General features: G+C 65.7%; 81 protein-coding genes, 1 other RNA gene and 2 pseudogenes (1 of these 84 running past the window's edge). 52 read left to right on the top strand and 32 right to left on the bottom strand.

The window, feature by feature from the left end; genetic code table 11:
- Positions 1–166 (top strand): annotated as a pseudogene (locus G3572_RS13045) (succinyl-CoA--3-ketoacid-CoA transferase); the annotation flags it as partial.
- Positions 156–449, top strand: coding sequence for a GNAT family N-acetyltransferase (locus tag G3572_RS13040; RefSeq protein WP_240335521.1), 294 nt, complete (start codon positions 156–158; stop codon positions 447–449). The pseudogene G3572_RS13045 and the gene G3572_RS13040, both read left to right, overlap by 11 nt.
- A gap of 108 nt (positions 450–557) precedes the next feature.
- Here G3572_RS13040 and G3572_RS13035 read toward each other — a convergent pair whose 3' ends face one another.
- The gene (locus tag G3572_RS13035; protein WP_164612484.1) at positions 558–1,442 is read right to left on the bottom strand and encodes a lytic transglycosylase domain-containing protein; all 885 of its coding nucleotides are present in this window, start codon (positions 1,440–1,442) and stop codon (positions 558–560) included.
- Positions 1,443–1,808: 366 nt separating this feature from the next.
- Between G3572_RS13035 and G3572_RS13030 the strand changes: the two genes are divergently transcribed.
- The 13 genes and pseudogenes from G3572_RS13030 to G3572_RS12970 all read left to right on the top strand — a co-directional run bounded on the left by G3572_RS13030 (position 1,809) and on the right by G3572_RS12970 (position 13,946).
- Positions 1,809–2,009, top strand: coding sequence for a Flp family type IVb pilin (locus G3572_RS13030; RefSeq protein WP_164612482.1), 201 nt, complete (start codon positions 1,809–1,811; stop codon positions 2,007–2,009).
- Between the two features lie 179 nt (positions 2,010–2,188).
- Positions 2,189–2,395: a pilus assembly protein gene (locus tag G3572_RS13025; RefSeq protein WP_164612480.1), complete on the top strand. Its 207-nt coding sequence runs from the start codon at positions 2,189–2,191 to the stop codon at positions 2,393–2,395.
- 60 nt (positions 2,396–2,455) lie between these two features.
- Positions 2,456–3,295 carry a Flp pilus assembly protein CpaB gene (gene cpaB, locus G3572_RS13020; RefSeq protein WP_164612478.1) on the top strand — a complete coding sequence of 280 codons (840 nt, stop codon included), beginning with the start codon at positions 2,456–2,458 and terminating at the stop codon, positions 3,293–3,295.
- Positions 3,296–3,497: 202 nt separating this feature from the next.
- Positions 3,498–4,892: a type II and III secretion system protein family protein gene (locus G3572_RS13015; protein WP_164612476.1), complete on the top strand. Its 1,395-nt coding sequence runs from the start codon at positions 3,498–3,500 to the stop codon at positions 4,890–4,892.
- A gap of 5 nt (positions 4,893–4,897) precedes the next feature.
- Positions 4,898–5,554 carry an OmpA family protein gene (locus G3572_RS13010; protein WP_164612474.1) on the top strand — a complete coding sequence of 219 codons (657 nt, stop codon included), beginning with the start codon at positions 4,898–4,900 and terminating at the stop codon, positions 5,552–5,554.
- Between the two features lie 283 nt (positions 5,555–5,837).
- Complete coding sequence (locus G3572_RS13005) at positions 5,838–7,106, top strand: CpaE/TadZ family protein (RefSeq protein WP_164612472.1); 1,269 nt, start codon at positions 5,838–5,840, stop codon at positions 7,104–7,106.
- Positions 7,107–7,127: 21 nt separating this feature from the next.
- Positions 7,128–8,588 (top strand): TadA family conjugal transfer-associated ATPase, encoded by a 1,461-nt coding sequence (locus tag G3572_RS13000; RefSeq protein WP_164612470.1) that lies wholly within the window; start codon positions 7,128–7,130, stop codon positions 8,586–8,588.
- A gap of 12 nt (positions 8,589–8,600) precedes the next feature.
- Positions 8,601–9,569, top strand: coding sequence for a type II secretion system F family protein (locus tag G3572_RS12995; protein WP_164612468.1), 969 nt, complete (start codon positions 8,601–8,603; stop codon positions 9,567–9,569).
- A gap of 8 nt (positions 9,570–9,577) precedes the next feature.
- Entirely contained in the window at positions 9,578–10,555 is a 978-nt protein-coding gene (locus G3572_RS12990; RefSeq protein ID WP_164612466.1) for a type II secretion system F family protein, read from the top strand.
- On the top strand, positions 10,545–11,144 hold the full coding sequence (locus G3572_RS12985; protein WP_354004028.1) for a tetratricopeptide repeat protein: 600 nt from the start codon (positions 10,545–10,547) through the stop codon (positions 11,142–11,144). Before G3572_RS12990 ends, G3572_RS12985 begins: the two co-directional genes overlap by 11 nt.
- Before the next feature lie 38 nt (positions 11,145–11,182).
- Positions 11,183–12,028 (top strand): tetratricopeptide repeat protein, encoded by an 846-nt coding sequence (locus G3572_RS12980; protein ID WP_164612464.1) that lies wholly within the window; start codon positions 11,183–11,185, stop codon positions 12,026–12,028.
- 39 nt (positions 12,029–12,067) lie between these two features.
- A pseudogene (locus G3572_RS12975) lies at positions 12,068–12,559 on the top strand (prepilin peptidase); the annotation flags it as partial.
- Positions 12,560–12,632: 73 nt separating this feature from the next.
- Positions 12,633–13,946 carry a DUF8689 domain-containing protein gene (locus tag G3572_RS12970; RefSeq protein WP_435530978.1) on the top strand — a complete coding sequence of 438 codons (1,314 nt, stop codon included), beginning with the start codon at positions 12,633–12,635 and terminating at the stop codon, positions 13,944–13,946.
- Between the two features lie 55 nt (positions 13,947–14,001).
- On the opposite strand, the gene G3572_RS12965 is transcribed toward G3572_RS12970, so the two are convergent.
- Both G3572_RS12965 and mgtE read right to left on the bottom strand, forming a co-directional pair.
- The gene (locus G3572_RS12965) at positions 14,002–14,553 is read right to left on the bottom strand and encodes a 5-formyltetrahydrofolate cyclo-ligase (protein WP_164612460.1); all 552 of its coding nucleotides are present in this window, start codon (positions 14,551–14,553) and stop codon (positions 14,002–14,004) included.
- On the bottom strand, positions 14,550–15,920 hold the full coding sequence (mgtE, locus tag G3572_RS12960; RefSeq protein ID WP_164612458.1) for a magnesium transporter: 1,371 nt from the start codon (positions 15,918–15,920) through the stop codon (positions 14,550–14,552). The genes G3572_RS12965 and mgtE overlap by 4 nt, the downstream gene beginning before the upstream one ends.
- A gap of 121 nt (positions 15,921–16,041) precedes the next feature.
- Here mgtE and guaD point away from each other — a divergent pair, with 121 nt between their 5' ends.
- Complete coding sequence (gene guaD / locus G3572_RS12955) at positions 16,042–17,343, top strand: guanine deaminase (RefSeq protein ID WP_164612456.1); 1,302 nt, start codon at positions 16,042–16,044, stop codon at positions 17,341–17,343.
- A 6-nt stretch (positions 17,344–17,349) separates the two neighbouring features.
- On the opposite strand, the gene G3572_RS12950 is transcribed toward guaD, so the two are convergent.
- The 4 genes from G3572_RS12950 to G3572_RS12935 form a co-directional block, all read right to left on the bottom strand.
- A complete protein-coding gene (locus G3572_RS12950; RefSeq protein WP_164612454.1) occupies positions 17,350–17,679 on the bottom strand; it encodes a ribonuclease E inhibitor RraB in 330 nt (109 codons plus the stop codon).
- A gap of 1 nt (position 17,680) precedes the next feature.
- Positions 17,681–19,021, bottom strand: coding sequence for an 8-oxoguanine deaminase (locus G3572_RS12945; protein ID WP_164612452.1), 1,341 nt, complete (start codon positions 19,019–19,021; stop codon positions 17,681–17,683).
- A gap of 177 nt (positions 19,022–19,198) precedes the next feature.
- A complete protein-coding gene (locus G3572_RS12940) occupies positions 19,199–19,999 on the bottom strand; it encodes an inositol monophosphatase family protein (protein ID WP_164612450.1) in 801 nt (266 codons plus the stop codon).
- Between the two features lie 205 nt (positions 20,000–20,204).
- The gene (locus G3572_RS12935) at positions 20,205–20,573 is read right to left on the bottom strand and encodes a helix-turn-helix domain-containing protein (protein ID WP_164612448.1); all 369 of its coding nucleotides are present in this window, start codon (positions 20,571–20,573) and stop codon (positions 20,205–20,207) included.
- Positions 20,574–20,908: 335 nt separating this feature from the next.
- Here G3572_RS12935 and G3572_RS12930 point away from each other — a divergent pair, with 335 nt between their 5' ends.
- Entirely contained in the window at positions 20,909–21,871 is a 963-nt protein-coding gene (locus tag G3572_RS12930; RefSeq protein ID WP_164612445.1) for an NADPH:quinone oxidoreductase family protein, read from the top strand.
- 86 nt (positions 21,872–21,957) lie between these two features.
- On the top strand, positions 21,958–22,431 hold the full coding sequence (locus tag G3572_RS12925; protein ID WP_164612443.1) for a cupin domain-containing protein: 474 nt from the start codon (positions 21,958–21,960) through the stop codon (positions 22,429–22,431).
- A gap of 24 nt (positions 22,432–22,455) precedes the next feature.
- On the opposite strand, the gene G3572_RS12920 is transcribed toward G3572_RS12925, so the two are convergent.
- Entirely contained in the window at positions 22,456–23,331 is an 876-nt protein-coding gene (locus G3572_RS12920) for a LysR family transcriptional regulator (RefSeq protein ID WP_164612575.1), read from the bottom strand.
- A gap of 126 nt (positions 23,332–23,457) precedes the next feature.
- Here G3572_RS12920 and G3572_RS12915 point away from each other — a divergent pair, with 126 nt between their 5' ends.
- From G3572_RS12915 to G3572_RS22115, 3 genes are all read left to right on the top strand, one after another.
- Complete coding sequence (locus G3572_RS12915; RefSeq protein ID WP_164612441.1) at positions 23,458–23,700, top strand: DUF1127 domain-containing protein; 243 nt, start codon at positions 23,458–23,460, stop codon at positions 23,698–23,700.
- 160 nt (positions 23,701–23,860) lie between these two features.
- Positions 23,861–24,583 carry a Bax inhibitor-1/YccA family protein gene (locus G3572_RS12910; protein WP_164612439.1) on the top strand — a complete coding sequence of 241 codons (723 nt, stop codon included), beginning with the start codon at positions 23,861–23,863 and terminating at the stop codon, positions 24,581–24,583.
- 285 nt (positions 24,584–24,868) lie between these two features.
- Positions 24,869–25,159, top strand: a complete 291-nt coding sequence (locus G3572_RS22115) for a cupin domain-containing protein (protein WP_240335520.1) — start codon at positions 24,869–24,871, stop codon at positions 25,157–25,159.
- A gap of 75 nt (positions 25,160–25,234) precedes the next feature.
- On the opposite strand, the gene rpmG is transcribed toward G3572_RS22115, so the two are convergent.
- From rpmG to gatC, 6 genes are all read right to left on the bottom strand, one after another.
- Entirely contained in the window at positions 25,235–25,402 is a 168-nt protein-coding gene (gene rpmG, locus G3572_RS12900) for a 50S ribosomal protein L33 (protein WP_100197186.1), read from the bottom strand.
- 292 nt (positions 25,403–25,694) lie between these two features.
- Positions 25,695–26,138: RNase P RNA component class A (gene rnpB / locus G3572_RS12895), an RNA gene on the bottom strand.
- Between the two features lie 12 nt (positions 26,139–26,150).
- Positions 26,151–26,792, bottom strand: coding sequence for an N-acetylmuramoyl-L-alanine amidase (locus G3572_RS12890; RefSeq protein WP_354004027.1), 642 nt, complete (start codon positions 26,790–26,792; stop codon positions 26,151–26,153).
- 47 nt (positions 26,793–26,839) lie between these two features.
- Positions 26,840–27,589: a hypothetical protein gene (locus tag G3572_RS22110; protein WP_240335519.1), complete on the bottom strand. Its 750-nt coding sequence runs from the start codon at positions 27,587–27,589 to the stop codon at positions 26,840–26,842.
- 37 nt (positions 27,590–27,626) lie between these two features.
- On the bottom strand, positions 27,627–29,111 hold the full coding sequence (gene gatA / locus G3572_RS12885) for an Asp-tRNA(Asn)/Glu-tRNA(Gln) amidotransferase subunit GatA (RefSeq protein ID WP_435530981.1): 1,485 nt from the start codon (positions 29,109–29,111) through the stop codon (positions 27,627–27,629).
- 17 nt (positions 29,112–29,128) lie between these two features.
- Entirely contained in the window at positions 29,129–29,416 is a 288-nt protein-coding gene (gatC, locus tag G3572_RS12880; RefSeq protein WP_164612433.1) for an Asp-tRNA(Asn)/Glu-tRNA(Gln) amidotransferase subunit GatC, read from the bottom strand.
- A 177-nt stretch (positions 29,417–29,593) separates the two neighbouring features.
- Between gatC and G3572_RS12875 the strand changes: the two genes are divergently transcribed.
- On the top strand, positions 29,594–30,292 hold the full coding sequence (locus G3572_RS12875) for a metal-dependent hydrolase (RefSeq protein WP_164612431.1): 699 nt from the start codon (positions 29,594–29,596) through the stop codon (positions 30,290–30,292).
- Between the two features lie 390 nt (positions 30,293–30,682).
- Here G3572_RS12875 and G3572_RS12870 read toward each other — a convergent pair whose 3' ends face one another.
- Positions 30,683–31,147, bottom strand: coding sequence for a nucleoside deaminase (locus G3572_RS12870; RefSeq protein WP_164612429.1), 465 nt, complete (start codon positions 31,145–31,147; stop codon positions 30,683–30,685).
- A 76-nt stretch (positions 31,148–31,223) separates the two neighbouring features.
- Here G3572_RS12870 and G3572_RS12865 point away from each other — a divergent pair, with 76 nt between their 5' ends.
- The 11 genes from G3572_RS12865 (at position 31,224) to dtd (ending at position 43,200) form a co-directional block, all read left to right on the top strand.
- Complete coding sequence (locus G3572_RS12865; RefSeq protein ID WP_164612427.1) at positions 31,224–32,501, top strand: pseudouridine synthase; 1,278 nt, start codon at positions 31,224–31,226, stop codon at positions 32,499–32,501.
- Between the two features lie 218 nt (positions 32,502–32,719).
- A complete protein-coding gene (locus tag G3572_RS12860; RefSeq protein WP_164612425.1) occupies positions 32,720–33,598 on the top strand; it encodes a 5-bromo-4-chloroindolyl phosphate hydrolysis family protein in 879 nt (292 codons plus the stop codon).
- A 52-nt stretch (positions 33,599–33,650) separates the two neighbouring features.
- A complete protein-coding gene (locus G3572_RS12855) occupies positions 33,651–34,823 on the top strand; it encodes a toxic anion resistance protein (protein ID WP_164612423.1) in 1,173 nt (390 codons plus the stop codon).
- 10 nt (positions 34,824–34,833) lie between these two features.
- A complete protein-coding gene (locus tag G3572_RS12850; RefSeq protein WP_164612421.1) occupies positions 34,834–35,793 on the top strand; it encodes a DUF2927 domain-containing protein in 960 nt (319 codons plus the stop codon).
- A gap of 42 nt (positions 35,794–35,835) precedes the next feature.
- Positions 35,836–36,942, top strand: a complete 1,107-nt coding sequence (locus tag G3572_RS12845) for an SPFH domain-containing protein (RefSeq protein ID WP_164612419.1) — start codon at positions 35,836–35,838, stop codon at positions 36,940–36,942.
- 12 nt (positions 36,943–36,954) lie between these two features.
- On the top strand, positions 36,955–38,052 hold the full coding sequence (locus G3572_RS12840) for a TFIIB-type zinc ribbon-containing protein (protein WP_164612416.1): 1,098 nt from the start codon (positions 36,955–36,957) through the stop codon (positions 38,050–38,052).
- 74 nt (positions 38,053–38,126) lie between these two features.
- A complete protein-coding gene (locus G3572_RS12835) occupies positions 38,127–39,380 on the top strand; it encodes a lytic murein transglycosylase (protein ID WP_164612414.1) in 1,254 nt (417 codons plus the stop codon).
- A gap of 272 nt (positions 39,381–39,652) precedes the next feature.
- Entirely contained in the window at positions 39,653–40,639 is a 987-nt protein-coding gene (locus G3572_RS12830) for a phosphoribosylaminoimidazolesuccinocarboxamide synthase (protein WP_164612412.1), read from the top strand.
- Positions 40,640–40,687: 48 nt separating this feature from the next.
- Complete coding sequence (locus tag G3572_RS12825) at positions 40,688–41,785, top strand: sensor histidine kinase (protein WP_164612410.1); 1,098 nt, start codon at positions 40,688–40,690, stop codon at positions 41,783–41,785.
- Positions 41,786–41,845: 60 nt separating this feature from the next.
- Positions 41,846–42,769: a carbohydrate kinase family protein gene (locus tag G3572_RS12820; RefSeq protein WP_164612408.1), complete on the top strand. Its 924-nt coding sequence runs from the start codon at positions 41,846–41,848 to the stop codon at positions 42,767–42,769.
- Positions 42,766–43,200 (top strand): D-aminoacyl-tRNA deacylase, encoded by a 435-nt coding sequence (gene dtd, locus G3572_RS12815; protein WP_164612406.1) that lies wholly within the window; start codon positions 42,766–42,768, stop codon positions 43,198–43,200. Before G3572_RS12820 ends, dtd begins: the two co-directional genes overlap by 4 nt.
- Positions 43,201–43,293: 93 nt before the next feature.
- On the opposite strand, the gene G3572_RS12810 is transcribed toward dtd, so the two are convergent.
- Complete coding sequence (locus tag G3572_RS12810; protein WP_164612404.1) at positions 43,294–43,743, bottom strand: NUDIX domain-containing protein; 450 nt, start codon at positions 43,741–43,743, stop codon at positions 43,294–43,296.
- Between the two features lie 78 nt (positions 43,744–43,821).
- On the opposite strand from G3572_RS12810, the gene G3572_RS12805 reads away from it, so the two are divergent.
- From G3572_RS12805 to G3572_RS12780, 6 genes are all read left to right on the top strand, one after another.
- Complete coding sequence (locus G3572_RS12805) at positions 43,822–44,556, top strand: esterase/lipase family protein (protein ID WP_354004026.1); 735 nt, start codon at positions 43,822–43,824, stop codon at positions 44,554–44,556.
- Positions 44,557–44,624: 68 nt separating this feature from the next.
- The gene (gene aspS / locus G3572_RS12800; protein WP_164612402.1) at positions 44,625–46,406 is read left to right on the top strand and encodes an aspartate--tRNA ligase; all 1,782 of its coding nucleotides are present in this window, start codon (positions 44,625–44,627) and stop codon (positions 46,404–46,406) included.
- Positions 46,406–46,876: a DUF1993 family protein gene (locus G3572_RS12795; protein WP_164612400.1), complete on the top strand. Its 471-nt coding sequence runs from the start codon at positions 46,406–46,408 to the stop codon at positions 46,874–46,876. The genes aspS and G3572_RS12795 overlap by 1 nt, the downstream gene beginning before the upstream one ends.
- A 90-nt stretch (positions 46,877–46,966) precedes the next feature.
- The gene (locus G3572_RS12790; RefSeq protein WP_240335518.1) at positions 46,967–48,328 is read left to right on the top strand and encodes a DUF1800 domain-containing protein; all 1,362 of its coding nucleotides are present in this window, start codon (positions 46,967–46,969) and stop codon (positions 48,326–48,328) included.
- A 4-nt stretch (positions 48,329–48,332) separates the two neighbouring features.
- Positions 48,333–49,535, top strand: coding sequence for a DUF1501 domain-containing protein (locus G3572_RS12785; RefSeq protein ID WP_164612397.1), 1,203 nt, complete (start codon positions 48,333–48,335; stop codon positions 49,533–49,535).
- A gap of 79 nt (positions 49,536–49,614) precedes the next feature.
- Positions 49,615–50,331, top strand: coding sequence for a GNAT family N-acetyltransferase (locus G3572_RS12780; protein WP_164612395.1), 717 nt, complete (start codon positions 49,615–49,617; stop codon positions 50,329–50,331).
- 105 nt (positions 50,332–50,436) lie between these two features.
- On the opposite strand, the gene G3572_RS12775 is transcribed toward G3572_RS12780, so the two are convergent.
- On the bottom strand, positions 50,437–51,123 hold the full coding sequence (locus G3572_RS12775) for a response regulator (protein ID WP_164612569.1): 687 nt from the start codon (positions 51,121–51,123) through the stop codon (positions 50,437–50,439).
- A gap of 235 nt (positions 51,124–51,358) precedes the next feature.
- Between G3572_RS12775 and mce the strand changes: the two genes are divergently transcribed.
- Genes mce through G3572_RS12760 form a run of 3 tightly spaced genes read left to right on the top strand, consistent with a single transcriptional unit; the run spans position 51,359 to position 52,523 of the window.
- Complete coding sequence (gene mce / locus G3572_RS12770) at positions 51,359–51,763, top strand: methylmalonyl-CoA epimerase (RefSeq protein WP_164612393.1); 405 nt, start codon at positions 51,359–51,361, stop codon at positions 51,761–51,763.
- Complete coding sequence (locus tag G3572_RS12765) at positions 51,760–52,044, top strand: DUF1467 family protein (protein ID WP_164612391.1); 285 nt, start codon at positions 51,760–51,762, stop codon at positions 52,042–52,044. Before mce ends, G3572_RS12765 begins: the two co-directional genes overlap by 4 nt.
- The gene (locus tag G3572_RS12760) at positions 52,041–52,523 is read left to right on the top strand and encodes a GNAT family N-acetyltransferase (RefSeq protein WP_164612389.1); all 483 of its coding nucleotides are present in this window, start codon (positions 52,041–52,043) and stop codon (positions 52,521–52,523) included. Before G3572_RS12765 ends, G3572_RS12760 begins: the two co-directional genes overlap by 4 nt.
- Here the strand turns inward: G3572_RS12760 and G3572_RS12755 are convergent.
- The 3 genes from G3572_RS12755 to G3572_RS12745 form a co-directional block, all read right to left on the bottom strand.
- A complete protein-coding gene (locus G3572_RS12755) occupies positions 52,499–53,350 on the bottom strand; it encodes a DMT family transporter (RefSeq protein ID WP_164612387.1) in 852 nt (283 codons plus the stop codon). The two genes, G3572_RS12760 and G3572_RS12755, sit on opposite strands and share 25 nt — an antisense overlap.
- Before the next feature lie 93 nt (positions 53,351–53,443).
- Positions 53,444–54,055, bottom strand: coding sequence for an aminotransferase class IV (locus tag G3572_RS12750; protein ID WP_435530977.1), 612 nt, complete (start codon positions 54,053–54,055; stop codon positions 53,444–53,446).
- Positions 54,013–55,155 carry an aminodeoxychorismate synthase component I gene (locus G3572_RS12745; RefSeq protein WP_164612385.1) on the bottom strand — a complete coding sequence of 381 codons (1,143 nt, stop codon included), beginning with the start codon at positions 55,153–55,155 and terminating at the stop codon, positions 54,013–54,015. Before G3572_RS12745 ends, G3572_RS12750 begins: the two co-directional genes overlap by 43 nt.
- A gap of 233 nt (positions 55,156–55,388) precedes the next feature.
- Here G3572_RS12745 and carB point away from each other — a divergent pair, with 233 nt between their 5' ends.
- Entirely contained in the window at positions 55,389–58,718 is a 3,330-nt protein-coding gene (gene carB / locus G3572_RS12740; protein WP_164612383.1) for a carbamoyl-phosphate synthase large subunit, read from the top strand.
- Between the two features lie 37 nt (positions 58,719–58,755).
- Here carB and G3572_RS12735 read toward each other — a convergent pair whose 3' ends face one another.
- Positions 58,756–59,166: a BrnA antitoxin family protein gene (locus tag G3572_RS12735; protein ID WP_164612375.1), complete on the bottom strand. Its 411-nt coding sequence runs from the start codon at positions 59,164–59,166 to the stop codon at positions 58,756–58,758.
- Positions 59,167–59,459: 293 nt separating this feature from the next.
- Here G3572_RS12735 and G3572_RS12730 point away from each other — a divergent pair, with 293 nt between their 5' ends.
- Positions 59,460–60,800 (top strand): DEAD/DEAH box helicase, encoded by a 1,341-nt coding sequence (locus G3572_RS12730; RefSeq protein ID WP_164612373.1) that lies wholly within the window; start codon positions 59,460–59,462, stop codon positions 60,798–60,800.
- Here G3572_RS12730 and G3572_RS12725 read toward each other — a convergent pair.
- Positions 60,793–61,245, bottom strand: a complete 453-nt coding sequence (locus tag G3572_RS12725; RefSeq protein WP_164612371.1) for a hypothetical protein — start codon at positions 61,243–61,245, stop codon at positions 60,793–60,795. The genes G3572_RS12730 and G3572_RS12725 overlap by 8 nt on opposite strands.
- Before the next feature lie 305 nt (positions 61,246–61,550).
- Here G3572_RS12725 and G3572_RS12720 point away from each other — a divergent pair, with 305 nt between their 5' ends.
- A complete protein-coding gene (locus G3572_RS12720) occupies positions 61,551–62,129 on the top strand; it encodes a thymidine kinase (protein WP_164612369.1) in 579 nt (192 codons plus the stop codon).
- A gap of 3 nt (positions 62,130–62,132) precedes the next feature.
- Here G3572_RS12720 and G3572_RS12715 read toward each other — a convergent pair whose 3' ends face one another.
- A complete protein-coding gene (locus G3572_RS12715; RefSeq protein WP_164612366.1) occupies positions 62,133–63,068 on the bottom strand; it encodes a DMT family transporter in 936 nt (311 codons plus the stop codon).
- Positions 63,069–63,262: 194 nt separating this feature from the next.
- Between G3572_RS12715 and G3572_RS12710 the strand changes: the two genes are divergently transcribed.
- Positions 63,263–64,309, top strand: a complete 1,047-nt coding sequence (locus tag G3572_RS12710; protein WP_205518698.1) for a hypothetical protein — start codon at positions 63,263–63,265, stop codon at positions 64,307–64,309.
- A gap of 51 nt (positions 64,310–64,360) precedes the next feature.
- On the opposite strand, the gene G3572_RS12705 is transcribed toward G3572_RS12710, so the two are convergent.
- From G3572_RS12705 to G3572_RS12675, 7 genes are all read right to left on the bottom strand, one after another.
- Complete coding sequence (locus tag G3572_RS12705; RefSeq protein WP_164612365.1) at positions 64,361–65,602, bottom strand: SPOR domain-containing protein; 1,242 nt, start codon at positions 65,600–65,602, stop codon at positions 64,361–64,363.
- 67 nt (positions 65,603–65,669) lie between these two features.
- The gene (upp, locus tag G3572_RS12700) at positions 65,670–66,302 is read right to left on the bottom strand and encodes a uracil phosphoribosyltransferase (protein ID WP_164612363.1); all 633 of its coding nucleotides are present in this window, start codon (positions 66,300–66,302) and stop codon (positions 65,670–65,672) included.
- 2 nt (positions 66,303–66,304) lie between these two features.
- Complete coding sequence (locus tag G3572_RS12695) at positions 66,305–67,276, bottom strand: adenosine deaminase (RefSeq protein WP_164612361.1); 972 nt, start codon at positions 67,274–67,276, stop codon at positions 66,305–66,307.
- A gap of 48 nt (positions 67,277–67,324) precedes the next feature.
- Positions 67,325–68,521, bottom strand: a complete 1,197-nt coding sequence (locus G3572_RS12690) for a phosphopentomutase (RefSeq protein ID WP_164612359.1) — start codon at positions 68,519–68,521, stop codon at positions 67,325–67,327.
- Positions 68,521–69,828 (bottom strand): thymidine phosphorylase, encoded by a 1,308-nt coding sequence (locus G3572_RS12685; protein ID WP_164612357.1) that lies wholly within the window; start codon positions 69,826–69,828, stop codon positions 68,521–68,523. Before G3572_RS12685 ends, G3572_RS12690 begins: the two co-directional genes overlap by 1 nt.
- Positions 69,828–70,220 carry a cytidine deaminase gene (locus G3572_RS12680; RefSeq protein ID WP_164612355.1) on the bottom strand — a complete coding sequence of 131 codons (393 nt, stop codon included), beginning with the start codon at positions 70,218–70,220 and terminating at the stop codon, positions 69,828–69,830. Before G3572_RS12680 ends, G3572_RS12685 begins: the two co-directional genes overlap by 1 nt.
- A 64-nt stretch (positions 70,221–70,284) precedes the next feature.
- Positions 70,285–71,370, bottom strand: coding sequence for a cupin domain-containing protein (locus tag G3572_RS12675; RefSeq protein ID WP_164612353.1), 1,086 nt, complete (start codon positions 71,368–71,370; stop codon positions 70,285–70,287).
- Positions 71,371–71,509: 139 nt separating this feature from the next.
- Between G3572_RS12675 and G3572_RS12670 the strand changes: the two genes are divergently transcribed.
- From G3572_RS12670 to G3572_RS12655, 4 genes are all read left to right on the top strand, one after another.
- The gene (locus G3572_RS12670; RefSeq protein WP_164612351.1) at positions 71,510–73,789 is read left to right on the top strand and encodes an NADP-dependent malic enzyme; all 2,280 of its coding nucleotides are present in this window, start codon (positions 71,510–71,512) and stop codon (positions 73,787–73,789) included.
- A gap of 377 nt (positions 73,790–74,166) precedes the next feature.
- Complete coding sequence (locus G3572_RS12665) at positions 74,167–76,059, top strand: propionyl-CoA synthetase (RefSeq protein WP_164612349.1); 1,893 nt, start codon at positions 74,167–74,169, stop codon at positions 76,057–76,059.
- 54 nt (positions 76,060–76,113) lie between these two features.
- Positions 76,114–76,629 carry a hypothetical protein gene (locus tag G3572_RS22300; protein WP_164612347.1) on the top strand — a complete coding sequence of 172 codons (516 nt, stop codon included), beginning with the start codon at positions 76,114–76,116 and terminating at the stop codon, positions 76,627–76,629.
- The gene (locus tag G3572_RS12655; protein ID WP_164612345.1) at positions 76,626–78,083 is read left to right on the top strand and encodes a sigma-54-dependent transcriptional regulator; all 1,458 of its coding nucleotides are present in this window, start codon (positions 76,626–76,628) and stop codon (positions 78,081–78,083) included. The genes G3572_RS22300 and G3572_RS12655 overlap by 4 nt, the downstream gene beginning before the upstream one ends.
- Here the strand turns inward: G3572_RS12655 and G3572_RS12650 are convergent.
- Entirely contained in the window at positions 78,080–78,844 is a 765-nt protein-coding gene (locus G3572_RS12650) for an NAD kinase (protein ID WP_164612343.1), read from the bottom strand. The genes G3572_RS12655 and G3572_RS12650 overlap by 4 nt on opposite strands.
- A gap of 270 nt (positions 78,845–79,114) precedes the next feature.
- Here G3572_RS12650 and glyA point away from each other — a divergent pair, with 270 nt between their 5' ends.
- Positions 79,115–80,410, top strand: a complete 1,296-nt coding sequence (glyA, locus tag G3572_RS12645; RefSeq protein ID WP_164612341.1) for a serine hydroxymethyltransferase — start codon at positions 79,115–79,117, stop codon at positions 80,408–80,410.
- Between the two features lie 125 nt (positions 80,411–80,535).
- Here the strand turns inward: glyA and G3572_RS12640 are convergent, their stop codons facing one another.
- Positions 80,536–80,907 (bottom strand): hypothetical protein, encoded by a 372-nt coding sequence (locus G3572_RS12640; RefSeq protein WP_164612339.1) that lies wholly within the window; start codon positions 80,905–80,907, stop codon positions 80,536–80,538.
- A gap of 91 nt (positions 80,908–80,998) precedes the next feature.
- On the opposite strand from G3572_RS12640, the gene G3572_RS12635 reads away from it, so the two are divergent.
- Positions 80,999–81,718: the 5' portion of an alpha/beta fold hydrolase gene (locus G3572_RS12635; protein WP_164612337.1), read on the top strand. It continues 54 nt past the right edge of the window; the window shows 720 of its 774 coding nt (coding positions 1–720); its start codon is at positions 80,999–81,001; its stop codon lies beyond the right edge, outside the window.

Below are 81,718 nucleotides of genomic sequence, written 5' to 3'. Positions count from 1 at the left end.
GCGCGCCTGCACCCTGCCCCTCACCGGCAAGGGCGTGGTCGACCGCATCATCACCAACCTCGGCGTGCTCGACGTGGTCCCGGGCGGCCTCAAACTCGTCGAACTCGCCGATGGCGTCACCGAGGCCGAACTCCGCGCCGCCACAGAGGCGACCCTTGTCAACTGACCCCGCCATCCGCAGCGAAACCAGCGGTGGCAAGGGCCGCTATGTGCTGTCAAAAGACGGGCACGAGGCGGAACTCACCGTCTCGTTCACCACCCCGACCCTGATGATCGCCGATCACACCCATGTCCCCGAGGCCCTGCGCGGCACCGGGGTCGCGGTGACGCTGGTGCATTTCATGGTCTACGACGCCCGCGCGCGCGGCATAAAGATCGTGCCGCTCTGCCCTTTCGTAAACGCGATCCGCAAGAAACACCCCGAATGGGCCGATGTCTTTGCAACCTGACCGCCCATTTTCTGTCTGAAAATATCCTCGGGGGGTGAGGAGCGCCGCGACGAGGGGGGCAGACAGCCCCCCTTGCCACAGCCGCCGCAGGCACCGCCGCCGGCCTTTTCAGCCGCCCGCCGAAATCACCTTGAACACGCAAGGGTCAGTCACCAGTTCCGGCGGCGTCAGGCACAGCCCTTGCGACACTTGCCACGCCGCCAGCACCTTGGGCACATAGTCGCGCGTCTCGGCATAGGGCGGCACCCCGTCATTGGCCCGCACCGCGCCCTCGCCCGCGTTATAGGCGGCCAGCACCATCAGCGGGTCGCGGTTGAACTCTTTCAGCAGCCAGTCAAGGTATGCCACCCCGCCCTTGATGTTCTGCGCCGGATCCTTCGCATCGGCCACGCCAAAGCGCGTCGCGGTCGCGGGGATCAGCTGCATCAACCCCTGCGCCCCCGCATGCGACACCGCATCGGCCCGTCCGGCGCTTTCCACCCCGATCACCGCCAGCACCAGCGCGGGCGAAACATCGGTGCCGATGGTGGCGGCCAGAATATGCTTGCCGTATTTCTCCGCGATGCCCTGCATGTGCTGCAGGCGCGGCGCGGCCACCGCGCTGCCCTTCGGCCCTTTCGACAGGGTCGCCATCGCCAGCGGAAAGCGATCTGCCACCGCGCTGCGGCTGGTCGGCACTGTCTGCCAGAACCAGTCATAGCTGGAAGACTTCGGGGCCACCTGCGTCAGCGCCCCCGGCGGTGCCACCGCACCGGCCACAGCCGTCACCGCATCGGGCTCCGGCGTCGGCTCGCGCGGTTTCACCTTGGGCGCCAGCGCCAGCAGACGCGCCTGTTCCTCGGGGTCGATCTGCACGATCCGGCGTTTGCCCGCCGATTCGCCCACCTTCACCCGCTTGAAGGAGAAGTCACGCTCTCCCGACAGGCCTTGCGCCGCGCCCGCAACGGGCGCGAGACCAAGGCCCGCGATCAATAGTCCTGCCATGAATCGCATCGCTGCTCGATGCCTGTCCGTTGTTTTTGTTCCCCCGATCCTCGCACGAATCTGCGATTCAGACCATCCGGGCGGAAAAACGGCTGCCAATTCTGGCGAATTTGCCGCAATTGGCGGCCCCTCGGCCCCATCCCTGTGCGACCCGGCGCCCATCCGAAAGATAAAAACTTAACATTTCAATTGGTTGCAAGTTTCTTCGGAAAATCTTCATCGGTCCGAAAAACACCCGATCTGCGCCCAGATGTTGCCACCGTGTCGGGTGAAAACATGCTCATACCGAACGGAAGACGGAACGGAACAGAGGCCAGACCGAAAAGACGCCGAGCGGTTGGAAAAACCAAAGCAACAGTGAAAGAGAGAAATACCATGACCCTCCTGAACATCTTCAAGAACTTCAAGAACGACGAATCCGGCGCTGTGACCGTTGACTGGGTCGTTCTGACCGCAGCTGTTGTGGGCCTGGGCCTGATCGTTATCCAGGCTGTGACCCCGGAAATCCGCAACGCCGGCACCACCATCGCTTCGGACCTCGCCGCCGCAACCGAACTGGGCCGTAACGGCAACTGATAAGGTCCGGCAACCTTCCGTTGCCCAACTTGATTGGCGGGCGCGGGCCGGGACACGGTCCGCGCCCCCTTCTTGTCTGGCGAGTGCGCTTCACGCGCCTTGCCGATCTTGGTGCCTTAACCTTTCGCGCCCTGACCGGCTCTTGGCCCCGGCGCGCTTTACCCAACGGAGTGTCGGCGATGTCCAATCGCACCCTCGGCTCGTTCTTCAACGTCAAGCGCTTCCGGGACTGCGAAGATGGCGCGGTCACCGTGGATTGGGTCGTGCTGACCGCATCGACCGTCGGACTGGCGATCTGGCTCTTCACCGTCATCACCGAAGAGCATTTCCGCGCCGCCGCTGTGTCGATCAACCAGGATATTCAGGAAGCCACCTCCCGCGACTGACGGGTGTGGCAACGAGCCGGCCGCACTCAGGCGGCTCGGCTCAGGCAAAAGGGTAGCAAGATGCGTGGTATGTTCGGACTTGTGCTCGTGGCTGGCATCGCCCTTGCCGGCACCGCAGTTTATTTGGCAAAGGGTTACATCGGCCAGACGCAATCCCAGCTGGAGCAAGAGCGCCAGCTGCGCGAACGTGTCGGCCCCATCGTCCAGATCTACGTTCTCAAAAACACCAAGAATTACGGCGACCAGCTCAAGCCCGAAGATGTGCAACTGGTCTACTGGCCGAAAAACTCGCTTCCCGAAGGCGTTTTCGCCGATGAAAAGGTGCTGTTCCCCGCCGGAACCCAGAACGCCCGCTACATCCTGCGCCAGATGGACAAGTTCGAGCCCGTCCTCGCCTCCAAGGTCACCGAGCCGGGCCAGTCCGCGGGCCTGACCGGCCAGATCGCCAAAGGCATGCGCGCCTTTGCCATCAAGGTCGATGTCGCCTCGGGCGTGTCGGGCTTTGTGCAGCCGGGCGACCGGGTCGATGTCTACTGGACCGGCACCATCGACGGCACCGGCGGCGAGGTCACCCGCCTGATCGAAAGCTCGACCCGCGTCATCGCGGTGGACCAGCAGGCCGATGCGATGGCGGGCGCCATGGTTGCCCGCACCGTGACCGTGGCCGCAACCCCCGAACAGGTGGCGCGCCTCGCGCTTGCCCAGACCACCGGACGCCTCGCGCTCTCGCTCGTCGGATCGGGCGATGACACGGTCACCGCGACCATCGAAATGGACAAGACCGTCCTCTTCGACATCAAGAAAGAGGAAGTCGCGCAGGTCGAGGCAGAAAAAGTCTGCACCATCATCCAGCGCAACGGCAGCGAACGCGTCGAGGTGCCGATCCCCTGCACCAACTGACGCAGGCAAACGTGCACGGGCGGCACCTTATCTGGTGGCCGCCCCTTTGCTTTCTGCGACCTGTTGCGGGTGTTGTATCTTATCCACATCAGCTTTGCCGAATAAGCGTTTGATTGTTGCAAAAAAAGGCCGTTGCAGGCATCTTCGTTCCAATTGCGGGCGACAAGACCCGGAAAGAGGCGTGATCGAAAGGGCAGGTCACATGAGCATGAACATCTTCCTCAAGGCGGGCCTGATGGCTGCGGCCTTGGCCACGACGGGCCTGACGGGCGTCGCTTCCGCAGAAACGCTGCGGGTGATGCGGGGGTCTGTTTCGGCACCGCTCGCGGTTCCGATGAACCGCGCTGTCGTGGTCGAAAGTGACACACCTTTCGCCGAACTCTCGATCGCCAACCCCGGCATCGCCGATATTTCCACCTTGTCCGACCGTTCGATCTATGTCTTGGGCAAGACGCCGGGGCGCACCACGCTCACCCTGCTTGCGCCTGACGGGCGGCTGATCTCGAACGTCGATGTGCATGTCACCCCCGACATCGCCGAATTCAAGGAACGCCTGCAACAGATCCTGCCGGGCGAGCCGATCGAGGTGCGCACCGCCAATGACGGCATCGTTCTGTCGGGCGTCGTCTCCTCTACCGCCAAACTCGACCGCGCGCTGGATCTGGCCAACCGCTACGCGCCCGAACGCGTCTCCAACCTGATGAGCGTGGGCGGCACCCAGCAGGTGATGCTCAAGGTCCGCTTTGCCGAAATGCAGCGCTCGGTCGCCAAGAACCTTGGCGTCTCGCTGGCCGCGCAGGGCGGCAACAAGATCGGCATTTCCGGCGAAACCGGCACCTGGCTTGCGGGCAACAACGGGATCGGCAACCCGATCACCTCGGCCCCCGGCACGCGCGGCGCGCTCGGCCTTGGCTTCACCGCAGGCTCGGTGCAATTCGCCGTGCTGCTGGAAGCACTCGAATCCAAGGGCGTCGTGCGCACGCTGGCCGAACCCAACCTGACCGCCCTCTCGGGGCAAGAGGCGCGCTTTCTCGGCGGCGGCGAATACCCCATTCCGGTGCTGACCACCGATGGCGTGGTGATCGACTACAAACCCTTCGGCGTGGAACTGAACTTCACCCCCACCGTGGTGGATGGCGACATCATCAACCTGCAACTCAACGCCGCCGTGTCGTCGATCGACACCACGATCACCATCGAATCCGGCGGCTTCTCGATCAACGCCTTCAAACGCCGCGAAACCTCCACCACGGTCGAGATGCGCGATGGCGAAAGTTTTGCGGTGGCGGGCCTCTTGCAAGACGATTTCCGCAACCTGAACAACCAGTTGCCGTGGATCGGCGATGTGCCGATCCTCGGCTCGCTGTTCCGCTCGTCGGATTATCAGCGCAACCAGTCCGAACTGGTCATCATCATCACGCCGCATCTCGTGACGCCCACGCGCGGCGATGTCTATGCCCTGCCGACAGACCGCGTGCGCCTGCCGACGGAACGTGAATTCTTCCTCAACGGCATCGTCGCCAACCCGCCGCGCGGGGCTGCGGGTGAAGTGGCGCGGCAGGATTTCAGCACCTCCTACGGCTATGTGATGGAGTAAGACCCATGCTCAAACCATCCACAGCCTTGCTGACCCTCGCCCTCGCCGTTGGGCTTGCCGCCTGTACCTCTTCGTCTGGCTTCGACCAGCCCTTGGGCGCAGAGCTTGACGGCAACATCACGGGCAGCGCGACCCAGAACAACGCGGGCCTGATGTCCGGCGAATTGAACGCCACCCATCAGCTCAACACCCGCTTCCGCGCCGAGGTGCCAAGCACGGTCACCTTCGCCTTCAACAGCGCCACCCTGACCCCCGAGGCACGCCGCGTCCTCGCCCAGCAGGCCAACTGGATCAGACAGTTCCCCGAACTGCGCTTCTCGGTCTATGGCCATACCGATCTGGTCGGCTCCAACGCCTACAATCAGGCGCTTGGCAAGCGGCGGGCGCAGGCCGTGGTGGCCTTCTTCGCCAGCCAGGGCATCAGCCCCAGCCGGCTCGAGGCGCTTGTGTCCTATGGCAAAACCCGCCCCGTGGTGGCCACCCAAGGCCCCGAAGAGGCGAACCGCCGCACCGTCACCGAAGTGGCGGGCTTCCACCGGGGCCGTGGCGCGCCGCTCAACGGGAAATATGCCGAAGTGATCTTCCGTGAATATGTGGCGGGCGCCGTGCCGCCGCATCCCACCAGCGCGCCGCCGACCTCGCAGGTCAACCCGGCCAACTAAGGCGCGCCGACGCGGATTGTTTTCAAAAAAGGGGGCAGGAAACCTGCCCCCTTTCCCATGCCCGAGGGGCGATTCCCCTGACCCGGCATCGACGGCGCGCCCAAATACCAAAGATTCACGATCTTTTAGCCCCAATCCTGCCACCATTTCCCAGCATTCCTAGCCGCAATGGAAACAGTCGCGGGGGCAGTCCCGCACGAATCCGGGGCACGTTTTTCGATGATGTCGGCGTTTCGCCAATATTGGGCCTCGTGATTCGTCTTCTGGAAGGACAAGGGGCGAGATGACGAGCGTGGCAACACTTCAACCTGATCCTGCACCGATCAAGGCCTGCACCATCTCGCGGGATGTGCAGAATTTCGAACTGCTCATCGACGACATGGAAAACGCCCTTGGCGAAAGCTGGGGCGATCTGTCCTTTGACGATGCCCTCGTCTTCATGGCGCAGCCCGAGGCCGCCGCGCTCGAGTTTGTCGCCATCGCCGTCGATGCCGAGGATGAGGCCGACATTGCCCGCATCGCGGAAATCGTGCGCGCGGCCAAGGCCAGCGGCATCAAGGTGGTGCTGATCGCCCATCACCTCAGCCCCATCGTGCTGCATCAGCTGCTGCGTCTCGGCGCGGATGATTTCGTGCCATACCCCCTGCCCGAGGGCGCGCTGGACGAAGCCATCGAACGGCTGCGTGCGCCTGCCCCCGCTCCGGTGGTGATGCAACAGCCGCAGATCCCCGAAGAGGCCACCGCCACCCCCGCCTTCAAGGCCAAGGGCGACCGTGAAGGCGTGGTCCTGCCCGTGCATGGTCTGGCGGGCGGCACAGGTGCCTCGACCTTCGCCGTCAATCTGGCATGGGAACTGGCGACCATCTCGAAAACCGATGCGCCGCGCGTCTGCCTGCTCGACCTCGATTTCCAATATGGCTCGGCGGCCACCTATCTGGATCTGCCGCGCAAGGAAATCGTGTTCGAGGTGCTGTCCGAAACCGCCACCATCGACAGTGACAGCTTCCTTCAGGCCATGCTCACCTTCAACGACCGCCTGCATGTCTTCACTGCGCCCGCCGACATGCTGCCGCTCGATATCCTCGGCCCCGAGGATATCGGCCGCATCATCGACATGGCGGCGGCAAACTTCGATTACGTCATCATCGACATGCCCAAGACCATCGTGGCCTGGACCGAAGCCGTGCTGACCCGCGCGCATGTCTATTTCGCGCTTCTGGAACTGGACCTGCGTTCGGCCCAGAACATCCTGCGCCTGATCCGCGCGCTCAAGGCCGAGGCTCTGCCCCATGAAAAACTGCGCTATGTGCTGAACCGCGCGCCCAAGTTCACCGATCTGTCCGGCAAAAGCCGCGTCAAGCGCATGGCCGAAAGCCTTGATATCGCCATCGAAGTGCAACTGCCCGATGGCAGCAGTCAGGTCACGCAGGCCAATGACCACGGCCTGCCGCTCGCCGAAACCTCGGCGAAAAACCCGCTGCGCAAGGAAATCCAGAAACTCGCAAAATCGCTACACGACCTGAACCGGGGCGTGGAGACTGGCAAGGCCTGATCTGGCCAAGAGGGAAGCACGATGTTTTCGCGATTCAAGAAACCCGAAGCAGGCCCGGCAGCGTCCGGGCTGAAACCCGTTACCTCATCCGGTCCGGTGGCCCCTCTCGCGGCGGCAGCGCCGAAGCCGGTGGCGGTGACAAGCCGCCCCAACCCCACCACCCCGCTGCCGAAATCCCCCGCCGAGGCAATGGCGGCGGACAAGGAGAAGAAGCGCAAGGACAAGCTGATGGAGCTCAAGGTCGAGCTTCACAAGCGCCTGCTCGACAACCTCAATCTTGCCGCGCTGGAAAAGGCCTCCGAAGCCAGCCTGAAACAGGAAATCGCCTCGATCACCGCCGAAGCGCTCGACGAGATGAGCGTGGCGCTGAACGCGCAAGACCGCCAGATCCTGCATCAGGAACTCTATGACGAAGTCATGGGCCTCGGCCCGCTCGAAGCCTTGCTGAAAGATGACACCGTCAACGACATTCTGGTGAACGGCCCCAAGCGCATCTTTGTCGAACGCGCGGGCAAGCTGACGCTGACCGACATCACCTTCAAGGATGAACGCCACCTCTTGCGCATCATCGACAAGATCGTGTCCGCCGTGGGCCGCCGCGTCGATGAATCCAACCCCTATTGCGACGCCCGCCTTGCCGACGGCTCGCGCTTCAACTGCATGGTGCCCCCCGTCGCCGTCGACGGCTCGCTGGTGTCGATCCGGAAATTCAAGAAGGAAAAGCTCGGCATCTCCGATCTGGTCCGCTTCGGCGCCTTCACCGAGGAAATGGCCGCCTATCTTCAGGCCGCCGTCGCCACCCGCCTCAACGTCATCGTCTCGGGCGGCACGGGTTCGGGGAAAACCACCACGCTCAACGCGCTGTCCTCGTTCATCGACAATTCCGAACGCATCCTGACCATCGAAGACACCGCCGAACTCCAGCTGCAGCAGGTCCATGTGGGCCGCATGGAAAGCCGCCCGCCCAACGTCGAAGGCAAGGGCGCGGTCACCCAGCGCGACTGCCTGCGCAACGCGCTGCGGATGCGCCCCGACCGCATCATCGTCGGCGAAACCCGCGGCGAGGAAGTGATCGACATGCTGCAGGCCATGAACACCGGCCATGACGGGTCGATGACCACCATCCACGCCAACTCGGCCCGCGATGGCATCAGCCGTCTGGAAAACATGATCGCCATGTCGGGCATCGAAATGCCCATCAAGGCCATGCGCAGCCAGATCTCCTCGGCTGTGAACCTGATCGTGCAGGCCAGCCGCCTGCAGGACGGCTCGCGCCGGATGACCTCGATCACCGAAATCACCGGCATGGAAGGCGAGGTGATCTCGATGCAGGAAATCTTCCGCTACGAACGCCTTGGCACCGAACCGAACGGCAAGATCATCGGGCGTTTCAACGCCACCGGCATCCGTTCGGCCTATTCCGACCGCTTCCGCCAGTGGGGCTATGACCTGCCGGCATCCATCTACGAGCCGATTGTCTAAGGGGGCACTCTCATGGAAATCTCAGCCGCACCGCTGATCTACATCATGATCTTCGTCGCGGTCGTGGTGCTGGTCGAAGGCCTCTACCTGACCGTTTTCGGCAAATCCATCAGCATGGACAGCCGCATCAGCCGCCGCCTCGCGCTGATGCAGAAGAACGGCAACCGCGAACAGGTGCTGGAACAACTCCGCAAGGAGATGAGCCAGCACATGGCCTCCCGCGGCATCCCGCTGTATTCCCTGCTCGCCGACAAGGCGCAAAAGGGCAACATCGCCTTCTCTCCCCGCCAGCTTGTCGGGATCATGGCGCTCGTTTCCGCCTTCGCTTTCGTCGGGCTGACGGTCGGCACCGGCGTCGACACTCCGGTGCGCATCGCCATCGCCCTCGTGATGGGTGTGGGCGGCGTCTATTTCTGGGTCAACAAGAAGGCCAAGAAACGCGTCAGCCTGATGGAGGACCAGCTGGCCGAAGCGGTGGAACTGATGGTGCGCTCGCTGCGCGTCGGCCACCCCTTCGCCTCGGCCATCGGCATCGTGGCGAAAGAGGTTCCCGATCCGCTCGGCACCGAATTCGGCCTGATCGCGGACGAAGCCGCCTATGGCCGCAACGTGGCCGACAGCCTCAAGGCCTTTGCCGAACGCATGGACAACCAGGATCTGCGCTTTCTCGCGGTCGCGGTGGCGATCCAGCAGCAGTCGGGCGGCAACCTTGCCGAAATTCTCGAAGGTCTGGGCAAGGTGGTGCGCGCCCGCTACAAGCTGTTCCGCCGCGTCAAGGCCATCACCGCCGAGGCGAAATGGTCCGGGATGTTCCTGTCGGCCTTCCCGCTGGGCGCGCTTGTCGCCATCAACGTGATCGACCCGCTTTACTATGACGAGGTCAAGGACACGCCCATGTTCGTGCCCGCCGGTATCTTCGTCGGTGTGATGCTGACCATCAACATCATCTACATGAAAATCATGACGACGATCAAAGTCTGAGGCAGGCCATGCAATTCCTTGACCAATTCAACACGATGCTGACCGATCTGCTCGGCCCGATGGGGCCGCTGCTGGCGCTTGGCTTTGTCGGGATCGTCCTGATCGCCGCCGCCCTGCCCTCGATGCTGAAAAAGCAGAAGGACCCGCTGGAAGGCATCCGCGCCCTGCGCACCGGCAAGGTGGACACGGTTGAAAGGCTGCGCCGTGGTGGTCCGTCCAAGGCCGACAAGCTGGAACGCTTCGCCAACTATCTCGAACCCAAAAGCGCCGAAGAGCTTTCGGCCACCAAGCTCAAACTCCTGCGCGCGGGCTACCGTGGCAAGGGCGCGGTGCGCATGTTCCACTTCTCGCAATTCGCGCTCGGCTTGGGCATTCTGGTGCTGGGTCTGCTCTATGCCATGCTCAAGGCCACCCAGACCGAGATGACGACGCAGACGATGATCATGTATACCATCCTGCCCGCCGCCATCGGCTATTACGCCCCGGTCTACTGGGTCACGCGCCGCATCGGCGAACGCCAGCAGCAGATCACCGAAGGCTTTCCCGACGCGCTGGACATGATGCTGGTCTGCGTCGAGGCGGGTCAATCGCTCGACCAGTCCATCATCCGCGTCGGCAACGAGGCCCGCAACGGCTATCCCGCCTTGGCCGAGGAGTTTGAAACCGTGGCGCAAGAGGTCAAGGCCGGCAAGGAACGCGTGACCGTTCTGCGCGACCTGTCCGAACGGGTCGGCCTGCCCGACATCACCTCCTTTGTGACCACGCTGATCCAGTCCGCCAGCTTCGGCACCTCGATCGCCGATGCGCTGCGCGTCTATTCCGCCGAAATGCGTGACAAACGCATCATGCGCGCCGAAGAAAAGGCCAACACCATTCCCACCAAGCTGACTTTGGGAACAATGCTCTTCACCCTGCCGCCGCTTCTGGTTATCCTGATCGGGCCCTCGCTGGCGAAGTTCGCCAGCGGCATGGGGGGTGGAGGCTGAGATACCGATTTTCCGTTTTCAAACCGGCCTGCTTCCGGTCCTGACACTCTGTCTCGCCGCCTGTAACAGCACGGGCGGCGGCGGGCTTTTCGGTGCCACCTCCGGCCCGCGCGAAACCCCCTTCGGCGTCAACCCGCGCGAACAATCCGTCGACGGCCTCATCGTCGGCCACCGCCTGATGGCCGCCGCCGAATATGATCTGGCGCTCAAGGCCTATCTGCGCGCGGCGGGCGAACAGGGCTTTACCGTCGACGTGCTCTCGGCCCTCGGCTCGGCCAACTTGCACCTTGGCCGCCTGAACCAGTCGGAAAAGCTGCTGCGCGATGCGGTCAAGGAAGACCCCAATTTCGTCCCCGCCCTCAACAACCTCGGCGTCGTGCTGATGGAGCGTGCCAATTACGGCGAGGCGCGCATCTTCTTCCAGCGCGCCTTTGCCGCCGATAGTGGCCAAACGGACATGATCCGCGAAAACCTGATGCGCGCCATCGCAAAAAGTCAGGATGCCGTGTATGCTGAGCCCGAGGAAACATCACGGTTCACCCTCGTGCGGCGCGGTTACAGTACATACGAGTTGCTGTCCGAACTGTAACGCGGGCCAAGGGCCGGAGCAGTCAAAGAGGACGCATAATGCGCCGACCGATCGTTGCGGCACTGTGCCTTTCCGGCGCTGTCGCCCTGAGTGCCTGTCAGAAATCCCCCGATGCCGAAGTCCAACGCGCGTTGAAAGACGTGAACGTCATCGATGAGTCGAACCTGTCCGACATCATGCTCACCGTCGGCGATCCAGAAGAAGCCGTCGCCTACTTCCAGCGCACCGCCGAGCAGAATCCCGACCGCATCGACCTGCGGCGCGGCCTTGCCAAATCGCTCGTGCGGGCCAACCGCCCCACCGAGGCGGCTGCGGTCTGGCGCTCGGTTGTCGCGCATCCGCAGGTCACCAACGAAGACCGCGTCTCGCTAGCCGATGCGCTGATCCGCGCCAATGAATGGACAGCGGCCGAGGCCGAACTCAACAAGGTGCCGCCGACGCACGAAACCTTCGAACGCTACCGGCTCGAGGCGATGATCGCCGACAGCAAGAAAAACTGGAAGAAGGCCGACAGCTTCTACGAAATCGCGGCAGGGCTGACGACCAAGCCCTCGGGCGTGCTCAACAACTGGGGCTTTTCCAAGCTGACGCGCGGCGATGCCGCCGGAGCCGAGCGGTTGTTCGTGCAGGCGCTCACCTTTGACCCGACAATGTTCACCACCAAGAACAATCTGGTTCTGGCGCGCGGCGCGCAGCGCAAATACGAACTGCCCGTCGTCAAGATGAGCCAGTCCGAAAAGGCCGAACTGCTCTACACGATGGCGCTCACCGCGATCAAGCAGGGCGACGTCAACACCGGCAAGCAACTCTTGCGCGAAGCGGTCGACACCCATCCGCAGCACTTCGAAACCGCCGCCCGCGCGCTGGCCGCACTCGAGGCCTGAGGCATGGAATTTCCGACCCTTGCCCCGCTGACCCCCGGCGCAGCCACGGCCTTTCTGCCCTTTGCCCTGTTCATCGGCGGCTGGGTGGCATGGTCAGACATGAAGCTGATGAAGATCCCCAACAAGACCATGATCGCCCTTCTGGCGGTCTGGCTGGTGGTGGGTCTGGCCGCCGTGTTCCTGACCGGCCTGCCCCTCCACTCCTGGCTCTGGGGCTGGGCCTTTGCCGCCATCACGCTGGTGGTGGGCTTCGTGGCCAATGCCCTGCGCCTTGTCGGCGGCGGCGATGCAAAATTCGCCACCGCGATGGCCCCCTTCTTCGTCGGGGCCGACTGGCGCACTGTGTTTGTCATCGCCGCCTCCTGCCTGATCGGGGCCTTCATCGCCCATCGCATCGCGCGTTCCATCGGCGCGATCCGCCGCGCCACGCCCGATTGGGTCAGCTGGACCAGCAACGACTTTCCGATGGGTCTGGCCCTTGCCGGAACACTGATTTTCCATCTTTTGCTCACAATTTCGGGCGCATTCTAGGGCAGGCTTCCGGCCAAAGGGGGGTGACCCAAGCACCGCCCCTTCCCGCCCTTAACCCCGAGTGTGCCTTTCCATGAACATGCCGATCACCCCCAGCGTGACTGCCCCGCCAACGCCCAAGACGCTGGCCGACACCGGCCTGTCTCTGGTGATGATGCGGGATATCCTGCTCAAGACGCTGTTCCGCATGAACATGGACCTTGTGTCCGACATCAGCCGCGTGGTCGCGCTCTCGCCGCAGCTTACGCAGGAACTCATCGACATCGCCCGCTCGCAAAAGCTGATCGAGGCGACCGGCACCCTGCACGCCACTTCGGGCAATGAAATGGGCTACCAGCTGACAGACAGTGGCAAGGCCCGCGCGCTCGATGCGCTGTCGCAGTCGGAATATTACGGCGCCATGCCGGTGCCGCTGGCCTCTTACGCCGAACAGATGAAGCGCCAGTCGGTGCGCAACATCCGCCTGACCCGCGAACAGCTGGTCGGCGCGATGGGCCATCTGATCCTGCCGCCCGACCTTCTGGGCAACCTTGGCCCCGCCATCACCTCGGGCCGCTCCGTCCTGCTGTATGGCCCCCCCGGCAACGGCAAATCCTCGATCTCGAACGGCATCCGCGCCGCGATGGGCGACAAGATCTATATCCCCCGCGCCATCGAATATTCGGGACAGGTCATCACCGTCTATGACCCCATCGTGCATTCCTCCGCCGAGGAATCCTTTGACGATCCCAATTCGCTGCGCCGCACCTCGGGCCGCTTCGACACCCGCTATGTCTATTGCGAACGCCCCACCGTGATTACGGGGGGCGAGCTTACGCTCGACATGCTCGACCTCAAATACAACCCCGTCGCGCGCACCTATCAGGCCCCGCTGCAACTCAAGGCCTCGGGTGGCATCTTCATCGTCGACGACCTTGGCCGCCAGACCGAACCGCCGCAGAAACTGGTCAACCGCTGGATCGTGCCCTTGGAAGAGGCGCGCGACATCCTCTCGCTGCAATCGGGCGAAAAGTTCACCGTGCCGTTCGATACGCTGGTGATCTTCTCCACCAACTTCCACCCGAACGAGATCTTCGACGGCGCGGCCCTGCGGCGTATCTTCTTCAAGATCAAGGTCGATGGCCCCAATCAGGAGATGTTCCTGAAAATCTTCGCGATGGTCGCCCGCAAGAAGAAGATGCCGCTGGACGAGGCGAGCCTGATCTACATGCTCAAGACCAAATACCCGACCATCCAGAACAACTTCGCCAACTACCAGCCTACCTTCCTGATCGACCAGATGATCGCCATCTGCGAGTTCGAGGGCATCCCCTACCAGATGCGCCCCGATCTGATCGACCGCGCTTGGGGCAACATGTTCGTGCGCGAAGAAAAAATCGCCAAGTAAACGATTTCTTGCGAAAGATCCAAAGCTCTGCCCCATAGGGCGCAGGGCCGCCAGATCAGAACCGCCGCACCTCGCGCTCGGTCACGATCATATCCAGCCGCTGGTCGGTGGCATCGATCGGCACCACCTCCACCTCCTGCGCGGCAAAGGCAAAACCGATGGCAAGCACCGGTCCCCGCGCCCGCAGACCCTCCAGCGTGCGGTCATAAAACCCGCCGCCATAGCCCAGCCGATAGCCGCGCGCGTCAAAGGCCAGAAGCGGCACGATCAGCACCGCCGGCTCCACCCAAGCGACCTCGGCCGGTATCTGCGCGCCAAAGGCCCCCGTCTCCAGCGCGCATCCCGGCGTCCACTCGCGGAACCGCAAGGGCTGCGCCGCACCGATGATCACCGGAACCCCCACCGGCCCCTGATGCGCCGCCATCGCGGGCAGCGGGTCGATCTCGGTCCGCATCGGCATATAGCCCGCCAGCACCCGCCCCCGCTCTGCCGCCAGCACATCCGCCAGCAACTCCGCCGCCTGCCCCTGCCCTGCCGCGAATGCCGCCTTGCGCGCGGCAAAGGCCGCCTGACGCGTCGCCGCCTTCCGCTCTGCCTCCCCGCTCACAACAGCACCAGCGTGGCAAGGCCAAGGAAGGCAAAGAACCCCATCACATCGGTCAGCGTCGTCACGAAGGTGCCCGACGCCAAGGCCGGGTCCAGCCCCATCCGGTTCAGCGACAAGGGCACCAGCACCCCGCCCAGCGCCGCCACCACCTGATTGACCATCATCGCCGAAGACAAGACCACCCCCAGCCGCCAGTCGCCGAACAGCAGCGTCCCTGCCAGACCCAGCACAAGCGCAAGCCCCAGCCCGTTCAGCAGCCCCGCTCCCAGTTCGCGCCAGACCACCCGCCGCGCGTTCGACGCGGTCAGATCGCGCGTCGCCAGCGCCCGCACCGCCACGGCAAGCGATTGCGTCCCCGCGATCCCCCCCGTCGATGCCACAATCGGCATCAGCGCGGCCAGAACCACAATCGCCTCGATCGTTGCCTCGAAGCGCGAGATCACCACCGCCGACAACGAGGCCGTCACCAGATTGACCATCAGCCAAGGGAGGCGCCGCCGCGCGGTCTCCGCCGCCGTATCGAGCACGCTCGATTCGTCATCCACCCCGGCCAGACGCAGCATGTCTTCCTGATGCTCCTCATCCAGCACGTTCATCGCGTCATCAATCGTGATCACGCCCACCAGCCGCCCGTGCTCATCCACCACGGCACAGGAAATCAGGTGATACTGGTTGAACAGATAGGCCACATCCGCCTCGGGGTCCGTGGCGGTGATGGTGCGGAAACTCTCCTCCACAATCGCCTTCAGCGCCACATCCCGCCGCGACGACAGCAGCCGCCCCAAGGTGACATAAGACACGGGCCGCATCCGCGGATCGACCAGAATCACATGGTAGAACTGGTCCGGCAGCCATTCCGCCGCGCGCAGATGGTCAATCATCTCGCCCACGGTCCAATGTTCCGGCGCGGTCACCACCTCGCGCTGCATCAGGCGTCCGGCGGAATACTCCGGATAGGCCAGCGCCTGCTCCACCGCCAGACGGTCCGCGCTGTCCAGCGTCGAAAGAATGGCCTCCTGCGCCGGCTCCTCCAGGTCCTCGAGGATATCGACCACATCATCGGTATCCAGTTCCCGCATCGCCTCGGCAACCACGCCGGGCGGCAGCGCCTCGATCACCTCTTCGCGGATGGCGTCCGAGATTTCCGACAGGATGTCACCGTCGATCTCGCCCGACCACATCGCCAGAAGCTGCCGCCGTTCCTCGGCGCTGATCTGCTCCAGAAGGTCGGCCACGTCGGCGGCGTGCATCGGCTCCAGCAGCCGTGTCAACTCTGCCGTATCTCCGGCTTCCACGGCCTGCAAAATGACCGCAACCTGCCTTGGGTCCAGACCTTCCTTCGCTTCGAAGCGCGTCGTATTTGCCATGCCAGATCCTTCCTGATTACCCCAACACTAGCGAAAGCTGTTTCCAGCAAACAGGGGGCATCCGCCAAATTTACCCAAAGCGCAAAAGACGATAGGCTGGCCAGATCACAAGGGGACAACGATGACACATCTTTCGCCGGGCACCGATCTGCTCTTGGGCCAAGTGCTGCACTTCACCGCCGATCCGTTCACGGCGGGCCTCGGCGCCGCCCGTCTCGACGAGGCGCTGGTCATCGAAAACGGCCATATCGTCGCGGTCGGCTCCGCCGAAGCCCTGCGCCGCCAGCACCCCCGCGCCCGCGTCACCGATTACGGCAGCGCGCTCATCAGCGCGGGCTTTGTCGATGCCCATGTGCATTACCCGCAAACCGCCATCATCGCCTCATGGGGCAAGCGGCTGATCGACTGGCTGAACAGCTACACCTTCCCCGAGGAAATGCGCTTTTCGAACCTTTCCTATGCGCAAGACGTGGCAAATCGCTATTTCGACCTGACAGTTTCGAACGGAACCACCTCTGTCTGCTCCTACTGCACCATCCACCCCGAAAGCGTCGACGCCTTCTTCACAGCCGCCGCCACGCGCAACCAGCGCGTCTGGGCCGGCAAGACCTGCATGGACCGCAACGCGCCCGAGGGCCTGCGCGACACCGCGCAATCGGCCTATGACGACTCCGCGCGCCTCCTTGCCAAATGGCACGCACAGGGCCGCGCCTCCTACGTCATCACGCCGCGCTTTTCCCCCACCTCCAGCGAAGAGCAACTCGCCGCGATGGGCGCGCTCTGGGCCGAACACCCGGATTGCCTGATGCAGACCCACCTCAGCGAACAGACCGACGAAATCGCTTGGGTCAAAACCCTGTTCCCCACCGCGCGCGACTACCTCGACACCTACGAACGCCACGGCCTTCTGGGCAAAGGGGCGCTCCTCGGCCACGCCATCTGGCTGGAAGAGCGTGAAAGATCCCGCATCCTCGAAACGGATGCCGGCCTGATCCATTGCCCGACCTCGAACACCTTCATCGGCTCTGGCCTGTTTGACATGGGCGGGCTCAAGGCCGCAGGCCACCGCATCGGCCTTGCCACCGACACCGGCGGCGGCTCGTCCTTTTCCATGCTGCGCACGATGGCCGCCGCCTATGAGGTGGCACAGCTCAAGGGCCGCGCCCTGCACCCCTCCGAACTCTGGTGGCTCGCCACCGCAGGCTCGGCCCGCGCCCTGCACGCAGACCACCAGATCGGCAATATCGCGGCGGGGATGGAGGCCGACCTCGTGGTGGTCGACCTCGCCTCGACGCCCGCCATCGCACAGGCCACCCGCCGCGCCGAAGATATCTGGCAGGCGCTGTTCCCCACCATCATGATGGGCGATGACCGCGCCATCCGCGCGACCTATGTCGCGGGGGCGCTGGTCCACGGCGGCTAGAGGCCCTCAGTCAAAGCCGAATTCCCAGCCATCGGGCAGGAAATCATAGGCCACGCCGATCTCGCTCACCTTGCGCTCTTCCTCCCAGATCACCTCGGGGGAAATGCGCAAGGCGGATTTGGTGGTGACGATCAGGGTGTCACCCTCCCGGTCGCGCTCGGTGGCAAAGCCCTTGGCCTGCAAGGCTTTCTCGCAGGCCTTCCAGTTCGCCTCGTCGCTCTCGGCCAAAAGGTAGAACTCCACCACCGACACCTGCGGCAAGGTGGCCCCGCCCTTCCTCATCTCGTCGAAACTGTCAAAGGTCTCGCGCCGCTGCGCTTCGAAATCATGTGCCATGTCAGCCCCTCAGCTTGCGCGCCAGAGCGTTCTGGCGCTCGACGACCCGGCCCACGTCTATCGTAACCACCTCGCCCGCCGCAACCACCCGCCGCCCTTCGACAAACAGATCGCGCACGCGCCCCGGCCCGCACAGAACCAGCGCCGCCACCGGGTCCCACGCTCCCGCCGCCGCGACCCCCGAAACGTCCCAGATCGCCACATCCGCCCGTTTGCCCGGCGCAAGCTGGCCGCAATCGCCGCGCCCCAGCACCTCGGCCCCGCCCAGCGTCGCGATCTCCAGCGCCTCGCGCGCGCTCATCGCATCGGCCCCCCGCGCGACGCGCTGCAGCAACAGCGCCTGCCGCGCCTCGCCCACCAGATTGCCCGCATCATTGCTGGCCGACCCGTCCACGCCCAGACCCACCGGCACCCCCGCATCCCGCATCGCCCGCACCGGCGCAATGCCCGACCCGAGGCGGCAGTTGGAACAGGGGCAATGCGCCACGCCCGTGCGCGTGCGCGCGAACAGATCGATCTCCCCCGCATCCAGCTTCACGCAATGCGCATGCCACACATCCGGCCCCGTCCAGCCCAGATCTTCCGCATATTGCCCCGGCCGCACCCCGAATTTCGCCAGCGAATAGGCGATATCCTCCGCGTTCTCCGCCAGATGGGTGTGCAGCATCACCCCCTTGTCCCGCGCCAGCAGCGCCGCCTCGCGCATCAGGTCGCGGCTCACCGAAAACGGCGAGCAGGGCGCCAGCCCCACGCGGCACATGCTGCCCTCGCGCGGGTCGTGGAAGGCATCCACCACACGGATCATATCCTCCAGAATCGCCGCTTCCCGCTCCACCAGCGCATCCGGCGGCAATCCGCCCTCCGACTCGCCGATGCTCATCGCCCCGCGCGTGGGGTGAAAGCGCAAGCCCACCTCCGCCGCCGCCGCAATGGTATCCTCCAGCCGCGCCCCACCCGGATACAGATACAGATGGTCCGACGACAGGCTGCATCCGGTCAGCGCCAGCTCCGCCAGGCCCACCTGCGCCGAGATGAACATCTCCTCCGGCCCGAACCGCGCCCAGATCGGATACAGCGTCTTGAGCCAGCCGAACAGCAGCGCATCCTGCCCCCCCGGCACCGCCCGCGTCAGCGTCTGGTAAAGGTGGTGATGCGTGTTCACCAACCCCGGCGTCACCACGCAGCCGCGCGCCAGCACCACCTCGGCCTCCGGCGTCTCCAGCCCGGCGCCCACGGCGGCCACCACGCCGCCGCGCAACAGCACATCGGCCCCGGCCAGCTCGCGCCGCCCGGCATCCATCGTCACCACGACATCGGCTTGCTTTATCAGAATGTCACGCAAAACAGGTCCCTCCGCCCCTTCGGTGGAACCTGAGGCGGGCCGACAGAAGGGGAAAGGACTCGGTCACCACGCCCGAAGCCTACCAAGGCCACAAGGCCCCCGGCAAGCCACATTCATCTGTTCGAAAATATCCTCGGGGGGTGAGGCCGCAGGCCGAGGGGGGCAGACAGCCCCCCTTCACCCGTTCAGCAGCGCCAGCGCCTCGGCATGGATCGCGGCATTGGCCGCCGCCAGCACCTGCCCGCCCTGATGGCACGGCCCCCCCTGCCAATTCGTCACCACGCCGCCCGCTGCCTCGATCACCGCGATCGGCGCCTGCACGTCATAGGCCTGAAGCCCCGCCTCGATCACCAGATCCACCTGCCCCGCCGCCAGAAGCGCGTAGCCATAGCAATCCATCCCGTAGCGCACCAGCCGCACGCTATCCGCAACCCGCCGGAACGCCGCATGCTCCGCCGCCGTGCCCACCTCGGGAAAGGTCGACAGCAGGATCGCCTCGGCCAAGGGTCGCGCGGCGCGGCAGGCCAGCGGAAACTCTCCCGATGGCCCCACCACCCGCGCGGTGCCGAAGCCGCCCTCGAACCGCTCGCGGATGAAGGGCTGGTCGATCAGCCCGTAGATCGGCCCGCCCGCATCGGCGACCGAGATCAGAACGCCCCAGGTCGGGGTGCCCGACAGATAGCCGCGCGTGCCGTCGATCGGGTCCAGCACCCATGTCAGCCCCGTCGTGCCCGCCTTGGCCCCGTATTCCTCGCCCAGAATGCCATCTGCGGGGCGGCGCTCGGCCAGAATCGCCCGCATCCGCTCCTCGGCCAGCCGGTCGGCCACGGTGACAGGGTCGAACCGCGCCGCTTCCTTGCTGTCGGCCGACAATCCGGCCTTGCGGAAATGCAAAAGCGTCGCCTCGCGCGCAGCCTCGGCCAGCGCATGGGCGGTTGCGATCAGATCACGCTGCACGTCAAGGCTCATACCGGCCATACTGTCCCCCTGCTGTTGCGGGGCAGTCCGCCCGGCACAGGGCTGCGCTAGCGCCGCCCAATGCCGGGGTCAAGTCTCGTATCGCCTGCCGCTTATCCTGCGGCTTGTCAGGGCGATCTTCCGGCGCGGTCTTCCGGCGCGGTCTTCCGGCACTGCGGCCGCGCGCGCAGGCGGCAGGCGGGACAGCCCGCCCGCCCAAGGGACGTCAGGCCGCGGCCTCGCTCAGCACGCGGGCCAGATCGAACAGGCGGCGGCGCTGCGCCTCGGGAATGGCGTAGTAAGACCGCACCAGCTCCAGCGCTTCCTTGTCGGCAAAGAAATCTCCCGCCGGCGGGGCGACAGCCTCTGCGCCCTCTCCGGAAAGCCCCTCGAAGAAGAAGGCAATCTGCACTCCCAGCGTTTCCGCGATGTCCCACAGCCGCGACGCGCTCACACGGTTCATGCCGGTTTCATACTTCTGGATCTGCTGGAACTTGATCCCGACCTTATCCGCAAGCTGCTGCTGCGTCATGCCCACCATCCAACGACGGTGGCGAATACGTTTCCCAACATGGGCGTCCACTGGGTGTTTCATCAAAACTCTCCGACCTCTTTAAGTCCCTGATCTATGACAAGCAACTTTCGTGCCAAAGCAGCCCTGTGACACCCGTTGGCAAGATTTTTACACAATACGCCAAGACTGACCTGATTTATGCATGCCGAATTACACAACTGACCACCATCCGTCTCACCTTACCTACGGAAGAATAGGTTACCACATTATTCCCGCAATGCGTGTTTTGTAAAATGCTTTGCATTTTGCAACATATCCGCAAAACGCAACGTCCGCATGGCCCCGCGTGCAGCCTCTGGCACCCCTGCCGCGCCCGGATTACGCTGGCGCAAATCACCCCGCCCCGAGGAGATGCAATGCGCGCCTGGAAGATCGATTCCCTGACCACTCCCGCGCGCCTTTGCGATCTGCCCCGCCCCGTCCCCGCGCAGGGTCAGGCGCTGCTGCGCATCCATGCCTGCGCGCTCAACTTCGCCGATCTCCTGATGGCCGAGGGCAAGTATCAATCCAGACCGCCGCTGCCCTTCACACCGGGACTGGAACTCGCGGGTGAGGTGGTGGCCCTCGGGCCGGACACCTCCGGCCCCGCTCCCGGCACCCGCGTTGCCTGCTATGCGGGACATGGCGGGCTGGCCGAATACGGCACCTTCGCCGTCGACAGGCTGGTGCCGCTGCCCCCATCCATGCCCTATGACCATGCCGCCGCCTTCCTGATCGCCTATGGCACCTCGCATCTGGCGCTCTGGCACAAGGCCCGGCTGCAAGAGGGCGAGACGCTCCTCGTCACCGGCGCCGCAGGCGGGGTCGGCCTGACCGCGGTCGAGGTGGGAAAGCGCATGGGCGCGCGCGTCATCGCCACCGCGCGCGGGGCCGACAAGCTTGCCGTCGCCAAGGCGGCAGGGGCCGATATCGTGATCGACAGCGAAAGCCCCGATCTCAAGGACCAGCTCAAGGCCCTCGGCGGCCTGGACGTGACCTATGATGCGGTCGGCGGCGCGGGCTTTGACGCCGCCCTGCGCGCCACCAAGCCCGATGGCCGCATCCTCTGTATCGGCTTTGCGGGCGGCGAGGTGCCAAAACCCGCCGCCAACATCCTCCTCGTCAAGAACATCTCGGTCATCGGCTTCTGGTGGGGCGCCTATATGGACTTCGCCCCGCATCTGGTCACCCAAAGCCTCGCCACCCTCATAGGCTGGTATGCAAACGGCGGCCTGCACCCCCACATCTCGCACCACCTGCCGCTCGAAGCGCTGCCCGAGGGCCTCGCCCTCCTGCGCGAGCGCAAGGCGACGGGCAAGGTGGTGGTGCAGATCGGGTAAGGGAACAGAGTTGCTGCGAGCCCGAAGCAGACGTTGTTGACAGCTTCATCACAAGCTACGCTTGGCCGGTAACGACGGAGAACAGCTTGCCCAAGATCGAGAACCGCGTCTGGACAGAACACCCGGGTGGCCCAAATCCGCTGTCGGGGCAGGACGACGGTCCATCAGCGGTGATTCCCCTTGGCGACCAGGTGGGCCTTCAGCAGTTTGGCGTCCATCTTGAACGATTGCCGCCTCGCTCACGGTCATCCCATCGACACTGGCACGAAACGGAAGACGAGTTTGTCTACATACTCTCCGGCGAACTTGTCTTGATCGAGGAGACCGAGACAATCCTGCGCACGGGCGATGCGGCGGGCTGGCGGGCAGGGTCGGCGATTGCCCACTGCCTCGAGAACAGATCATCGGCCGATGCGGTGATGCTGGTGATGGGCAGCCGTGCCGTGTCGGGAGCAGTCCATTATCCCGACCATGACGTGATCATGTATCACGACCCGTCGGGCCGCCGCTTTACGCGGCTGGATGGAACGCCGATCGAGGACGGGCGCCCGTCTGAATGACCGCTTCGCGCGCAAGTCAGCGCCTCACCCCGCCGCCCGCACCGCGCCGCGCGCCTGATAGGCGCGCTGGATCATTGCCGCCATCTCCAGCACCGCAGGGCTGTGCGCGGGGTCCGCGACATAGAGGTTCACCTTCATCCGCTGCAACTCCGGCAAGGCCCCGCCGTGGCTGATCCGCTCCACATAGGGCGGCTCTGACCCCGCCAGCACCGTATGCACGGCAAGGTCCGCACTCACACTCGCCTCGATCGTGCGGGTGCTGTCGCTTTCCACCGCCATCTGCCAGGCGATCCCCGCGCGGTCCAAGGCCGCCTGCACCCCCTGCCGGAAGATGCAGTTATGCTCATAGGCCAGCTTCAGCGGCCGCGACTTCCACGCCACGCCCCCCGGCGCGCCCACCCAGACCAGCGGCAATTCCGCCAGCGTCACCCCGCCCGGATCGACCGCATCCTCCGTGGTCAGGATGATGTCACACTCCCCCCGCCCGAACTGCGCCTTGAGCACCCGTGTGAAGGACGAGATCAGCGAGACCTTCATCCGCGGGAAACTGCGGGCAAAATGCTGGAGCACCTGCGGAATCACCGGATAGACGATGTCATGCGGCACCCCCAGCACCACCTCGCCCTCATGCGGATCGCGCGTCAGCCGCCCCATCACCTCGTCGTTCAGGGCCAGCATCCGCCGCGCATAGCCCAAAAGCTGCTCCCCCGCCGCCGTCAGCGCCACCTGCCGGCCCGAGCGGTCCAGCACCTCGACCCCCAGCATGTCTTCCAGCCGCTTGATCTGCATCGACACCGCCGATTGCGTCAGGTTCAGGAAACCCGAGGCGCGGGTCACCCCGCCCGCATCGGCCACCGCCACGAAAGACCGCAGGGCGGTCAGGTCCAGATTGCGCGCCACATCACGTTCCTTGATATGAGACTTCAAAACCATTCACTTTCCTAATGTCGCCGATTCGGCTATCTCAGGCAAGTGCCCAAGGTGCTTCCGCGCCGGCACCGCCGTTGAACCCTGAAAGGAAAGACCATGTTTGCCTCGCTCCACACCGCCACGCTCGCCACCCGGCGCGTGCAGTCGGCTGGACGCGCTCCGCGCCTGCTGACGCTCCTGCGCACGGCCCTCGCCGCGCGGCGCCAGCGCCACTTCCTCGCCCGCCTCGATGACCGCACGCTGGCCGATATCGGCCTCACCCGCCCTCAGGCCCTTGCCGAAGCCGACCGCCCCCTGTGGGACATCCCCGCCAACTGGACGGGCCGCAGCCTCGGCTGATCCGCCGCCCGCGCCAAAACACCGCGCCGAAAGGCGGCTTTTTCCGCGACGGGACCGACCGGAAATCCTTGAAATCAGCGGCATGCTTCCCGATATTAGCCCCATAAATCCTGCGCGGACGAACCGCGCGGGGCACGGGGTAACTATCGGAGGCTTTCACATGGCTGACTATACAACGATCCGTACAGCCGGCGCAGGTGTACGCGCCGCCCAGATCGACGAGGGCCTTCGCGCCCATATGAACAAGGTTTACGGGCTGATGTCCGTCGGCATGGTGCTGACGGGGGGCGTCGCCTGGGCCGTCGGCACCAATGAGACGATGCTCGCCGCCATCTTCGGCACCCCGCTGAAATGGGTGGTGATGTTCGCGCCGCTCATCATGGTCTTCGCCTTCAGCGCCATGATCAACCGCCTCTCGGCCGCCGCCGCGCAGCTGTTCTTCTACACCTTCGCCGCACTGATGGGCCTGTCGATCAGCTTCATCTTCGCCGTCTACACGGGCGTGTCGATCGCGCAGACCTTCTTCGCCACGGCCATCGCCTTCGCCAGCCTCTCGCTCTACGGCTACACCACCAAGCGCGACCTGTCGGGCATGGGTACCTTCCTGATGATGGGTCTGATCGGCCTGATCGTGGCGTCGATCGTCAACATCTTCATGGCCTCCTCGGCGCTGCAGTTCGCGATCTCGGTCATCGGCATCCTGATCTTTGCCGGCCTCACCGCCTATGACACGCAAAGCATCAAGAACGAGTATATCGAGCATGCTGCCGCGATGGATCAGGAATGGCTGGGCAAGTCGGCCATCATGGGGGCGCTGCGCCTCTACCTCGACTTCATCAACATGTTCATGTTCCTGCTGCAGTTCATGGGCAACCGCGAATAAACACGCACGCCTCGCGTGATTGACGACAGGGCCGCCTTCGGGCGGCCCTTTTGTTTCGGCCCGCGTTCCGGCATCCTGCCCGAAAAGGGAAGAAAGCAATGCCCCATTTCCCCCTGTCCGAAGCGCTGAGCGAAACCTCCGATGGAACAGGCAACCCCTGCGGTCCCTATCGCGCGCTGCTTCTGTCAGACACCGGCGGCCTGACCCAGTTCGGCGCCTTCATCGAAATCCTGCCCCCCCGGCTCGGCCTCCTCGCTCAGGCACTGGCACGCGCAAGAGGACGAGATGATCTACATGCTGGAAGGCGAGGTCACGCTGCTCGAGGGCGAGACAACCGCCACCCTGCGGCCGGGTGACACCGCCACCTTCAAGGCCGGCACGCCCGCAGGCCACTGCCTGCAAAACCACGGCACGGCCGAGGCGCGCTATCTGGTGATCGGCACCCGCGCACCTGCGGATGTGATCACCTACCCCGATCACGACCGCATCGCCCACGTCATCCGCAAGCCGGAGTCGCGGCGCTATACCACCATCGAGGGGGAACCCGCGACGACACCCTACCGCACAGAAACCTGACCCTGCACAGGGCCGCGCAACGCAAATGCAAAAGGCCGCCCAAGGGCGGCCTTCAGACAGAAAGGAAGCAGGATCTTACTTGATCTTGCCTTCCTTGTATTCCACATGCTCCCGCTTCACGGGATCGTATTTGCGGACCGTCATCTTCTCGGTCATGGTCCGGGCATTCTTCTTGGTCACATAGAAGTGCCCGGTGCCAGCCGTCGAGTTCAGACGGATCTTGATCGTCGCCGGTTTGGCCATAGTCGTCTCTCCTGCATCGAGGCAACACCGTTGCCCCGCGAAATCCTTGAAGCCCGCCTTTTACCCGTGCCCCGGTCAGAGTCAACAGCCAAACGCCGCGCAACCTGATCTAATTGAGCGCGCAAAGCGCGCAAGCTTTTTTTCTCGCCTCTGCGGCTGCGCCGCAACCGGCTCGGCCGTAGCCTCCGGCGGGGATATTTAAGAACAGATGATGCCGCATTCATCTGTTCTTAAATATCCTGGGGGTGAGGCGAAGCCGAGGGGGCAAAGCCCCCTGACATCGGTTCCGAAAATGCGCGGACGGCCTGTAAGCCGGATTCTGTCCAAGGCCCCGGTCTTGCGACCGGCACCTCTGGATGACCATTCCTCTGCCACATCTGTTGCCAGATGCAGTCAAGCTGCCAACCCGGGCCTCTGGGCTGAAGCGTCCCTGTGGAGGTCTCTGCTCTTGCCTTGCGGCGGGCGCAGACCTTTCCACACGAGGCCCCTATTCGGCATTGCTCCGGGTGGGGCTTGCCGTGCCGGTCCTGTTGCCAGTCCCGCGGTGGGCTTTTACCCCACCGTTTCACCTGTTCCCCGCCGAGCCGAAGGCGAACCTTCTCTCACATCGGGGAAGTCTGTTCTCTGTGGCGCTTTCCCTGGGGTTGCCCCCGCCGGGGGTTACCCGGCACCCTTGCTTCATGGAGTCCGGACTTTCCTCGAAGGCTTGCGCCCCCGCGGTCATCCAGCCATCCGCGCGAGAGGGGGCTTACGCCGCTGCGGAGGGGCCGTCAACGCCAAAGCGCAGCGCGAGGTTGGCCGCCATCGCCGTCTCCACCGCCGTCAGCGGTCCGCTGGCACCGGGGCGGAAGCGCAGGCGGAAGGCGCGCAGCAGAATCTCCGACGGATGGTCGGGATAGCCGAAGCGGCGGGCAGAGGCGACAAAGTCGGGGGCCGACACATCTCCGCTCAGGTCGGGCGCGGTCTCGGGCCAGACCGACAGCCCCTGCCGTGCCAGCCCCTGCCAGTCAAAGCGCGGGCCGGGGTCGGATTTGCGCGCAGGGGCCATGTCGGAGTGGCCGATCACCCGATGCGGCGGGATCGACCAGCGCGCCATGATGTCCGCCAGCAGCCCTTCCAGCGCGCGCATCTGGGGCGCGGCAAAGGGTTCGGCGCCGCGGTTGTCGAGTTCGATGCCGATGGAGTGGCTGTTCACATCGCCCAGCCCCGCCCATGCGCCCGCCCCGGCGTGCCAGGCGCGGTGGGCCTCGTCCACCAGCGCCTCCGCCTCGCCGTGGCGCGAGATCAGCCAATGGGCAGAGACCTCGGCCTGCGGATCACACAGCCGCGCGCGCGCGGCAGCGCAGCTTTCCATCGCCGTATAATGGATCACGACCAGCGACGGCAGCACCCCACCCCGCCGTTCGCCGAAATTCGGCGAGGGCAGGCCGCCCCCCGTCACCGCAGCCGGTAGGGGCTCGGGTCCCAGGCGCAGGCATAGCCATCGCCATCCGGGTCCAGCCCCAGCCGATCCCGCTCCGGCCCGCCCCGCTCGAGGAACGCCTGCTGCGCCAGATCCGGCGAGGCATAGCCCGCGCATTTCGCCGCCGCGTTGTTGCTGCCAAAGCTGGAGCGGCGATACATCTGCGTGCCGCGCGGATGGTTGGTCGCCAGCGCGTAATCGACAATGTTCGGCCCCAGCGCGCCGGGGCGCACCGGCAGCGCGCCGGGCTGGATCACCTGATATTGCGCGCGGTTGCGGTCGATGCGGGCGCGGTCGCTTTCAATCGTCTCGCGGCTGGCCACGGCATCAAAGTCATTCTCGTCCGAGATGCGCGCGCTGCCACCGCCAAGGCTGGCGATCCGCGCCGCCTCCCCCGTTTCCTCGCGGATGCCGGCGGGCGCATTGCCGCGCGGGCGGTCGGCCCCGATAATCGTGCCGGGCGCAGCCCCGATCACAGCGCCCGTCGCAGCAGGCCCGCCCACCGGCGCGATCCCGCCCCGCCCGTCGGCCCGGTCAATCGCCGCGCCGATCTGGTCGGGCGAGAACCCCGGCGTCACAATCGGTTGCGGGCGCCCCGTCGCGGCATCCCGCTCGCGCATGTAGGAATTGTAGTCCTGAAACCCGATCCCTGCCCCGCTGTCCGGCACGGCAGGGGCGCAGGCCACAAGGGTCAGGGGCAAAAGCAACAGCAGGGAAACGCGCATGATCTGACAGACCCATTCAAGAATTCAGCGGCAGGAACTACCACCATTTCGCAGGTTTGGCCACAAAACCCGCCGCCCGCTCCAGCACATAGGCGTGATTGAGCAAGGCGGCCTCTTCCCACGGCCGCCCGATCAGCTGCAAGCCCAGAGGCAAGCCCTTGGAATCGAGCCCCACCGGCACCGCCACCCCGGGCAGGCCCGCAAGGTTCAGCGTCACGGTGAACACGTCGTTCAGATACATCTCCACCGGGTCCGCGCCGCCCTGCTCGCCAAGGCCAAAGGCCGAGGACGGCGTGGTGGGCGCCAGAATCGCATCGATCCCCGCCGCGAAGGCCTGCTCGAAGTCGCGCTTGATCAGCGCCCGCACCTTGCGCGCGCGGTTGTAATAGGCGTCATAGAACCCCGCCGACAGCACATAGGTCCCCGCCATGATCCGCCGCTGCACCTCGGGGCCAAAGCCTTCGGCGCGGGTCTTTTCATACATCTCGGTAATGCCATCGCCCTGCGCCAGCTTGGCGCGATGGCCATAGCGCACCCCGTCATAACGGGCGAGGTTGGAAGACGCCTCGGCCGGCGCGATGATGTAATAGGTCGGCAGCGCATATTTCGCATGCGGCAGGCTGATGTCCACGATCTCGGCGCCCGCGTCGCGCAGCATGTCCATGCCGCGGTCCCACAGCGCCGCAATCTCGGCGGGCATCCCCTCCAGCCGGTATTCGCGCGGAATCCCGATCCGCTTGCCGCGGATATCGCCGGTCAGCGCCGCCTCGAAATCCGGCACGGCCAGTTCGGCCGATGTGGAATCCTTCGCATCATGCCCCGCGATCGCGCCCAGCATGATCGCCGCATCGCGCACCGATTTCGCCATCGGCCCCGCCTGATCGAGGCTCGAGGCATAGGCCACCACGCCCCAGCGGCTCACGCGGCCATAGGTCGGCTTGATGCCGGTGATCCCGCAAAACGCCGCAGGCTGGCGGATCGACCCGCCGGTATCGGTGCCCAGCGCCGCAAGGCACAGATCGGCCGCCACCGCCGCCGCCGAGCCGCCCGAAGACCCGCCCGGTGTCAGCTTGCGCTCGTCCACCTTCCACGGGTTCACCGCAGGGCCATAGCAGGATGATTCGTTCGACGATCCCATCGCGAATTCATCCATGTTCAGCTTGCCAAGGCAGACCGCCCCCGCCTCCCACAGCTTGGTGGTCACCGTCGATTCATATTCGGGCCTGAACCCGCGCAGGATGTTCGATCCGGCCTGCGTCGGCACGCCCTTGACGGCGAACAGGTCTTTCACCCCCACCGGAATCCCGCACATGGCAGGCGCATCGCCCGCCGCAATCCGCGCATCCGCCGCGCGCGCCTGCTCCAGCGCCAGTTCCGGCGTCTTGTGCACAAAGGCATTCAGCCCGTCGCCCGCATCCATCGCGGTCAGGCAGGCCATCGTCAGGTCAACCGCCGAAACCTCGCCCTTGCGCAGGCTGTCGCGCGCCGCCGCAATCGTCCAGCCATTCGCCCCCGAAGCCATCTTGGTCATGTCCGCGCTCATTCCACCACCTTCGGCACCGCAAAGAATCCCTCACGCGCATCGGGCGCGTTCTTCAGCACGGCGGCCTGCTGGTTGCCGTCCGTCACCACATCTGCCCGCCGCTTCAGCCGCATGGGCGTGACGCTGGTCATCGGCTCGACGCCCTCCACATCCACATCCTTCAGCTGCTCCATGAACCCGAGGATCGATGACAGCTTCTCGGCCAGCGCCGGCAAGTCGGCATCCTCCACCCGGATTCGGGACAGTTTCGCCACCTTGCGGGCGGTGTCGATGTCGATGGACATGGGAAAGCCCCCTTTTTCCTGCGATGATCCGCCCCGTTTAGCCCCCCCGCCAAAAGCCTGCAAGCCCGCGCAACCGCCGCAAGCCTTGCCAAATCCGCTGCGCGCGCTCAATTCCCCCGCAGCACCTGCCGCGCGGCCTTGCAGCCCTGCGGCCTCACAGCGTCAAGGACCCCTCACATGCAGATCACATGGCTCGGCCATTCCGGCTTTCGCATCGAAATCGAAAACGCAGTCCTGCTCATCGACCCTTGGCTTGACGGCAACCCGATGTTTCCCGCCGACCGGCGGGCAGAGGCGCTTGCAGGCGTCACCCATATCTTTCTGACCCATGCGCATGGTGACCATGCCTCGAGCGTGGTGGCGATTGCCAAGGAAACCGGCGCGACGCTCGCCGCGATCCATGAACTGGCCGGCTATCTCGAACGGCAGGGCGTGGAAAAGGTCATCGGCTTCGGCAAGGGCGGCACCATCGACGCGGGCGGCGCCAAAGTGACGATGGTCAACGCCACCCATTCCTCCAGCGTCGACTTTGCAGGGGGCGATGCCATCGTCGCAGGGTCCGAGGCGGGTTTCATGATCGCGGGCGAAGATCAGGTGATCTATGTCTCGGGCGATACCGACATCATGGCCGACATGGAATGGATGGCCGATTACCACAAACCCAACATCGGCATCCTGTCCTGCGGCGGGCATTACACGATGGACATGGCCCGCGCCGCCTATGCCGCGCGGCGCTATTTCAACTTCAAGACGGTGATCCCCTGCCACTACAAGACCTTCGGCGCACTGGCGCAGGATGCCTCCGAACTCAAGGCCGGCCTGCCCCCCGGCGTGACGATGATCGAGCCGCAGGTGATGGAGCCGATCCGCCTCTGACCTCCGCCCCGCCCCTCCGGCACCCCTGAAAACCGGCGGACGGGGCAGCGGAAGGCGGGCACACCTTGCGCGGGCCATGCGGCCCGCGCGCGCTCACAGGCCGCTGGGCAAAGGCGGGCCTCATCTGCCTGCACCGCCCGGCGTCACGGCGCAGAAGGCACCGGCAAATGCCGGTGGCATGTGCCTTTCCCCGCGCGTCACAATCGTCCTTGGCCGTCACGCTATTGCCCCCCGGCGCCCGCGATACCGCGCGGGGGCCGGGGTGACGCAGAGCGGCGGCAAGAGCCCCCGAAAACAGCGCTCGGCAGACCAAAAGGTTGAAGAAACCTTAATGCCCCCGGTCCAAATCCCTGATTACAAACGGTTTTGCATCCTGTAACACAGCGGACCTCACCCCCGCCGCGCCGCAAAGAACGCCTTCAACAGCGCCTCCGCCTCCCCTGCCCCGATCCCGTCATACACCTCGGGAACGTGGTGGCACTGGGGGTGCGCAAAGACCCGCGCCCCCACCGCGACCCCGCCGCTCTTGGGGTCGGCCGCCCCGTAGTAAAGCCGCCCCACCCGCGCCGCCGCGATGGCCGCGGCACACATCGGGCAGGGCTCCAGCGTCACGTAAAGATCATGCCCCCCCAGCCGCTCCGACCCCGCCAGACGGCAGGCCTCGCGGATCGCCAGCACCTCGGCATGGGCCGTCGGATCGCTCAGCTCCCGCGTCCGGTTCCCCGCCCGCGCCACGATCCTGCCGCCGGGGGCCACCACCACCGCCCCCACCGGCACCTCCCCCCGCGCACCCGCCGCCCGCGCCTCCTCCAGCGCGATCTCCATAAACGACACGAACCCGCGTTGCTCTTTCATCTGTTCCCAAATATCCTCGGGGGTCCGGGGGCAGACAGCCCCCGGGGCTGGCCACCCCGCGCCAAGGATGACAGTCATGGCCGCCAATGAAAAGCCGCAACCCCGCACGACCGCGGCAAAGCCAAGCCAGAAACCGGCCGCATCGGGTGAGCGCATCGCCAAGGTGCTCTCCCGCGCCGGCATCTCCTCGCGCCGCGAGGCCGAGCGGCTGATCGAGGCGGGCGAGGTCACCGTCAACGGCAAGGTCATCACCTCCGCCGCCCTCAACGTCACCGCCGCCGACAAGATCACCGTGTCGGGCCAGCCCGTCGGCGCCCCCGAACCGCCGCGCCTCTGGCTCTACTACAAGCCCGAAGGTCTGGTCACCTCGGCCTCGGACGAGAAAGGCCGCGACACCGTCTTCGACCACCTGCCCGAGGACATGCCCCGCGTGATGTCGGTCGGGCGGCTCGACCTCAATTCCGAAGGTCTCCTGCTGCTCACCAATGACGGCGCGCTGAAACGGCAGCTCGAACTCCCCTCGACCGGCTGGCTGCGCAAATACAGGGTGCGGGTCAAGGGCAACCCGACCGAGCCCGAGATCGAACCCCTGCGCAAGGGCATCACCATCGACGGCGAGCGCTTTCAGCCGATGGAGGTCAAGATCGACCGCCACCAGGGCGCAAACGCCTGGCTGACCATCGGGCTGCGCGAAGGCAAGAACCGCGAGATCCGCCGCGCAATGCTGGCCATCGGCATGACGGTGAACCGCCTCATCCGCATCAGCTACGGCCCCTTCCGCCTCAACGAGATGGAGCCGGGCGAGGTCGAAGAGATCAAGCCCCGCATCCTGCGCGACCAGCTTGGCGCGCTGATCTCGGGCCAGATCGAAGAGGTGTCCGGCGCGAACGCCAAGCCCAAACCCCGCGTGCGCACCACCGGCCGCACCGCAGGCGAAGAGGACCGCCCCACGCGGGCGCCTTCGTCCCGCGCGCCTGCGACCCGCACCCCGACAGGCGACAAGCCTGTGCGCGCCCCGCGCGAAGGCGCGTCCCCCGCCAAACCCGCCCGTGCGGCAGCCGCAAAGGCCCCCGCCGCAAAAGCCCCCGGCGCGGTGGGCAGCGCGCGCGGGCGCAAGGCTCTGGGTCAACTGGCCGACAGCTGGGCTGCCGCCACGACACGGCCCGGCAGCAGACCCGGCACCAAGACCTCGGCCAAACCCGGCGCGCCAGCGGGCCGCAGCCCCGCCACAACCCGCGAGGATGCCCCTGCGCCGCCCGCCAAACCGCGCAGCCGGAAACCCTCCGCGGCCAAGCCCAGCACCCGCAACGCCCCCCGCGCCGACGGACCCAAGACGCCCCCACGGCGCAAGTGAGCCGGCATCCCCGCGCGCAAAGCCATGCGCATTGCACGACTTCCCCCGTGTCACCTCTGGCAAGGCTTTGCTGCATCGCCTATACTAAAGAGATAGGCCCGCCCGTCGCCGCGCCGCCGCCAGAATGAGGCTGATATGTCCGGAAACGGGTTGAAAACCCTGTCCTTTGTCCTGCTCATCGGCCTTGTTGCCTATGTGGCCTTCGGTGGGGGACTCTGATGGCGCAGCGATTTGGCGGAAAATTCAGCCCCGGGGCCAATCCTGGCCAGGGCAGCCCGCTGCCCCCGGCGCATCCCTTCGACGGCAAGCAGCCGCTGAAAGGGGCGGGCCGCGCCCGTTTTCTGGGCATCGCCGCCCTGCTTTTCCTGCCTGCGGCTTTCACCGGCGACCCGCGCGCGCTCATGTTCGGCCTTGCCGCAACCGGTCTCCTTCTGGCCGCGGCTTTCCTGACGCGCGAAGGGATCAAGGCCCATGCCGCCTATGATGAGCGGAAAGTCGCGCGCCGTCCGGCCTTTCCGCGCAAGATCTTCGGCGCGGTCCTCACGGGGGCCGGACTGGTGGCAGGCGGCCTGATGAACCATGAGGGCCTCCTGTATCCGCTGCTTTTCGGCATCGCGGGCGCGGCGCTGCATTTCAACACTTTCGGGGCCGACCCCATGCGCGACAAGGGCGCGGAAGGTGTTGATACCTTTCAGACAGATCGTGTCGCCCGCGCGGTGGACGAGGCTGAAAAGCACCTCTCGGCCATGCGGGATGCCATCCTGCGCGCCGGAGACCGCCAGCTGGAAGGCCGGGTGGACCGTTTCACCGCCGCCGCCCGCCGCCTGTTCCGCACGGTCGAGGATGACCCGCGCGATCTGACCGCCGCCCGCAAGTATCTGTCGGTCTATCTGATGGGCGCGCGCGACGCGACGGTGAAGTTCGCCGATGTCTACGCGCGCAGCCGCGATGCACAGGCGCGCACCGATTATCTTGCGCTGCTCGATGATCTGGAAACCACCTTCGCCGACCGCTCGCGCAGCCTGCTGAATGACAACCGCAGCGATCTGGATGTCGAGATTTCCGTGCTGCGTGACCGGCTGAAATCCGAAGCCTGACGTTACATTTCAACCAGTGCCAGACAACGGTTCAAACAGTGAGAATGATGCAATGACCCAGACCACCCGTGAACAGGCTGCCCGCACCCTGACCCAGATCGAGGAAGTCACCGCCGTCGTGCTGCCCGAACCCGGCACCGAGATCGTCGCGCTGGAAGCCGCCACGGGCGACAGGCAGGATGCGATCCGCAGCCGCATGGCCGAACTGGACATGGCCAATACGCAGTCGATCATCTCTTTCGGATCGAAAGCGCAGGCCGAACTGCAGGTCATCTCGCAGGAAATGCTGGCCGATGTGAAGAACAAGGACGCAGGCCCGGCAGGCGATTCCCTGCGCCGGATCGTGACCACGATCCGCGGCTTCAGCTCGTCCGAACTGGACATGCGCCGCGACCGCAGCTGGTGGGAAAAGCTGACGGGCCGCGCCGCGCCCTTTGCCAATTTCGTGGCGCGCTACGAAACCGTGCAAGAGCAGATCGACAAGATCACCGAAGAACTGCTGCGCCATGAACATACGCTGCTCAAGGATATCCGCGCGCTGGATATGCTTTATGAAAAGACGCTGAACTTTTACGACGAACTGGCGCTTTACATTGCGGCAGGTCAGGCCAAGCTGGATGATCTGGACGCAACCACCATTCCGGCCAAGATCGCCGAAGTCTCGGGCGCGTCCGAGGACGATCAGGTGAAGAAGGCGCAGGAATTGCGCGACCTTCGCGCGGCACGCGACGATCTGGAACGCCGTGTGCATGATCTGAAGCTGACCCGTCAGGTCACCATGCAGTCGCTGCCCTCGATCCGTCTGGTGCAGGAAAACGACAAGTCTCTGGTGACCAAGATCAACTCCACCCTGATGAACACGGTGCCGCTGTGGGAAACCCAACTGGCGCAGGCCGTGACCATCCAGCGCTCGCGCGAGGCGGCAGAGGCGGTGCGCGGGGCCAATGACCTGACGAACGAGCTTCTGACCAAGAACGCCGAAAACCTGCGCGAGACGAACCGCGTCGTGCGCGAGGAAATGGAGCGGGGCGTGTTCGACATCGCATCGGTGAAACAGGCCAATGAACAACTGATCGCCACCATCAACGACAGTCTGGCCATCGCCGATGAAGGCAAGGCCCGCCGCGCCGCCGCCGAAGCCGAATTGCAGAAGATGGAGGCCGAGTTGCGTGACACGCTGGCCTCTGCCTCCGCGCGGCCCTCCGCGTCCCAGCCCCAAGGATAAAGCCTGCCCCATGCGCCTTTCCGCCTTCCTTCGCCTGTCACTCTCGGCTCTTTGCGGGCTGGCCGTCGCAGGCTGCGTCGCCAGCCCGCAGGCCCCGCGCACCGCGCCCAAGGCTCCGGCCCGCCCTGCCCCGGCAGCGGTGGTGGTGCCGCAAACGCCCTCTTCGGCGGCGAGCGAGGCGGTGCGGCTGCATTTCGCGCGGGTGCAGGCCGACCTTCTGTCGAACGGGCTGTTGCGCACCGATGGCGGCGGGCGTGATACGCCCTTCACCGACAGGATGCTGGCGGAAAACTTCATTCGCATCGCGCTCTATGACGAGTATGTGCGCGGCGCGGGTGGCCCTATCCAGCGCCAGACCGCCAGCCGCCTGCGCCGCTGGGAAACGCCGGTGCGGGTGGGCCTGCGTTTTGGTGCCTCGGTCAGCCCGCAAAGCCGCGCCACCGATACGGCGCGGGTGCGGTCTTACCTTGCGCGTCTCAGCCGGCTGACGGGGCATCCGATCGCACTCAATGACTCCGCGCCCAACTTCATGATCTACATCGTGAACGAGGACGAACGCCGCGCGCTTGGCCCCGTTGTCAACGCCGCCCTGCCCGGCCTGTCGCAGGCCGAGCTTGCGGGCATCACCAACATGCCGCTGTCGACCTACTGCCTTGTCTATGCGATGTCCGAAGGCAGCACCGGCCGCTACAGCCGCGCCTTCGCGGTGATCCGCTCCGAGCATCCCGACCTGCTGCGCCTGTCCTGCATGCATGAAGAAATCGCCCAAGGTCTCGGCCTTGCCAATGACAGCCCGCGCGCGCGCCCCTCGATCTTCAACGATGACGAGGAATTCGCCCTGCTCACCACGCAGGACGAGTTGATGCTGCGGATGCTTTACAACCCCGCCCTGCGCACCGGCATGACCGAGGCCGAAGCGCGGCCCATCATCGAATCCCTTGCGCGCGCCCTTGTGGGCGGCGAAAGTTGATCTGCCCCGCCACGGGAAGGGCGGGCAAAAGGAGAGCTGGCAATGGTTTTTGATTTCCTCAGGGGCGAGTTCATCGATGTCATCTCATGGCTCGACGACACCCGCGACACGATGGTCTGGCGCTTCGAACGCCGGGGGCAGGCGATCAAATACGGCGCCAAGCTGACCGTGCGCGAAGGGCAGGCGGCGGTTTTCGTGCATGAAGGGCAACTGGCCGATGTCTTCGGCCCCGGCCTTTACATGCTCGAAACCAACAACATGCCGATCATGACCACCCTGCAACACTGGGATCACGGCTTCTCCAGCCCCTTCAAATCCGAGGTGTATTTCATCAACACCACCCGGTTCAACGATCACAAATGGGGCACCAAGAACCCGATCATCTGCCGCGACCCCGAATTCGGCCCCGTGCGCATCCGCGCCTTTGGCACCTATTCCATGCGCGTTAGCGATCCGGCCCTGTTCATGCGCGAAATCGTCGGCACCGATGGCGAATTCACCGCCGACGAAGTGTCGAACCAGATCCGCAACATCATCGTGCAGGAATTCAGCCAGACCATCGCCAAATCTGGCATTCCCGTGCTCGACATGGCCGCCAATACCCGCGATCTGGGCCGCATCATCACCACAGCGATCAACCCGCTGGTCGCGGAATACGGCCTTTCGCTGCCGGAATTCTACATCGAAAACATCAGCCTGCCGGATGAGGTGGAAAAGGTGCTCGACAAACGCACGTCCATCGGCATCGCAGGCGATCTGAACAAATACATGCAGTTCAACGCCGCCGAAGGCATCGCCAACCCCGCCTCGGGCGCAGGGGCGATGATGGGCGCGGGCATGGCCGCCGGAATGGGCGCCGCGATGGCACAGGCCGCGGGGCCTTGGGGCGCGCCCCCCGCCGCCCCTGCGGCCGCGGCCCCGCCGCCACCGCCGCCCCCTCCTGCCGCCGCGCCGCTCTGGCACATCGCCGAAAACGGCGCGACCAAGGGCCCGTTTGACGAAACCACCCTTGCCGCAATGGCCGCCTCCGGCCAGATCACCCGCGGCAGCATGGTCTGGACGGCCGGACAGGACGGCTGGAAAATGGCGTCAGACACCGGCCTTGCCCGCCTGTTCGACGGGGTCCCCCCTCCACCGCCCGCCCCGTGACAGGCGCAGATCATGCCTGAACAGGAACACCGCTGGCCCTGCGAACGCTGCGGCGCAGACCTGCGTTACTCTCCCGGCGACACCGCGCTGAAATGCGCGCATTGCGGCCATGTGCAGGCCCTGCCTGCGCTGCCCCCGGCCCGCGAAACGGCGCTGGAAGAACTCGACCTGGCCCTTGCCCTGCAAAACGACCTGCCCCCCGCCGAGATGGAAGAGGTGCGGATCACCCCCTGCCCCTCCTGCGGGGCGCAGGTGGAATTCAAGGGGGCAAAACACGCCACCGAATGCCCGTTCTGCGCCAGCCCCGTCGCCATCGGCACCGGCACGCAGCGCCTGATCAAACCCCAGGCCGTGCTGCCCTTCGCCATCACCGAACGGCAGGGGCGCGAGGCAATGACGGCATGGCTCGGCAGCCTGTGGTTCGCGCCCTCGGGGCTGGTGGACTATGCCCGCAAGGGCCGCACCCTGTCAGGGCTTTACGTTCCCTACTGGACCTATGATGCCGCCACCCGCAGCCGCTATTCCGGCGCACGCGGCGAATTCTATTACGAAACCCGCACCGTCACCGTGCAGGTGAACGGCAAGAACGAGCGCCGGCAGGAACAGGTGCGCAAGACCCGCTGGCACGCCGCCGCAGGCTGGGTGTCGCGCCGCTTCGATGATGTGCTGGTGCTGGCCAGTGCCTCGCTGCCCCGCCGCTACACCGATGCGCTTGCCCCGTGGGATCTGGGCGCGCTGGTCCCCTACACGCCCGATTTCCTCGCCGGTTTCACCGCCGAGGGCTATACCGTCAGCCTCGCCGATGGCCACGACATCGCGCGCGACATCATGGCCGCCCAGATCGCCGAGGATGTGCGGCGCGACATCGGCGGCGACGACCAGCGCATCGACCAGATCGACACCGCCTATGCCGCCGAAACCTTCAAGCATATCCTGCTGCCGATCTGGATGGCGGCCTATAAATACAATGGCAAGACCTACCGCTTCGTGGTCAACGGACAGACCGGAAAGGTGCAGGGCGAGCGCCCGTGGTCGGTCTGGAAGATCGCCTTTGCGGTGATCCTTGCCGCCATCGTGATCGGCGGCATCGCGTATCTGGGCCAGATGTAGCGCCACCGCGTCTTTCCGTTGCCGCCGCAATCGTTTAGCATCCGGCAACAATAAAAGGCGAGAAGGGGCAGATCATGCAGGTAAAGCGGCGCGCGTTCATTTTGGGTCTGGGTGCCTTCGGCCTGTCCGCCTGCGTGGGCGGCGGCGGCAGCACCTCGGGCGGCACCGTCTCCCGCGCGGCCGATCCGGGCATGTCTCCGGTGCCGAACGCAGGCTTCGATGCCTGGGTCAACGCCTACAAATCCCGCGCCGCCGGGCGCGGCATCGCCCAATCCACCCTCGACAGCGCCTTCCGCTCGGCAGGCTTCCTGCCCGGCGTGGTCGAGCGTGACCGCAACCAGACCGAATTTACCCGCACGCTGGAAGATTACCTCGCCATCGCCGCCAGCCCCGACCGCATCGCCAAGGGCCGCGCCGCCCTCGCCCGCCACCGCGGGACGCTGGCCGCCGTAGAGTCCCGCTACGGGGTCGAGGCAGAGGTGGTCACCGCCGTCTGGGGCCTCGAAAGCCAGTATGGCGAACGCCGCGGCAGCATTCCCGTGATCTCCGCCCTTGCCACCCTCGCCTATGACGGACGGCGCGGCGCGTTCTTCGAACAGCAACTCACCGCCGCCCTGCGCATCCTGCAGAACGGCGACACCACCCCCGCCAACATGACCGGTAGCTGGGCCGGCGCGATGGGCCACACCCAGTTCATCCCGACGAGCTATCTGGAATATGCCGTCGACTTCACCGGCGATGGCCGTCGCGACATCTGGTCGGAGGATCCGACCGACTCCCTCGCCTCCACGGCCGCCTACCTGTCCCGCGCGGGCTGGCGCAAGGGCCAGCCCTGGGGCATCGAGGTGCGCCTGCCCGCGGGCTTCAACACCGCGATCACCGGACGCGGCAAGGGCCGCAACCCGGCGGACTGGTCGGCGCTCGGCGTCGCCACCGCCGACGGCGGCCGCCTGCCCAACCACGGCTCCGGCTCGATCCTCCTGCCGCAGGGCGCCAACGGCCCGGCCTTCCTGATCTTCAACAATTTCAACGCCATCGCCCGCTACAACAACGCGGTGAACTATGTGATCGGTGTCGGCCACCTGTCCGACCGGCTGCGCGGCGCAGGCCCCTTGCGCGCCAGCTTCCCGCCCGATTCTGCCGGGTTGACGATGGCCGACCGGCAAGACCTGCAACGCCGCCTGACCGCCGCCGGCTTTGACACCGAAGGCAGCGACGGCGTGATCGGCGCAAAAACCCGCGCCGCCATCGAAGGCTTCCAGCGCGCGCGCGGCCTGCCCGCCACAGGCGAGCCGTCACTCGCCCTTCTGCAAATGCTGCGCGGCTGACCCTGCGGACGGGGGGCTGTCTGCCCCCCGCACCCCCCGAGAGTATTTGGAAAGCAGCAAAGCATAAGAACGCCCTGCTTTTGCAGCTTTCAATATACTCCCCGCGCGGAGCGCACCGACCGAGGAGACGCGCGGCACGCGCGCGACGAGACAAAAACAATGCGGCGCAGCCGCTCCTTCAGATCACGCCCGGCGACCTGCGCGCAACGCTGGGCCGTTGACTCCCCGCCCGGCCCGCGCAATAGCGCAGTATATCCCGACCGGAGGCTTTGATGCTCGATCTGTCCCGCGTTCTGCCGCATGCCCGCATCCCCGAACTGCCCAATCCCTATTTCGGCAAGGTGCGCGATTGCTATGACCTGCCCCCCGGTGACACATATCCCGACCGCCGGCGTATTCTGATCTCTTCGGACCGCATCAGCGCCTTTGACCGCATCCTCGCCGCGATCCCCTACAAGGGTCAGGTGCTGACCCAGACCGCGCGCTACTGGTTCGACACCACCGCCGACATCTGCCCCAACCACGTGCTGGGATATCCTGATCCGAATGTGGTGATCGGCCGGCATGTCACCATCCTGCCTGTGGAAATCGTCGTGCGCGGCTATCTGGCGGGCACCACCTCTACCTCGGTGCTCACGCAGTATCGCGCCGGACACCGCCGGATGTATGGCCACCAGCTTCCTGAAGGGCTTCGGGACAATCAGGTTTTGCCGCAGCCGATCATCACCCCCACGTCCAAAGCCTTTGATGGCGGCCATGACCTCCCGCTCACCCCCGATGACATTCTTGCCCAGGGCCTGCTCACCGCAGCCCAGTGGGAGGAGATTTCGGCCCATGCCCTTGCCCTGTTCGACCGCGGCCAACAGATGGCGGCTGCCCGTGGCCTGATCCTGGCCGACACCAAATATGAATTCGGCGTCGACGAGGCGGGCCGCATCCTGCTCGCCGATGAAATCCACACACCCGATTCAAGCCGCTACTGGCGCGCCGACGGCTATGTCGCCGCCTTCGAGGCCGGAAGCCGCCCGCCCAGCTTTGACAAGGATGTGGTCCGCGCCTGGGTTGCCGCCCGCTGCGATCCCTACACCGACCCGATCCCCGAAATCCCCGCCGAGATCATCTCCCAGACCGCCCATGTCTATATCGAAGCCTTCGAGATGATCACCGGCCAGCGGTTCCTTCCCGATACCTCGGGCCCCACACCGCTCGACCGCATCCGCGCCAACCTCTCGCCTTGGTTCGAGCCGCCGCTCGCTTGACAAGCGCCCCACGCTGGATACCCTTGGCCAGAGCAGGAGGAGCGGGTGATGGGGGCATGGATGGGCGATCCGGAAGATCACCTCGCCGTATCGCTTGCGGGCGGGGGCGAGACCGACCTGCTGCTTTCCCTGCTCGCTGCCTCTCAGGATTGCGTAAAGCTGCTGGAGCCTGACGGCACGCTTGCCTTCATGAGCGTCAATGGCATGCGCGCGATGGAGGTCGACAGCTTTGACAGCATCGCGGGTCGCCCCTGGCCAGTCCTGTGGCCTGCAGCCGCACATGGCAGGCTGCAAGAGGCACTGTCCCGTGCGCGGGCCGGCCAGAAATCCAGCTTCGAGGCGGCCTGCCCGACCGCGAGGGGAGCCCCCAGATGGTGGCATGTGTCGGTCATTCCGATCCGCTCGGCAAGCGGCGCGCTGCACAAGATCCTTGCCGCCTCCCGCGATATCACCGAGCGCGTCCTGCGGGAACAGGCGCAACAAGAGCATGCGGCATCGCTGGAACAGGCGCTTGCCGAAAAATCCGATCTGCTGGCACAACGCGATTTCCTGATGCGCGAGGTCGATCACCGCGTGAAGAACAGCCTTGCGCAGGTCTCTGCCATCCTGCGCCTTCAGGCCCGCCGTGCACCGCCCGACGTGCGCCGGGCGCTGGAAGAGGCGGCGCAGCGCGTCGCCGCGATCGCCCGCGTGCACGAGCAATTGCAATCCAGCGATGATCTGCGCAGCATTCCGGTCCTTCCGCTGCTGGAGCGGCTTTGCGCCGAGTTCGCGCTCTCGCTCGACCGCGTGATCACGCTCGCGCCAGAGGAAGGCACCGAGCGGATGGTGATGCCATCCGAACGTGCCTCGGCGCTCAGCATCATCCTTGGCGAGTTGGTGGCGAATGCGGTGCGTCACGGCACCGGCACCGGTCCGGTCATCGTGCGCCTGTCCCGGACCAGCCCTGCCACCGCCCGCCTTTCGGTGGTCAACGCGGCCTCCGGCCCGCGCCCGACTGTGCAAACCGGGCGGCAGGGCCTCGGCACCACCATCTGCCAGACCTATGCCGCCACGCTCGACGGGCAGCTTGACTGGCATTTCGCGGCAGGCCATCTCACAGCCACGCTCGATTTCACGCCCGGCAAAAACGACTGTTTGCGCTAACAGCCAAAGGCCGGATATACTGGCGCACCACCATTTCCCTGACCCGTGCCGGAGGCCCCGATGATTCTCAGCTGTGGCGAAGCCCTGATTGACATGCTGCCGCGCCGCTCCACCGAAGGAGAGGCCTGCTTTGCCCCCTATGCGGGCGGGGCCGTGTTCAACACCGCCATCGCGCTTGGCCGTCTTGGCGCGCCATCAGCCTTCTTTTCCGGCGTCTCGACCGACATGCTGGGCGAAATTCTGGCCGAAACGCTGCAAGCCTCGCAGGTGGATATCCGCTTCCTTGCCCGCTCCGACCGCCCCACCACGGTGGCCTTCGTCAAGCTGGTGAACGGTCAGGCCACCTATGCCTTCTATGACGAGGCCACCGCCGGTCGCATGCTCTCGCCCGACCAGTTGCCGGACCTTCCCGCCGAGATCGGCACCCTGTTCTTCGGCGGCATCTCGCTGGTGAACGATCCTGCCGCCAGCACCTATGAGGCGCTGCAGGCGCGCGAAGCCCCGGGCCGCGTCACAATGATCGATCCCAACATCCGCCCCGGCTTCATCGCCGGCCAGGAAGCCCCGTATCGCGCCCGGATCGAGCGGATGATCGCCCGCGCCGATATCGTCAAACTGTCCGACGAAGACCTGCACTGGCTGATGGGGCCGGGCGACATCACAGCGCTCGCACGGCGCATCATCGCCAGCGGGCCGAAGCTCGTGTTCATCACCGAAGGCGCTGCCGGAGCGCGTGCCGTCACCGCCACGCAAGACCGTTTCGTGGCCGCCACCGCCGTCACCGTGGCCGATACCGTGGGCGCGGGCGATACCTTCAACGCAGGTGCGCTCGCCGCCCTCTCCGGCGCCGGGGCGCTTACCAAAACCGCCCTTGCGGCCCTGCCCGATGCCACGCTCGATGCCGCCCTCTCGCTTGGCACCCGCGCCGCCGCCATCACCGTCAGCCGCGCCGGAGCCAATCCGCCCTGGGCGCACGAACTGTGAGAGCGCTCGTCCAACGCGTCAGCAGCGCCTCGGTCCGCGTCGATGGCGCGCTGGTCGGAGAGATCGGCGCCGGCCTCCTGATCCTCGTCTGCGCCATGCAGGACGACAGCGAGGCGCAGGCCGAAGCGATGGCCGCCAAGATCGCCAAGCTGCGCATCTTCAAGGATGACCAGGGCAAGATGAACCGCTCGATTCTCGACACCGGCGGCGCGGCGCTGGTCGTGTCGCAATTCACCCTTGCCGCCGACCTGCGCGGCAACCGCCCCGGCTTTTCAACCGCCGCCCCGCCCGAGACGGGCAAGCGGCTCTACGAACATGTCACCCGCAGCCTCGCCGCCCTTGGCATCCCCACTGCCAACGGTCTCTTTGGCGCAGATATGGCGGTCAGCCTCGTCAATGACGGTCCGGTCACCATCTGGATAGACCTCTGACCCTGCATATTTGCTGCTTGTCCAAATACTCTGGGGGTCCGGGGGCAAAGCCCCCGGGGCCGCAGCCTGCCAGGCCTTTCAGAACCATGCCTCTCAGCGCACCAATAGCTCCAGCGGGTCATAAAGGCTCTCGCCCACCCCCCACGCCGCCTCGGGCAAAGTGTCGGGCTTGAACCGGATCGCCGCCATCTCCGTGCGGGAAAAGAACCGCCGCTCGGTCACCACGCCCTCGGGGTCGCGCCAGCTGTCGCTGATCCGGCCCGCCACGACCGTGCAGCGGAAATAGAGATCAACCTGGTGAAAGCCGCGCCGCGGGTCGTGAAACTCGTTCACAAGGCAGGGCGCGCCCACCGCAATGCTCAGGCCTGTCTCCTCCCAGACCTCGCGGATCAGGTTGTCATGCAAGGATTGCCCCACCACCGCGCCGCCCCCCGGAGCGCACCACAGGTCCGACACGCCGCCGCGGAACGCGTTCACCAGCAAAAGCCGGTCATCCTCGAGGATCAGCGCACGGGTGGCAAGGCGGGGCGAGCGGTTCGACATGGCCCCACCCTGTGACGTTGCGCGCCATTTGTCCACTCCCCCTTGGCAAAGCTGCGGCGCAGCGTCATTTTCCACCCCATGATGCGCGCCCTCTCCCTTGCCCTTTTCCTGCTGGCGACCCCCGCCAGCGCCGATTGCGTCGTGCTGCTGCACGGGCTGGCGCGCAGCGAGGCGTCGCTGATGCCGATGGCGCAGGCGCTTGAAGGCGCGGGCTTTCGCACGGTGAACCAGCCCTACCCCTCGACCTCCGCCCCGATCCCCGATCTGGCGGGTTTTGTCGACGAAGGCATCGCCGAATGTGCCCTCGCCCCCGGCGAAAAGGTGCATTTCGTCACCCATTCGATGGGCGGCATCCTCGTCCGCGTCCTGCTGGCCGATCACCGCCCCGCCGACCTTGGCCGCGTGGTCATGCTGGCCCCGCCAAACCAGGGCTCGGAACTGGTGGATGCCCTCGGCACCATCCCGGTATTCGACTGGGTCAACGGCCCCGCGGGGCAGCAGCTTGGCACCGGCGAGGCTTCGGTGCCCCGCGCCCTGCCGCATCCGGATTACCCCTTGGGCATCATCGCCGGAAACCAGTCGCTCAACCCCGTCTATTCCAGCCTGATCCCCGGCCCCGATGACGGCAAGGTCAGCGTCGCCTCCACCATGGTCGACGGCATGACCGCCCACCTGACCCTGCCCGCCACCCACACCTTCCTGATGATGAACCCGCTTGCCATGCGCCAGACCATCCTCTTCCTGCGCGAGGGCCGCTTTGACGCCAGCCTTACCTATGCACAGGCCGTCGAGGCGCTTATCCTGCAGGACTAGCTTGACTTCGCCCGCGCCAAGGGGTGTATCGGCGCGATGACGCCTGAACCCTTGAAAGGGGAATACCGATGCACGCCTATCGCAGCCATACCTGCGCCGCCCTGAACAAAAGCAATGTGGGTGAAACCATCCGCCTGTCGGGCTGGGTGCATCGGGTGCGCGATCATGGCGGCGTGCTGTTCATCGACCTGCGCGACCATTACGGCATCACGCAGGTTCTGGCCGACAGCGACAGCCCGGCCTTTGCCGCCATCGAAAAGGTGCGCGCCGAATGGGTCATCCAGATTGATGGCCGCGTCAAGGCCCGCGACGCCGCTCTGGTGAACCCCAAACTGCCCACCGGCGAGATCGAGGTCTATGCCACCGGCCTCACCGTTCTGGGCGAGGCGGCAGAACTGCCGATGCCGGTCTTCGGCGAAACCGAATACCCCGAGGAAACCCGCCTCACCTACCGCTTCCTCGACCTGCGCCGCGACGGCATGCACCGCAACATGATGCTGCGGTCAAACGTCGTGCGGTCCTTGCGCAACCGCATGTGGGACATGGGCTTCAACGAATTCCAGACCCCGATCATCACCGCCAGCAGCCCCGAAGGCGCGCGCGATTTCCTCGTGCCCTCGCGCCTGCATCCGGGCAAGTTCTACGCCCTGCCGCAGGCCCCGCAGCAGTTCAAACAGCTGATCATGGTGGCGGGCTTTGACCGCTATTTCCAGATCGCGCCCTGCTTCCGCGACGAAGACCCCCGCGCCGACCGCTCGCCCACCGACTTCTACCAGCTCGACATCGAGATGAGCTTTGTCGAGCAGGAAGACGTCTTCGCCGTGGTCCAGCCGGTCATCACCGGCCTGTTCGAGGAATTCGCCCCGCACAAGACCGTGTCGAAGGACTGGCCGCGCATCGCCTATCGCGACTCGCTCCTGTGGTATGGCTCCGACAAGCCCGACCTGCGCAACCCGATCAAGATGCAGGTGGTCAGCGAGCATTTCCGCGGCTCCGGCTTTGCGGTCTTTGCCAAACTGCTGGAGCAAGACGGCACCCAGATCCGCGCCATTCCCGCGCCAAAGGGCGGCAGCCGCAAGTTCTGTGACCGCATGAACGCCTTCGCCCAGCAACAGGGCCTGCCCGGCATGGGCTACATCTTCTGGCGCGAGGCCGAAGATGGCTCGGGCACGGAAGCCGCAGGCCCCTTGGCCAAGAACATCGGCCCCGAGCGCACCGAAGCGATCCGCCAGCAGCTTGGCCTTGGCATGGGCGACGCCGCCTTCTTCCTTGGCGGCAAGCCCGAGGCGTTCGAGGCCGTTGCAGGCCGCGCGCGCAACGTGATCGGCGAAGAACTGGGCCTGACGGAAAAAGACACCTTCCGCTTTGCGTGGATCGTCGATTTCCCGATGTATGAGAAGACCGACGACGGCAAGATCGACTTCAGCCACAACCCCTTCTCCATGCCGCAAGGCGGGATGGAGGCGCTGAACGGCGACCCGCTGGATGTCTACGCCTACCAGTATGACCTTGCCTGCAACGGTTATGAACTGATCTCGGGCGGCATCCGCAACCACAAGCCGGAAATCATGTTCCGCGCGTTTGAACTGGCGGGCTATCCGAACAGCGAGGTCGAGAAACGATTCGGCGGCATGGTCAAGGCGTTCAAATACGGCGCCCCCCCGCACGGCGGCTGCGCGGCGGGGATCGACCGCATCGTGATGCTCTTGGCCGATACCACCAACATCCGCGAGGTCATCATGTTCCCGATGAACCAGCGCGCCGAAGACCTGCTGATGAACGCGCCTTCGGAACCCACCAACGAGCAGTTGCGCGAACTGCGTCTGCGCGTCCTGCCGAAAGACGCGTGATGTATACCGCCACCGTCCCCGTCTTTCGCCACTATCTCGGCCAGATGGCCGCCATCGTGGAGAAAGCGGGACGGGCGGCGATGACGGCGCAGATCGGCGACAGTTTCAGCGCAAGCCAGCATTTTGCCACCGCCGCAGGTTTCACCCTGCGCATTGCCTGCCCGCTGGCAGGGCGGCCTGTGCCTGATCTGCCCACGGCGCTCGCCCCGCGCATGGCAGTCGCGCGGGCAACGCTCGGGGCGATGAAACCCGCCGAATTCGATGGGGCAGAGAGCCGCACCATCTCCCATCGCGCAGGATTTACCGATCTGGAACAATCCGCGCCGGATTTCCTGTTCCTCTACGGGCTTCCCAACTTTTTCTTTCATGTAACAATGGGTTACGCCTCACTTCGCGCCGCAGGCCTGCCCTTGGGCAAAGGTGATTTCGACGGGTTTCACAGCTATCCGGCCGATTTTCGCTTCGATTGACGCCGCCCTGCCGATGACAGCCGATGCAAAGCGCCCCGCTTTGTGTGTATCATCAGCCGACCCATCCCAAGGCCCGATCCCCCACGCCAGATGACCCAAGACAGCACCACCGCCGCCTTTCGCTTTGGCTATGGCCTGCCGCTTCCCGCGCAGGCCCCGACCGAACCCGCCTCGATGCTTGCCATCCTGCGCGGCCCCGATGTCATGGCAAACACCTACCCCGGCCCGCGCCTGTCCGACCTGACCGATACGCTGGCCCGCGCCGACAGCATGTTGCGCACCTCGCGCCGCGCCGCCGAACCCGAGGCAAGCATCGCCCGTGACGATTACAGGCAAGCGATCCGCCAGCTTGAGGGTGTCGCGCTCCAGTCAGCGAAAACCGCCATCGCCCGCGCCCTCGATGCGCCCGATGGCTTCCGCGAGCGTCTGGTGCAGTTCTGGGCCGATCATTTCACCACCGCCCCCCGTTCGCGCCGCGACAGCCCCCTGCCCGCCACGCTGGTGGAAGAGGCGATCCGCCCCCACGTGACCGACCGTTTTGCCGATATGCTTCGCGCGGTGATGCAGCATCCGGCCATGCTGGGCTATCTCGACCAGTCGCGCAGCTTTGGCCCCAACTCGCGCATCGGCAAACGCCGCGCCAAGGGGCTGAACGAAAACCTCGCGCGGGAACTGCTGGAACTGCACACCGTGGGTTCGGGCTATGCGCAAGAGGACGTCACCCAGATGGCCGAACTGCTGACCGGTCTGGTCATCGGCAAACACGGGGCCACCTTTGACCCGCGCCGCGCCGAACCGGGGCCGGAAACCGTGCTCGGCACCACCTACCACGGCGATTCGCTCGACACCGTGCTCAAGGCGCTCGACGATCTGGCCGAACACCCCGACACCGCCGCCCATCTGGCGCGCAAGCTGGCGGTGCATTTCGTCTCTGACCAGCCAAGCCCCGATCTGGTGCAGGCGCTCGCCGAGGCGTGGCGCAATTCGGGCGGCGATCTGCTCGCGGTGGCCGAGGCCCTGCTGACCCAGCCCGCCGCGTGGAACAAGATGCAGGAAAAGGCCCGTCAACCCTTCGATTTCCTCGTCGCCGCCCTGCGCGCGCTCGGTCTGGACGGGGCAGATGTCATGCGCATGTCCGACGAGGTGTTCCGCCAGACCCTGCTGCAACCCATGGCCGCCATGGGCCAGCCGTGGCAAAAGCCGCCCGGCCCCGACGGCTGGCCCGAAATGCCCGACGCTTGGATCACGCCCGAGGGCATGGCCGTGCGCATCACATGGGCAATGGAAATGCCCGCGCAACTCGTCAGCCCGCTGCCCGACGCCGCCACCCTGATGACCCGCGCCCTCGGCACGCATCTGGGCGAGCGGCTGGCCTGGGCGGTGCCGCGCGCCGAAAGCCAGCGTGAAGCCGTGGGCCTTGTGCTCGCCAGCGCCGAATTCAACCGAAGGTAGCCTCATGGACCGCCGCTTCTTCCTCAAGTTCCTGACGGGAACCGCCTGCTCCCTTGCCGCCCACCCGATGATGACGACCGTCACGCTGGCAGGCTCCGACGGCAGCGCGCCCTTGGGCGATCACCGCCTCGTGGTCGTGATCCTGCGCGGCGGCATGGACGGGCTCGATCTCGTGCGCCCCTCGGGCGATCCGCTGCTCGCGGCCTATCGCCCCACGCTCGCGGCCAGCCAAGGCCCTGACCTGACAGGGTATTTCAGCCTGAACCCCACGCTTGAGGGGCTGATGCCGCTGTGGCAGGCGGGGCAACTCGGTTTTGTGCAGGCCACCTCCACCCCCTACCGCGACCAGCGCAGCCACTTTGACGGGCAAGATATCCTCGAGGCGGGCACCGGGCTCGACCTGCCCGACGCCTCGGTGCGCGATGGCTGGCTGAACCGGATGCTGCAAGCCGTGCCGGGCCTGCGCGCACAAACCGCCTTTGCCATCGGCACCGATTCCGCCCCCGTGCTGCAGGGGGCGGCCCCCGTCAGCAACTGGCAACCCGATCTGCGGCTCGACCTCTCGGCGCAAAGCCGCCTCCTGCTTGACCACATCTACCACGATGACGCGCTCTTCCGCGAAGCCGCGACAGAGGCGGTATCCCTGTCCGAAGCGATCGACGCCGCGCAGATGAACCCGATGTCCCCGGCGCGCAGCGGCAATCTCTTGGCCAATGTCGACCGGCTGACCGATTTTGCCGCCGACCGCCTGCGCGAAGACACCCGCATCGCGGCCTTTTCGCTCAATGGCTGGGACACCCACCGCAACCAGACGGGCGGCATCACCCCGCCGCTGCGGCGGCTTGAACGGGTGGTGCTGCGCCTTTCCGAACGCCTTGGCCCCGAGATCTGGGGCAAGACGCTGCTCCTTGCCATGACGGAATTTGGCCGCACCGTCGCCGAGAACGGCAGCAAGGGCACCGACCACGGCACCGGCGGCGCGATGCTGATGGCGGGCGGCGCGCTCAAGGGCGGGCGGGTGATGGGCGCATGGCCGGGGCTGGACGAGGCCGCGCTCTACCAACGCCGCGACCTGATGCCCACCACCGACGTGCGCGCCTGGGCGGCATGGGGGCTGCGCGGCCTCTACGGCCTTGACCGCAGCCTGCTGGAAAGCTCGGTTTTTCCGGGTCTTGGCATGGGCGATGATCCGGGCCTGCTGGCCTGATCTGCCCGCGCAAAATGCCCATTGCGCCCCGCCCCGCGCGCAGGACATAACCGCCACAGGATGACAGGGGCGCAAGGCTATGCACAGACAGGCAGCACAGGGGCAACGCTTGGACACTTGGGCACCGCCGCCGCATCCGCCCGCCGGCCTGTCGCTGCAAGGGCAGCGCATCCGGCTGGAACCGCTCGAAGCCGATGACCATGCCGCCGGGCTTTTCGCGGCCTTCTCCGGCCATGATGCCTTGTGGGATTACATGCCCTACGGCCCGTTTTCCTCGGCCTCTGCCTATCACCGCTGGGTCAAGGATCAGCAAGGACGCAGCGATCCGTTCTATTTCGCCTTCCGCGATCCGGCCAATGGCCATGCCCTCGGCGTGGCCTCCTATCTGCGCATCACCCCCGAACAGGGCAGCATCGAGGTGGGCAACATCTGCCTGTCGCCCGCGCTGCAACGCACCCCCGCCGCAACCGAGGCGATGTTCCTGATGATGGACTGGGCCTTTCGCGCCGGATACCGGCGCTATGAATGGAAGTGCAACGCCCTCAACTTACCCTCGCGCCGCGCGGCGCAGCGGCTTGGCTTCAGCTTCGAAGGCGTTTTCCGCAATCACATGGTGATAAAGGGCCGCAACCGCGACACCGCATGGTTTTCGGTGATCGACAGCGAATGGCCCGCCCTGCGCGAGGCGTTTGCGGCTTGGCTTTCCCCCGCGAATTTCGACGCCTCGGGCCGCCAGAAAGAGCGTCTGTCCGACCTCTCCCGCCTCGTCCGCGCCGGATCGGACCCCGGCCTCTGACCCGCCAGAGCTTCGCCATTTCGCGCCCTCGGGCAGCGCGCCCACACCGTCGGCCCGCATGCGGCGCGCGCCGCACAAAAGCGCCGCCGTCCCGCGCGGCACGCCTCAAATCACGGTGCCGCCGCTCAAACGGTTCTGCACCAGCCCGTGCAGCAGGGGCAGGCCTGCCGCATCCTGCGCCGCCGCAACCGCCGCCGCCGCCAGATCGGCATCGCCGCTGCTGTGCGCCACCCCCGCGATGAATCGCGCCAGATAGCGGCGCGCGCCAGCGTCCGGCCCCGCCGCCAGTAACTGTGCCGCATGGGCCAGATCATCGCGCAGCGCCAGAGGATCGGCCAGATCGCCCATCGGTGCCGGCTCGTCACGCGCGGTGGGGGCAAAGCGGCCGGGCACATGACGCAAGATCGCCCGCTGAAAATCACCCAGAGCGAGGATCGGCTTTTCAAGAAACCCTGCCGCCCCCGCCGCCAGCGCCAGCCTGCGCCCGTCCGGATCACCCGACAAACCCAGCACCACCCCGCCCGAACGCGCGGCCGCAAGCTCGCGGATAAGCCGGTCCCCGCAGCCATCGGGAAGACCCAGATCGATGATGACGACATCCGGGCAATAGGTGCGCAGATGCAGCCGCGCCTTCGCCATCGACTCGGCCCGCCGCAGCCGCGCGCCCGACCGCTGGCACATCAACCGCAGCGCGTCCGAGGCAAAGCGGCTGTCCTCGACCAAGAGCACCGTCACCCCCGCCAAGGGCAAAGCCCCCGAAGACGGCGCCGCGCCAAGCCCCGACTGCGGCATCCGCAGGCCGGGCGGAGCGAAACCGGACAGCAGCGCAGCATCGGGACGGTCTGGCGCGGGCATGGCAACCTTCTTGCGGTCAGGGCGGGGCAAGGTCCATGAAACCTGCAAACCGGCTAAGAACCGGTAAAGACAGCGCACCGCCGCAGCGGAAATCGCCCCTGCGGCGGTTCGGCCCCTTGCCTGATCGCGCGGCCCCGACCATAACCGCAAAAACCGCCACAAGGAGTTGCCCATGATCGGCCGCCTCAACCATGTCGCCATCGCGGTTCCCGACCTCGCCGCCGCCAGCGCGCAATATGCCGGCACCCTCGGGGCCTCGGTGCGCCCGCCGCAGGACGAACCCGATCACGGCGTCACCGTGGTCTTCATCGACCTGCCGAACACCAAGATCGAACTGCTCTATCCCTTGGGCGAAAACTCCCCCATTCAGGGCTTTCTCGACAAGAACCCCGCAGGCGGCATCCACCACATCTGCTATGAGGTGGAAGATATCCTCGCCGCGCGCGATACGCTGAAAGCCTCGGGCGCGCGGGTGCTTGGCACGGGCGAGCCGAAAATCGGCGCGCATGGCAAGCCGGTGCTGTTCCTGCATCCCAAGGATTTCAACGGCTGCCTGATCGAGTTGGAGCAAGTATGACCATCACCGCCGCCGCCGTCCTCTTCGCCGTGACGTGGTTCATGGTATTCTTCATCGTGCTGCCCCTGCGCCTGACCACCCAAGGCGATGCAGGCTCGGTCGTGCCCGGCACGCCTGCCAGCGCGCCACGGGACGAAATGGTGGGCCGCAAGGCCAAGATCACCACGCTCTTTGCCATCATCGTCTGGGGCATCCTCGCCACCATCATCACTTCGGGCGTCATCACCGTGCGCGATTTCGACTGGATGGGCCGCATGCCCCCCGTCTCCTCGGTCCCATGATCCACCCGCTTGATCCGCTGCGCGACCGCGCGGCGGTTGCGGATCTGCTGACGCGCGCGCAGGACTACTACCACCTCTGGCTCGGCCACCCGCCCGGCCCTGCGCAGGTCGAGGATGTGTTCACCGCCGGCCCGCCCGGCTGCGACCCTGCCGCATCCCACCGCCTCGGGCTCTGGCACGGCGACACACTCGCGGGCGTAGCCGAACTCTCCTTCGGCTTCCCCGCCCCGCCCGATGCCTACCTCGGCCTGATGATCCTCGCGCCCGAAGCCCGCTCCCAAGGCCAAGGCGCAACCTTCCTCGCGCATGTGGAATCCCTCGCCCGCGCGGCAAAGGCCCGCCATCTCTACCTCGCCGTGCTCGAAGCCAACGCACGCGGCGCGGCGTTCTGGGCGCGCAGGGGCTTTGCCCCCACGGGCCTGTCGCGCCATGACACCGGGACAGGCCACACCCTTCACCGCCTCGTCAAACCGCTCTGAAGGCTGGCGAGGGCCACGCCCCCCAGAATAAGCGCCGAGGCCCCCCAGAACCGCCAGCCCACGCCCTCGCCCAGCACAAGCGCGCCGCCCAGCGCCGCCAGCATCGGCACCGTCAACTGCGCCACCCCCGCCCGCGCCGCGCCCAGACGCGGCACCACCGCATACCACAGCGCATAGCCAAGGCCCGAGGTCACCGCACCCGACACCACCGCAAGCCCAAGCCCCGCCGCCGTCACCTCCACCCCGCCCCAGACCAGCGCAATCCCCGCGACCACCGGCACCGACAGCACGAAGTTCCACGCCGTCGCCGCCAGCGCATCCGTCGCCCCGCGCCCGGCCAGCGAATAAACCCCCCAGCCGAAGCCCGCGCAGGCCATCGCCAGCGCCCCCGCCACCGGCACCGCCGCGCCGCCCGGGGCCACCAGCGCAACCAGCCCCGCAAAGGCAAGGCCCGCCCCCAGCCAGCGCCGCGCCGGCACCGGCTCGCGCGCCAGCACGGCACCCCCGAACATCGTCACCTGCACCGTGCCGAACAGGATCAGCGCCCCCACACCGGCCCCCAAGGCCAGATAGGCCAGCGAGAACCCCACCAGATAGACCACAAGCCCGAACACCCCCGGCACGCGCCCCTGCCAGCCCGGCCAGACCACGCCACCCCGCGCGGCCACCAGTCCGGCCAGCATCACCGCCCCCGCCAGAACCCGCACGGCGGCAAAGGCCAAGGCGTCCATGCCGCCCTCGGCAACCGCCAGCCGGTTCAGAACCGAATTGGCCGCAAAGGCCAGCATCGCCAGCGCCGTCCAGCCCAGTAACCGCAGCCCGCTCATGGCTTGCACCTTTCTGAAATACTCGCGCAGGCATCTGTTCCCCCGCGCCACGACGGCAAAGTGCAGCGCCAAAGCCACCCGCCCCCGGCGCGCTCAGCCAAGCCACACCGCCTCGGCCATCCCGCGCAGCGCATTGCCCACCCACAGCCGCACGCGCGGCAGGTCCTCGGCCAGCAGCACCTCCTCGGGGCAGCAGACCTCGGCCCGCAGCACCCCCGGCAACAGCCCCGACGACAGCGGCGGCGTGCGCAGCCCCGCGCCGCGATCAAAGAACAGCGTGGTGATGCTGCCATCGCAAACCTCGCCGCGCTCGTTGACGAACACCACCTCGTCCAGCCCTGCGGGCAAGGCCGCCCGCGCGCGGTCATAGGCTGGGCGGCGGGTGGACTTCACCCGCAGCCACGGATCGCCCGAATGCAGCCGCTCTGCCGCCAGCCCCAGCCGCCAGCACGCAATGGGAGCAGGCACCGCGCCCACCTCGAGCGCCACATCGCCCGCCGCATCCAGCGTCAGCCGCAGCCGCGCGGCCTGCCCCTCCGGCCCCGCCAGCCGCAGTTCCGGCACCGCCCAGCCGAGGGCCGACGCCCCTGCCCGCAGCCGCGCCAGATGCAGCGGCCCGCGCGGCACGCTGCCGCCGTCCCACAGCATCGTCTCGATCAGCTTCAGCCCCGGCGCGCCAGACCCGCCGCGTAACGTGCCTTCCACAGCGCCTCCTCCCATTCGCCCTCGGCGGTGGAATCGAACACCACCCCGCCGCCCACATTCAGCCGGACCTCGCCATCGGGCCAGACCCGAGCCGTGCGGATCGCCACCGACCAGCACTGATCCCCCTCCGGCGCGGCCCAGCCCACCGCCCCGCAATAAACCCCGCGGGGTTCGGCCTCGACCTCGGCGATGATCTCCATCGCGCGGATTTTCGGCGCACCCGTCACCGACCCGCAGGGAAACAGCGCCGCCATCAGCCCCGGCAGGCCCGCCCCCGGCAGCAGCCGCCCCTGCACGCGTGAACTCATCTGATGCACAGTCGCAAAGCTCTCCACCGCGTATAGCTCCGGCACCTTGACCGATCCGACCTCGGCCATCCGCGCGATATCGTTGCGCAAAAGGTCCACGATCATCAGGTTCTCGGCGCGGTCCTTCTCGCTCGCCTGCAATTCCGCCGCCAGCCATGCGTCTTCCGCCGGATCATCGCTGCGTGGCGCGGTGCCCTTCATCGGGCGGCTCTCGATCACCCCGCCCGAGACGCGGAAGAACAATTCGGGGCTGCGCGACACCACCACCGGCCCCGCGCCCGCATCGACAAAGGCCCCGTAGCCCACCGGCTGCCCTGCGCGCAGCGCGCCATAAAGCCCAAGCGACGTGCCACTCAGCAGCCGCGAGGCAATCGGAAAGGTCAGGTTGATCTGGTAGCAGTCCCCCGCCGCAATATAGGCCTGCACCTGCGCAAAGGCGGCGCGGTAGCCGTCGGGCGTCACGCAAGGCTCCAGCGGGGCCAGCCGCAGGCCCCGCCCCTCGTCGGCGGCACGCTCCAGCACCGCGCCCGCCTCTTGCGGCGCAGCAAAGGCCGCAAGACAGACCAGCGGGCCGCGCCGCGCCTCGGGCATGCGGGCCTGCAGACGCGGCTCCAGCGCATAGCCCGCCTCATAGGCGATGTAGCCCGCGATCCAGGCCCCCGTCTTGCGGGCCTCCTCCGCGGCGGCAAGAGAGGCGGCCACCTCCTCGGCAGCCTGCGCCACAAAGACCTGTTGCGGCTGGCTGAAAGCCGCCGCGCGCCCGCCCGGCCCGTGTTCAATGACAATCAGCATCAGACATCCTCTGGCCTCGCTGCAAACCCGCCCACTCCCCCGAAATCCGCCCGTTTCCCTGCCGCGTGATCTAGCACGCGCCCCCCTGCCGGAACAGGTCGCAAGCGACCCCTTCGCAAAGGGTTGCGCCTTGCCGCGCAACCCCCTAAACCCCCGTCAATTTGCGCAGACCGCACGAATCCGCGAGCCCGGCCACCGTGGCGCGGGTTCCGCCATGGACAGGGGCCAAGACCATGCCGAAAAGAACCGACATCACATCCATCATGATCATCGGTGCAGGCCCCATCGTCATCGGGCAGGCGTGCGAGTTCGACTATTCCGGCGCTCAGGCCTGCAAGGCCCTGCGCGAGGAAGGCTACCGCGTCATTCTGGTGAACTCGAACCCCGCCACGATCATGACCGATCCGGGGCTGGCCGATGCCACCTATATCGAACCCATCACCCCCGAAGTGGTCGCCAAGATCATCGAGAAAGAACGCCCCGACGCTCTGCTGCCGACGATGGGCGGACAGACCGGCCTGAACACCGCCCTCGCGCTCGCCGACCTCGGGGTGTTGGAAAAGTTCAACGTCGAACTCATCGGCGCCAAGCGCGAAGCCATCGAAATGGCAGAAGATCGCAAGCTCTTCCGCGAAGCGATGGACCGCATCGGGCTGGAAAACCCCAAGGCCACCATCATCGCCGCGCCCAAACTGGCCAGCGGCAAGTATGACATCGCCGCCGGCATCAAGGAGGCGATGGCCGCGCTCGATTACGTCGGCCTACCCGCGATCATCCGTCCCGCCTTCACCCTCGGCGGCACCGGCGGCGGCGTCGCCTACAACCGTGACGATTATGAGGCGATCATCCGCTCGGGTCTCGAGGCCAGCCCCGTCGCACAGGTTCTGGTCGATGAATCCCTTCTGGGCTGGAAGGAATACGAGATGGAAGTCGTCCGCGACACGGCGGACAATGCCATCATCGTCTGCTCCATCGAGAACGTCGACCCGATGGGCGTGCACACCGGTGATTCGATCACCGTGGCCCCCGCTCTGACGCTGACCGACAAGGAATACCAGATCATGCGCAACGGCTCCATCGCCGTGCTGCGCGAGATCGGGGTGGAGACCGGCGGATCGAACGTGCAATGGGCGATCAACCCCGCCGATGGCCGCATGGTCGTCATCGAGATGAACCCGCGCGTCTCGCGCTCCTCGGCACTTGCCTCCAAGGCCACCGGCTTCCCCATCGCCAAGATCGCCGCGAAACTCGCCGTCGGCTACACGCTGGATGAACTCGACAACGACATCACCAAGGTCACTCCGGCCAGCTTCGAGCCGTCCATCGACTATGTCGTGACCAAGATCCCGCGCTTTGCCTTCGAGAAGTTCCCCGGCTCCGAGCCCAACCTCACCACCGCCATGAAATCGGTGGGCGAGGCGATGGCGATCGGCCGCACCATCCACGAATCGATGCAGAAGGCCCTCGCCAGCCTGGAGACCGGCCTCACCGGCTTTGACGAGATCGCCATCCCCGGCGGCCCCGACCGCGCCGCCATCTCCAAGGCGCTGTCCCTGCAAACCCCCGACCGCCTGCGCGTCATCGCGCAGGCCATGCGAGAGGGCTTCAGCAATGACGAAATCCAGGCCATCACCTCCTTCGATCCGTGGTTCCTCGCCCGCATCCGCGAAATCATCGACGCCGAGGCACAGGTCCGCAAAGCCGGCCTGCCGCTCGATGCCGCAGGGCTGCGCAAGCTCAAGATGATGGGCTTCACCGATGCCCGCCTCGCCAAGCTGACCGGCCGGGACGAGGCGCAAATCCGCCGCGCGCGCCGCAACCTCGGCGTCACCGCCGTGTTCAAGCGGATCGACACATGCGCCGCCGAATTCGAGGCGCAGACCCCCTACATGTATTCCACCTACGAAAGCCCCGTCATGGGCGATGTGGAATGCGAGGCGCGGCCCTCGAACGCCAAAAAGGTCGTCATCCTCGGCGGCGGCCCCAACCGCATCGGCCAGGGGATCGAGTTCGACTATTGCTGCTGCCATGCCTGCTACGCGCTGACCGCTGCGGGCTATGAAACCATCATGGTCAACTGCAACCCCGAAACCGTGTCGACCGATTACGACACCTCCGACCGCCTCTATTTCGAACCGCTCACGCTGGAACACGTCCTCGAAATCCTGCGGGTGGAACAGGAAAACGGCACCCTTCACGGCGTCATCGTGCAGTTCGGCGGGCAAACCCCGCTCAAACTCGCCAATGCGCTGCATGCCGAGGGGATTCCGATCCTTGGCACCACGCCCGACGCCATCGACCTTGCCGAAGACCGCGAGCGCTTCCAGAAACTCCTGAACACGCTCGACCTCAAGCAGCCCGTCAACGGCACCGCCCGCAGCCGGGACGAAGCCTTTGCCGTTGCAGCGCAGGTGGGCTACCCGCTGGTGATCCGCCCCTCCTTCGTGCTGGGCGGCCGCGCGATGGAGATCATCCGCGACGACGCGCAGCTTGAACGCTACATCCGCGAGGCGGTGCAGGTTTCGGGCAACAACCCCGTTCTGCTCGACAGCTACCTTGCCGGTGCCATCGAGGTCGATGTCGATGCCCTCTCGGACGGCCAGAACGTCCATGTCGCAGGCATCATGGAACATATCGAAGAGGCGGGCGTGCACTCGGGCGACTCCGCCTGCTGCCTGCCGCCGCACTCGCTCTCCGCTGAAACGATTGCCGAACTGAAGACCCAAACCATCGCAATGGCCCGCGCGCTCAACGTGGTCGGCCTGATGAACGTGCAATTCGCGATCAAGGACGGCACCATCTATGTGCTCGAGGTGAACCCGCGCGCCTCGCGCACGGTGCCTTTCGTCGCCAAGGCCACCGACAGCGCCATCGCCGCCATCGCCGCCCGCCTGATGGCGGGGGAACCGATGGCAAACTTCCCGCTGCGCGCCCCGTATGAGGCAGGCGTCGGTCCCGACACAGACCTGCCGCTGGCCGACCCCTTCACGCTGGCCGATCCGATCACCCCCTGGTTCAGCGTGAAAGAGGCGGTGCTGCCCTTCGCCCGCTTCCCCGGTGTCGATCCGATGCTCGGGCCGGAAATGCGCTCGACGGGCGAGGTGATGGGCTGGGACCGCACCTTCGCGCTCGCCTTCCTCAAGGCGCAGATGGGCGCAGGCACCATCCTGCCAGAGTCGGGCCGAGTGTTCCTCTCGGTCAAGGACATGGACAAGACCGAAAGCCTCGCCGCCGCCGCCCGCGACCTCGTGTCGATGGGCTTTGAAGTGGTGGCCACCAAAGGCACCGCGTCATGGCTGGCAGGCGTCGGCGTCGCCACCACCCCCGTCGCCAAGGTCTATGAAGGCCGCCCGAACATCGTGGACAGGCTGAAGAACAACGACATCGCGCTGGTGATGAACACGACCGAAGGCAGCCAGGCCATCTCCGACAGCCGCGACATCCGCCGCGTGGCGCTTATGGACAAGATCCCCTACTTCACCACCGCCGCCGCCTCTATCGCCGCCGTCGCGGCCATGAAGGCGCGCAGCGAAGGCTACGGGGTCAGAACGCTGCAAGGCTAGGAAACGGCAGGGCGGGGTTCACCCCGCCCTACTCCGGTCAATAGCGCCGCGCGCGCCGCAACTCCTCGGCCAGTTCCTCGCGGTTGCGCCGCATCCGCTCGTCAATCGCCTGCTGTTCCTCGGGCGTGTAATAGGGCGCGCTGTAATTCACATCCTCCGGTCCCTTCACCACGCCCGCAAGCCGCGCATGCATGAAGGTCGACAGCACCTCTGCCATCCGCGTCGTGTGGCCCTTCCCCAAGGTGCGGAAAAAGCGCAGCACATCTGCCTCGACCCACAGCGTCAGCTTCACCTTGCGCCCCGCACCCACCCCCTGCGCAATTGCGTGCCATTCCTCCGGCACCGCGCCATTGGCGCGCCGCCCGCCGTGCAGGGCGCGCTCCAGATCGCGCAGGCTCTCGGCCATCCGGTGATAGCTCGCATTCTGCTGGTCCTTGCGTGTTGTCATGGCGCACCTCCGCCGCCACCTTGCCCGAAACGCCTGCCCGGGCGTTAAATGCGCCGCGCGCCAGCAGCATGACGCGGGCCATACGCAAGCCATACGCGAACCAGACCTGCGACACACCCTTGACAGACCAGAGGAAAACCCCCATCTCCCCCAAGTCCGAAGCCCGTGCCGCGTGAGCACCGAAAGGCCCGGACATAGGTTCCCACCATCACGCAGGGGCGCCGACGGCGCGCACGGTCACCCGAAACCTCGGGGGACGAGGGCCGCCTGCCTTTGTTTGATGGAACGACCAAATGACAACCTTCGCCGATCTCGGCCTAAGCGCCAAGCTTTTGAAAGCGCTTGAGAAAACCAAACTTCAAACGCCTACGCCCATTCAGGCGCAGGCCATCCCGCATATCATGCAGGGCCGTGACCTGATGGGTCTGGCACAGACCGGCACCGGCAAGACCGCCGCCTTCGGCCTGCCGCTTCTGCACCGCCTGCTCGACATCGGCCACCCGCCGGGCCCCAAGAACGTGCGCGCCCTGATCCTTGCGCCGACGCGGGAATTAACGTTGCAAATCAAGGACAACCTTGAAGTCTTCACCAAGGGAACCGCTGTCAAGGTGACCATGGTCGTGGGCGGCGCCTCGCTGTTCCGGCAGGCACAAGCCCTGTCAAAAGGCACCGATGTTCTGGTCGCCACCCCCGGCCGCCTGATCGACCTCTTGGAGCGCGGCGACGTCAAACTGGACCAGTGCGGCTACCTTGTGCTGGACGAGGCCGACCACATGCTCGACATGGGCTTCATCCATTCCTTGCGCAAAATCGCCAAGCACATCCCGCTCAAGCGCCAGACCCTGCTCTTCTCGGCGACGATGCCGAAAGATATCTCTGAAATTGCAGACACTTATCTGCGCGACCCCGTGCGCGTCCAGGTCGCCACCCCCGGCAAAACCGCCGACAAGGTGACTCAGGGCGTGCACTTCCTGCCCAACGGCGACAAGGCCCGCGTGCTGGAGGATTACCTGAAAAAGCACCCGGGAGAACAGGCGCTGGTCTTTGGCCGCACCAAGCATGGCTCTGAAAAGCTGATGAAATTGCTGGCAAGCTGGGGGTTCAAGGCAGGCTCCATCCACGGCAACAAATCGCAGTCACAGCGCGACCGCACCCTGACCGAGTTCCGCAACGGCGAGCTTGACGTGCTGGTGGCCACCGACGTGGCCGCGCGCGGCATCGACATTCCCACGGTGCGCCACGTGTATAACTTCGACATGCCCAACGTGCCTGAGAATTACGTCCACCGCATCGGCCGCACCGCCCGCGCCGGGGCCGAGGGCACCTCTGTCAGCTTCTGCGCGCCAGCCGAGATGGGCGAGTTGCAAGCGATTGAAAAGCTGCTCAAAAAGCCGCTTCCGATCCTTGGCGGAGCACCGTGGGCCGCCGATATCGTGGCAGCAACGCCAAAGCCCGGACAGAACCGGGGCCAGCGTCCGGCCCGTCCGCAAGGCGGCCGCCCTCAGGGCAGCAAGCCTGCCGGCGCAAAGCCCCAGCAAGGACGTCCGGCGGCCAAGGCAAAACCGATGGGCGGCGGCGGAGCTCCTCGCCGCGCCGAAGGCGGCAAGCCCGCGGGCAACCGGCGGACTAGCTGACACCCGTCTCGAGGTTCAGCTTCATCTCAAGCAGAACCTGTTGAATCGCAAGCGTTTCGCGCAGCATCCGCTTTGCTTCGTTGATCGAAATGACTCCGTCTCCAATGGCGGAGTTGTATTCGCTCATCAACATGGCAAAGCGCTGCGCGAGCATCACCACGTCTTGGTTGACGCCCTTCGATGTCGCATTGCGCTTATCCGCATCATAGGAAAGCGTGATGCCGCGCAGATCGGCGAGCGCCGCCGTCACATGCGGAAAGCGCGCAGCCGATTCCAGCTGGGCGACAACGTCGATGGGCATGAACCGGTCATCATGCTCTTCCTGATCCGAATAATAGCGGCCAAGCGTCGCCTTGGATTTTCCCGTCAACTGACAGGCGGCCTCTATGCCGACATCCTTGACCAAAGCTTCGCTGTGCTTTTTCAGATAGGTTTCCACCGACATTCCACTCACTCCCTCATGCCCCGCACGACGGGGAAATCAATCAACCTTTTCCCATTCATGATACGGCAACTGGTTGTAATAGATAAAGGTGTTCCGGGTGTTTGCCGGAACTGTAGTGAGTGGCCGATGCCCCCAGCGTCGGCTTTGTTGAGGGTCCGCCGCGCTTAACTCCACGTTTGGGGGGGTCTCTGGGCCACGCGGTGGACCCGGCCAACCGCCCGGCCCCCTTGTGCAAGGCGCGCCTGCGGCCCTTGGCCCATGCACTGTGCTTGCAGGCCGCCGCGAAAATCGGCTAGGTGCGCGGCATGGCAAAACTCTACTTCAACTATTCCACCATGAACGCCGGCAAGTCGACCTTGCTGCTACAGGCCGCCCATAACTATGGCGAGCGTGGCATGGAAACCTACCTTATTACGGCGCAATTCGACACCCGCGCCGGAGAGGGACGCATCGCCAGCCGTATCGGCATTGCCGACCCGGCCGATACCTTCGCCCCGGGCGAGGACATGTATGAAAAGCTCCGGCAGCGGCTAAGCCTCGGGCCGGTGTCCTGCGTTTTCATCGACGAAGCGCAATTCCTGTCGAAAGAGCAGGTTTGGCAACTGGCCCGCGCGGTGGATGATCTTGCCGTTCCGGTGATGTGCTACGGGCTGCGGGTGGACTTTCAGGGCCAGCTCTTCCCCGGCTCGGCCGCCCTGCTGGCTTGGGCAGACGAGATGCGCGAGGTGCGCACGATCTGCCATTGCGGCAAGAAGGCGACAATGGTGGTGCGCAAAGGCCCTGACGGTCAGGCGCTTCGCGACGGAGATCAGGTCGTCATCGGCGGCAATGAAACCTATGTCAGCCTGTGCCGCCGCCATTGGCGCGAGGCGGTCGGCGCCTGACGGTCAGGCGCTTGTCGAGGCGGGCTCCACCGATCGCGCGCGCAGCGCGATCATGCAGCCCGCAACCACGATCAGCACCATCCCCCCCACCGCCATCGGCGCGAGCACCTCGCGCCACAAAAGCCACGACCAAAAGGCCGAGGCGGGAAGGATGACGTATTCAATCACCGAGGCCCGACCCGCGTCGGTGATCTGGTAGGCGCGGATCATCATGCCGACGCCCAGCAAGGAACCCGCCGCCTGCACGAAGGTCCAGAACAGGAAGGGCCAGTTCGGAGCGACCCAACCGCGCAGCAAGAATCCATCTGGCCCCAAAGGTGCCGCGAGGGGCGCGACTGCCAGAACGATCATGCCCAACAGGCCCAAAAGGCCCAGCATGCCGAAGAAACCTGCTACCAGCGTCTCGGCGCTCTCATCCGGGCACCATTCGCGCGTGGCGACGTTGCCAAGCGCATAAAGCGCCCCCGCCACCACCGGCAATATCGCCGCCGCCGACGCCCCCGAAATAGCCTCAGGCCCCAGCACCAGCAACACACCCACAAAGCCGATCCCGACCGCCAGAATCCGCACCGGGCCAATGGCATGGCCATAGGCAAAGCGCGAGATCAGCAGAACAAAAATCGGTGCCGTGAACAGGCCAGCCGCCACGATGGCCACCGGCAAGAAGGCGAGCGCGCCAAAGTAGATCACCATCGCAAGCCCGTGGATCACACTGCGGGCCAGCACCGCGCGCGGGTTGACCGGACGCAAGCGCAAGCCCAACAGCGGCACCGCAAGACCCAACAATGCAAAGGCCATCATCGTGCGGGTGAAGTGGAATTGCCACAGACCATGATCCTGCGCGATCACGCGAACGTAATTGTCGGTAAACCCGATCAAAAGGGCATAGCCGCAGATCAGTCCGGCAGCGGCGAGGGTGCGGTCAGGCTTGGCAGTCATAAAGTCGTCCTTCTCTTGGCCCCAGTTGAACTCTGCCGGCTGCAGGCCTGCGCGTCGGAAAGCGACACCTCGGGTCTGTTCGGACCGGAGCAGCGCGCCCGAATCCGCCCAAAGCCTGTCGAATTGGCTTGACAGGCCGTCAGAGGCCGAGGCGGGTGATTGTGGCCCGATCAGCCTTGGTCTAGTGTCACCTCATGACAGGCAAGGCACCGCGCGCCATAACGGCTTTGAAACAATACGCCCGGCTGGAAAGCCGGGGACTTTGGCGCGATACGCCAAACTCGCAGCGCCGTGAGGTGATCGTCGCCTTTGGGGAGGCGACGCTCGTTCTCTCTGATCCGAAAAGCGAATCCGCGCTCAGCCACTGGTCGCTGCCCGCAATCGAGCGGCTGAATCCGGGAGAAGCTCCAGCCCTGTTCGCGCCCGGCGAAGATGCGATTGAAACGCTGGAACTGGATGACCGCGACATGATCGCCGCACTGGAAACCGTGCGCAGCGCTTTGGCCGGACAGCGGCCGAAACCCGGCCGGTTGCGCGGCGCGTTGCTTGGCGGCGGCACGGTCTTCGTTCTGGCCCTCGCAACCTTTTGGTTGCCGGATGCCCTGATCAAGCACACCGCCTCGGTATTGCCTGCTGCCACCCGCGCCGCAATCGGTCAAGCGGCCTTGGCCGATGTGCAGCGCCTGACAGGATCGCCCTGCGCCAGCCCCTTGGGCAGCTACGCCCTCACCGCGCTCGGGGACAAGCTGTTCGGCCCGCATCGGGCGCAGATCCTTGTGCTGCGTGAAGGCGTCACCAGCGCCCGCCACCTTCCGGGTGGCACGATACTGATCGGTCGCCGCATCGTCGAAGACGAGGCCGGCCCTGAGGTGCTTGCAGGGTTTGCCTTGGTGGAACGTCTGCGCGCAGAGGCCCGCGATCCGATCTTGCCCGTTCTGGAACATGCGGGCCTGACAGCGACCTTCCGCCTGCTGACATCTGGCGTGCTGCCCGACTCCGCCGTTGCGGGCTATGGCGAGGTCTTGCTGCAAGATCGGGGCCCCGCTGTGCCGGATGCTGCCGCTTTGGCCCGCTTCAAGGCGGCGGGCCTTTCCAGCACGCCTTATGCCTATGCGGTCGATCCGAGTGGCGAGTCCACCATCGCCTTGATCGAGGCCGACCCCTTGGCCGGACTGGTTCCGGAGCCCCTGATGCCAGATGGCGACTGGGTGAGCCTTCAGGACATCTGCAGCACCAATTAAAAAACCCCCGGACCATGGGACCGGGGGTTTTGTTTGTCATCGGCAGTAACCTCAGCGGATGAAAGCATCCGCAAATCCGGCGCGCCGCGCCGCAGACAGTGCTGCCTGCGCCTCGCCCGAAGAGCCGAACGGTCCCGCCATCACAATCTGCAAGGCTTTGCCGTTCTTTGTCGTTTTCGCCCGCGCGACCGGCAGGCCAAGCCGCGCAAGCCTGCTCGACGCGCCATCGGCGTTCGATGCCTGCCCGAACGTGCCAACCTGCACATAGGCCCCTGAAGCCGCCCGCTGCGGCGCTGCAGCCTCCGATTTCGACGAGGTATAGACCTTGCGCACCACCACGCGCTTGCCCTTTTCCTTCTCGACATCCGCAATCAGCCGCGCAGGAACCTCGCGTGTCCAGATCTGGTCTTGCTGCGCCCAACCCTCACGGGTGCCTTTCGCGCGGTCTGGGTTCAGTCGATCATCGTCAAACGCCGGCTTGAAACCCTTTGGCACCGCGGGGCGGTCTTGCGAAGACAGAGCGACGCGACCCTGCTCGCGCATGCCAACACCTGCCGCCGGATCAGGCCCCACCACATAACCAGAGGGCGCGACCGCTGCCGCGCCTTCCAGCAGGCGCGGCGCGCGGGCATGGGTCAGGTCCCCGTCACCGCGCGTGCACAGCACAATGGACCCGCCGTTCTGCAGCCGGAACCGTTCGGCCACCGGCGCATTCTTGTAACAGCCGATCTTCCCGCCGCCCGCGGTCGTCCCGACACGCTCGGCAGTTTGCGGCGGCGGCGCAACCGGCTTGGCGGCAGAGGCCGCAGGCTGCGGAGGAGCGCCGGGCGCCACCGGAACGGGGGCGCGCACAGCGGGGGCCATGACAACGGCAGGCGGAACATAGCTGGAAGGCGCGACAGTGCGCGGCGGCTGCGTCGCACGAATGCGCGGAGGAGTGGTGATGCTGGCCACGGTATCCATCGGGCGACGCCCCGCCGGAACCGGCTCGGGCGCGGCCGGAGCGGGTGCGGCCCGGGGCGGTTCAACGATGACCACCTGATTGTTGCCGAAGGTCGGCGGATAACCACACAGCGGCGCACGGCTGGCGGTCACGCGCGGAACCCAGTTCGTCCGCCCCCCCAGACCGGCACGCAAAAACACGCAGCCCCGGCTGTCCACATATTGCTGCCCCGTAAAGGAAGCCGGCGGCAATTCACGCGGACCACCGAAATCATTGGCCGACTGGGCGTTCGCAACACCCAACCCGGCCACGACCGCCAGAACGGCGGCCGAAACCAACTTCAACACCATGACTACCCCCAAGTAGCGTATTGGGGATACTGGAATAATATTGTTTCTGAGTAAAGGGATTAACCCGTTATTTTGTGCCAAACATCCGGTCACCCGCATCCCCTAGGCCGGGCACGATATAACCGTGATCATTCAAGTGGCTATCAACCGAAGCTGTCACGATCGGCACGTCGGGGTGCGCTTCCTTCATCCGCTTGATGCCTTCGGGGGCTGCAAGCAGGCACAGGAAGCGCAAGTTCTTTGCCCCCTTGTCCTTGAGCATCTGCACCGCCGCCACCGAAGAATTGCCTGTCGCCAGCATCGGATCGACCACGATGCAGATCCGGTCCTCCAATTGCGTCGGCACCTTGAAGTAATATTCCACCGGCTGAAGCGTCTCGGGGTCGCGGTAAAGCCCGACAAACCCGACGCGTGCCGCAGGGATCAATTCCAGAATGCCGTCCAGCAGACCATTGCCCGCCCGCAAGATCGAGATCAGCGCCAGTTTCTTGCCCTCGATCACCGGAGCGTCCATAGGCTCCAACGGCGTTTCGATCCGCTGGGTTGTCATCGGCAACTCGCGCGTGACCTCATAGGCCAAAAGCAGCGAGATTTCCCGCAAAAGCTGGCGGAACGACGCGGTAGAGGTGTCTTTCTCGCGCATCAGGGTCAACTTGTGCTGAACCAGCGGATGGGTGACGACGGTCAGATGGTCCAGCATGGTCAGGCCTCCAGCGCTTTGGCGATACGTGCGCGTGTATCGGCATCACAGAAAGCCGCGTCAAGCGCAGTGCGGTTGAGCGCTGAAAAAACCCCGTCATCCCAATCGAAGGTCCGGTGCAGTTCTTCGAACTCGCGCGCCATCGTGGTGTGGAAAAACGGCGGGTCGTCGGTGCTGACGGTCACCTTCACACCGCGGTCGTAAAGCTGCCCGATCGGATGGCTGCGCCAGTCGGGATAGAGGCCCAGGGCGACGTTGGACCCGGGGCAAACCTCCAGAACGATGCCGCGCTCTGCCAATTCGTCCACCAGCGCCAGATCCTCGATGGCGCGCACCCCGTGCCCGATCCGCTCGACCCCAAGATCATTCACCGCATCGCGCACCGATTGCGGGCCGCCCCATTCTCCGGCATGGGCGGTCAACCGCAGCCCTGCCTCGCGCGCGCAGTCGAAGGACCATGCAAAATCCTTGGGCGCCAGCACAGCCTCATCGCCCGCCAGACCAAATCCCACAATCCAGTCCCCCGCCGTGTCCGCAGCGCAGAGTGCGGTTTCCCGTGCCTTTTCAGGGCCGAAATGCCGGATAGAGGTGACAATCCCCCGCAGGACGATGCCCATCTCCCGCTCGGCCTGATCCGCCGCCTCCCTGATCGCCTGCAGGTATTCGCGCCACGCGCCAATGTCCCGGTTGCCGCAAAAATCGGGGCTGAGAAAGGTCTCGGAATATACAACACCGCTCGCCGCGCTTTCCTCGAGCACGGCCCGTGTCAGGCGGGCATAATCCTCCGGCGACTTGAGCGTGCTGGTCGCCGCTTCATACACCTTGAGAAAATCCCAGAAGTCCTTGTAGCGATAATGGCCCCGCGCATCGAAAATGCCGTCGATGTCCATGTGCTTTTCCTTCGCCAAGCCCCGGATAAAGGCAGGCGGCGCGGCTCCCTCCAGATGGAGGTGCAATTCGATCTTCGGCATCATGGTTCTGGCCTCTCGTTCAACTGTTCAACACTGTAGCGGGGCGACGGATCACAGAAAACTCTGTCCCGGCAACGGTGCGCGCAGGCCCAGATGTTCGGCCACGCTTGCCCCCACATCGGCAAAAGCCCGCAATCCGATGGGGCGCAGTCCCAGCCCTGCGCCAATCACCGGCACACGCTCACGCGTGTGTTCCGTGCCTCGAAAGGTCGGGTCATTGCCGTGGTCCGCCGTAAAGATCGCCAGATCTCCCGGCCCCAAAGTCGCCAGAAAACGCGGCAGCGCGGCATCGAAGGCTTCCAGCGCGCGCGCATAGCCAGACACGTCGCGCGGGTGTCCATAGAGGCTGTCAAACTCGACAAAATTGGCAAAGGTCAAGGAACCGGGCTCTGCCTCTGCTCCTAGCCGCACAAGATGTTCGAATAGGTCAGCATCGGATCTGCCCTTGTGCAACTTGCCGATGCCCCGCATCGAAAAGATGTCACCGATCTTGCCGACCGCATGGGTCATGCCGCCCTGTCCGCTCACCCAGTCAAGCAGGGTCGGCGCAGGCGGGGCAATGGCATAATCGCGCCGATTGGCGGTGCGCCGGAAATTCCCGCATTCCCCCGTAAAAGGCCGAGCGATGACCCGCCCCACCTTCATTGCATGCAGGACCGGGGCAAGGTCTTCACATAGCTTGAGGAGTCTTTCGAGGCCGAAGGCTTCCTCATGGGCGGCGATCTGGAACACGGAGTCAGCCGAAGTGTAGCAGATCGGCCAGCCCGTCTGCAGATGCGCCTCGCAATGGGCCGCGATGATCGGAACGCCCGAGGCGTGGCAATTGCCCAAAATACCCTCGGTTCCTGCCAGACGGCAGACCTGCGCCACCAGATCGGGTGGAAAGGCGGGGTCCGTCTTGGGAAAGTAGGTCCAGTCCCAAGGCACCGGCACCCCCGCAAGTTCCCAATGGCCAGACGGCGTGTCCTTGCCGCGCGAGACCTCGCTCGCCGCGCCCCACAGGCCCGCAGGCTCGGCTGTCAGCCCCGGCGTCTGCGCGCCAGAGGCGAGCCGGATCGCCGCCCCCAGCCCCAGACCGTCCAGATGGGGAAGGCGCAGCGGGCCGCTCCGCCCTTGCTCGGCCCGCCCTTCCGCGCAGGCCTGGGCGATATGGGCAAGGGTGTTGGCCCCCGCATCGTCAAAAGCATCGGCATCGGGCGCACCCCCGCAGCCGACAGAATCGAGCACAACAAGAAACGCGCGCGCCATCAGGAAATCCTTTTCAGCACAAGCGGACCTTCATCGAGCACCGATGTTCCGACGACATACGCGGCCTGGACCGCCCGGACGGCGGCCTCGGCGGCCTCCTCGCTTGCAGCATGCACCATCGCCAAGGGCACCCCCGCCCCGATCTCTTCGCCCAGACCGATCATGTCGGACAGACCGACTGCGGGATGAATCTTGTCCCCCTCGCGCAGTCGTCCGCCCCCCAGATGCACCACGGCGTGACCCAACGCCTGGCCGTCGATGCGCGCGATGAACCCGTCGTCCAGCGCAGGCACCTCGCGCACCACAGGGGCGGCAGGCAGACGGTCGGGCCAGCGTTCGACAAAATCGGTCGGCCCGCCCTGCGCAGCCACCATCCGGCCGAACACTTCGGCAGCGGCGCCGCTTTCGAGGGCCTGCGCGATGCGTCCTGCCCCGTCATCGGCGTCGGCCACCAAACCGCCAAGCGCAAGCGCCTCGCCCCCCAAGGCGCATGTCAGGTCCCAAAGCGCGGCATTCACCGAAGTGCCTGTCAGCGTCTCCATCACCTCGATCACTTCAAGCGCATTGCCCGCCGCCGTTGCAAGCGGCTGTGACATGTCGGTGATCAGTGCGGTCGTCATACAGCCCGCGCCTTGCGCCGTGCTGACCAAGGCGCGGGCAAGCGCCTCGGCCCTCTCTGGCGTTTTCATGAAGGCGCCCGAGCCGCATTTGACATCGAGCACCAGCCCTTCCAGACCCGCCGCCAGCTTCTTCGAAAGGATCGAAGCGGTGATAAGGTCGATGCTTTCCACTGTGCCGCTGATATCACGGATCGCGTAAAGCCGCTTGTCTGCGGGCGCAAGATCGGCACTGGCCGCCACGATCGCGCATTTCACACGCTCCATCTGGGCGCGGAACTGGTCCTCGCTCAGCCCGGTGCGGAACCCCGGGATCGCTTCCAGCTTGTCCAGCGTGCCACCCGTATGGCCCAGCCCCCGCCCCGATATCATCGGGACATAGGCCCCGCAGACCGCCAAGGCCGGAGCCAGCAGCAAGGACACGCAATCGCCGATCCCGCCCGTCGAGTGCTTGTCCAGAACGGGGCCGGGCAAGTCCCACGCCATCACCCTGCCAGAATCGCGCATCGCACGGGTCAGCGCCACGCGCCCCTCATCCGACAGGCCCCGCAGCAGCACCGCCATGGCAAAGGCCCCGCCCTGCGCATCCGTCACCCCGCCCGAGGCCAGTCCGGCAGCAAACCAAGACAATGCTTCAGCAGATGGGGTCTCGCCATCACGCACTTGCGCGATGATGCTGCGCGCATCCATCAGGCGCGGTCCATATGCGCGGCGGTGAACACGCCCGGCAGCAACTCTCCGACCGTCAGGGTGCGTTGCGCGCCATCGGTGGTGCAGAGGGTAACCTTGACACCCGCATCGGCAAACTCTGCGATCTTCTGGCGGCAGCCCCCGCAAGGGGGAACCGGATCGGGGCTATCCGCAATCACGAAAAGCTCTGCAATCCGTGTATCGCCACCGGCGACCATCGCGGCAATCGCCCCCGCCTCGGCGCAGGTGCCTTCAGGATAGGCCACATTCTCCACATTGCAGCCCACATACACCGCCCCCGTGGTGCTGCGCAGGGCCGCCCCCACCAGGAACCGCGAATAAGGCGCATAGGCGCGCAGCCGAACATCGGTGGCAGCTTGCAAAAGGGACATTTCAACCTCGGTTCTTGACCAATTGGTCGGGAATTGTGAGCGCACGCCGCCCAAAGCGCAAGTGTCACAAGAAGGTGGTGGCAGGATTGCCCGGCAGCGACACTTCCAGCAGTTCCAGATCGGCACTCGGATTGGCGTAGCGTGTGGCCATCCCCGGCGGGATCACAAAGGCATCGCCGGGCGACAGGCGGAACGGATCTTTGCCTTCGCCCTCCAACGTCATTTCACCTGCCATCACGAAGGTGAACAGAATGTCGCCCGCATGTCGCGCCCAAGGGGCTGCGGTGCCATCGGGCCGCAACACCTTGACGCTTGCCACCCCCTTGGTGTTGTCGTTGATCGTGGTGTCGCGCGCCACAAAGCCCGGCAGGCGAAACGGCGCAAAGGCCCCCATGCTGGCTTGGTTGAACACAAATCGCTGGCCTTGCCATTCACGATCGGGGCGCAGATGCGGCGTCGGCAGAGTCATCTGATGATCTATCTCGGTCACATGCTCGGCAGGCACACCGATCTCGATCACCTCGATGCCGTCACTTGCCTCCAGCACGCGGTGGCGGATCTCCGGCGGCTGGATAAAGCAATCGCCCGCCTGCAACCGGATTGGCCCGCCCTGATCTTCATAAACGACGTCCACCCAACCCTTGATGCAAAAGATCAGCTGAAAGCCGACCTTGTGAAAATGCACCATGTCAGGCACGGGGCCGCCATCGGGAATTCGGATATGGCTGGCAATCATCGCACCGCCCAAACGGCTCGGCACCAGATCACGGTAGTGCATGCCTGCCCGCCCGATCACCCAGGGCGCCTGATCCGCCAGACGGCGCACCACAAAGGCGTGCTCGGTCTTGGGCAAGACCAGCGGCGGGTTCAACTCGTCAATCTCCACCCTTGTGCCGTTGGGCGCGGTCAGGCAGCGCTGCCCGCCGGCAAAAGCATCAGGGTTTTCGGTCAGTATCCGCAGCGTGCCGGGGGCCTCGGTCGCCCCCTTCTGGATGCGCAAGCGCAAGCCATGCCCGGAAAGGACCGCCACCTCGGGATCATCGGCAGGGTATATCATATCCAGCCGCATCCCCAGCGTCTTGGTGTAGAACGGCAGGTCATTGCGCAACTCCTGCGTGGGAAGCCGGATCTCGGCACGCGTCTCTGTCATGGATTTCCCCTGAATTTGCGGACATGCTGATCCGGGGATGCAAAATTTGCAAGCCGCTGCGGCGCTGATGGCGCTATCACCCGGTTGGCGGATGACAAGAAATGGTTTAAGGCTAAACCAAATTTCGCGGGAGGCAGAAATGGAAGAAGTGCGTCAGGACAATACCCGTCAGGCGGCGCTGGATTATCACGAATTCCCCAAACCGGGAAAGCTGGAAATCCGCGCAACCAAGCCGCTTGCCAACGGACGCGACCTGAGCCGCGCCTATTCCCCGGGTGTCGCCGAGGCCTGTCTTGAAATCAAGGCCGACCCGTCAACGGCATCGCGCTACACGTCGCGCGGCAACCTTGTTGCGGTGGTCTCGAACGGCACAGCAGTTCTCGGCCTTGGAAATATTGGCGCTTTGGCATCCAAGCCGGTGATGGAGGGCAAGGCTGTGCTCTTCAAAAAGTTTGCCAACATCGACTGTTTCGACATCGAACTGAATGAGGCCGACCCCGAGAAACTGGCCGATATTGTCTGCGCGCTGGAGCCGACCTTTGGCGCGATCAACCTTGAAGACATCAAGGCGCCAGATTGTTTCATCGTTGAACGACTTTGCCGCGAGCGCATGAACATCCCCGTCTTTCACGACGACCAGCACGGCACAGCCATCGTGGTCGGCGCTGCCGCCACCAATGCGATGATCATCGCCGGCAAGCGCTTCGACCAGATCAAGATCGTCTCCACCGGCGGTGGGGCGGCGGGAATCGCCTGCCTCGAGATGCTCGTCAAACTCGGGGTGCGGCGCGAGAATATCTGGCTGTGCGATCTGGAGGGGCTGGTCTACAAAGGCCGCACCGCCCAGATGACCCCCCAGAAAGAGGCCTTTGCCCAAGGCACGACGCCCGCCACGCTGGGCGACGTGATTGCCGGTGCAGACCTGTTCCTCGGCCTGTCCGGGCCAGGCGTGCTGACGCAAGACATGGTGGCCCGCATGGCCCCGAACCCGATCATATTTGCGCTTGCCAACCCGAATCCGGAAATCCAGCCCGATCTGGCACGGGAAGTCGCTCCCGGCGCGATCATCGCAACGGGTCGGTCTGATTTCCCCAATCAGGTCAACAATGTGCTGTGCTTCCCCTTCATCTTCCGGGGCGCGCTCGATGTCGGCGCGACCACCATCAACGACGAGATGAAGATTGCCTGCATCGAAGGCATCGCCGCCCTTGCCCGCGCGACCACCAGTGCCGAGGCGGCGGCGGCCTATAGTGGCGAGAAGCTGTCCTTCGGCTGCGACTATCTGATCCCCAAGCCTTTCGATCCCCGCCTCATGGGGGTGGTCGCAAGTGCGGTCGCCCGCGCTGCGATGGAAACAGGGGTGGCCACCCGCCCGCTTGATGACATCGAGGCCTACAAGACCAAGCTGGACGGCTCGGTCTTCAAGTCCGCCATGCTGATGCGCCCCGTCTTCGAGGCCGCGCGGCAGGCGGAACGGACCATCGTTTTCGCCGAGGGCGAGGATGAGCGGGTTCTGCGCACCGCCAATGCGATGCTGGAAGAGACCACCGATCTTCCGATCCTGATCGGCCGCCCCGATGTGGTCGAGGCGCGCTGCGAACGCGCGGGGCTGCCGATCCGTCCGGGCAAGGACTTCCATCTGGTGAACCCGGAAAACGACCCGCGCTACCGCGACTACTGGGGCACCTATGCCGAACTGATGGCGCGGCGCGGGGTCAGCCCTGACATTGCCCGCGCGATCATGCGGACCAATACCACCGCGATTGCCGCCGTGATGGTGCATCGTGGCGAGGCGGACAGCATGATCTGCGGGACCTTCGGGCAGTATCTGTGGCATCTGGGCTATGTGCGGCAGGTGCTGGCGCGGGGCGGGTTGCAGCCTGTGGGCGCGCTCTCGATGATGATCCTCGAGGACGGGCCGCTGTTCATTGCGGACACCCATGTCCATGCAGAGCCCACACCGCAGCAGATCATGCAGACGGTGCTGGGCGCGGCGCGGCATGTGCGGCGCTTCGGGCTGACGCCCAAGGTGGCTCTTTGCACCCAGAGCCAGTTCGGGAACATGGAGAACGAGAAGGCGCAGCGGATGCGGGCGGCGCTGGAACTTCTGGACCAGCGAGAGCCGGACTTTGCCTATGAGGGCGAGATGAACGTGGACTCGGCGCTGGACCAGTCCTTGCGGGACAGGCTGCTGCCGGGCAGCCGCTTCGAGGGGGCGGCGAATGTGCTGGTCTTTGCCTCGGCCGATGCGGCCTCGGGGGTCCGGAACATCCTCAAGATGAAGGCCGGCGGGCTGGAAGTGGGGCCGATTCTGATGGGGATGGGCAACAAGGCCCATATCGTGACCCCTTCGATCACGGCGCGGGGCCTTTTGAACGTCTCGGCCATCGCGGGGACCCCGGTCGCGCATTACGGATGAGAGAAGCTCCCTGTGTTACAGCATGGGGAGTTCGTTGAAATCAATGGCTTGAACTCTCGACGTTCAGGTTTTGTTAACCTTTGGCGGGCCGCTCATCGGGCTTTACTGCCCTCTTCGCTGTGCAGCGCGGCGCCCAGCGAGGAGCGCGGTCACGCGCGAGGAGCGGTGCGGCAGAGATTCGCGGGCAAATTTGCAAAGGCGCGTTGCCTTAGCGTTTTATTTCGCTTTTCTGCGTGCTTTGCAAAAATTTGCACCCGCCTGCCACCAGATTCTGCAAATATTTTGTCGCACCCCGCGCCTGTCAGGCGGTAACATCGTTGCGCGCAGCGCCAGCGATGCCGTAACAAACGCACAAGCGTTGGGAGGAGGCGCGGGTGATGGGATATTCCGACATTTATGCAAAGTGGAAAGCCGACCCCGAGGGGTTCTGGATGAACGCAGCCGGGGCCATCGACTGGGTGCGCAAGCCGAGCCGCGCCCTGAACGACGACCGCGCGCCCCTGTATGAATGGTTCACCGACGCCACCGTGAACACCTGCTGGAACGCGGTGGACCGGCACGTTCTGGCCGGACGTGGAGACCAGCCCGCCATCATCCATGACAGCCCGGTGACCCGCACCAAGCATGTGATCACCTATGGCGAATTGCTGGAGCGCGTATCGCGTCTGGCCGGTGCGCTGAAGGCCAAAGGCGTGACCAAGGGCGACCGTGTGATCATCTACATGCCGATGGTGCCCGAAGCGCTGGAGGCGATGCTGGCCTGCGCGCGGCTGGGGGCCATCCACTCGGTGGTCTTTGGCGGCTTTGCCGCTGCCGAGCTTGCGGTGCGCATCGATGACTGCAAGCCCCGCGCGATCATCGCGGCAAGCTGCGGCGTAGAGCCGAGCCGCGTGGTGCATTACAAGCCCCTGTTGGACGGGGCCATCGAGATGGCCGGCCACAAGCCCGAATTCTGCGTGATCTTGCAGCGGGAACAGGAGGTTGCCAAGCTGATCGACGGGCGCGATGTGGCGTGGCACAGCTTCCAGTACGGGGTGGAGCCTGCCGAATGCGTGCCGGTCGAGGGCAACCATCCGGCCTATATCCTCTATACCTCCGGCACCACGGGCGCGCCCAAGGGTGTCGTGCGCCCGACCGCCGGACATCTGGTGGCGCTGAACTGGACGATGCGCGCGATCTACAATTGCGGCGTGGGCGATGTGTTCTGGGCGGCATCCGATGTGGGCTGGGTCGTCGGGCACAGCTACATCTGCTATGCGCCGCTGATCGCGGGTTGCACCACCATTGTCTTCGAGGGCAAACCAGTTGGCACCCCCGATGCGGGGACGTTCTGGCGGGTGATCGCCGAGCACAAGGTCAAGACCTTTTTCACCGCGCCGACCGCCCTGCGCGCGATCAAGCGCGATGATCCCGAGGGCGCGCTGCTGAAAGATTACGACACATCGGGCCTGCAAGCGCTGTTTCTGGCCGGAGAGCGCGCAGACCCCGACACGGTGGACTGGGCGGGACGCCATGTGAAGGTGCCGGTGATCGACCATTGGTGGCAGACCGAAACCGGCTATGCGATTGCCGCCAACCCTCTGGGTCTCGGGCTGTTGCCGATCAAGGTGGGCAGCCCTTCGGTGGCGATGCCCGGTTTTGATGTGCGGGTGCTAGACGAGGGCGGGCACGAGGTTTCGCCCGGCACCCTGGGGGCCATCGCGATCAAGCTGCCCCTGCCCCCCGGCACCCTGCCGACCCTGTGGAACGCCGAAGAGCGGTTCGTGAAATCCTACCTCACCCATTTTCCGGGCTATTACGAAACCGGAGATGCGGGCTATGTCGATGCCGATGGCTACCTTTACATCATGGCGCGCACCGATGACGTGATCAACGTCGCCGGCCACCGGCTGAGCACCGGCGCGATGGAGGAGGTTCTGGCCAGCCATCGGGACGTGGCGGAATGTGCGGTGATCGGGGTGGCCGATGCGCTGAAGGGGCAGTCGCCCCTGGGCTTTTTGTGCCTGAACAAGGGCGTGACGCGCGCCCATGCCGATGTGGTGGCCGAATGTGTGGCGCTGATGCGCGAGAAGATCGGCCCTGTGGCCGATTTCAAGCGCGCCGTGGTGGTGGACCGTTTGCCCAAGACACGCTCGGGCAAGATCTTGCGTGCGACGATGGTGAACATCGCCGACAGCAAGCCGTGGAAGATGCCCGCGACGATCGACGATCCGGCCATTCTGGACGAGATCACGGCGGCCCTGCAGGGGCTGGGGCTGGCCAAGGGCTGAGCGCGGCACGGGAAAGCCGATGGACAGGCGCGGGCCATGCGATAGACTGCGCGCATGGCCGACCCGATTTCCGCCCCGCCACCGGATTTGACCCCGCACCTTCGGGTTTTGCGTGCGGCGCTGGCGCGTCTGGCGGCGACGCCGCTGACCGGTCCGGCACGCGCCGCGCTGGCCGAGGCGGAAATGGCGCTGGCAGGGCTGGAAAGCGCGCAGGCGGGCGCGGTGGATCGCGGCGTGTTCGAGGCGCTGCTGGCGATGGCGGGGCCCGAGGTCGCGCCCGAACTGGTGGCGCAGATGGCGACCGATCTGCACATGGTGGCGACGGGGCTGACGCGGGGGCTGGCCGCGCTCGACTGGGCCGAGATCCGCGGACAGACGCATGTTCTGGTGGCGCTGGCCGGATCGGCGGGGGCGCAGCGGCTGGAGCAGGCGGCGCAGGCGCTGAACATGGCGGCGCATGAGACGGATGCCGCCCGCGCGCGGGCGCTGGCACCGGGCCTTCTGGCGGGGCTGGACCAGCTGATCGGCTTTGTCGAGACCGCGCGCGCCGGTCTGGCGGCCAAGGCATGAACGACTCGTCCCCTCCCGGCGCGACGCCCGCCGCCGCGCCAGATGCGAGAGCCGCGCCGGTGGCGGGGCCGGCGCCGCGTCCGGGGGCCAGCCCGCTCTTGCTGATCGAGGATACGCCGTCGTTGCAGATGGTCTACCGCTCGGTCCTGCAGACGGCGGGCCATGTGGTGCGCGTGGCCTCGACCGCGGCCGAGGGGATGCGCGAGTTTCAGGACAGCGGGGCGGTGACGGTGCTGCTGGACCTGATGCTGCCCGACCGTGACGGGCTTGTGGTCATGCGCGAGATGCTGGCGCTGCGGCCCGAGACGCGGGTGATCGTGATCACCGCGAATGCGAGCATCAACCGCGCGGTCGAGGCGATGCGGGCGGGCGCGCATGATTTTCTGGTGAAGCCCTTTGACGAGGGGCGCTTTCTGGGCGCGGTCGCGAATGCGGCGGGGGCGGTGCCGGTGGCCCCGAAACCGGCCAAGCGGCTGGTGGCGACAGAGCCCGAGGCGGCCACGGAGGTGTTCATCGGATCATCGCCCGCGATGCGGCGGGTGCAGGAGATGATCCGCTCGGTCGCGGGGTCGATGGCGACGGTGTTCATCACGGGCGAAAGCGGCACCGGCAAGGAATTGTGCGCGCTGGCCATCCATGCGGGCAGTCCGCGGGCGAACGGGCCGTTCATCGCGCTGAACTGCGGGGCGATTCCGCAGGATCTGCTGGAGTCGGAGGTGTTCGGCCATATGAAGGGCAGCTTCACCGGCGCGATCTCCGACAAGCCGGGGGCGGCGGCGGCGGCGGATGGCGGCACGCTGTTTCTGGACGAGATCTGCGAGATGGCACCGGCGTTGCAGACCAAGCTGCTCAGGTTCCTGCAGACCTCGACCGTGCAACCGGTGGGGGCGGTGCGGCCGCGCAAGGTGAATGTGCGCATCGTCTGCGCCACCAACCGCGACCCCTACGAGGCGGTGCGGCGCGGCGAGTTCCGCGAGGACCTGTATTACCGGCTGTTCGTGGTGCCGATCCACATGCCCCCCCTGCGCGAGCGGGGCCGCGATGTGGTGGAGATCGCCGAGGCCGCGCTGGAGCGGTTCGCGCGGGAGGAAGGGCGACGGTTTGACGGCTTTGCGCCCGAGGTGCTGGACCTGTTCTGCAGGCTGGGCTGGCCGGGGAATGTGCGGCAGGTGCTGAACGTGATCCGCAACATCGTGGTGCTGCATCCGGGCGGGCGGGTGACGCTGGACATGCTGCCTGCCTCGCTGGAACCCGCGGCGGCGCGAACCGTGCCGGAGGCCGGCGCGGACCCGCTGGAGGGGCTGGTGGGGCGGAGCATGGCGGAGATCGAGCGCATGGTGATCGAGGCCACGCTGGCCCGCCATGACGGGTCGGTGCCCAAGGCAGCGCGGGTGCTGGATCTCTCTCCCTCGACCCTTTACCGCAAGCTGGAAAGCTGGGGCATCAAGCCTTAGGCGAATTGCTCGACCAGCAGGCGTTCTTCCAGCCCGTGACCGGGATCGAACAGGATGCGGTGGCAGATCGACGGGACCGAGCGGATTTCGACCGACACCACATCGCGCACCGAGCGGCCATCGGCATCGGCCATCACCGGACGCTTTTCGGCATCAAGGACCCCGAAACGGACCACGGCGGTTTTCGGCAGCAGCGCCCCGCGCCAGCGGCGGGGGCGGAAGGCGGCAACGGCGGTCAGCGCCAGCACATCAGAGCCGATGGGCAGGATCGGACCATGCGCCGAATAGTTGTAGGCGGTAGACCCTGCGGGCGTGCAGAGCAACGCGCCGTCACAGACCAGTTCGGCCAGCCGCAGCTTGTCATCGACATGGATCGCCAGTTTCGCCGCCTGAGGCCCCGCACGCAGCAAGGACACCTCGTTGATGGCCAGCGCCTCGACCACACGGCCCGCGACGGTGGTCGCGCGCATGTGCAGCGGATTGATGACAGTTTCCTCGGCCTGCGCCACCCGCTCGGGCAGGCCCTCGGCATCATAGGCGTTCATCAGAAAGCCCACGGTGCCGCAATTCATGCCATATACCGGCAGTCCGGCGCTTTGCGTATCGTGCAGCGTCTGCAACATGAACCCGTCGCCCCCGAGCGCCACGACGACCTGTGCGCGGCCAAGCGGGGTCTGGCCATGCCGCGCGGTCAGATCGGCAAGCGCCGCCTGAGCGATCGGGGCGGAACTGGCGCGAAAGGCGATGTTCGATATGGGCAAGACGCTTCTCCCTTGCGCACAGTCTTGACGGGGCGCGGGCGGGAACTCAAGCCTTTGCAGACAGTGCCAGCGTCATCGCGGCGGTTGGGCCGTGCAACCGGCCCTGCCATATTTGCGCGCTGCCGTCCGGCCTGACCCTGACGCAACGCCGGTTTGAGATGGCAAATTTCGCCCGCATCGGGGGATGCGTCGTTTTCCTCCCTTTCCCGAGGGCGGAGCTTGGTCTAAATGGGCGCTATCCCGAACCCCCGGACCCCGCAGGAGACGCCCATGAACGCCCCGCACCGTGACAACGGCTTTTTCACTGAAACCCTTGCCTCGCGCGATCCAGAGCTGTTCGGCTCGATCACCGAGGAACTGGGCCGCCAGCGGCATGAGATCGAGCTGATCGCTTCGGAAAACATCGTCAGCCGCGCCGTGATGGAGGCGCAGGGTTCGGTGATGACGAACAAATATGCCGAAGGCTATCCGGGCAAGCGCTATTACGGCGGCTGCCAGTTTGTGGACGTGGCGGAAAACCTGGCCATCGAGCGGGCCTGCAAGCTGTTTGGTTGCGAGTTTGCCAATGTGCAGCCCAATTCGGGCAGCCAGGCCAACCAGGGTGTGTTCCAGGCGCTGCTGCAACCGGGCGACACCATTCTGGGCATGTCGCTGGATGCCGGCGGCCACCTGACTCATGGCGCCGCGCCCAACCAGTCGGGCAAGTGGTTCAAGGCCGTGCAATACGGCGTGCGCAAGCAGGACCTGCTGCTGGATTACGATCAGGTTGCCGAACTGGCCGCCGAGCATAAGCCCAAGATGATCATCGCGGGCGGCTCGGCCATTCCGCGCGTCATCGACTTTGCCCGGATGCGCGAGATTGCCGACAGCGTCGGGGCCTATCTGCTGGTCGACATGGCGCATTTCGCCGGTCTGGTCGCGGCAGGGCTGTATCCCTCGCCCTTCCCGCATGCGCATGTGGCGACGACCACCACGCACAAGACGCTGCGCGGGCCGCGCGGCGGCATGATCCTGACCAATGACGAAGCGCTGTCGAAGAAGATCAACTCGGCGATTTTCCCGGGAATCCAGGGCGGGCCGCTGATGCATGTGATCGCGGCGAAGGCGGTGGCCTTTGGCGAGGCGCTGCGCCCCGAGTTCAAGACCTATCAGGCACAGGTCATCAAGAACGCGCAGGCACTGGCCGACCAGCTGATGCAGGGGGGCCTCGACATCGTGACCGGCGGCACCGACAGCCACCTGATGCTGGTGGACCTGCGGCCCAAGGGTGTGAAGGGGAATGCGACCGAGAAGGCGCTGGGACGCGCGCATATCACCTGCAACAAGAACGGGATTCCGTTCGACACGGAAAAGCCGACGATCACCAGCGGCGTGCGTCTTGGCACACCGGCGGGCACGACGCGCGGCTTTGCCGAAGAAGAGTTCCGCCAGATCGGGCGCTGGATCACCGAAGTGGTGGATGGTCTGGCCGCCAATGGCGAGGATGGCAATGCAGCCGTAGAGGCCAAGGTGCGCGCCGAGGTCGAGGCGCTGTGCAAGCGGTTCCCGATCTATCCGGAGCTGTGATCGGCCTCTTTTGAGACCGGAGCGCTCATCGGTCCCTGACGGTCCCTCTTCGCCGGGTTTCGTGCGAAAAGGGACCGTCAGGGACCGATGAGCGCCGCCTGCAAGGCGGCATCACGGTGCAGGGGTCAGATGCGGCCCTGCAGTTTCTGCACCAAGACGACAAGCCCCCCCAGAACGACAAGGCCAAGCCCGACAGTGGCTGCGACCCGCAGCAGGGCGTTGGCAAGGACAGAGCCGGCCCGCCGCGCCGAGAGATAGCGCAGGCAGACGTCATAGCAGGCGGCGACCCGCGCCTGATCTATCTGCACCAGAAGTTTGGGATTTTTTGCCTTTTCGGCGAAATCGGCCAGTTCGCGCGCATGGGCGCGCACCGAGCGCGGCAGGAGCCGCCCGCCCCGGCGCAGTTTTTCCGACAGGCCCTGCCCCCGGATGCGGAGGCGTTCTTCCATCAGCCCGGCGATCCGGTCGGCCATCTGCTGGATTGTGACTGCGCTCATGCCCCTGCACCTTTTTTTCCGACTCTAGGCTGGCGCGGGGCAATGCTCAACAGGTCTGGCACGGCGCGGTAACTGGCGGTAAAGAGGTGGCATGCTTGCCACGATCCGCCACCCCGCCGCCACGCCCACCGATGCCCTGCCGCTGGTCATCGCGCATGGGCTTTACGGCAGCGCGCGGAACTGGGGCGTGATCGCGCGGCGGCTGGCCGATGTGCGCGATGTGGTGGCGGTGGACATGCGCAACCACGGCGAGAGCCCGCGCGCGGCGGTGCATGGCTATCCCGAGATGGCGGCGGATCTGGCCGAGGTGATTGCGCAGCTTGGCGGGCGGGTGGATCTGCTGGGCCATTCGATGGGCGGCAAGGCGGCGATGCAGCTTGCCCTGACGCAGGGCGCGCTGGTCCGGCGGCTGGTGGTGGCCGATATCGCGCCGGTGGCCTATGGCCACGACCAGTCGCAGCACGCCCGTGCCATGCGCGGGCTGGACCTGACGGGCTTGACCGCGCGGGGCGAGGCGGACCGGCGTCTGGCCCAGACGGTGGACGAGCCGAGCCTGCGGGCATTCTTCCTGCAATCGCTGGACCTGAAGGCCGAGGGCGGGCCGCGCTGGCGGCTGAACCTCGATGTGCTGGAGGCCGAGATGCCCAAGATTGTCGGCTGGCCCGGCACCCAGGGCGTGTTTGACGGGCCGGCGCTGTTCCTGACCGGCGCAGACAGCCATTATGTCCGGCCCGAGCACCGCGAGACGATCCGCGCGCTGTTTCCGGCGACGCGCTTTGCGAAGATTCCCGGCACCGGGCATTGGCTGCAC

Origin of the sequence: Pseudotabrizicola algicola, from assembly GCF_010915705.1 — a bacterium.
In the GTDB taxonomy this organism is placed as follows: domain Bacteria; phylum Pseudomonadota; class Alphaproteobacteria; order Rhodobacterales; family Rhodobacteraceae; genus Pseudotabrizicola; species Pseudotabrizicola algicola.
The sequence above is the reverse complement of the archived record's forward strand: the minus strand, read 5'-3'. Positions and strand labels throughout refer to the sequence as shown.

Excerpts from the sequence above, each read along its gene's own strand:
- G3572_RS12830 (WP_164612412.1), top strand. The coding sequence starts at position 39,653 with ATGCTCGATCTGTCCCGCGTTCTGCCGCATGCCCGCATCCCCGAACTG.
- G3572_RS22110 (WP_240335519.1), bottom strand. The coding sequence starts at position 27,589 with ATGCGCGTTTCCCTGCTGTTGCTTTTGCCCCTGACCCTTGTGGCCTGC.
- G3572_RS12980 (WP_164612464.1), top strand. The coding sequence starts at position 11,183 with ATGCGCCGACCGATCGTTGCGGCACTGTGCCTTTCCGGCGCTGTCGCC.
- G3572_RS13005 (WP_164612472.1), top strand. The coding sequence starts at position 5,838 with ATGACGAGCGTGGCAACACTTCAACCTGATCCTGCACCGATCAAGGCC.
- G3572_RS12820 (WP_164612408.1), top strand. The coding sequence starts at position 41,846 with ATGATTCTCAGCTGTGGCGAAGCCCTGATTGACATGCTGCCGCGCCGC.
- carB (WP_164612383.1), top strand. The coding sequence starts at position 55,389 with ATGCCGAAAAGAACCGACATCACATCCATCATGATCATCGGTGCAGGC.
- G3572_RS12735 (WP_164612375.1), bottom strand. The coding sequence starts at position 59,166 with ATGACAACACGCAAGGACCAGCAGAATGCGAGCTATCACCGGATGGCC.
- G3572_RS13015 (WP_164612476.1), top strand. The coding sequence starts at position 3,498 with ATGAGCATGAACATCTTCCTCAAGGCGGGCCTGATGGCTGCGGCCTTG.
- gatA (WP_435530981.1), bottom strand. The coding sequence starts at position 29,111 with ATGGCTTCGGGGGCGAATGGCTGGACGATTGCGGCGGCGCGCGACAGC.
- G3572_RS13010 (WP_164612474.1), top strand. The coding sequence starts at position 4,898 with ATGCTCAAACCATCCACAGCCTTGCTGACCCTCGCCCTCGCCGTTGGG.
- G3572_RS12760 (WP_164612389.1), top strand. The coding sequence starts at position 52,041 with ATGATCCACCCGCTTGATCCGCTGCGCGACCGCGCGGCGGTTGCGGAT.
- G3572_RS12665 (WP_164612349.1), top strand. The coding sequence starts at position 74,167 with ATGGGATATTCCGACATTTATGCAAAGTGGAAAGCCGACCCCGAGGGG.
- G3572_RS12940 (WP_164612450.1), bottom strand. The coding sequence starts at position 19,999 with ATGGCCGGTATGAGCCTTGACGTGCAGCGTGATCTGATCGCAACCGCC.
- upp (WP_164612363.1), bottom strand. The coding sequence starts at position 66,302 with ATGCTGGACCATCTGACCGTCGTCACCCATCCGCTGGTTCAGCACAAG.
- G3572_RS22115 (WP_240335520.1), top strand. The coding sequence starts at position 24,869 with ATGATCTACATGCTGGAAGGCGAGGTCACGCTGCTCGAGGGCGAGACA.
- G3572_RS12845 (WP_164612419.1), top strand. The coding sequence starts at position 35,836 with ATGGTTTTTGATTTCCTCAGGGGCGAGTTCATCGATGTCATCTCATGG.
- G3572_RS12875 (WP_164612431.1), top strand. The coding sequence starts at position 29,594 with ATGCAGATCACATGGCTCGGCCATTCCGGCTTTCGCATCGAAATCGAA.
- mgtE (WP_164612458.1), bottom strand. The coding sequence starts at position 15,920 with ATGGCAAATACGACGCGCTTCGAAGCGAAGGAAGGTCTGGACCCAAGG.
- G3572_RS12680 (WP_164612355.1), bottom strand. The coding sequence starts at position 70,220 with ATGTCCCTTTTGCAAGCTGCCACCGATGTTCGGCTGCGCGCCTATGCG.
- aspS (WP_164612402.1), top strand. The coding sequence starts at position 44,625 with ATGCACGCCTATCGCAGCCATACCTGCGCCGCCCTGAACAAAAGCAAT.
- rpmG (WP_100197186.1), bottom strand. The coding sequence starts at position 25,402 with ATGGCCAAACCGGCGACGATCAAGATCCGTCTGAACTCGACGGCTGGC.
- G3572_RS12685 (WP_164612357.1), bottom strand. The coding sequence starts at position 69,828 with ATGGATGCGCGCAGCATCATCGCGCAAGTGCGTGATGGCGAGACCCCA.
- cpaB (WP_164612478.1), top strand. The coding sequence starts at position 2,456 with ATGCGTGGTATGTTCGGACTTGTGCTCGTGGCTGGCATCGCCCTTGCC.
- G3572_RS12865 (WP_164612427.1), top strand. The coding sequence starts at position 31,224 with ATGGCCGCCAATGAAAAGCCGCAACCCCGCACGACCGCGGCAAAGCCA.
- G3572_RS22300 (WP_164612347.1), top strand. The coding sequence starts at position 76,114 with ATGGCCGACCCGATTTCCGCCCCGCCACCGGATTTGACCCCGCACCTT.
- G3572_RS12675 (WP_164612353.1), bottom strand. The coding sequence starts at position 71,370 with ATGACAGAGACGCGTGCCGAGATCCGGCTTCCCACGCAGGAGTTGCGC.
- G3572_RS12870 (WP_164612429.1), bottom strand. The coding sequence starts at position 31,147 with ATGAAAGAGCAACGCGGGTTCGTGTCGTTTATGGAGATCGCGCTGGAG.
- G3572_RS12835 (WP_164612414.1), top strand. The coding sequence starts at position 38,127 with ATGCAGGTAAAGCGGCGCGCGTTCATTTTGGGTCTGGGTGCCTTCGGC.
- G3572_RS12715 (WP_164612366.1), bottom strand. The coding sequence starts at position 63,068 with ATGACTGCCAAGCCTGACCGCACCCTCGCCGCTGCCGGACTGATCTGC.
- G3572_RS12775 (WP_164612569.1), bottom strand. The coding sequence starts at position 51,123 with ATGCCGCAGTCGGGGCTTGGCGCGGCGCCGTCTTCGGGGGCTTTGCCC.
- G3572_RS12755 (WP_164612387.1), bottom strand. The coding sequence starts at position 53,350 with ATGAGCGGGCTGCGGTTACTGGGCTGGACGGCGCTGGCGATGCTGGCC.
- G3572_RS13000 (WP_164612470.1), top strand. The coding sequence starts at position 7,128 with ATGTTTTCGCGATTCAAGAAACCCGAAGCAGGCCCGGCAGCGTCCGGG.
- G3572_RS12805 (WP_354004026.1), top strand. The coding sequence starts at position 43,822 with ATGATGCGCGCCCTCTCCCTTGCCCTTTTCCTGCTGGCGACCCCCGCC.
- G3572_RS12730 (WP_164612373.1), top strand. The coding sequence starts at position 59,460 with ATGACAACCTTCGCCGATCTCGGCCTAAGCGCCAAGCTTTTGAAAGCG.
- G3572_RS12670 (WP_164612351.1), top strand. The coding sequence starts at position 71,510 with ATGGAAGAAGTGCGTCAGGACAATACCCGTCAGGCGGCGCTGGATTAT.
- G3572_RS13035 (WP_164612484.1), bottom strand. The coding sequence starts at position 1,442 with ATGCGATTCATGGCAGGACTATTGATCGCGGGCCTTGGTCTCGCGCCC.
- G3572_RS12810 (WP_164612404.1), bottom strand. The coding sequence starts at position 43,743 with ATGTCGAACCGCTCGCCCCGCCTTGCCACCCGTGCGCTGATCCTCGAG.
- G3572_RS12855 (WP_164612423.1), top strand. The coding sequence starts at position 33,651 with ATGACCCAGACCACCCGTGAACAGGCTGCCCGCACCCTGACCCAGATC.
- guaD (WP_164612456.1), top strand. The coding sequence starts at position 16,042 with ATGACACATCTTTCGCCGGGCACCGATCTGCTCTTGGGCCAAGTGCTG.
- G3572_RS12915 (WP_164612441.1), top strand. The coding sequence starts at position 23,458 with ATGTTTGCCTCGCTCCACACCGCCACGCTCGCCACCCGGCGCGTGCAG.
- G3572_RS12640 (WP_164612339.1), bottom strand. The coding sequence starts at position 80,907 with ATGAGCGCAGTCACAATCCAGCAGATGGCCGACCGGATCGCCGGGCTG.
- G3572_RS12850 (WP_164612421.1), top strand. The coding sequence starts at position 34,834 with ATGCGCCTTTCCGCCTTCCTTCGCCTGTCACTCTCGGCTCTTTGCGGG.
- G3572_RS12765 (WP_164612391.1), top strand. The coding sequence starts at position 51,760 with ATGACCATCACCGCCGCCGCCGTCCTCTTCGCCGTGACGTGGTTCATG.
- mce (WP_164612393.1), top strand. The coding sequence starts at position 51,359 with ATGATCGGCCGCCTCAACCATGTCGCCATCGCGGTTCCCGACCTCGCC.
- G3572_RS12695 (WP_164612361.1), bottom strand. The coding sequence starts at position 67,276 with ATGATGCCGAAGATCGAATTGCACCTCCATCTGGAGGGAGCCGCGCCG.
- G3572_RS12995 (WP_164612468.1), top strand. The coding sequence starts at position 8,601 with ATGGAAATCTCAGCCGCACCGCTGATCTACATCATGATCTTCGTCGCG.
- G3572_RS12825 (WP_164612410.1), top strand. The coding sequence starts at position 40,688 with ATGGGGGCATGGATGGGCGATCCGGAAGATCACCTCGCCGTATCGCTT.
- G3572_RS12790 (WP_240335518.1), top strand. The coding sequence starts at position 46,967 with ATGACCCAAGACAGCACCACCGCCGCCTTTCGCTTTGGCTATGGCCTG.
- G3572_RS12970 (WP_435530978.1), top strand. The coding sequence starts at position 12,633 with ATGAACATGCCGATCACCCCCAGCGTGACTGCCCCGCCAACGCCCAAG.
- G3572_RS12840 (WP_164612416.1), top strand. The coding sequence starts at position 36,955 with ATGCCTGAACAGGAACACCGCTGGCCCTGCGAACGCTGCGGCGCAGAC.
- gatC (WP_164612433.1), bottom strand. The coding sequence starts at position 29,416 with ATGTCCATCGACATCGACACCGCCCGCAAGGTGGCGAAACTGTCCCGA.
- G3572_RS13030 (WP_164612482.1), top strand. The coding sequence starts at position 1,809 with ATGACCCTCCTGAACATCTTCAAGAACTTCAAGAACGACGAATCCGGC.
- G3572_RS12655 (WP_164612345.1), top strand. The coding sequence starts at position 76,626 with ATGAACGACTCGTCCCCTCCCGGCGCGACGCCCGCCGCCGCGCCAGAT.
- G3572_RS13025 (WP_164612480.1), top strand. The coding sequence starts at position 2,189 with ATGTCCAATCGCACCCTCGGCTCGTTCTTCAACGTCAAGCGCTTCCGG.
- G3572_RS12705 (WP_164612365.1), bottom strand. The coding sequence starts at position 65,602 with ATGGTGTTGAAGTTGGTTTCGGCCGCCGTTCTGGCGGTCGTGGCCGGG.
- G3572_RS12720 (WP_164612369.1), top strand. The coding sequence starts at position 61,551 with ATGGCAAAACTCTACTTCAACTATTCCACCATGAACGCCGGCAAGTCG.
- glyA (WP_164612341.1), top strand. The coding sequence starts at position 79,115 with ATGAACGCCCCGCACCGTGACAACGGCTTTTTCACTGAAACCCTTGCC.
- G3572_RS12710 (WP_205518698.1), top strand. The coding sequence starts at position 63,263 with ATGACAGGCAAGGCACCGCGCGCCATAACGGCTTTGAAACAATACGCC.
- G3572_RS12950 (WP_164612454.1), bottom strand. The coding sequence starts at position 17,679 with ATGGCACATGATTTCGAAGCGCAGCGGCGCGAGACCTTTGACAGTTTC.
- G3572_RS12745 (WP_164612385.1), bottom strand. The coding sequence starts at position 55,155 with ATGCTGATTGTCATTGAACACGGGCCGGGCGGGCGCGCGGCGGCTTTC.
- G3572_RS12860 (WP_164612425.1), top strand. The coding sequence starts at position 32,720 with ATGGCGCAGCGATTTGGCGGAAAATTCAGCCCCGGGGCCAATCCTGGC.
- G3572_RS12690 (WP_164612359.1), bottom strand. The coding sequence starts at position 68,521 with ATGGCGCGCGCGTTTCTTGTTGTGCTCGATTCTGTCGGCTGCGGGGGT.
- G3572_RS12785 (WP_164612397.1), top strand. The coding sequence starts at position 48,333 with ATGGACCGCCGCTTCTTCCTCAAGTTCCTGACGGGAACCGCCTGCTCC.
- G3572_RS12725 (WP_164612371.1), bottom strand. The coding sequence starts at position 61,245 with ATGTCGGTGGAAACCTATCTGAAAAAGCACAGCGAAGCTTTGGTCAAG.
- G3572_RS12795 (WP_164612400.1), top strand. The coding sequence starts at position 46,406 with ATGTATACCGCCACCGTCCCCGTCTTTCGCCACTATCTCGGCCAGATG.
- G3572_RS12990 (WP_164612466.1), top strand. The coding sequence starts at position 9,578 with ATGCAATTCCTTGACCAATTCAACACGATGCTGACCGATCTGCTCGGC.
- G3572_RS12935 (WP_164612448.1), bottom strand. The coding sequence starts at position 20,573 with ATGAAACACCCAGTGGACGCCCATGTTGGGAAACGTATTCGCCACCGT.
- G3572_RS12930 (WP_164612445.1), top strand. The coding sequence starts at position 20,909 with ATGCGCGCCTGGAAGATCGATTCCCTGACCACTCCCGCGCGCCTTTGC.
- G3572_RS12910 (WP_164612439.1), top strand. The coding sequence starts at position 23,861 with ATGGCTGACTATACAACGATCCGTACAGCCGGCGCAGGTGTACGCGCC.
- G3572_RS12780 (WP_164612395.1), top strand. The coding sequence starts at position 49,615 with ATGCACAGACAGGCAGCACAGGGGCAACGCTTGGACACTTGGGCACCG.